We start from the raw sequence: 115,343 nt of genomic DNA on the forward strand, positions 1-115,343 counted from the left end.
GGCGTATTCGCCGGCGAGCGCACCATCACCTTCCGCGGCACCGCACCCTGCGCCTACAGCCCGGACCTGCAAGTCACCGCGCACCTCATCCACCACCGCCTCCCCGACCACAAAATCCTCCGCTAACCCCAAGCAAGGGCAGCCCTTACATTTTAGGAGTGTCTACGGAAGCAAGGGCAGCCCTTGCTCCTGAGGTGGTCTTTACAATATAAGGGCTGCCCTCCCTGATTTCCGTGAATTGTTAGTGCTCAGATTGCGCAACCTCTGGTAAGCTAGGCGAGCACAACTTAAGGAAGCACCATGAACTCACTAATAACACTAGCCTTTTTAGCTTTAAGCACGGGCGAATCTCCCGTACAGGAACCGACAGTAACAGAGGAACAGCAGAGTGATTATGTGACCTCAAGCTTTGAACGAGCACAAGACGTTGGCGTCTCAAAGTGCCTTGAAACCGTGAAATCGCTTTCCGGCGTCCTGGTTGATGAGCATGCGCACGGCTCGCACGACATGTGGAGCACCGACGCTCCTGACGAACGAGTATTCGACTCGGTGATTGTCAAAGGTTACAGCGACACCGACAGCCACATTTCAATGACCGTGGTACCTCGCGATGGCGCTTGCGACTGGCGTTATACAGAAACCTATGTGGTCGAAAAAGCCTGTACCGTTATCCGCGACGATTGGTTTGGTGAATTCGGCTACCTTGGTGCGTTGAACGAAACCTCACTCGCTCTGAGCAGCGAAGAAAACGTCAACATCTACCTCACCCCGGTAGTCCAAGGCAAGATGTGCCTGGTCAGCAAGCGCGAAACCTACATCGCGGAAAACTAAGTCTCCTCTCTTTGTAATTCTCAGGAGGGGCAGCCCTCCCTCCTGAAAAGCCTCAAAACTGGAAGGGCAGCCCTTGCTTCCGAAGGCACCTCGAGACAGGAAGGGCTGCCCTCCCTTGAGGTTTGTTATAGTGCTGGAACTTTTCCCCGGTAGATGTATCTTAATTACCACTAAACCAAAACAACCAGGTGGAAGCTATGAAATGTCCAGTATGTGCTGACGAGAACTTAATGATGACCGAGCGACAAGGTGTCGAGATTGACTATTGTCCGAAATGTCGGGGCGTTTGGCTCGATCGCGGCGAGCTCGACAAAATCATCGAGCGTACCCAACCTGAAGCACCGCAAGCGCGGCCAGCTCCTGAGCCCCGCGAACCACGGCATGTACAACAGCCTCATTATCAAAATCCAAACGACAGCTATGGCTATAAAAAGCGCAAAAAGAAAAGCCTTCTGGGTGAGCTCTTCGACTTTTAACTTTGCCCTGATTCTGCGGAAAGGAGTCATCTTTGAAGCGACCCGGCGCCAGACCAGGCGCCGGGGGCGCACAACCATGCAAGGCGACCGGCGTGAGCCCGCACTTTGACCCTAGGAGGCAAACGTTTATAACCTCGTCGCCCGCTATAAAAAATCTAGCCTGCGAGCAACTGATGCCCCACCATACCAACAACGAAACCGATAACCGCACCCAACGGCGGCGTCCAGTGTCGACGCATCGTCGATTCGGGTGCGATGTCCTGAAAGATAAGGTACAAAATGCCCCCGGACGCAGCCGCCATAATAACCGCGGTGGTCTGTAAAAAATCACCCAGCCAATAATAGCCGGCGAGCGCTGCTATAGGACCGACGAAGGACACCAGGAAAAAGCCAACAAGACGGCGCCTGGCGGATACCTTAGAATCCTCCAGTTCACGGAACGCATTAAATCCCTCCGGAAAATTCTGCAAGCCAATAAATAGCGCCAGCAACATCCCAAAGCTCGGATTCACAGCAAACATTGCCCCAAGACTTAATGCTTCAGGGACGAAGTCGAGCAACATCGCCAGCAACTGAGAAGCGCGACTCATCTTCTTCGCCAACCACTCGTCGATGATACAAAACGTCACGCCTCCACCGATAAACGCCGCGGCCACTGACCAAACAGAAAGATATTTATTCGCCTCGGGCAAAAGCGCATACATGACCGCAGCCAGCAAGATACCGCCACCAGCAGCTACCACGCCATGCACAAAACGCTGCTTAAATAACGTCCCGGCGCGGCCCTCCCATTTCGCCAGCACCGCGCCAACAAAAGCCGCAAGCCCAGCGAGCCACGTGACGAACAACATTTTTAATACCATCCAAACCTCCAGTATTAGAAGAAAGGGCAGCCCTAGCTTTTCAAAGCGCCGTTAAATCATAAGGGCAGCCCTTCCTCCCAGTGGCACCTTCAAATTGTAAGGGCTGCCCTTTCTGTTGGCGGTCTCGCCGAAATGCCGTACGATAAGCAAAAGACTTACATCATAATAGGTTAATGTCGCATGAAATGCTTCCGAGGGGTGCGCACGGCCATGAAGACTGCAGCGGTAGTTTTCGGTATCTGCTGTGCCGTGCTGGTTGCGACCTTGCCGGCGCAAGCTGTTTTAGCCGCAACGGTTAAAATGAGTAAGTCTAAAATCTGCCACGACTGGCGCAGCCCCTACTACGAGCGCATAAAAAGATTCACTAGCTACCCATCACTTGACGCTTGCCTTGCTGATGGAGGCCGCTTGCCCAAGACTAACCGCGGCAATAAACCAGACGAAGCGAACCGTGGATACTCCCGTAGCGCATACATCCATTGGACTGACGCCGACCGGGACTGTTTGAACACGCGGCATGAGCTATTAACCGAGCTATCAACCATTAAAGTGAGCACTACTCCAGATGGTTGCCGTGTGCTGCGTGGCCGTTGGAATGACCCGTATTCGGGAGAAATTATCTTCGATTCGAAAGACATCGATATCGACCACCTCGTGCCTCTGGCCTGGGCCTGGCACCATGGCGCTGCCAATTGGCCTGCCCAACGACGGAAAGAGTTCGCCAATGACCCTGTCAACCTGTTCGCAGTAAAACTCGAACTTAACCGCAGCAAAGGCGCTCACAGCCCGCTGGAATGGCTGCCGCCCAACCAGAAGTTCCATTGCCAGTACGTAACCCGCTATTTACGGGTGATGCTGATCTACGACTTCACCAGCAATTCACGCGACGAGATCCGCCAACTGCGCGATAAGATTTGCGACTAGCCCCTCGTGCTCGCCTCCTTTAGCTCGCCCAAAGCAGCAAAGTTATCCACAGAGGGCAGCCCTTTCTCCTGATAGCACCCTGATCCACAAAGGGCTGCCCTTTCTTATATCTTTGCGGGTATAGTTGAATTCGTGCGCACAGCCGCTAACTTTATAAGGAAGCCCGAAAAAAAGGAGTGAGCATGGCCAAGCAAGCGAAAATTTATCGTATGGTGATGGACAAGCACATCTGTCCGTTTGGCATGAAATCGAAAGATTTACTCGAGCGCGAAGGTTATGAGGTGGAAGACCATCACCTGACCACGCGCGAAGAAACCGAAGCGTTTATGGACAAGCATGACGTCGATACCACACCGCAAACCTTTATCGACGGCGAGCGTATTGGCGGCTACGAAGAACTCCGCGACTATTTCGGCAAAACCAAACCTGAAGACAAGTTTGCCGCCGCATATCGGCCGGTCATTGCCATCTTTGGTCTGGCTCTATTGATGGCCCTCGCGGTGACCTGGAGCATGGGCACTGCGCTTTGGTCCATCCCCACCGCCGAGCGCTTTGTGGCCTTTAGCATGGCCTTGCTGGCGCTGCAAAAGTTGCAGGACGTTGAAGCTTTTACAAATCAGTTTCTCGGTTACGACCTGCTTTCCCAGCGCTGGGTGCGCTACGCCTACATCTACCCGTTTGCGGAGGCTTACGCCGGTATCGGCATGCTGGCCGGCATCTGGGGCTGGCTGGTCGGCCCGGTGGCTATCGTTATCGGTGTTGCCGGCAGTATTTCGGTCATCAAAGCCGTGTACATTGATAAACGCGAACTCAAATGTGCCTGCGTCGGCGGTAACAGTGATGTTCCACTCGGCTTTATCTCACTAACCGAGAACGTCATGATGTTCATCGCCGGCCTGTGGATGATCATCCATGCCTCGGTTTAGTTCGCTCTAACCCAACTTACCCACAAAGGGCAGCCCTTTCTGCTGGCATCAAAACAAGTTATCCACAAAGGGCAGCCCTTTCTGCTGGCGTCAGAAGCTGCGGAAGTTATCCACAGAGGGCAGCCCTTCCTTCTTAAAGTGCCTTTACAATGTAAGGGCTGCCCTTTCTTGGCGGGGGGCAAACGAAACTACAACCCAAACGGATAAGTATCTGGCATACGACTGGCATCGCCCTGCAGGTCGAGCGCGTGCAAAGCCTGGGTTTCAGCAAAAAAGATAAAGTGATCGTAACGTTCAGGAATCAGCGTCGGCACATAGTTACCGTAACGCTCATGCTTGGGGTGATAGACCACACCCACAGCACGATGCGGAATAGCGCGTTGCAAGTCGGCAACATCAGGCAAATCTGCTGAGGCAATATAGAACTGATCGCCAGCCTCATAGCACAAGTCTTCCCAGCTGCCGCTGCGCGCTTCCGGCAGCTTCATCTCCTGCGCGCGTGAGCCCCAGGAACTGCCTGCCATAACGCTGCCGCGATAGCCGCCAAACCCTACCAGCGCCACCTCATCACGACCGTATTCGTTTCGCCCCAGCTCGCCGAGATTAAACAATCCGGCAGATTTCATATCGGTATAGGAGGCATCGCCAATATGAGTGTTGTGCGCCCAGACAATGCCCTTAGCGTCGGCACCATGAAACTCCATCAGCCGGTTCAGGGTGTCCATCATGTGGCGATCCCGCAGATTCCAGGTCGAGTCACCCGAGTCGCCAGACCCACCCGACGCCATCACCCGGTAATAGCGCTCGGCATTGTTGCTCACCAGCGCGTTTTGCTCGGTGCTAAAGGCATGTTCACGGTCGGAGTTGTAGGTCGGCACCTTGCGCCGGATCTCCTGCAGCATCTTGGTCACCTCGGCGCTACAGCCCTCCGGCACCAGCCGGGTCGACAGCGCATAACTTTGCCCGTCCTGATCGCGGTAAGGCTCAAAGCAACGCACGGCCTCCTGCGCTGTTGCTAATGCCGCAGGGTCTTCGCGCGCCAGATAGTCCATGATGGCGTCCAGCGACTCCCACAGACTGTACACATCCAGCCCATAAAAGCCTTTGCGCTGGTCCTGCGCCAGCTGCTGATTAAACTCGCGCAGCCACTGCGACCATTCGTGCACCTCCCAGTTGGCCCACATCCAGGAAGGCCAGCGGGAAAACTCTTGCAGCGCATCGCTGGTTTTAGCAATAGCATCATCGTAGCCTTTCACATGCCGGTTCAGCTCATAGCAGGCCGGCCAGTCGCCCTCAACAGCAACAAAATCAAAGTCATACTCCTCAAGCAGAACTTTTGAAATCGAAGCACGCCATTTATAGTATTCATGGGTGCCGTGCGATGCCTCGCCGAGCATCACCAGCCGCTTGTCTTTGACGGACTCCAGCAATGGCCGCAGATGCGCAATGCTGGCAAAGTCGCGTTTATGTGTCGCTAAACTATCAATCACTCTGTCGCTCATAGCATACCCTCCTTCAGCTCGAGGACGAACTCGAAGACTAACTCGACGACTCCGCCTGCCCGGTCATCGGCACAAAACGCACCGGCATCAGCAACTGCTCGGTAAACTCATCCTCGCTGACCCGCTCAATCAGCTGCAATTGCTGCTGCAAACGCCCGACCGGAGCCAGCAGTTTGCCGCCGATTTTCAGCTGTTGTTTTAGAGTTTCGGGGATCTTGGGCGGCGCGGCGGTGAGCTCAATCGCATCAAACGGCGCCTCCTCCGGCCAGCCGTCATAGCCGTCGCCAAAGCGCGCGCTGATGTTATCGCTATCGATTTTGGCGAGATTTTTCTGCGCCAGATCGGCCAGCCATTTTATGATTTCAATGGAATACACTTCATCGGCAAGCTGACCAAGAACCGCGGCGTTGTAGCCACAGCCGGTACCAATCTCCAGCACCCTATCATCTTCGCTCAGCCCCAGCGCCTGCGCCATGTAGGCAACAATGTAGGGCTGACTGATGGTCTGCTCTTTACCAATAGGCAGCGGGCTGTCGGCATAGGTGTGATGCTGCAAATCCTCCGGCACGAACAAGGATCGGTCGACGGCCCGCATGGCGTCTAAAACCCGCTCATCGTGAATATCCCTGCCCTTCAAATGACGCTCAATCATCCGCTCTTTGCTATCCATAACCTGTACTCCTTCGTTGCTTACCAACAACTATAGTAAGGGATAGCGGAGAGGGCCAAATGCGCGCGGCACTCCCAGGCCAGCTACGGGCTACCCCGCGCTCACGCCGATTTCCATCGCGATGCGCTGATCATCATCCCCAACGTCGACTGCCTCAGGCGCCAGCAGGCGCACGCGCTCTGCAGCAACACCGGCCGCGTCTTGCGGACTCACTAAAGCCTGATACACCGCCTGCGCGCGGGCGTTGCCAATGACTTTCAGCTCGGCCTCTGTGACATTTTGGGCGTCAATAATTTGCTCGGCCAGATAGTTCCGGTACGCCAGCGCGTCGAACTGAGCTTCGCCGCCGGGCGATTCTGGCTCCGCGGTAAAGTAATCGATGAGCTCAGCCAGCGGCGTGTCCGAATAGTACGACTGGAACATCGCCTCGACCAGGTCCTGGTTCGCCTCTGCGGTCAAGCTCGGCTCTGCCGCAGCGCGCTCAGCCTCAGCCAGCCGCAGCTGCAGCTCTTCAACAGCTTTTTCTTTTTGCAACAGCGGCGCATCGAAGTCACGACTGTAGGGACCGGCCAGCTCCAGTACCAACTGCGGTCGCTGATTCAGCGCCTCACGCAACTTATTCACGCGTTGTTGCTGCGGCGGCAGCAGATCCATGCGTCCGGCGGCAAACTCGACCCGGCCCAGATCATCACTCTCAAAGCCAACCAGACTGGCGAGGAAACTAAAGGGCGCAGTCACCACCGAGGTGATAGCATTGCCGATCGCCTGGCGGATGATTTTGCTGAAATCAAACTGCGGATTGCCCACATCTCCCGTCACAGGCAAGGTGAGGTCAATCACGCCATTACTGTCCTGCAGCAGTGCAATCGCCAGATTCAACGGCAGATCCATGGCATCGCTCGAGGCCATTTTCTCGCCCAGTTTGAGATCGTGCAGCACCAGATTGTTCTCACCTTCAAGCTGGCTGTCGTCGATGCTGTAGTCCAGATCAAGGTCCATGGTGCCACCAGCGATCTTACGCCCGGCAAAATTGACCGTATAAGGGGAATATTCAGGCACCTGAAGATTACGAAAACGCAGCTGCACATTGGTCTCACGCATAGGATCCCATGCATTGACCGCGCCATCGACAGTCACCAGACCGTACTCGGCAACCTCGCCTTCAAGGTTTACCCGCGCAGGCTCCGCTGAAGTCGAACTCAAGGTCGTGAGCTCGCCGTTGAGCGCATGAATACGGGTTGAAAACGGCAATGGCAGCGAGTTATCGGCAAATTGCAGGCCACCGTCGTTGAGCTTGATGCCCTCGATAACAATAGCAAAGGGCGCCGCGCTCTCACCTTCAGCCGACGCATCGGCCGTAGCATCGGCCGTAGCATCAGCCGCAGCATCAGAGCTATCACTTGCCTGCGCGTCGCCGTTCACCAGCTGCCCAAAATTGGTCGTTTGGTCAGCGTAAATCACGACTTTACCGGATAGCCCGTCCACGGTAATGGATTCGGTTTTCAGCTGCTGATCGTTGAGGCTTACCGAGAACTGCGGGGTTTGCACACTCTGCCAGCCAATCAGCGCTTCGCCGTTGGCGCCATTTTTGATATCCAGATCATCAATGCCAGCCGAGCCCTGCAGGGCAAAAGGTTGCTGCGCATCGGTCTGCAGTTGACCATCAACGGTCAAGGTGCCGCTTTCCAGCTGCACATTCATCACCTGTCGCAGATACGGCTCAGCCTGCTTCAGTGCCAGATCACGAATACTCGCGCTGGAGTCAAATGCCAAAGTAGGCAGCAGTTGCAGGGTGCCGTCCAGCGCCAGTTGACCACCCGCCTGGAGCTGACCGTTAAAGCTCACCGGGAAACTCTGCCCTTCCTCCAGACTAAAATCGCTCAGCGACAGGCCGATTTGCTCCAGGGTGAGCGCAGCTTGTGCCGAGGAACTCGCATCTGCCGTAGCCTCACGCAGATGATCGGTAAAACGCACGCTGCCGTTGTTGATCTGCAGCGAGCTGATTTGCAGGGCCGGCAGCACCGCTGGCTCTTCGGTTGCCGGGGTTTGCTCAGAGGCTGAGGTAGACGAGACTTGCGCAGCCAGACGCGACCAGCGGGTCTCGCCGGAAACAAAGCGCTCTTCCTGAATCACCGGAGCGTCGAGCTGGATAGTTGTGAAGGTCCAGGCCCGATGAGTAATGCTCGACCAGGACATATCAACGAACAGTTGCTCCCAGCCCAGCAGCTGCTCGCTGTCGGTATCATGCAGCGCAACACCGCTCAGACGCACCGTCAGGGTGTAGGGATTGGTTTGCACAGAGGCAATGCTAAGTTCGCGGTCGTAGTCTTCGGTTACGGTTTTTTCAGCAAAGTACTGAATCATCCACGGCGCGCCAAAAAAGCCCAGCAAGGTGTAAAGCACCACCAGCAGTACCAGCCAGAATCTTATCCGCCGGGGCGAGGCCCATTTTGTCCGCAGATAACAACCCAAACGGTGCAGTGAACCGCCCTCCATACGTCAGTCTCCTTTAAAATGAGTCTAACGCATAGTGTAGATGGAATTGCTCACAGCGGCAAAACGGCCTCGCTTACTGCTGCTTACTGATGCGATAGATTCAACGCGTTGCGCAGCATACGTGCTTCGGTGTAATCAATCACGCCGTCGTCTACTAAGTTGTAGCTGACTTGTTTCTCACAATAGTTTGGACCGCTATACACTGGCTGGAACCAGCCCCATGGCGACGTTGGCGCGCTTGTCGTGTCATCTGCGCAAGCCGCGTAATGGTCCATGATGGAACAACCGTTAGCGTCGACATAGTTCGGCACACCCGAATCAATAACGCCGAACATCGCGTTTGGATCCAGCACTGAAGCAGGACAGGTGTCCAGCGTGTCGGCAATGCCATCGCCGTCGGCATCCTGAATGAAGTAGCGCAGTGTGTGAACACCTACATACACCCACGACACATTAAACCCGGCGCCATTGTCGATGATCAGAAGGCTTTCATAAGCATCTGGCTCATTGAGGATTTCCTGAAACCGGGGGAAAGCCGTTAGCTGTGAAAAAATCGTGGGACGCACGTTGTCCTGCATATTAAAATACGCCATGTAATTCTCACTGTTCAACGAGTAGGCCAACGTGTTAAATGAATACGTCTGATTATCCGTTTCAAATGAGCCAAATAAATTGACCGGAGTCGCTAATGGCGGCAGCTGGTATGGCGCAGGCAGTCCAAAATTAACTGGATTTCCCATGGCATCACGAAACTCATACGTGACTCGGATCAGGTTTCCATTATAAGTAAATCCCGTTGCTGCTGAACCGGTTAAGGGAATTGAAGTATCGTAAGTAAAATTCACGGTGACCGACGTTGCCGTCGAAGCACCTATGGTTCCGTCCGCGGTATAAATCTCACCAATGAATTCGCCCGATAATTCCTGAGCAGAAAGAGAGACACTGAACAGACCTGCAGCGATGAGCAGTAACGCTTTATTATGCTTCATTTTTAGTAACCTTATTTCTGGAGGGCAGGAATAAGATATAGGTGCTGTATAAAAATTAAGCAATATGCGGATGGTCATAGCGGCAAAACTGCCTCCGCCGAATCAGATACCATCTGCCTGACGACCGACCGCATGGTAGGTAATCGCCCCAAGCCTCGTCAGTCCATGACAACAGACGGCTACTCATCGATTAGGTCTCGATTTTTGCTTTTGCCAGCTTTGTATTGTGCTATTGAACGATTCAGATGTGCAGCATGCTGTACATCTCATTTCACCATCTCCCCAAAAGAGATCTCTCAGCTTTCGGATCTACCGAGCGCGCGCAAATGTCGGTATGATAGCCAGCTCACGCACCAGTAAGCATGCACAGGGCAATATCGCGACTCGACGTCCGCAAAGGATAAAGCATGATCACAGCCTCCAGCCTCAAAGAACTCGAAGCCATCGCCCGCCAAGCCGGTGATGCGATCATGGCCATTTATAACGCCGACGACTTTGCCGAGCGCATCGCCGTGCAGGCCAAAGGTGACGACAGCCCGCTGACCCAGGCCGATCTGGCGGCGCATGACATCATCAAAGCCGAACTCACCAAACTGTCCGATAGCGAGCTTGCCGCCCTGCCGCAGCTCTCCGAAGAATCCGCCGCCGTGCCCTGGCAAGAGCGCCAGCAATGGCAAAGCTACTGGCTCATCGACCCCCTCGATGGCACCAAAGAATTCATCAAGCGCAACGGCGAATTCACCGTCAACATCGCACTTATCCACAAAGGGCAGCCCTTCGCTGGGGTAGTCTATGCGCCCGCTACCGACACCATGTACAGCGCTGCCGAAGCTCTAGGCGCATGCAAAAATGGCAAGCCGATACGCGCACGTCAGGATGCAGACGCCGAAACCTTAAAAATCGTCGGCTCACGTTCGCACGCCTCACCCGGCTTGCAGGACTACCTCGACCAGCTCGACAAGCCTTACGAAATGGTGCCCATGGGCAGCTCATTGAAACTGTGCCTGGTCGCCGAGAGCAAAGCCCATTTGTACCCGCGCTTAGGTCCCACCAGCGAGTGGGATACTGCCGCAGCGCATGCAGTAGCGGTGGCTGCAGGCGCCAGCGTCACCACCACCGACGGTGAACCACTGCGCTACAATCAAAAAGCGTCGTTACTGAACCCATATTTCATAGTGAAGTAGCCCGTAGTTCTACTACGGGTCCAGCCAGCCGCACGCACCTCGGTTCGCTGCATTGCAGCAAGATGCTGATATACCCCACCACCGCAGCCGAATCAGCATTTGCCCCGCAGTAGAACTACGGGCTACAATCGATGCATCCATAACTAGAATAAGAAAGCGATGCATCTGACCCATTTGCAGCAACTGGAAGCCGAAGCCATTCATGTCATGCGCGAAGTGGTGGCGGAGTGTGGTAATCCAGCCATGCTCTACTCCGTCGGCAAAGACAGCTCGGTGATGCTGCATCTGGCGCGCAAAGCCTTTGCGCCCGGGCGTATTCCGTTCCCACTGCTGCACGTCGACACCACCTGGAAGTTCCGGGAGATGATCGCCTTTCGCGATAAAATGGCGGCCAAACACGGCTTCAAGTTGCTCACGCACACCAACCCTGACGGCCTCAAGCAAAACATCGGCCCGTTCACGCACGGCAGTGCCACGCACACCGACATCATGAAAACCCAGGCGCTGAAACAGGCACTCAATCAGCACCGCTTCGATGCCGTATTCGGCGGCGCCCGCAGAGACGAAGAAAAATCCCGCGCCAAAGAACGTATTTTCAGCTTCCGGGACGAAAATCATCGCTGGGATCCGCGCAATCAGCGCCCGGAGCTATGGAACATCTACAACACCCGCATCAAGCCCAAAGAAAGCCTGCGCGTGTTTCCGCTCAGCAACTGGACCGAACTCGACATCTGGCAGTACATTTACCGCGAAAGTATCGAAATACCTAGCCTGTACTTCGCCGCCAAACGGCCCGTGGTCGAACGGGACGGCACCCTGATCATGGTCGACGACGAGCGCATGCCACTTGAGCCCAACGAACAGCCGCAACAAAAAATGGTGCGCTTTCGTACACTGGGCTGCTATCCGCTTACCGGCGCTATCGAATCCAGCGCCACCACCTTGCCGGAAATTATTCAGGAAATGCTACTTGCCACCACCTCCGAACGCCAGGGCCGCGTCATCGATCACGATAGCAGCGGCTCAATGGAGAAAAAGAAAATGGAGGGGTACTTTTAACAGTACCGACGCGCAATCATGAGCCATCAGTCCCCGTTAATCGCTGAAAACATAGAAGAGTACCTCAAGCAACACGAGCGCAAGCAGCTGTTAAGATTTATCACCTGCGGCAGCGTCGACGACGGTAAAAGCACCCTCATCGGCCGCTTATTGCATGACAGTAAGCTGATTTACGACGATCAGTTACAGGCCCTGAAACGCACCCACAGCGACGAGGAAGTGAACCTTGCCGATCTGGTCGACGGCCTGCAAGCTGAGCGCGAGCAAGGCATCACCATCGACGTTGCGTACCGCTACTTCAGCACCGACAAGCGCAAGTTCATCATCGCCGACACCCCAGGCCACGAGCAATACACTCGCAACATGGCCACCGGTGCCAGCACCAGCGAGCTGGCCATCATCCTGATCGACGCCGCCAAAGGCGTACAGACTCAGACCAGACGTCACAGCTTTATTGTCAGTTTGCTCGGCATCAAACACGTCATCGTTGCCGTCAACAAGATGGACAGTGTCGACTACAGCCAGGCCCGTTACAAAGAGATCCAGCAACAGTACATCGAGCTGGCCGGGATCCTGGACATTCCCGACATCCACTTCGTGCCGATCAGTGCGCTCAAGGGCGACAACGTGGTTCACAAAAGCGAGCACACGCCCTGGTTCCGCGGCCGTACCCTGATGCAGTACCTCGAGACGCTCGAGATCCAAAAAGCCCAAGACAACGATTTCCGCTTTCCGGTGCAATGGGTGAATCGCCCATCGGCAGACTTTCGTGGCTACTCCGGCAACATTGCCTCGGGCACCGTGCACGTAGGCGATACCATTCGGGTGTTGCCCTCGGGCAAAGTCACCACGGTGAAGAGCATCGAAACCTTCGACGGTGCATTGCCGCAAGCACGCGCGCCACAGTCCATCACCCTGACCTTGAATGACGAGCTTGATGTTAGCCGCGGCGATATGATTGTCGAAAAAGACGCGCTGCCACACATGTCCAAACGTGTTCGCGCCAAGGTGGTGTGGATGCATGAGGAAGCGCTGCAGCCGGGTCGCGAGTACCTCTTGAAAATGGGCGCGCAGACGGTCACGGCGCAGTGTGAAAAAGTGCGCTATCGGGTCGACATCAATACCCTCAAAGAAGTCGACGACACCCAGTTGGGACTTAACGAAATCGGCCTGATTGATCTCAGTGCACTCAAGCCTTTGGTGTTTGATAGCTATCAAAACAATCGCGCCACGGGCGCCTTTATTCTGATCGATAAGCTCTCTAACGCCACCGTCGCTGCGGGCCTGGTCACCCAGCCGTTAAGTGACGCCGAAGAGTCAGTCGAGCAACAACGCACCGGTCCGGTGGTGTGGCAAGAGACCAGCGTCACCCAAGCCCAACGCGCAGCGCTGAAGCAACAAAAGCCAGTAGTGCTCTGGTTTACGGGTCTGTCGGGTGCAGGGAAATCGGCGATTGCCAATGCTGTGGAAGAGCGCTTGCACGCGTTGCAAAAACATACCTATTTATTAGATGGTGACAACGTTCGTCACGGTCTGAACGAAGGGCTGACCTTCAGTGAGGCGGATCGAATTGAAAATATCCGCCGTATTGGTGAAGTCGCAAAACTCATGACGGACGCAGGTTTGATTGTGCTAACGGCATTCATCTCGCCGTTACGGGCAAACCGTGAATTCGTGCGCTCGCGATTAGAGGACGGCGAATTTGTCGAGATTTTCGTCGACACACCATTAGCTGTGTGTGAGCAGCGTGACCCGAAAGGCCTCTATCAAAAAGCCCGTGCGGGCCAAATCGCCAACTTCACAGGCATCAGTTCGCCCTACGAGGTACCGCAGGCGCCCGAGCTTCGGCTCGACACCTCGGCCTTAACCATTGAACAAGCCACTGACCGCGTCATCGCCTACCTTACCGACCACAACTACTTGTAGGGTTGAAAATAAATGCATACGCCAAAGGAAGTACGACAAGCTATCATCGCTATATGGCTGACCATTTTCATTTCAGCTGTTATCGAGTTAGCGAACTACTGGACCGGCAATATCTCAGTCAATGATTTCGTTACTTTGGCTCTATTTTTCTGCATTCTCGGCCTATTCCCGTACAAAATTGCGAAAGGGAGTAACCGCGCCCGATGGGTTTACTGCACACTCGCCGTTCTTTCGGTCACCTTAAGTTTAGGAGGCGTTTTTGAAAGCACGACGACGATCGATTGGATTGGAACAGTTGTTATTATCCCGCTTGATATTTTCACGGTCATAAAACTATTCCAGGCGGACGCTTCAAACTGGTTTGAAAGCCACAGCAAGGCTCAGCCTAGTCAAAGCGTGTAGTTAGAACACGAGAACGCCTGGGGAACCTGAAAAACAAGGTGTAATCCCCCTTATCCACATCACTTCTTCAACAGCGTCCCACGTATCAGGTATTGCAGCACCGCAATCGCCAGAATCACCCCAGCAATTAAGTTCAGTATATAACGCACGAGCTCGAACATGGGTTGCATAGTGTCGGCAGTTATCACACCAGCCGAATCTCTCGCGGGCGTCAGTAAGAGCTCAAAGATAAATCCTACACCCCATAGCGCCAGGGCTAGTAAGATGCCAGCAACCAAGGCTTGCGCTGGTGGCTTTTTAATTGTTCGATTGATGAAGTTCGTGCTTTGTCCTCTCATACTGCGCCATACCCGTTGACGTCAGTTTCGCGATTCAGCTTCGATGCCGCGAAGGCAGCCTCGCGAAGCGCATCATTTTTAATGACTGTTCCGGCTTCTTCTAGCACGTCTATGACGGTCACCAGCCGGAAAATTTGGGTATTTCCGACGCAAGTCATGGCATGTACACCGAGTGTCTTGTCCCGGAGAATGCTCTGGATTCGCTGACGAGAAACATCATAGAATTTCGCGATATCTGTTGGTCCGACGTAGTCAGGCTTAGCTTCCAGTATTCGTGCGCCAGGAAGCGCTGCTAACACTTGCTGTTTCGCATTCATGAGCGCATCAAGCGCAGCATTATCCTCGCGACTAAACTCGAGTAGCACCTCGCCTTTACGACCATGGCTTACCAACGCGTCATCACAACCTGCTTCGAATAAACGATCGTCGATTTGGTCTCGATTCAACTGACATTCAGAAACGTCAAAGCGCAAGCTAAACTCATAATTCTTCATGTTTGCGGTCTCTATATCCTTAGAAGGATGCTTTTTCCGATTGGTCATAAGATAGTTCCTTCATTATCAGTTGTCAATTGACAACCCTCCGCAACCTGAAGCGCTAGCAATTCATCAAAGATCATAATGCAGACCTGTAATCCCCTTGATCTGAAGCGAGTCGCCCAAAGGTAATAGGCAGTACGCAAATTCACCGAACGAGAGAAGCGAGGTTCTGGATGCGAGTAGCAGTGGTAGGAGCCAATGGGAAAATAGGTCAGCAGCTGGTCGAGCTGCTAAAAGGTGATACGGCGCACGAGGCTGTGGCGCTGGTGCGCAAGGAAGAGCAGCAACAGCAGTGGCAGGAAAAAGGCGTGGAAGCACGTCTGGCTGATTTAGAGGAACCGGTGGCGCAGCTGGCCGATGCTTTAGCAGGCGTTGACGCCGTGGCGTTTACGGCAGGTTCAGGCGGTGGCAGCGGCGACGATAAGACCTTACTGGTCGATCTCGACGGTGCAGTGAAAACCATGGAAGCCGCGCAAGCCAATAGCATCAAGCGCTTTGTGATGGTCAGCGCTTGGCAGGCCAACAACCGCGAGAACTGGGCAGACGAGCTTAAGCCCTACTACGCCGCCAAGCATTACGCCGATCGCGAGCTGATGCGCAGTGACTTAGAGTGGACCATCGTCCGACCGGGCGCGCTCACCGATGACAAAGGCAGCGGACGCGTCGACATTGGCGAGCATCTGCCCGCCGGCAAGATCCCGCGCGAAGACGTGGCGCACGTTTTACTGGGCTGTCTGACCACCGCCGGCATGGTGGGCAAAGCGTTTGATGTGATGTCTGCGGATTAAAAATGGTACCGATGCCTGCTAAGCAGGTGTTCCCCTGGTAGCCCGTAGTTCTACTACGGGTCTAACTCAAACCCACCGCAATACACCGACAAAAGGAGAAAACTAACGTGCAAGTGGATACTCTTTAATCAGGCTTTCAGCCGGAATATTTAGTTTTGTATGTAACCGGCGGATCATACTGATGCTTAATTTCCGTTTACGGCTCATCACTTCGCTAACACGACTGCGGTAACCGATAATCTCCACAAGATCAATATCCCTTAAACCGAGTTGATCCATACGGAAACGAATAGCTTCAATAGGATCAGGAGTTTCGATAGGAAATTCAGCTTCCTCAAATGCTGCGACCAAAGTTGTCAAAACATCAAGCTCATCGCCCTCTGGGGTGTTCGGTTCAGCGTCCCATAGCTCATCGATGCGCTGGAGCGCAGCACGATGATCTGCAATAGTTTTGATTGGCTTAACGTGCATAAACACCTCTATATAGTCGTTGCTTAGCACCAAGCCGTTTTAATAATATTTCAGTTACGGATAAGTTCGTGGACATACGACTTGGCCATAAGGCAATACCTTCGTCGAGCCAGACGAATAAACACAAACAGTTCGCCCACTACCACTCTTCCGTGTATCGACAAGTGTTTGGCTGGTATCTAGTGAGTTTAACGGGTTAGACTGGTACTCATAAAGCGGTTCATTGTTACCTTGAAAGTAAGTCGGCTGTTGAACTTGTGGAGCTTGATAAGTTGGCGTGTAACTAGACGATTGCCGCATGGCGTTGCCACCTTGTTCGAGCCCTTTCGCGAAAGCTAAAAACGCATCTGACCATGAGAAAGCATTGGCTTTGCGTTGTTGCAGTTGCTGTAAGTATTGTTGTCGAGATCGCTCATCCTTCTGAGCAGTCAACGCTGTTTTGCGTTTAATCGAAGATTCATACTTCGCAAGCTCACCTCCATCTTTGCATATTTCGAAATATCTATCGTTATCAATCGCCGCAATTGGATTACTCGATGTGCCACAAATACGTTGACGGTACTTAGCAATCTTCTCTTGGGACGCTTTTACAATAGGCACAATATCACGTTCGCTGCGCTCGAATGCTTTGATATAATTTTCAAAAAAAACTGCAAACTGGGGCGGTACCTTAACCTCTTTGTTGGTCACCACTTCGAATGCACGATTACCACCTTCCCAAAAGTGTATTTGATAAAAACCTACTGCTTTATCCTTTTGTTGAATGTAGTAAAACCTCTGAGCGTCTGAATGATAGCTACTCTCAATTACCGCAAAATAAGATAGCCCACCTTCGTTTAGTATATACATAACGGCTGATGAATCCGTTCGCCTCACTTTTGCGACCTCACTTCCATCTACTAAGATCACGTCTCCCATCACTGCATTAAAATCAACCGTTGAGGGTGCGTTATTTACTTGTACAATGCGCCCCGCGAAGCTTACTTCTTCCTGCAACTTCGCTTTTGTGAAAAAATAACTGCCGTCGGAATAGTCAATGAAATAGTAAATATCTGCAGGCATATCTTTAGATTCAATTTGAAGAAGTAATGACTCGGACCAATTTTCTCCCGAAATGAATAAACGCCCTAAGCCTTGTGCGTAACCGTCTTTACAAGCACCATCCCAGTAGATGCTCTCAATTCGTTCCTCTTCTGTTTCAGGCGCCTTGATTTGACATTGTTCGGTTAAATTTTGCGGCTGGAACCAAGATATTTCATTTCTTTCTTGGCTGTTATCCTGATATACAGCCAACGTGCGACTTAGCTCATCAGATGTCACCGTTCGCACAGATGCACAACCCGATACTAAAGCTGAAATAAATATGACACACAGAACGTTTTTCATGGATCCCTCTCACCCCTCCTAATAATTACAATTACCTTACACGCATATTACAATGTTGCCAATTAACTAACGGTATTTTTCAAGATAGTAGACATTTCGATTGGGTTCGGTGGACTGTCTGACCACCGACGGCATGGTGGGCAAAGCGTTTGATGTGATGTCTGCTGATTAAGCCCGTAGCAAAACTACGGGCTTCGGGCTAAGGGCTACAGTTAGCCGCAAGTACCAGGTTTAGCCAGATCGAGGTCGGCGATAGCTTTTTTCGCGACTTCAGGATCGACGACTTCGAGGTTGGCGCCGCCAACGAACACGCCCATCTTAATGTACTGGCGAACAAAGTAGTTTTTGCCGCCTTCGGTTTCGAGCACAAGATCATTTGGCGAAAATTCAGACTCAGTGGATAAGGTGTGCTGACGATCGCCCTCTACGTCCAGGTGGAAAAAGATATTGGGCGCTGTTTCGCCAATACACTTCTCATTCAGCCACACCGACTTCTTCAGCGCACCGCCAAAACTGCTATCACGGTAAATATATAACCCTGCATTGTTACCCGTCGGCGCATCGAAGGCTTTCGCTGCGGCTGAGTTCTCCGCACTCTCTAAAGGTACGGACGCACATCCAGAAAGAGTAAGAGCCACAATTCCCAACGCGCTTAGAAACTTTAAGTTCATGAAGTATCCCTATTATTAATTGTTGTATTTAGGTTTTATTGCGGGATGATTTTATTGGATTTTTTCGTTTGAAACCAGAAGTTTGTAGAGTGAAAACTGATCCACTGAGGGTGCGGCCATCGTGTTCCCGATTGCCATAGGTATTGCCGAGAGTCTGGGCGTGAACATCATGCCCTTTGTGATGGCAGTGGCCTTTGGCGCCTCAGCAAGCTTTATCAGCCCCTTCGGCTTTCAGACCAAACTGATGGTGATGAACGGGGGCAACTACCGGTTTGGCGACTTTACCCGAATTGGCGTGCTGGTGGTGATTGTTTATTGCGTGACTGCGCTGTGGCTGATCCCGCGGCTGTTTTCCCTGGTGATACGTTTTATGCTGCTACCGGCAATGTAAAAATGGCCCCTCATTGGATAAATTTTGCTCCGTCGGTATCAAAAAACTCAACAACCAGATAATGCTCATCTTCGCACATTCAAAACGAATTCCGCACAAACGCGCTGATGCCACGTCTCAGTGAAATTATCTCGAAGCGTAACTTTCCGACTCGCGTTAGCCAAACGGTAGACCTGTTCAAGAGATACCAAATGATCACGCCAACCGTATTCAATAGCTAAGCGCATAGGGTGCCGATCTGGGCTGGACAAGAACCATACTTCCGCACCAAGTAGCAGGCTTGCTTGTGTTAAAAGGTGACGTTCACCGTCGTCAACGTCGGCGATCCCCGAATACTGCATCGAGGCAAGCAATATTTGTTCATCCCCAGGCGAGTATATCTTCATCTTTTCCCGCAACAACATCTCATCAATAGTGAACTTAGGGTCTCTATTCTGTGCGCCCGTTTGAGTTTCAATAATACACATGTCAACGGTCGCTAAGTTCAAGCATCCCATCATCTCGTTCAATATCGACACTCGATGAGCCTCAATGATCACATTTGTATCCACTAAAATCAGATCGTCCCTGTTCATCCCTCTTCCTTCCCCGATTAGATATCAAACGGTACGGCCATATCATGCTGCTCGAAGGCGCACCGCAAGGCATCAATCGAGATGCCTAAAATGCTGGCAACACGGCGTACAGAAATCAGGCCATGCTGAATTCCCTCTGACAAAACGGACAAATATGACTCACTCAAAAGCTTATGAGGCTTCAAGTTCTCAGTGTCACCATTGCCCGGAGCACGGTCTTGTTCAAGCATCCGCTTCGCTTCGGTGGTTGTCAAACGCTCTAAAGCCACGAGGCGCCACACCAACGCCTCGACGGATACCTCGAAATCATTAGCAACTGGCATCAATGATTCGATTGACAATGCCTCAGGCAAGACAGCAAGAAGCTCCTGCGCAGGCATTAATAGTGCCCCAGCAAATGCATCAGCGAGTTGTTCAATACGCGAACGCTTGCCTCCAGCATTCATTTGCACACGATCGATATGGTTAGGCTTCATTGTGCGCCAAGTCAGACAATGAAAGAGTTCATGAGCTTTATCAAAATTACGCCGGCCACGAACCTGATTCGCGTTGATGACAGCCAACAACGCTTCATCGGAGACCATGGCAGCACCCGAAATATGAGCTGGCAAATCCAGATAAATACAATCAACATGCATGGCATCGAAAAGCTTATGGAGAACTTGACCCGGGCGATCACCTAGCTTGAATTCTGCTCCAATTTTTTCAGCCGCATTCTGTGCATCCTCATAAGAGTTGCGCTCCCCCAAAGGTAAAGACGAAATCGCTACTGGCGTGATATTTAGCTTGCGCCGCAAGGTCGTCATCAAATTTAAAATCCGTCGTCCGCGTTCTTCAAAATCAACAAAAGCGGCACCCTCGTTGTCAGTGCGCCAACTAAATTCAACATCTATTGCTGGCTCGAACGCGTCAAGAAAGGCCATGGGTTGCACTTGCAATGCTTGTGCAAAACGCGTCAATTCGTCGGGTTTAACCAGACGCTCGCCACGCTCAATGTCAGATAGCGTTTGCCGCTGATTAAATTCCATGAGTTCACTCAGCGCTTGCTGTTTGAGGCCAAGACGCTTACGAAAATAGGTAATGCGTTGCGCAATCAGGTGTTGCTGTTCGGTTTGACGTTCCATGTTAGCTAGCTCGCGTGAAATTTAGCTATAGTTTATCTTGCATTTACATTTATGCAAGGTTTTTCGGATCCCTCTGGCAGCATATTTGACGGTATCAGCGGTACTTGGATCCGGAACTTCATCGCTTCAATAAAACCCCACGCACTAAATACTGCAGCACCGAAGCCAGTAGTATAAAGCCGGCGAAAATATTCAGCAGACCTCGTACAAGTTCAACCATGGGCTGCAGTGTGTCGGCAGTGATCACGCCTGGCGCAGCCTCGTCGGGAGTAACGAAGAGCTGAAAGAAGAATCCTGCGGTCCATATGGCAATTGCCAACAGGACACCCGAGACCAGCGCTTCGGCTGGAGGCTTGTTCATCATCTGCGTCAAAAGGTTGTTGTTGTGACGTGCCATTCGATAATTCTCCCCCTTAAACAAAAAAGCGGTACCCGCCAAAAATCTGCCATATGACTACAAAAAATACACGTGGTTCCTTTCTCCACCCAAGGAACCCACTCCTCGACCATCGGCCCAACCTCCCATTGCACCCAACTTATTTGACATTATCAAAACATAATATTAAAACTGTGTTCAACATTAAAAGGAGGCAAGCGGCGTGCTTTATGCTCTCTACTGCCTTTTGCCCTATCACATCGGTCGTGGTAGCAATACAGCGCGATGGATTTACACGGTATTGTCCGCGTTGGGCTTAGTCTTGTTTCTAGGGCTGGGCTTCGCCGATATGCCACCGCCAGATGCGATTGCCTCTATTATCGTAACCCCAATCACAATATTCGCGATCGTGCGGCTGTTTCAGGAGAGTTCGGTGGATTGGTTTGAAGCACAGGGGACGAATTGATATGCGTAATTTAATAGATTTCTTCAGCGCACACCCAGAAAGAGTAAGAGCCACAATTCCCAACGCGCTTAGAAACCAGAAGTTTGAAATGGGGGAGAATGACAAAATCTTACTCCGCAAAAGAAGATTGCTTTAAGTTTCAGTAAGTAAGCAAGCACTCACCGTACAGACCTTGTTAAATAAAGGGTCGCAAACCCAAAAAAATCAACAGAGCCGAGGTCTGACCGGTTTGTTTTTGATTGTACTCTGCCCAACTCGGTGGAAGAATGAGCATGCAAGTCACCTCAAGTAGAGGGCGCTTGGTTGTACAACGTTGAGTTGATAAAAGGCAAAATCATCGAAAGGTGATGACGCAAAGTTACCTGTCTAAAGGCTGCTATGCAAAAGCCCATGATCGAGGAACCACCACACAATGTTTAAGCGAGATATCTACGTTTTTATAGCTGTGGCTTTTCGGAAGACATTCTACTAGTTGAATACTTCTTCTCAAGGTTGTTCTTTATGCGTATTACTGCGCTCACAGTTGTTTTTGTGGAGAACACATATGAAAAAGCTAATCTTAACCTCTCTTATCGCTACTGGTGTAATGTCTGCAGCGCACGCAGCAACGGAAACGTCCACGTTTCAAGTGACCGCTGAAGTTGCCGCAAGCTGTCAAATTACCACCAACTCATTAGCCTTTGGTTCATTTGACCCATCTGTAGGAACAACAGGTTCTGCGAGCCTCGACGTTGCTTGTACGTCCGGCTCAACAGGTACGGTCACCCTGGAATCAGGAAATATGTGGGCGATGTCAGACGGTACCAACTCGCTGAACTATGCTTTGTATACCGATGCAAGTCATACCTCGGTGTGGAACAACGTAACAGCATCGCAATCAGTGACGGGCGCGGGTCTTGCGACTCCGAGCACCTTCACCGTTTACGGTAAAATCGACGCACAACCGGCAGCAACTGTCTCTGCTGGCTACGCCGATACTGTTACGGTCACAGTAACTTACTAAAAGCAACTTACTAAAAGAAAATGAGCCTTTTAAATCTGACAAAAGGCCGTGAAAAGCAGGCTAGCAACTCTAGCCTGCCTTTTTATCAACGGTTCAAAATTTCTATTTTCATCACCCTGCTTACCCTGGTCGGCTGCTCTGCAGTTCAGGCAAACACCTTGGGCGTCTCACCCGTGCGTGTGGAGCTGTCAGCAGCAACACCGCTGGCATCCATTACGGTGACCAACTCAAGTGATCAGGCCAAAACGATTCAGCTGAGTCTTTTCGAATGGCGTCAGCAGGGCCAGGAAACCAGCTTAACCGCAACCAAAGAACTGATTGCGGCACCGCCCATTGCCGAAATCCCACCCCACCAGACACAAATTGTGCGGGTTGGCCTGCGGGCGCAGCCTGATGCGCAAACGGAAAAGTCGTACCGGCTGATGATCAGGGAACTACCGCCACAAGACAATGTTGGCATCGCGATTACCTTACGCATTTCTATTCCGGTGTTTGTAGCCCCCGAACAAGCTGCCGAACATCAGTTGCAGTGGCGGCTTGAAACGCGTGATAACGCGACCTTTCTGGTCGCCCAAAATACTGGCACCGCGCACGCGAAAATTAACGAACTTGAAGTAGAGCAACCCGTGCTTGCTCAGTCCGCACCAACCGGCAATATCTATGTATTGCCCGGCAGCTACTATGAATGGCAGCTGCAAGACAGTGTCAGTCAGTACCCAGAAATTGTCGTTCAAGCAAGGATTCATGACGATAGAGTTTCGACCACGCTATCGACGCAGTAAATGATGTTGTCCGTCGCCCGTACCTTAGCCTTGCTGCTGACGCTTGCCGTTGCTGCCCTGTTCGGCGCTGCGCCGCAAGCGCAGGAATCTACCGCTGTGGAAGAACTCTGGGTCGATGTTACGCTGAACCGGCAACAGGGCTTTGGCACTGTATTGGCGCTGGTCCGCGAGGGCGACGTATTGCTTGCGGCAGGTGACCTGAAGCGCTGGCGGGTGGAGTTACCCGAGCAAGCGACTCTGCAGCACTACGGCGAAAGTTATTACTCACTTAAGCAACTGAATACCGAGTACAACCTCAATCGTTCGCTCATGCGCTTAAGTTTGGAGCTCCCTCCCGAGCTTTTCAGCGAAAGTAAGCTGCAAGGCTACCAGCGGCCGCCCATCGAGTTATCGCCCTCGGCGCCGGGCGCCTACTTCAATTACGATGTCACAGCGACCCATGACACCTTCATGACCAGCGCCGCCGGGTTTCTCGAGCTAGGGCTGTTCAACGCGTGGGGAAGTTTGAACCAGACCTCAGTGCATAGGTACAACAGCGATGCCGCGGACACTGAATCATTGCGACTGAACACCGTCTGGCGTAGCGATTTCCCCGAGCGGATGAACTCCTTGTACATCGGTGATTTCGTTACCCGTTCGGCCGGCTGGAGTCGTGATGTGCGTCTGGCCGGGATCAAATGGGAAACGAATTTTGCCACCCAGCCGGAAATGATCAAAGTCCCGACGCTTGCCTTTACAGGCCTGGCAACCGAACCTTCGACGGTCGATCTCTATATCAATGACGCCCTGCGCTTTCGTCAGCGGGTGCCCACCGGCCCCTTTGCCATCGACGAGCTGCCGTCAATTACCGGGTACGGCGATGTGCAATTGGTAGTTACGGATCTGCTGGGCCGGCAACGTGCGATCTCGCAGAGCTACTTTACCGCCCGCCGTGCATTGCGGGCGGGGCTGCACGACTATTCCTACGCCCTGGGTACCGTTCGCCAGGACTATGGCCTGAACAGCGGCGACTACAGCAACTGGCTGGCCGATATCCACCACCGCTACGGTGTCAGCAATGACTTCACTGCTGAGGTGACGGCGCGACTGAGCGATGATTACCAACAACTCGGCGTCAGTGGCATTCAGGCCTTACCATGGCAGAATTCCATGACCTTCGCCCTGGTCGGCAACCATCATAGCCAAGGCAAAGGGCAACTGCTGCAACTGGGGCTGCAACATCAACGTCGTCAGTTTAACTTCGGTGTCGACGCGCAAAAAGCTTTTGCGGACTTTCGCATCAGTCCGCGGATTCAGCAGCAGCCACTGCCGTATCCCAAGTTGCAGCTGAGGTCTTACCTAAGCGTGTCGGGTACGCCTTTGGGCAACTTACGCCTGGCCTACACCCGTCAGCAGCGCGACGATGAAAACCTGGCCTTTATGAACGCCGGACTCACCAAGCACCTGCCGGGGCTGGGCCACTTATCCCTGCATGGACTCAAGTTTTTCAAAGGTGAGCAAGACTTTCAGCTCTCGCTAGCGCTGAACATTCCTTTCGGCAAAGGCGCAAACTTCAGCACCGGCGCAACCCATTACACCGAGCGCGATACTGCGTTTATGCAAGTGCAACGGCAAACTCCGGTGGGGCACGGCGTGGGTTATCGGCTGCGCCAGGGCTTTTTCGATCGGCCGCGCAGCCAGGCTGACTTAAAATTCAATAGCTCGGTGGGCAGCTTTGCCGCCAACTATTCGCGCACTGACAATTTACAGGCGTATCGCGCCACAGCCAGGGGCTCACTGAGTTACGTCGGCGGCTACCTGTCGTTAGGTCAGCCGGTGCGTGACAGCTTTGGCCTGGTGCATGTGCCGGGCACCGAAAACGTGCGGGTTTACGCCGAAAACCAGCATATTGCCACCACAGATGAGGAAGGCTTTGCCTTTATTCCACGCTTGCGCGCCTACCAGCGCAACCGCATACGCCTTGATGCGACAGACTTTCCCCTCAGTACCACGGTGGCTACCTTACAGCGCGAAATCGCACCGTATCACCGCAGCGGCGTCGTGATCACCTTCCCCATCGCCAGCTCTGCCAGCGTGATGCTGAACCTTGTCAACGCGGAAGGTGCTTTTATTCCCGTTGGCGCCAAAGCCTACCTTGCCGGGCAGGATGACCCCGTACCGGTGGGGTATGAAGGCTTACTCTACCTGACCGATAGCCAGGGCAAGCAGCAGGTTGAAGTGCATTACCAGCAAAATGGCGAAATGCAGCAATGCCTGCTTGAATTTGAGGTACCGCAAGATGGCACCAGCCTGCACGATTTAGGAAAGCGCACATGCGACGCCTCGGTGTAAAGCAATTGGTCTACGCCACGGCTCTGGCACTGTGGCTAGGTAACTCCAGCGCTTTGGCGAGCTGCCTGGTGTCGGCGCAAGGCGTCAGTTTTGGCAGCCACGATAGTTTGGCCAGTGCGCCCACCGAGAGCACCGGCGTCGTTGAGGTCAGTTGTGACACCCAAACCAGTTATAGCATTTTACTGAGCGCTGGCTCTGGCACTTATAGCGAACGCAAAATGTTCAACGCTGAACATGCACTTAGCTACAACCTGTATACCGCCCCCACGTATTCGTTTATCTGGGGGGATGGTTCCGGCGCGACCGCCACGGTCAGCGGCACGACCTCGACCACTCAATTGCATGACATCTATGGACGTGTGCCAGCTGGGCAGGAGGTCGCCGTGGGTGTTTACAGCGACACGATTATGGTGACTATTGAGTTTTGAAAACTACCTTTCCCCATAACAGAACAAAAAAAGCGGCACCTGCGCCAGCAGATACCGCTTTTCATAAGCGAACATTGAACCGAGTTGCGAGTCTGCCCCGCAGCAGAACTGCGGGCTACTTCGATGCGAGCGCCAGCACTTCGCGTACGACGGCGCAGGTTTTCTCAATTTCGGCAGAGGTCAACGTCGGGTGCACCAAAAACATCAACGATGTCTCACCAAGCTCGCGGGCGACAGGCAATGGCTCTGATGGTCGCCAACCGGTGTCATCGAAAGCTTTCTCTAAATACACTTCAGAGCAAGAGCCTTGGAAGCAAGGCACGCCGCGATCAACGATTTCAGAAACGATACGGTCGCGTGTCCAGCCTTCCACCAAATGCTGAGGCTCAACAAAGCAGTAGTGCTTATAACATGCATGCTCCATGTGCGAAGGCACAGCTGGTGTACGTACCACAGAAAACTCAGAGCAAGCTTTGGTAATAGCTGCTGTATTGCGCTGACGTGCAGCCGTCCAGTCATTCATGCGGCGCAGTTGAATGCGCCCAATTGCGGCTTGCATTTCCATCATGCGCCAGTTGGTGCCGAAGCTTTCATGCAGCCAGCGAAAGCCTGGTGGATGTTCGCGCTCGTATACGGCTTCATAACTTTTTCCGTGATCTTTAAATGACCACATTTTGCGCCACAGGGCTTCGTCGTTGGTGGTGACCATGCCGCCCTCGCCGCCGGTGGTCATGATTTTGTCTTGGCAAAAGGACCATGCGCCGATGTGGCCAATGCTCCCCACTGCGCGTCCTTTGTAGCGTGCGCCATGGGCTTGGGCGCAATCTTCAATGACAAACAAACCGTGCTTGTCGGCCAAGGCCATAATGGCGTCCATTTCGGCAGGACGTCCAGCCAAATGCACCACGATAATGGCTTTGGTGCGCGGAGTGATGACCGGCTCGATGGTGTGCGCTTCGATGTTCTGCGAGTCACGATCGATGTCGGCAAAGACTGGCGTAGCGCCTGCGTTCACCACCGTTGAAATCGATGCAATAAAGGTACGTGGAGTTACGATAACTTTATCCCCCTCACCCACGCCCAACGCTTTCAATGCGACATCCAGCGCTAAAGTACCGTTGCCGAGTGCGACAGCATATGACGCATCAGCCCATGCAGCGAACTCCTTTTCAAACTCGCGGCATTCGGTGCCTGTCCAATAATTTACTTTGTTCGACAGAATGATGTCGTGAACCGCCTTGGCTTCTTCTTCTGTGAATGATGGCCAGAGTGAGAATGGAGTGTTTAACATAAAACGAATAATTTCCTATCGCTTGATGAGAGCTGCGGGTGAGCCGACAATGGTCTGCTTATCGCCTACGTTGCGAATGACAACTGAACCAGCACCAACAGTAACGTCGTCGCCTATTTTAACTAACTGAATAACCGAACTACCCATGCCGATCCAGCTGAAGCATCCAACGCGAACCCCGCCAGCAAGCGTGGCATTTGGACAAATATGTGAGTAATCACCAACTAAGCAGTCATGCTCAACCACGGCACCTGAGTTGACGATAACTCCCTCTCCGATAACAACATCCGCATTGATAACCGCGTTGGGCATGACAATACTTCCCTTACCCAGTCTAACTGATGGACTGACCACTGCAGATGGGTGAACCAATGCAGACGAAACACTCGCGAGTCGTTGTTGTATTGCAGCGCGCTTTTTGGCATTGCCAATTGCAACAATCGAGACGTCATAATTCGTCGTAGCATCCTGTGATGCACTGGCAACATTTCCAAGTACGGGGTAGCCATAAAGCTCACCGATTTCTTTCCAACGATCGTCATAGAATGTAATAGTTTCACAACCAAGCGACCGCGCAATATCGGCTATAACTTTTCCATGCCCACTTGCACCAATAATTGCGAGACGCTTAATCATTTCGATGACCCTTTAAACTTTTCAATGGTGACGTGACCCTCGGCAGAGATCCCCTCACGCTTAAAGACTTTTTTAACAGTCATGAACAAGATTTTGATGTCGAGCCAAAGCGAGCGATTATCAACGTACCATACATCCAGCTTAAACTTTTCTTCCCAACTAATTGTGTTTCGGCCATTCACCTGTGCCCAGCCAGTGACGCCGGGGCGCACCTCATGCCGGCGCGCTTGTTCAGTGCTATAAAGCTCGAGGTACTCCATCAACAAAGGTCGCGGACCGACAAGGCTCATATCGCCTTTCAAAACGTTCCAAAGCTCTGGTAACTCATCGAGGCTGGTGGCGCGGAGGAACGCACCTAATTTTGTAATGCGTTCCAAGTCCGATAACGAGTTACCATTTGCGTCAATGGAATCACGCATTGTCCTGAATTTAATCATGCGAAAAGGTTGTCCATTTAAACCAGGGCGAATTTGAGTAAAAAGTATCGGCGCTCCAAGCTTAAAACGAATAATGATACTTAACATCAATATTATCGGCGCTAAAAAGAGCGATCCAAATAACGCCACAAAAAAATCTAATACTCGCTTCACTTTTTTATTAATTCCATAGCTTTAAGCATAGACTCATTAACTTTATTCACATCGTACTTTTCACATGCTATTTCTCGAGAACGCTTTCCCATTTTTTCGATCAATTCAGGCTCCTTAATAAAGCGCTCCATCGCCAAAACCAATGCTTGCACTGACTTAACAGCGACCAAAAATCCATTATCACCATTTACTACTGTTTCCCGGCAACCTGGAGCGTCTGTCGTTATAATAGGACGGCCGTTAGCCATCGCCTCGAGCACTGTTCTCGGGGTTCCTTCTCGGTAAGAGGGCAAAACATAAACTGAACAATCCTTCAATGCAGGGCGCACATCATCTAACTGGCCTAGATACTCAATCACTCCTTCATCTTGCCAAGCTGAAATTTCCTCAGCACGAATTGAATCCGGATTTTCGTCTACTGCACCAGCCAATCGAAACAGAATTCTTGAATTATTTTCACGTACTTCGCGAGCGGCCCGTACGTACTCTCGGACGCCCTTGTCCCCTAAAAGTCGAGCTATTAGAAGAAAGCTAATTTGTTTTTTAGGTAACGGTTCGTTTTTAAACTCTATAAGGTCAACTCCAGAACCATTGACCACCTTTGACGGAACTCGCTGAGGAATCAAGTTTAACTTTCGGAATAATCGCTCATCATCTGGGTTTTGAAAGAACACTAGCTCTGCTTTACCTAACGCAACTCCATATAATTTGCGGACAACTTTTTGAACTAGCATACGCTTGCCCCGAGCGTCACCCGTGAAGGCATAACCCAACCCCGTAATAAGTGCCACTCGGCGAGGGACCCCGGCCAGCCAAGCCGAAAGGGTGCCGTAAATCACTGGCTTGATAGTATATGCCAGCGTCAGATCTGGGCGGACTTTGCGTATCAGTCGGATTAGCTTCGCTAAAGCCATTAAATCTTTGGAAGGATTAATTCGCGCTCGCTCGAAAGGGAGATCATGGCAGCTTACTCCCCACTCAGATAGCGAATTAACTATCTTTGCGTCTGACAAAAGCTCGGGGGCCGCTGCATGAACTTCCAAACCTGTGTCGCACAGTGCTTTTATAAGAGGTCCACGAAAATTAATTAATGAACGATTAAAGCCTGCAATAACTAAAACTCGATGTGGCGCTACTTTACTGTTAGACATCTTATGATTCGTTAATTTATAAAGGTTAAACGGTTTACCAGCCCAGCTCTTGATATTGAAACACGTTGCTCAAGCCGCATTTTTAAACATTTTTGACAAGTTTTTGACGCATCATTGGGTTTTGCTTCAAACCAATATTCCCTGTGTTCGGTTTCTGCGAAAGATACACTACACCAATCAAAATAACCCATATCGGAAGGCGACGAAGTACATCACCTCCGATGACGTACATGAGAATTGCGAACAAAGCACCCACCAGTAAAAAATCAGTTCTTACCAAGTAAAATATCTTAATGAATAAAGCAGATAGCAACAGTACCCCAACAATTCCCCCTTGCAAGAAAACTGTCAGCACACTATTGTGGGCGTCGGAAAATCCAGACGCATATGGTGCATGAGAGCCCGGGCCGTACCCTACCAGAAAACTCTGCAAGCCATGATAGAAACTATTTGAATAGAGCATCTCCCTAGCATTACCACCGTCATTTTCAGTAAAAAAATTTGAGGTTAAAGACAAAATCTCATCTGCGTGCGTCGAAACTCCGATCATCAAGAGAATTGCAAAAAAGCCAAAACTGATCAAGTTATAATAGAGACTTCCTCTCCCCTTTGGCCTATATGAGATAAATAGCGCAACAGAGACCACCCCTCCGACAACGACTCCCATCATCGCCTTCGTCGAACCACTTTCTATTGCCATTCGAGCAAAGAGTAGGCCCATAAAAATGACAAAAGCCCTCACAATCGCCTTATTACTCCATCCAAAAAGGGCAAACATCACAAACGCCATAGCACAAGTAATACTGGCAACTTGGTGCACATTCTCAACCAGTGGCGAAAAAAATTGATGATACCTAAGACTTAAGCCAAAAATGGATGGAGTAAATAAACTTAATAAGTACAAAACTGCAAATATCCCTCCCCACATTAAAAAGAGATTACGAAAAAATTTTTGAGCCTCACCTTCTGGGAAAAGTTTTGAGTCAGACAACATCACGACTGTAAATAAAACAAATATATATGATGCGAAATCAAAAAGACCCGTCCCAGACCTACCACTAATGAAGTCAAAGACAAACGCGTTTACGAACAAGCCTAGCATTGAGACAAAAAGAAAAGCGCACCAAAATAGGACGATAGGCTTTATCAATTTATTTACAGAGAGCTGCCCTCGGTTCAAAAAAAGATACAGTATTGCGCCAGCACAAATTAAAACCTCTCCAATTCCGATGAAGCTGAACCTCAATGAGGTGAAGGGTATGAACAAAAAGGCGATCAACAATATTTTTCTTACAAACCCATGACTAATCATTCTTCTTGTTTCCAAATGGGGCTTGAATGCTAGACTCCAGTGCTTTTCTTAAATTGTACACGGTTCGCTCAAAGCTAAAGTCATTTACAGTGTTTTGGTATTCAAGATCTACAACGCCGGTTTTAAGTTTTTTGTCGATGAGATTCTCTAGCCATTCTACCAGTAAACTTAAACGATCAGGTTGCATTGTCTCGTAGCAAAATCCGGCTCCAACATCATCGATTACTTTCTTGATTTCGCTATCCGGAAGGTTACCGCTGACTATCCCCAAGACCGGTTTTCTTAGCATAAAGAACTCAAAAACTTTTCCTGTTAAGATTCCCTGGTCCTCATTAGTATTCCAAGTAGCAACAACACAAAGATCTGATGCATTTTGAAGAGCTAAGGATTCACTACGACTAACCACGCCATGATCAACTATTGAATTATCAAAACCCCATTGACAACAAAGCTCACGAAACAAACGACCTTCATGCCCGGCATAATGAAACTCAATCGATTCGGCGGCGTAATGCTTTCTTTCTATAATAGTTTTAATGGATGAAAACAGTGGAGTGATGTCTCTCTTTCCACCGTACAATGAACCTGTGTAAATTATCTTAAATCTATTATTCTTTTCGAGATGAAGTTCCCCAATTAACGAACGATCATCTGGGTCGTACCCATTATTCAAAATAATACTATCTTTACCGAGTCCCCAATTTTCATTTTGACCAAGGATCATATTTTTAACACCGTTTGAGGCGAATATGGCAAAGGATGACTGCTCTACTAAGTAACTCTGAATTCTTCGTTTTACACCAATTCCCTGACTTTTCCCGTAACTTAAGGGATCTCGAAAATCAAGGATTAAAGCGCCTGACATTCCCATACGCTTAAGCATCAAACCGCAAAAAGGTGACGCAAGACTAGGGTAGCTGGTAAAAATTGCATCAAACTTCTCATGCGACATATTACGTTTTACGTATCGCCGCACCTGTATCATCCAATCAAAAGCTTTTAACAAAGTATAAAGGAATTGGGTGGCTTGTTTTACCTTGGAAAAAGTTCCTCCACTGGACGATTTGGATTTAACAGTCCCCACTGCTGACTGACTACCTACAGCTTTAACTCTTGCCCTCAAGAATAATCGTCGAAATAATGAACTTTGGTCAATTATTTTCCAGCGCATCGATGCTAGAGAGGGAAAATTTAAGCTTTCGTCACGAGATGACCATGGTGCAGGTGCTAAAGACAAAATTGTTAAATCATCACCGTATCTTTCTAGATATTTTGCGAACTTAGTAATACGAACTGAACCTATCGCTTGTTCCGGATAAAATGCCGTTACTACAAATAATATTTTCAATTTAAGGCCTTGTGAATCATTCTGAGAAGCACAGCTTCAGGCGCATTTAAAGGTATCTCTTGCCATCGACCTAGCCTGTCAAAATGGCCTCCAGACTGCGAAAGTGCGGCATGCGAGAAGCCATAGCTCGTTTCTAAAATAAGTGGCTGACCGGTCTTAGGATCACAGATCATATCGAAACCGGCACAATCCGAACGCATAGCGTCAGATGCTCGAAATGCCGTATTTATTAGATCTTGAGTAATGAACGTTCGATCATAAAATAAATCACCTCCTCCTGAGGCCCTGAAATCACCTTTTCGAACGCTTCGTCCAATAAAACTCAACTGATCACCAATCACCACAACTTTAAGATCGTAATCAACCCCCGGGATAAACTCTTGAAGATATACGTATCCTCGCTCTCTTCCTCGTCCGGCGGCTAGCCTCCTTGAAAAAAGAAATTCAGGAGCCCTTTTTATTCGTGCCACAACATCTTTAAACGATCTAGACGATGAGACGTTCGACTTAATTTTGAAAAGTGCGCTGGGCTTACTGTTCAGTCCACGGCCAAACATCCGTTTCGCGTACGTCTTCAGATCGCCCTCGTTTTTTATAAGGATTACATTACTCGCACCTGAACCAGAGCGAAGCTTAGCAACCACTGGAAAATCGCCAACTAAATTGATCCAGTTTTCAACCGCTAACATGCTGTACAAAGAATAATTTTTTGGCGACGGTAAGTTTAAGCCTTCCAAAAGTTGGGCTTGAAGCACTTTATCGTCAAAGTGCCAATTATCTGAATGGTCAGGAAAAACTCTACACCCTGACTCTTTTAAAGCAGCAAGTATCCCGGGCGCAAATCTCATTTCATCGTTTGAGTAATGACTATAATGCCATAGCACCACGTCATGCTTACTGAGAGCGGCAAAAGAATCTAACTCTCTCCAATCAATCAGTTCATGATTGATTTTATGGTCCCTACACACTTTAAGCCACTCATCACTCCATGAGCCACTATGATGACCATGAAAATCAGATTTAACAATTGCAACGGATAAATCTTTCACTGTTTTGCTCCCAACCTTGAAAGCTGGTTCACGAATTTTATTCGGTAGTTTTTAGCATTCCGTCGTGCTGCGAACATAATCCCTAGTGAATTAAAGTTCAAACGTTTTATGTACCACTTAAAATTTCTCATATTACGGCGGCTATCGATATATTCATTGATTTTATTGGTTCTCTCGACATCGTAATCTTTCGAACCAGCTTTTTTTAATGCATTCGAATAAGGACTCATATTAAAGTCAAAAACCTGATCACCGACAAGCATTTCTTTTTCAGCCAAATAAGTTGGCACGCACATCCAATTAATGATGTTTCCTTCTTTTATTTCGACTGATGCTATAATCCCTGTCTTATTCGCCTCTGATAAAGTAATTAAGGGTTTAGATAAATCTCTTGGGGTGTAAACATCATCAAAAATAAAATTGCCCAGACTGTAAAATATGGGGGAATTTCTAACTAGCTCTGCTCCTTGGACAACATGAGGATGATGTCCGTAATAAATATAATCGAATTGCTCCGCGAGCCCTCGTGCAAACGCAACATCGTGTGAACTTGGTGTGTGAACATGTTCTTGGCCCGAATGAACTGCAAGAATAGGTAGGTAGCCAGATTCGGTAGACTCTCTCATTGCTTCCACGACTTCGTCCACTTCAAGTAAATTCAGTGCTTGATGCGAATTCAGCCAGATGCGAGAAGGGTTAGTATTGTAAGAACAATAACCTAATAGAGCGATTTTCTCACCATCACTTTCAATTCTTATTTGCATCCCCTCAGTTCCAAACCAACTTATTCCAGCCTCATCAAGTAGCCTAATTGTCTGCTTATAAGCCTCAACCCCAAAATCGCCAATATGGTTGTTCGCTAAAGTAACATGTGTAACACCCAAGTATTTGAGAAGTTCGATATTACTCGGATGCGATTTTACATGGGCAGATTTCGAACCGGCTGGTTTTTCCTTATCTGCAAAGGGAGTTTCGAGATTTCCAACGATAACATCATGGCCCGAAAGATATTCGCGGACAACTTTCAATTGTTGCTCAATATTCGAGTTTTTATTTTTGCAATACCGTCCAAACAGAGCGATATCACCTAACATTGCTATTTTCATAACTTCAGCCCTCTGCTAAATCTTTAACCATTATTGACAGAGCAGGTTTACGACTAGCTGAGCAGACTGACCAGTGCCATAAATTGGTTTGCAAACTTCAGGCTCAAAAGATTTATTAATAGACGAAGCTATTAAGTCAGGATCGGCGCCAACCAACCTGTTCCAGCCAGCCTCAACCAACTCAACCCACTCCGTCTGATCTCGCATGATCACACACGGCTTGCCAAAGAAATACGCTTCCTTCTGCACACCTCCTGAATCGGTAGCAATCAATCGACAATTGGCTTCCAACCAGACCATCTCTAAGTAACCAACTGGATCAATTACCCATACATTTTGAGGGGTGTCGATACCATGCTCCACGATTTTTCTCAGAGTTCTGGGGTGCAAGGGTAAAATGATGGATTTACCACTAGCAGCAAGCCCCTGAAAAATATTTGTTAGGCGGTGAGGATCATCGGTGTTTTCTGCACGGTGTATAGTGCATAATATGAAACCGTTGCCACTAATATCTAATTCCGCCGGTAGTTTTGGCTTGCGCGCTTTGTCCTTATAAAACAAAGACGCATCGTACATTACATCACCAACCATCTTGATCTTGGCTTCAGAAAAACCCTCGCTAATAAGGTTTTTCCGGCCGGATGCTGATGGAACGAATAATATTTCAGCAATGTGGTCAGTAAGAACCCGGTTGATCTCTTCCGGCATTCTGCGATTGAAGCTACGCAAACCAGCCTCTACATGTGCCACAGGAATATGTAACTTAGCCGCAGCCAGCGCGCCAGCAAGGGTGCTATCCGTATCACCATAGACTAAAACCCACTGAGGCCGTATTTCCATCATAAGGTCTTCAAGTTTTTCGATCATACGGCCGGTATTTTGACCATGAGTGCCGCCGCCTACACCTAAGTTGTAATCCGGCTTTGGAATCTCAAGTTCACTAAAAAAAACCTCAGACATGTTCGCATCATAATGCTGACCAGTATGTACTATGATTTCCCGCACATCTGGCCGATGTTCTTTAAAAGCCCTGGAGACTACAGCAGCTTTAATAAATTGAGGCCGTGCGCCTATGATCGTGAGAACTTTCATCTAAATGAGTCCTTGTTATATGCCTATATTTTTTTGAGAGCGGATATCTGAAAACGTTTGATATGATCATGTGGATGCAATATTCAAGGTTTTACGTATGAGCCAAAATTTGAGGGCGGCACTGATTGCGTAAGCTAGACTTGTGGCCGATGCAGCTCCAATCATGCCATAATCAGGAATAAGAGCTAGATTACCAACGATGTTAATCGAAACAACCACAAGTGCCGCGTACATATTCCACTCAGGTTTTCCTGCCGCGGCGATACAATTGGATTGAATGCGCTCACCCGCACCAGCTATTATTCCCGGCAAAAGCCATATGAAAACCGGCCAGGATTCCTGAAACTCATGTCCAAATAGAGGGCTAATCAACCAATATAACGCGCCAGCCGCCATTATTCCGACCATTGTGGTTACCCCTGCCACGAACCAAAAACCTCGGTTAGTTAGGGCTAATCTAGCCTCTGGTGCTTTATGCATTGCTGAAAGTCGTGGTAGTAGGACCGTGCTAGCAGCCTGAGAAAGCATCCAAAGTTTCTCTGCGATTTGCACAGCTATTACATATAAGCCTGTAGATGTCGGCGTCAAAAACAAATTTACAAGAAAGATATCAGCACGGTAATTTACGAATGATAATATATTCGAGAGATGCGCTTTCCAGCCATAACTGAGCGTTTTTCTGCTATAACTTCCCAGAGAAAGTTTCTCAAACCGCTGATTATCAAACTTACTACTATCATTTCTCAGCAAAGTCAGCACCAGAGTCAACCCGGCTAACTGTCCAGCGATGTAAGCAACCATTGCTCCAACCACGCCAAAATCAAGAAGGTAAATTGTTATAATTACCCCGAAAAGATTAACGTAAGGAGGTATTAAAACCGTTAGGTTGAAAGCTTTAAAGTTTTCAAGTCCTTGAAGAATGGTATTCACATAGGCAACTAGTAAAGTCAATGGAAAACTTATTAAACCGAGATAAAGCAACGCTTTGGGAACACCTGGAAATATAGACTCTCTCCAAAACGCAATTGTAACTAAACCCGCCCCGATCCCAACGACTGATATTACCAATGCAATATTCAAATTACCAGCTAGAGCGTGCCGTACCGAGAGTTCACCCCGGCTCACAAAATAGACTGTTGCGGGTCCAACTCCTAAGTTAAGAAAAGTTGCTAATAGTGTTGGTAATAGGATCGCCATCGCATAGAAGCCATTCCCCTCAGGGCCTAGCTCTCGAGCAATAAGGACAACCAGCATGAACTGTGCAAAAGCTGCTAGCAGTTGCCGGATCAGGGTCATCCCGATGTTTCGTCTGATAGGGGACGAGGAAATACTTAATTTAACTCGTGCCAAGACGTTATTCAAAAAGTATTCTCACCAAATTCAAGGAGGACTCGTTCATATTCTTTTGTTAACTGCTCTGCGACTGCTTGACCAGAGAATCGAAGCTTCGCTCTATTCGCAATTTCCGTGGAACTAAAGCCTTTTATATTACATCCAACTTCCAGCATCCCTTTTGACAAAGCTTTAGGGTCATTAGGTGGCACCAAAATACCATCTCCATCACCAACAATACACTCAGGTCCGCCACATCGAGTGGCGACAACAGGCAAGCCCCCCATCAAAGCTTCTGCAGCAACAACTCCAAAGGTTTCGTAGTGGCTAGATATCACCATGACATCAGCTATTTGTAATAACTCCGGTACTTTATCTGGTTCAACTAGGCCGAGAAATTTAATTTTTTGTTCCAAACTTAGGTTTTGTGCAAGCTTATTCAATTCAGAACGAATCGGCCCATCCCCTGCGAACCAGAGTTCAGCTGCAAGCCCCGATTCTATAACTTGTTCAAACGCTTTTATGAGATCCTTCTGTCCTTTATTCTCTGTCATCAATGCCAAGTTTAAAAATATCAAAGGTCGAGCATCATTATCCGGCCTGCAACGGCTCCTAAACCTATCAGCCACAACGTTTGGTATCCATTTCCACGCTAGATCTAAATTCGGTAACTTTTCGGAAAGAAGCTCTCCCAAAGCCGGACTGACCGAAATACAAAGTTGAGAGGCCTTCGCAGATCTTGACGCCAAACTCAGTTGCCATTTCATATAGATATTACGAGCAAAAGCACTACTATGCTCAGTCAACACAACTGGAATTTGCCATTCATTCCCGATTCTGACCGCAGCAGCTCCTCCTAGTATTAGAGAATGTGCGTGAATAACGTCAGGTTTACCATGTTCACGAACGTAATCTCGCATTAGCTTTCGCGCTGTCTTTGTAAATAGCCAATAGTTTCCATAAGGAACCTTGGGGATCGCTGCTAGAACTCTCTTTCTGTAAGTGAACAAATTGCTATCATTTTCGAAATAGGGATAAGTCTTCTCACTTCCGAACCTGAACAATTCTTTTAGTGATTTCAATTGCGGCGAAATAACTCCTACTGTATGCCCATATCTAGATAATGCGAGGGCTTGGTCACGGAAAAAAACACCGCTTACATCCCCTTCTCTTTTCGGATACCAAGAAGGCAAAAGAAGAATATGCATCTCGATCTAAACTAACCTGAGCGCTTTTACAGTGGCAATCTGATTGGATTTTAATAAATACGGATGCATGGGCAAACTCAATACTTTTTTTGCTATCGCATCGCCTGCAGGCAAAACCGCATTTAAATCCATAACGGCTGGTTGTTGGTTCAAGGGGATTGGGTAATGTACCGCACTAGGAATTCCTTCTTCTTTTAACTGCTGTTGAAGATATTCGCGGTTTTCAACTTCTATCGTATACTGTGCCCAGGCACTAAAATTGTGAGCCTCTACGAAAGGAATTCGAAACCTCGCATCACTAACCAAGAGTTGATCATATTGTTCTGCAATCTCCTGACGCAATTTCATCTCCCTAGGAAATATCTCCAACTTAGGTAATAATATCGCGGCCTGAAAGGTATCCAAACGACTATTCACACCCACACGAATATGATGATAGCGACGATCCTGACCATGCCTAGCGATCTGCCTCATTACTAAAGCTAATTCGTCATCGTTCGTAAAAATCGCCCCTCCATCACCATAACAACCTAAGGGCTTACTAGGGAAAAAACTAGTACAAGCTATGGTACTCAAATTGCATGACTTACGACCTTTATAGGTCGCGCCGAAACTCTGAGCCGCATCTTCAATAACTGGGATACCGTGCTTATTTGCAATCTCATTGATAGCGTCAAAATCAGCACACTGTCCGTACAGGCTAACAGGAATAATGGCTTTTGTTCGGGGTGTTATCGCCGCTTCCAGTAGATTAGGATCAAGATTATAAGTTCTTGAATCGATATCGACATAAACGGGTTTTGCTCCCAACAGAGCGACGGTTTCTGCAGTTGCGATATAGGTGAACCCCGGAGTGATAACTTCGTCTCCGGGCCCTATTCCTAAGCTCATTTGCGCAATTTGCAGTGCATCAGTCCCATTAGCAACAGCAATACAATATTTTGCGCCCGTGTACTCAGCTAGCCTCTCTTCAAGCTCTTGCACTTCTGGACCTAGAATATATTTTCCGTGTGCAAGGACGCGCTGAATTGCAGCATCAATTTTATCTTTAATCAACGCTTGTTGAGCAGCTAAATCAATAAACTCCATTATTTATCACCTGCCTGCGAATCGGAGCGTGTTAACTCATTGCCGTCCAATGTGTAACGATCGCCAGTTCGTTTACAAAATGCTTCTCCTTGTCCTGCAACTGGCAGTTCAAGTTGCTCACCAAACTCACTCATCCAACCAATTTGTTTTGCCGGAACTCCGACGACCAGAGCATAGTCAGAAACATCTTTGTTAACTAAAGCACCAGCTCCCACAAAGGCGAACTCCCCTATAGTTACTCCGCAAACTATTGTACAATTAGCTCCCAAAGTCGCGCCACGCTTCACTCGAGTATCAAGGTACTGATCTTTACGCTCTATTAGAGAGCGTGGGTTATAGACATTGGTAAAAACCATACTGGGACCACAGAAGACTCCCTCCTCAAGATAAACATTATCGTAAACAGATACGTTATTCTGGATTTTGCAGCGATCACCGATCTCTACGCTATTACCGACGAAAACATTTTGACCTAACGATACACCTTTACCGATTTTTGCACCGCTGCACACGTGAACAAAATGCCATACGCGACTATCGTCGCCTATTTCTGCGCCTTCGTCGACTATCGCTGATTCGTGTTTATAGTAATTCATGGCTCTAGTACCCTTTTTAAAAAAGGGTGGAAATCGCCTTCGAGGGGCGTCAGTTTTGCTGTTCTGATATGAGCAACTGTCTCGATAGCTACTCTGTTTTCCTCTAACCCAAAACCATTACCTTGAAGAATTTGATCATAACTTTGCGTATGTAAATCCGTGAACCCACCTGAAAACTCAACAGACTCTCCATCCGCTATAATCGAGCGATATGTTCGATGACCTGAAGCTCTTAAGTCTTGGGGAATATCGTTTGAGTCTATTGATAAAAACCAGCGGACCCGGGCATTCTCGTATTCAAGATAACCTGCTGCCTTTGTAGCCGACGAGTGGTGAACTCTATTTTCTTGAAGCCTGCCAAATACATAATGGAGCATGTCATAAAAGTGCACACCAATATTCGTTGCAATACCACCTGACTTCTTGTCATCTCCTTTCCAAGATTGCAAATACCAGTGGCCTCTCGAGGTAATATAGGTTAAATCAACTTCGATTTTTTTACCTCGGCTACTGTTGGTGACTTTGTTTCTTAACGCAATAATCGACGGGTGAAGCCGGAGCTGCAGAATTGTATTGACCTTACGCTCCGACTCTCTTTCTATTTCAATTAGGCCATCTATATTCCAAGGGTTTAACACTAAAGGTTTTTCACAAATAGCATCAGCGCCCGAGCGCAGAGCAAATCTCATATGAGAGTCATGAAGATAGTTTGGCGAACAAATCGAAACGTAATCGACCGCACGCCCCTTATTGACCCGTCTCAATTTGTCTATGTGTCGATCAAATCTTTCAAACTCAGTGAAAAAGTCAGCATCTGGAAAGTAACTATCGATAATACCCACAGAGTCATTTGTGTCTAACGCTGCTATCAATTGATTGTTGGTGTCTTTGATTGCTTTCATGTGTCTAGGCGCAATATAACCAGCTGCACCGATCAATGCGAAATTCTTCATTAAATCTATCCTACGAAATTAATTACAAAGATTTAGACTGGAAGTGGACGGTTTGAGACCAAATAGTCATTAAGAAATGTTTCTTACATACCAAGGCATGGCCTCGTATATACCTTCTAAGATTCGATGAGTAGGAACAAAGCCGAGCTGTTCTGTCGCCTTTGAAATATCAGCTTGAGAGTGACGAACATCGCCAGGACGAAAGTCTCGATATACTGCCTTATCGCTGTAGTCAATCCTATTCTCCCGAAGTGCACTTCTAATTCCTTCCAATAACTCATTGAGTGTCGTGCGATCCCCTAAAGCCATATTATAGACCTCATCCTTCGCTTCTAATTTCGCTGTCGCAGCAAGGACATTCAATTGAACTGCGTTCGCCACGTAGGAGAAATCACGACTGGTTTCGCCATCACCATTTATAAATACTCCTTCACCTTTTATCATTGCTGCCGTCCACTTGGGAATAACAGCTGCATAGGCACCATGTGGATTTTGCCGAGGGCCGAACACATTAAAATACCTTAAACCAATGGTTTTAAATCCATAAACGCGCGCAAATACATTGGCATATAACTCGTTGACATACTTAGTAACGGCATATGGTGAAAGCGGATTACCAATATTTTCTTCAACTTTTGGCAATGCTGGGTGGTCACCATACGTAGAGCTACTTGCTGCATAAGTAAAACTATCAACGTCTGCATCTTTCGCAGCAACTAACATATTCAAGAAGCCATCAATGTTGCTCTTGTTAGTATTTATCGGGTCATCAATAGACCGCGGTACTGAACCTAAAGCAGCTTGATGAAGAACAAAATTGACATAACCCTCAGACGAGTGCTCTAGAACTACTTTACAGGTTTCTAGGTCACAAATATCGCCTTCGACGAACTCGAAGCGCTGCCACTGTTCCGAGCTCACGCTCTCTTTCACCTCGTCCAAATTACGCTTAAAACCAGTAGAAAAATTATCAAGTCCGACAATATACTGATTCAACTTTAGCAGTGCCTCAAGCAAATTCGAGCCGATAAAGCCTGCAACACCGGTAATGAGCCATACCTTCGGTTCAGTTAAGAGTTGTTGTTTTACTTCATCATATTTGGTCATGCGATTTTTTCTGGTTGCCATTTCAGCATTATTTTGCTTTCTGCTAATCATTTGATGTCATTACAGGCGGATATCGGCTGTGCCATTGGGTAAAATATATTTTAGATCGTAAACAACATATTCTGGTTTGGTCACTTCTTTTAACCCACTTACACCCATCTGCTTGAACTGATTATGGGCAACAGCGATGACCACCCCGTCATAAACGCCTTTCTCTAGCTGAGCGGCAGTTGTAACACCGTATTCATGCTGCGCTTCTTCAGTATCAACCCATGGGTCATATACATCCACATCTATACCGTATTCTCTTAATTCATAGATAATATCGACCACTTTGGTGTTACGGATATCAGGGCAATTCTCTTTAAAGGTTAGCCCCATAATCAAAACGCGTGCGCCTTTTACCGTAATGCCTTTCTGCAGCAATGCTTTAACGAACTCTGACGCGACATAGCGGCTCATGTTGTCGTTAATTCGACGCCCAGCCAGAATCATTTCCGGATGGTAACCAATGGATTCCGCTTTATGTGTCAGGTAGTAGGGATCAACGCCTATGCAGTGACCGCCAACAAGTCCCGGGCGAAACGGTAAGAAGTTCCATTTAGTTCCAGCTGCTTTTAGCACAGCCTCTGTATCGATATTCATTCGATTGAAAATCATCGCTAATTCGTTGATTAGCGCAATATTCACATCGCGCTGGGTGTTTTCGATGACTTTTGCTGCTTCAGCTACTTTAATGCTTGGTGCTTTGTGGGTGCCCGCGGTAATAATTGATGCGTACAAGCTATCTACAAAATCTGCGATTTCAGGTGTTGAGCCCGAGGTCACCTTAAGAATAGTTGTCACCCGGTGTTCTTTGTCACCTGGGTTAATGCGCTCCGGACTATAACCTGCGTAGAAATCTTCATTGAATTTCAGCCCTGAGACTCTCTCAAGTATAGGTACACAATCGTCCTCTGTCGCACCTGGGTAGACTGTCGACTCATAGATAACGATATCGTCTTTTTTAAGCGTTTTACCAATAGTTTCTGAAGCTTTGATAAGCGGCGTCAGATCAGGCTGCTTAAATTTGTTGATCGGCGTTGGTACGGTAACGATGTAAATGTTTGCCTGTTCTAAGTCTGACGCATCGGCGCTGTAGCTAAGCTGTGTTGCTTGTTTGAGCTCTTCGGGTTCGACTTCGAGGGTGTGGTCATAGCCTTCATTAAGCTCATTGACGCGTTTTTGATTGATATCAAACCCAACAGTAGGGTACTTCTTGCCGAATTCAACAGCTAAAGGCAAGCCGACGTAACCGAGACCGATTACGGCTATTTTAATGTTATTCAGATCCATGAAGGTAGTATCCAGGTTGGAGATTTACGACGTAGAATTTGGTTTATACAGCGCCTTGTTGGAGGTTTTGGTTGGCGCTGTATGAAAGTTTGGTTGTTTATTTTTACATTGCTACCGCGGAAGGTTGGGCCCGTACTAGAAGTACGGGCTACCATTAGGCCGGGTTACAAATCATGCATTATCAGATTTGTAGCTGTAGCCGTAGTGATAGCCATAGCCATAACCGTAGTAACCACCGGCACGGCGCTCAACACCGTTCAGAATCACACCGCGCACGGTCACCCCGTTCTGATCAAAACGTTTAACAGTTGCGGCTACTTCTTTCGCTGGGGTTTCGCCGAAACGTGCGACAAGCAGTGTCGTTCCCGCATAACGCCCCACAATCGAGGCGTCGGTGACGGCCAGAATAGGTGGCGTATCAATCAGCACGTAATCGTAGTACTCGTTAACTTTATCCAGCATTTTTTCCATGCGCGGATGCATCAATAGCTCTGATGGATTCGGTGCTGCGGTACCACGCGCGACAAAATGCAGGTTGTTGATTTGAGTCTTATGAATAATGGTCGAGAGGTTATTTTTATCAACCTCGCCGCCGTCTTGGGTTTTCTGCACGCTCGCTAAGAAATCCGACAAGCCGTAGTTATTCTCGACACCAAACTGAAAGTGCAGATAGCCGCGGCGGATATCGCCGTCAATCACCAGCACTTTTTGTCCGGCCTGCGCCAGTACTGCCGCTAAGTTAGCGGTGACAAAGCTCTTACCCACACCAGGAGCAGGCCCTGAAATCATAATGACCTTGTTCTGCGCTTCTAACATGGCAAAATGCAAGCTGGTGCGTAGGCCGCGTAGCGCTTCAATCGCTAAATCGGCAGGGTCTTCCAGTGCCAAAAACGGTAAGTCACGTTTCACCGACTCTTTGGCGGTCAGTTTACCCAGCTTAAAGTTCAAATCTTTCTGTACCGGCGACAGCGGAATGGATGCGTACACGTTTACGCCAATCTCTTCCAGCTGCTCCGCCGACTCCACCCCACGGTTAAGCGCTGCCATTAAAAACACATAGCCAACGCTCACCATACCGCCGAGCATGGTCGCTAACACCACAATCAGGCTCTTCTTCGGTGCCACCGGCGTTGGATTCGTCACAGCTTCGTCAAGAATACGCACGTTGCCCACGGTACCGGCTTTGAGTACGTTCAGCTCCTGCATACGGTTAAGTAGCTGCACGTAGATTTCCTGTGACACTTCCACGTCCCGAGCTAAGCGCAGCACTTCCTGCTGGGTTTCCGGCAGATCGCCGACCTGCTCGTTGATTTGCTCTTGCTCTTGTTGCAGCTGTGCTTTTTGCTCAAGCAGTGACTGATAGGTCGGATGCTCACGCGTATACAAACGCGACAGTTCTTTTTCTTTTAACTCAAGTTCGTTCAGACGCTTTTCGATTTCAACCACGCGCTCCAGCAGGCTGGCGGTTTCGATGGAAAGATCCACTGACTGGCTTTGCAGGCGATAGGTGTTTAACTTGTTTTCTGCCGCAGTCAGGTTTGCTCTGACGGTCGGGATCTCACGTTCAATGAACTGTAAGCTGTTCTCTGCTTCCGCGGCGTTGCGGCGGATATTCTGTAACATGTATTCCTGGGCAACAGCATCGAGTACTGTCTCAGCATATTCACGGTCTGTGTGCTGAAAACTGACACTAAGAATACCTGTTTGCTTGCCCCGTTCGTTCACCGACAGACCGCCTTGCACCGACTTGATCACTCCCAAACGGCTGGCCTTGCGTAAAATAAACGTATCCGTATCTGTCAGCACCACATCGTTAATCATTAGCTCAAAGCCATCAAGCACCGCCAGCTGGCCGACTTTACCGGCAATCAGCAAATCACCGTCTTCATTACGTACGTCGTAGCCAAGACCGTTCTCCGCAAACTCCAGCTGCAACGGCTGCCCTTCATAACCACGCGGTACCATAAACTGGGTGATGCTGACTTCGTCTTGTCCTGGCGAACGACGGGCCAGCCATTCGCCGATGATCGGCATATAATCCGGCGTCACGTGATTGGTCAGCTTCAGCTGGTCAACCACCGCACCCACCACCATGCGCGATTTCATGATTTCGATTTCCGTCGCCGCCTGGCTTTCGCTGGTGAACATCTCACCAAACTCACCACCTAAAGCTGGCAGGCCGCTCGATTTCTCTTCTACCTGCAACAAGGCATCGGCCTGATAGACCGGCGTGCTCAGCATTGCGTACAGCACGCCGAACACCATAAACACGAAGGTCACGCCGATGATCAACCAGCGGCGATCGATCAGCATGCCAAAAAGACGACCGAGATCAATCTCGTCGTCGCCGCGCCGTTGTGCGACTAAGTCGGGTTTATTCGTGTTCACAGTCTTGTTTTCCATTCGTTACAGCTCTTCTCGATAAGTTCAAAAACGTGTTGATAGACATCGTCGCTACGACGATAAGGATCGGGAATTTCTTTGCCTTTGCCAGTTCCGCCCTGGGCGTCGAGCCAATGCCCCAGCAGCATGGTTTTGGCGTGGGCTTCGGGGTAGCGCTTGGCAATATGGCTGCGGTGCTCGTTTTCCATCACCAGAATGAGGTCGTAGTTACTGATGAGCTCGCGGGTCAGTTGCTGGGCTTCGTGGACGTCGAACTGGTGGCCGTTTTTAGCGGCGATGTCGCGCGCTTTGGCGTCCATGTCCCAGCCTTTGCGATCGCCTTCTTTTTCGACCATGGCGGTGATGCCGGCGCTGTCGATCTGTTTATCGGGCAGCGTCTGTTGCAATATAAATTTTGCAGTGGGGCTGCGGCAGATGTTGCCGAGGCAGACCACGAGTATACGGTTAAACATGGCTTCCTAACTTGTAGCCCGTAGTTCTACTACGGGTTTAATTCTAACGTGTCGCGATGGTTGTTTTAGCACACACCGAGGTAACGGGTGGTTGGACCCGTAATAGAATTACGGGCTACCCAATCACGAGCAGGGAGCGAAGCGACCGTACGAACAGCGCAGCGTACGAATAACGAATAACGCTCTTGCCTTTAATTCGAAATCTCGTCGCTAAAGCGTCCTACACTGTATAGGCCTGTCACAGACGGAAGTAATTGGCTAATCACACGGTTCCAACGGCTGATTGGCGCAGCGGTCACGTATACGATGTCACGCTGCTGCAGCTCGAACTGCTCGGCCATGACCAGGGCGACTGCGTTTTCGGCGTTGAGCTGATACACCTTGGCGATTTTGCCGGAATCAGCTTCTGCACCACGGATCACGAAAATACCTGACACATCAGCACTAAGCTCTTGCCAGCCACCAGCATCAGCTAAAGCTTCTGCAAGCGTGATGCCCGACTGACCAATCATGTACGACTTCGGCTCACGTACCTCGCCTAATACGAAAATCTTGTTATCATCGTTACGCGCCACATGCACCACATCATTGGTTTGCAGCAGAATGTTCTGGTCGGTATTGCCGGACTGATACAGCTCGCGCAGATTAAAGTCTAATTTGCGATCGCCACGGGTTAAGGTGACCCGGTTCCAGTTGGCGGCTTCACTTAAACCACCGGCTGCGTTGACCGCTTCAATCAAGGTCATCGGCACGTTGGTCACAGGCACTGTGCCTGGCTGGTTCACTGCACCTGTTACGTACACGCGCTGGCTGCGAAAGGCTGCGACCGTCACGTCCACCTGTGGGCTTTCGATGTATTTGGCCAGACGGCGGGTGATCATGTCACGGATTTCAGTGACCTTCATGCCAGCGACTTCGACTTCGCCAATGTACGGGTAGAAAATAGTACCGTCGTTGTGCACCCAGTTACCGGCTTCTTCGGCGCTACGCATCGAGCCTGCGGGAATCGTCAGTTCCGGGTGGTTCCACACGGTAATATTGAGGATATCGCCACGACCTACGGTGTAGTCGTAGTTGCTGCGCGCTTGCTCTAGGGCACTGTTAAATGCCGGCTTAGATGGCTTTTGCGCTAATTCCGACAGCAACATCGGTGAGATCTGATACAAATCCACCAGTTTCATCAGCTCGGCTTCGCTAAATTCCTGCTCGTAGGCATTGCGGTTATCGTCGCTAAACAAGCCGCCGCTGCTGTCATCAGGAATATGCCCGCCCGGCGCTAACGAACAGCCGCCTAGCAATAAGGTGAGGAGTGTGACTGCCATTACTTGTGGTTTTAATATGCTTGTCATGGTGCGTTCCTTGGTACTTATCTGGGTGCGTTCGTTAAGAACAGGCCCATTAGTTTTGCCCAGCTGCGAAGCCGCGAGCTTCGGTGGTTTCATACAGGTGAATGCTTCGGTTCAACATTTGGCCGCCATCACGGGTGATGGGGTTCCAGGCGACGGTGCCGCGTGCCCTGGTATTGCGCACGAAGAACAGGTCAAATGGAATGCTGATGTAAAAGCCCTTGGTAAAACCGCCCTCGCCGTACTCCTCGCGAGAAACGTTGGTAAATGCGGCGTACGCGCCTGCGCGCACACCGGAATCAAATTGGTGCGACACGTCGAACTGCACGCCTTCATCGCCGGCTAAGAAACGCCCGGCCTGCACTTTGATAAGGCTGTTCGGCAGCAATTGCGGCTGCCAGTAGACGCTGGCATGGCCGGTCAGTACGTCGTAATCTTCGAAGGAAAAGCTGTTGCCTGGATCGCGTTGTTGTACGTAGTTCAGATCCAGGCCAAAGGCGACGCGTGAATTCAGTGGCCGATACAAGATCTCGCCGCCCACGCCGCCGAACATGCGCTCCAGATAGCCTCCGTACAAGGCGTAGTACCAGTTGGTAGCGGCTTGATCAATATAGCTAAGCTGCGCGTTCTGCAGCCACAAATCCTGATTGTCGGCGTATTCGCGAATGCGCGTGCGTACCCGTGGCAATGGATTTTCCAGGTCGTCGACCAGGAAGTTGAACTTGTCGTAGTTGTTGATGATGTTCAGACCCACTGTGCCGTTCAGCTTCAGGTTACGCGAAAAGTGATAGCTGCCATTGCCCATCACTGCCAGCTGGTAGATGTAAAAGTCTTCGGCGCCACCAAAGGCCTGGCTGATGTGGGGGGTGATGCTGTAGGCGAACTTGCTGGCCGTGGCCGTTGTGTTGTCTGTACCTGTTGCGCGGCTGTCGCGGGTGACGTGGCTGATGGTGATGGCATCGTCTTCTTCGCGGAAAAAGCGTTCGCCGCGTGCCGCCGATTTGTAATACGGTGCATTGACGTTGTACTGCAGCAGGTCAACGCCGTCGTTGGTTTCGGCAATCGCGTAACGCTGGATATCTTCTGGCAGTTCGTTGCTCAAAATGCGCGCGGCTTTTTTCACGGCTTCTTCGCGGTCACGATAGCGAGTTTGTTCTGCGTAGAAAGTGACATCCTTGCGCTCGTCGTTGAGCTGCACTTCTTTCACGCGGAAACCAGTCTCATTCAGCAAGTCCTGACTGAGCTTCTGAATATCCACATCATTGAAATTCTCTGCGCTACTGTATTTGGCGTCGCGTATCGGGGCTTCCGTTTTCACCTGATAGGCAGTTGCCAGATTGTAGCGGAAACTAAAGCCAAAGGTCATGGTGTTGCCACGCTGATAGCCGAGCTTCAGATTCAGGAAATCATTGATGGCGTATTCGGCGCCGAAGTTCCAGAAGCTGTCTTGCACGATCACGCGCGGGTTTTCTGGATCAATGGGGTTCGGCTGCCGTTCATTCTGGTAATCGTTGGGATCGTACTCGGCTTTTAGGCGCAGGCCATCAAGTGGTGTACGCCACTCGATGCCGCCGAAGGTTGCCGCCGGGCCTTTGAACATCTTGTCCCATTCTACATCGCCGCCTCCCGGTGAGCCTCTGCGCGGGCGTACGCAGAAGTCGTCGGCGATCTCGCAAAATGGGTTATAAGAGTTGTCGCGCTGACCTAAGTAGCCAAAGCCTAAGCCGAGGTGGAAGTCGAAGGTACCCAGGTGCTCGGTGCTGAGCGCTTTACTGGCAACGAAGTATTCGCCGCCGAACAAGCCGGTACCGCCGAGGTCTTGAAAGCCAACGGCCACTTCGGGTAGGTACCTGGACTCTTCATAGAGCCGGAATTTAAGGTCGAAGCCTTTGTCTTTCAGGGTTTGGTCGCCACTAAAGTCTTCGTCATCACTGTAAAACGAGTAACGTAAGTCGGTGTAACGCGCGGTGGCTTCCAGCCAGTCAAACACTTGCAAGGTGATGCTGGTACGGCGATAGTCGTCGGTGTCGCTGTAGCCGATGGTGATGTGGCCTTCGCTGTTCATCCGCGCTGTGCGTGTTTGCAGTAAGCCAACGCCGCCGAAATCGCTGCTGGTGTAAGGATCAGGCTCGTGTTCTTTGGCTACTGCGACATTGGTTGTGGCATCGAAGCTGGTGGCAAGCAGCGTTAGCAGGGCGCTGGCGAGCAGCGTGCGCTTGTGCGTGCGCTTGTGCGTGAGCGCCTTCATTGCTGCGCTCCTTGCTGGATTTGTGCTTGCTGGGCCTGGGCTTGTGCTTGTGCGGCGTAGTTCCAGTGTTGCAGGAACATCGCCAGTTGACTGTTCACTGTGCCAAAACCTGGTGGTAACTCATCTGCAGCAATGCTGTGCAGCACGATGCCCGGTTGGCCGTCGCTAAGTTCTTGTCCTTTTGGCAGCTGCCTGATGTCGCCGTTAGGCTGAATCAGCCAGCGTTCGGTCTTTACCGCATCTAGATTGCCGACACCAACCTGCTCGCTCGTAGCTGCGGCAAGCGTCACTTCGTATTCGTTGTCAGCATCGTGCGTATTGAGCATTGGATTTTGTTCCAGGGTCACCCGCATTTGCGCCGGGTCAATGCCATGCACGTAGCTTGCGCGCAGCGGCCACTGCTGAAATTGTTCGATGAGTTGTTCTGCCGCGTTCGCGTAGTTTGAGTTGCCATCATGGCGGTAAATCTCCGCCAGCATTCTCAGTTGTTTGAGCATACCGGCGTGACGCTTGGCAAAACGCTCGTCGAGCTTCTGGCTATGAATGCGCAGGCCCGGCCAGTAGCTATCCGGATAAAACTGTTGCGGCACGGCTTCCACAAATTGGCGCAAGCGCGGTGCTTTGCCGTTGTTGAGCGTTTGTACTGGAAGTTTAAACCGGGTGATCTTTGGCTCGCCGCGCGGTGCGTTCGGCTGCGCCAGGTTGACCATCTCGAGCTCGACGTAGCCATGCGCTGGCGTTAACCATTGCCGACTGCTGATAATGTACTTCTCGTCCAGGCTTAGGCGGTAGCTGTTGCTAAAGCGATAGCTCGCCTGCTCTTCACCTGCGACATATTCCGTCGCAACACCCTCTTCACCGAGATCACGGCCGTTGCGCTTTATGCTCGAGCTTAGCTGCAAGGTAACGATTTCGTATTCGGGATGGTGCGGATTGAAGTTGGCGACGGGACGTTGAATCTGAATGCTGCGTTGCCAGGAGCCCGCGCAAGTGTCTTGTTGGTTTTGCTGTTCGGCTTGATGTAGATAGCAGGCTAGAGGATCGTCGGCGAGGTTGGTGGTATGCAGCCGATTTTCACCGACCAAGCGACTCGTTCGAATCGCCCTTCCTTGCCACAAGGTCAATGCCTCGTTACCAGCAGAGTACCAATATTGCCCGTGCGTGCCGGTCGCGGCGAGCGCCAAAAAGGTGCGCGGGCCGTCGGCGAACTGCACGTAGGTCGCAGGATACGGAAAGCGTTGGAGCGTTTCCAGATCCGGTGCTTCAGGAGTATCCGCAAATAAAAACTGCAACGACTCGGTCGCTGCAGTTGTTTGCGAACTTTCCTGTGAACTAAAGACTGAACAGCCGGACAGCCCGATAAGGGCTGTGGCTATCACAAGGCCACGCATGGCTGTGATGGTCACTCAGTGCTAATTTTAGTTGTCTGAAAAAGTTACTGTTGTTGCTGAGCCGTCGTCATCGCTTGCGACAACAACAACGACCATACCGATAGCTGCTGCTGCGGCTACGGCTGCTGCGTAAGTCATTTGCACGCCACCTACACTAACCATTTTGGTAGCTGGAGTTGCATCTTGCATAACTGGCTTAGGCGCAGGCTTTGGCTCTGGCTTCGGCTCAGGATTAGCTACTGCAGAAGCGCTGAACGCCAATGCTGCGGCTGCTGCGATAGTTGTTAATAATTTCATGGTCAACTCCTTGTTTACTATAGCCCGCAGCTCTACTGCGGGTTGAACTTAAACGTCTCGCCCAAACTTGCTTTTGCACTGCTAACTTCAGGCGATACTGTTATTTTTTCCGTTGCTGTAACTTTAGCCTGTTACCGCCCCACGGGTCAAATTTTAATCTCTAGACACGCTACCGCCCTTAGGGTTCCCGCTCCTAAATGCGCCCCACTGCGGTGGGATAACTAATTTTCCATGCGCGATTATCCCACTTCCTGGTGGGAGTTTACAACGTTTTATTAACGTTCAATGCTTTTCAGGTCGAATTCTGCACGAACTTGCTTGTGCAAGAAATCGACCAGGACAATACACCGGGAAGGTCCGTCAAGCTTCACGATTTCGGCGATTAAGCCGCTGAAGGGACCGTCAAGGATCTGTACTTTGTCACCCACCTGCGGTACCGCGTGTCGCTGTAACTCCTTCACTTCACGGGAATCTTCGTCTAGTGATAACAAATCGCTTACAAGCTGACTTGAGATTTGTGCGGGCGAATCTCCGAACTGTAACAGCTTTGAGACTCCGAAGGTACTACGAATCTTATGAAAGTTTTGTGCGTAATCGGAGAACTTTACGAAAATATAACCAGGAAAGAGAGGCTCGCGTACCGCCACGCGCTTACCGCGCCGGATCCGCTCCAGCATAATCATCGGCAAAGCAGCATCAATCCCTTGATTTTCAAGGTTCGCCTGGGCGCGCAGCTCTTGTTTCGGCTTCGTTTGCGCCACATACCAAATTTCGCGCGTACCTTCTGACATTCTTGTCCCTGAATCCCCCACACTTCAATGCGCAACATTGTACACCCTCCCCCACCTCTAAGAAAGGGCAGCCCTCCCAATTTTCCCACCCCCTTCGAAGAAAGGGCAGCCCTTCCTTTTTCTACCCCTCGTTTTTAGGAAGGGCTGCCCTCTTTACAGTTATGTTTGTTATGTGTTGATATTAAGATAAGTATAAACATGGTGGAGTACGTTGTGGGAAAGAGCTATCAGGAGCATTTTGAACAGCGCGGTTCGGCCTATGACAAAGCGATGTTGCGCTTTCCGAAGGCGCGCCAGCAGGAGTTTGAGCAAGTCATTGCGGCGGCGCAAATCACTGCAGGCATGACGGTCGTCGATGTGCCAGCTGGCGGCGCCTACTTGCGTGAGTTCTTGCCCGCGGATGTCAATTACCAGGCGCACGAGCCCTGCGCCAGCTTCACCAACCACGGCATTGCGCCGCCACCAACAGGGGCTGCCCCTACTGGATCGGGTACCCCTAAACAAGAAAGGGCTGCCCTTGCTGAAAACGATGCGCTCCCACAGGGAGGGCTGCCCTTGCTTCCTTTGCCGTGGCGGGATGGGGAGGTGGATGCGGCGGTGAGTTTGGCGGGGGTGCATCATCTGGATGACAAGGTGCCGCTGTTTAGGGAGCTGAAGCGGGTGCTGAAGTCCGGCGGGCGGCTGGCGTTATCTGATGTTGCCAAGGGCTCGAAGGTTGCGAAATTTCTGGATGGTTATGTTGGCGATAACAACAGTACCGGCCATGAAGGGCTCTTCCTTGACCGCGACACCTTAAGCGAGCTGGAGCAGGCGGGCTTTGCCATCGAGCAGCGCCACCAGAATGACTTCCACTGGATATTCCCGGATCGATATAGCATGGCGGCGTTTTGCCATGAGCTGTTTGACCTGCAAAAATCCACCATTGCAGACACCCAACGCGCGATCGAAAACGAACTCGGCGTCACCGAGTACCCAGATGGGCGCGTCGGCATGCACTGGTCCTTGATGACCATTGCCGCGGTGGCCCGCCATGAGTAACCCCAGCAACCCAAAGAATCCATGGCTCGAAGCCGGTCCGTTCCGTTACGTGCCGGGCTACATCAATGGCCGGCGCCAGCCCTGTATGATCGTAGCCGTCAAACCGACACCGCAGCTTATAAAAGCCCTCAGCTCCGAGAACGCTGAGCTGAGCAACAGACTCGACAGCTTTTTCAACTGGTGGAACGAGCGGCTCTACGCAACAGCAACCGCAAAAACAACCCAGCCCGGCGCCGACTGGTCCAGTCTTGCCAACCATTTGGCGACGGGTACCACGCAAGTGCTTCGTTATTTAGGGCTGCCCTTGCTGGATGAGGTGCAGGTGGCGACGCCGCGGGCGGCTGACGAGGCATCGCAGCAATGGACCTCCATCACTCTGCCGCTGCCCCACTGTGAGCCGGGACTCGTGCTCGACGCCTGGCAACTGCTTGTGCAGGTGCTCAGCCAGACACTACAAACAAAAAAGCTGCCAGAGCCGCTGCTCCGCAAACAGCTGGATAAGTTAACAGAGGAAAAGCAGCACAGTATTAGCCCGTTGATGCTGAAGGCCGCCTACGATCTGGACCTGCCCGTCACACCGTTAAAAGGCATCATGACGCAATTTGGCCATGGCCGCCAAAGCGCTTGGCTGGAGCACACTTTCACCGAGAATTCTGCAAATTTGTCCGTGCGCATCGCCCGCAATAAATCTGACACCGCCATTCGCCTGCGCCAGATGTGCCTGCCCGTCGCCCCTCATCATGAAGTCGCGAATGTGAATGAGGCATTGCAGGCCGCGCAGGCGCTCGGTTATCCGGTGGTGGTGAAGCCGGTGGCCCTGGATGGCGGGGTCGGTGTGGCCGCGAACCTCGCCAATCAGCAAGAGGTTCGCGCTGCATATGCCATCGCCCAGAAGCAATCGCCGCGAGTCCTTATCGAAAAGCATGTCGCTGGCCGCGATTATCGGCTCACGGTGCTCGATGGCGAGATGATTTGGGCGGTCGAGCGCATTCCCGCTGGCGTGGTTGGCGATGGGCAGCACAGCATTGAGCAGCTAATTGCCAAAGAAAATCTTACCGACCAGCGTCGTCCTGGCCTGCAGCAAACCCTAAAGCCCCTTGCGATCAACAGCGAGGCGCGCCAACTGCTGCAATCCTCCAACCTACAACCGCAAAGCGTGCCCGCCAAGGGTCAGTTCGTTGCGCTAAGACGCACCGCCAATGTCGCCAATGGCGGACGGCCAAAAGTCGTGACCGAGCAGGTGCATCCGGACAACGCCGCGCTCGCCATAAGAGCAACTCAGGCACTGCGGCTTGATTTGACCGGCGTCGATCTGATCATTCCCGATATTTCCCGCTCGTGGCGCGAGCCGGGTAATCATGGTGTGGTCTGCGAAATTAACGCACAGCCGGATCTGGGCTCAACCACGGCGGCGCATCTCTATCCAATGGTGCTCAAAAAGCGAGTGAAAGGCAGTGGTCGCATTCCGATCATCGCGCTGCTCGGCGCGCCCAGCGACGAGCTGACCACACAAGTTGTGGCGGCATTGCAGGCACAAGGACTCCAATCTATAGGCTGGAGCGGTCATAACCGCGCGGGCATTAACGACGTCACCCTTAGCACCAATGGCAAGACCTTTGCGCACAGCATGATGCTGCTCACTGATCAGAGTGTCGATGCGCTGGTGCTGAATGTTTACGATGATGAGCTGCTAAAACGGGGGCTGCCCACCGACAAGATCGACTGGCTCGTGCTGGCTGGCAGCAAGCTGACCAGCCCGCAACTGCTGCAACCGCTAACCAGCATGATGCTCGGCGCCACCAGGAATCTAGCGCTGCTAAAAGAGTCAAACCTACAACCGCAAGGCCTCGAGCAAGCCCTGCCCACGCACCTGAAACTGCAAACCCTCAGCACCGCAGAATTCCTCAGCACCCTCCCCTAGCGAGCAAACTCGAAGGAAGGGCTGCCCTTCCTTCTCAACGCTCGCCGAAAGTGTAAGGGCTGCCCTTCCTTCTCAACGCTCGCCGAAAGTGTAAGGGCTGCCCTTTCTGGAGGGCTGCCCTTTCTGGAGGGCTGCCCTTTCTTACCAGCGGAGTTCGTAGGAGGCGATGAGGTTGCCGAATTCGTCTTTGCGGCCGGATTCGTAGGTGTCTTGCCAGGCTTGTACGCCGAGTTCGAGCAAGCCGGGGCCGATGGGGTAGAACACGGCGGCTTCGAACTGCTGGATGCGGGCGATGCCGGGGCGAAACTCAGGTAGGAGTTCAAAGCGTGCGGCGCGGCCGAAGTTGTTGTGGTCACGGCGGATGCGAGTGTCCTGAATACGGAAGTCCCAGCCCAGGCCGCTGTTGCGGAACGAGGCGTAGCCCAAGGTGGTCAGGCTGCGCAGGTCGCTGCGATCGTGTTCGGCGTAAAAACGCGATAGCTGTTCCGGTTCGGCGAAGCTCCAGTCGAGACCGACCATGTGGCCATTGCCACGCACGTCGTCGGAATCCGTGGAGGTCGCATAGCGTGCGGGCACGCGATGCTCGCTAATGCTACCGTAGAAATTAAACTGATACGGCAAGCTCAACCGCGCATCGAACACCAAACTCTCCGCGTCATCAGAAGCAGAAGCAGAACCAGAAGCAGAACCAAAGCCAGAAGCGCCACCAGACCCGGCCCCATCCAGCGATGACCGGGTAAAATGCAGGCCCAGCTCTAAGCGTTCATGGGCACGCCAACCAAGTCGCGCCCCGAAAGCTTCTTCCCGCGACCACAATGACAGCGAAGGGTCCACCAGAAACTTCTCTTCGCTCTCGCCATAAAACGCCGTAAAACTCAGCGCAGAAAAACGAGAAGCCGCCGATGGCGCATAAACTGTGCGCAAACTGCGTAGTGGCAAGGTACTCACCGTGTGCAAACCATCTTGCGCTGAGCCTGGCGACCACCAGGTGTGCAGCTGATCCACGCTAAACATCCAGTCGCCGACCATGCCCGCGGCATAACTGCCTTGCCAGGAAAGGTTGTCGGTGCGCACCCGTGGATTCAAACTCAGGGAGCTGTCGCGATAGGTGGTGCGCAGCCGGCCGGCTACGGACGAACCAATGCGCTCGTGGCTCAGGGCGACGGAAGCTTTGCCTTCCATCGGCCGCTGATAACTCGGCTGGGCGCCAGTGTCGGTCACACCGGCAACGCGTAACGAAGTATAGGCACTGCCTTTGTGATAATTCAGCAACGCCATCAATTTGTAGTAGGCAACTTGCTGTAGCTCAGTTAAAACCGCAGGGTCTAAGGCTTCCAGGTCCGCCAATAAGGGCCGCCACAGCACCGGAAAGGTGGTCACAGGGGCACGCAACAGTCCCGCATCCGCAAGTACCTGTAATGAATGACGCACATGCAGTTCCTCGGCATCCAGCCAGGGCGTCGCCGAGACACTGACAGGCCCCGTCAGCGCAAAAATTGCAACAATGACCGCCGCACCACGCTGCCAGATTCCACTACCGCGCACTTATTTAAACTCCCGCTCATGGAACCACAGGTTAAACGCCCACTTCTCGCCTTTGGTCACCGGCATGCCCGCGTGCAGGCTTTTCGGATGCACATCGGTCGAGCCGCGCACCACATTTTCGAAAAACAACAGGCGCCCGGGCTTGGGCTGCACGTTCAAATCCAGTTTCGGGAAGTAGGTCGAACCGCCGCCTTCCGGGGCGTTAATGTAGCCCAGCACCGTAACCAGGCGCTGGCCTCCGCGGGCGGTGCAACGTTTGCCTCGCTCGGTATTCATGTCGTACGCATCAAAGTGCGCCCGGTATTCTTCGGTCTCGCCGTAATGGATGACCTGAAAACTCTCCGCATTTTCCAGCGGCAGACCGACCTCATTGGCAATGCGCGAACCTAAATAAGTCACAATCATGTCATGGGTGTGGCCAATCCAGGCCAGCTGATTGGTCCGTGCTTTGCTCAATACGCCCTCTTTATCAGAGCTGACCTTGGCCCGGGCCATCTGCTTTACCGCAGCATTGACCAGGTGCTTACCTTCTGACTCGGTAAAAAAGTCATCCATGATATACACCGTCGGGTCTTTGCATAAAATGTGCGTGGTTGGGTTATCCATTTACATCCTCTTGATAATGCTGTCGGTGCTGTCATCAAACGATTCGTCGCGCTGGCCGTCCAGTACCGCCAGCACTTCTTTGGCAACCTTCTTGCCATGTTCTACGCCGGGCTGGTCAAAGGAGTTAATGTCCCAAATCACGCCCTGGGCGAAGACTTTGTGTTCGTAGGCTGCGAGTAAAGCGCCAAAACTTTGCGGGGTCAGCTCATCGACATACAGCAGATTCGACGGGTGCTTACCCGGGTAATGATCACCGTTGCCAAACCACATCAGCCGGCGATGCGCCAGACAGTTAGCGACCGACAGCCGTTGCTGACTGATCAGGCCTTCTTGTACCGCGGCAGAAAACCCGGGGGCCTGGCGATGCAATACCGCCACAAAATCGGCGGCAAAGTCATCGTAGCCCTGATGTAAATGCTGAAAAAACGCATGCTGGCCATTCGGGCCAAAACCACCCCAGATGATAGGTCCTGTTGGGTAGTCGATCGGACTCCCATCGCGAGCCACCTGCTTACCGTTGGATTCCATATCCAGCTGCTGCAGATAGCTTGGCAGGTAGCGCAAGCGCCCGTCATAGGGCAGCACCGCGACATTATTCAGGCCACGCTCTTCGCGGTTGTAAACGCCATGCAAAGCCAGCAGCAAAGGAATATTTTCCAGCAGTGGCGCCGAGCCAAAGTGCTCATCCATAAAGCGCGCGCCGTCGAGCATTTTGGCAAACTGATTGGCACCGATGGTCAGTGCAATCGGCAAGCCAATGGCCGACCATAGGGAATAGCGACCGCCGACGGAATCAGCGAAGCTCAGTTGTTGGCTCGCCGGAATACCGAATTCGGTCATCGCCTGATTGTTGCTGGAAACACCAATCACGTGCTTCTCGAGCCACGCGGACTCTGCCAGTGCTGGCGCGATCCAGCGTTTCACTGTTTCCACATTCGCCAGCGTATCGATGGTGCCAAAGCTTTTTGAGGCGATAATAAATAAGGTGGTTTCAGGGTCGACGATCGGCAGGACCGCATACAGCTGGCCGCCGTCCATCGAGCTGACAAAATGCACATCGAGCTTGTGCTCAACGTTATCGTCGGCAAATTCCCGTAAGGCAAAACTGCCCATCATGGGCCCGAGATCCGAGCCACCAACGCCGATATTCACCACATCAGTAATAGGTTTACCAGTCGCACCCAGCCACTTGCCGCTACGCAGCAGACGTACCACTTCGGAGAAACGGTTGCGCCCGCCTCCTGCCGCCACCACCGAGTGCCGGCTGCGATTGAGCACGTGCGTAACCTTACGCCCTTCGCTGGGGTTGTCGTACTCACCGCGTAGCAGCAGTTTACGTTGCTCGTCGAAGTTCGACGGCAAACGCTTCGCGGCATAGGCTTGCAACTCGTCAGCGCTCAGGCCCTGAAAGGTATTATCTAAATTTAGGTGCTCCGTTGTTACCTGCATTCGTCATCCATTTCTGTCGTCGTCGATTACAAACCGCTCAGTGCGGCCAGCGCAACACCAACCTGATACATAATCTGCGTGGCGGTGGTCCAGACTTCGATGTTGTTCATGTACTGGGTGTCCATGGGCACTACGATGGTGTCGCCTGGCTCGATTTGCTGGTAGGAACCCGAGGCGAACCACGAGCGGCGCTCAGGCACAGTCACCCGACCGTTGGCCTTCACGATATAAATACGCTCGTCATCGGCTTTCTGACGCATGCCACCGGCGCGCTGGATATAGTCTTCCAGGGACACGCCCGGCTGATACTGATAGGAACTTGCCAGCTGCACTTCGCCAATAATAGAAACCGTATTCTGCACCGTCGGCACATGCAAACGATCGCCATCTTTCAACTGCAGCGAGGAACCACCGTCGGCAATCACGCTCTTCAGATCAATGATCAGGCGCCCGACAGCGTCGATATTGGTGAGATCACGTAATAACTGATTCATCTCCGAATAAGCGACTTGTGCGCCCGTATCGGTGATCACGTTCGACGCAATTTCGCGGCGTAACTGCTGCGCCAGCTCGTCTAAGCGACGGCGTTCGGCATCGCGCAAATCGACGCGCGTGAAGATGGCACCGTCAATAAATGCGTATTCTGTCAGGCCACCCGCCCGTTCGAGCAACCCTTCTAAGGTCTCGCCGCGGCGAATGGTATAGGTCCCCGGGAAGCGCACTTCGCCTTCCAGGCGCACTTGCAAGGTGTTCTGCCACTGCGGAATCGACAGGATCTGAATCCGGTCCCGGCCTTTTAGCGGTACCTCTAACTCGTCCCGCAACACATGCGCCAGATTAAACGGACGATATTCAGCCGAAGCCTCACCATCCGCTATTACCGTACGCGTGATTTCAGCACGAGCTAAGTAAGCGGACTCTTTCAGCCCGCCGGCAGCAACAATGGCTTGTTGCGCATCGGCGTCAGCGACTAACGGATAAATGCCCGGATAACGCACTTCGCCGTCAATATAAACCAGCGGCAAGGTCCCCGTAGAGCTGTATTGATTGCGCAGCTGATACAAAATCGGCTGCAGCAAATTATGCCGGGAGAATTTCGCGTAGTAATCTTCCGAACGTTGCTCACGTTCATCGGTGATGGCAAACAATGAGCTCAACTGATCGTCAAGTTCCGCTGAGCGCTCAGGGGTGGTCTGCTCGAGCAATTGGTCAAAAGCTAAATCATCGGTGATCAGTTTTTGCAGGTATTGCTTACGATAAACGTCCAGCACCCGCTCACGCTCTTCACGCGCCCGATCGCTTTCGGTTTTCAGCCAGGCACTTAGCTGGTTTTCTTCTGCCTGCGCGGCTTCATAGCGGCTAAACACCACCACCTGATCACGCGGCTCTAAGCTCAGGTTCTCTGCAGCGACGCCATTGATCGCAGCCGCAACATCAAATTGCAGGACCTTGATCATGCGCCGGTCATTGCTACGGCGCACCACAATGCCATAGCTTAAATCGGTAATTGGCAACAATGCCCCTTCCACCGAAGGCAGTATGTCCTGCACCGTCAAATCGTCACGCCATTCGTACACGCCCGGACGCACTGCCGCGCCAACCAGCATGACACTATCGACGGTATCTTCGGCAACGGACAACACTTTAATTGCATCACCACCTTGCAGCGGCTGGGTCACATCAGTGCGCGTCAAATCAATGGTCTGCACCCGCCGCGAACCGTCGCTAATACGTTGTAGCTGCACCGATTTACGGTAGGCCGTCGGCAGCAGGCCACCGGCATAACTCAACGCATCCGCCAAGGTCTCTCCGGGTAGCATTTCATAGATGGCCGGACGCAATACTTCACCGGCAATGCTGACCATATCGCCGCGCGTTGGAATGAACACCACATCACCGGCCTGCAAGCGGAGGTCATTGGAGGCATCGCCTTCGGTCAGTAACTTATAAAGGTCGAAAGTGACGACGGTTTTACCATTGCGCTTGAGCTGCACGTTACGCAGCGAGGCAATATCACTGACACCACCGGAAACAAACAGCGCTTGGCTCATGGTGGTCAGCGAACTCACGGTGTAGGCGCCAGGTTTGTAGGCTTCACCCACCACAAAGATCTGCATGCTACGCAGCTCACCCATGGACACTGCCGCTTCCATACCGATCATGCGCTCACGCACTGTGCTTTGGATTAAGGCTTTGGCTTCGTCGTAGCGAAGTCCGGCGACGGTAATAGGGCCCAGGTTCTCAATAACAATCCGGCCTTCATTATCGATGGCAGCTTCGATACTGCGGTTTTCTTTGCCGTAAAGCTGGACGCGTAAGGTATCACCCACGCCCAGTAGATAGTTTGAAGGCACCGGTGCATTGGCCATAGGCGCAAAGGTGCTCGGCTCGCCCTGAAACAGGTTGTAGCCAAACGGCTGCAATTCTTTATCGTCTTCGGCTAAACGCTCGGCCAGTTCACCTGGGCTGAGTTCGTTTAATGGACGGGTGTCGACCGTTTCACGCTCAGCCATGGCGCTGCTACGCTCACCGGTGGTGGCCGTTGGCGCAGGCTGGGCCTTAGAACTTTTCATCATGGCTTCGATGTCACTTAAGTTGACACCAAACTGCCGCGCAATGGCTTCTTGCTGCGCCCGAGGAAGTTTCTGGATCTGTTGGATTTGCTGTGGTGTAAGGCTAGATAGGTCTTGTGCCTGAGCGCGCGGAGCAGTTGTCACTGCAGCTGCGAAAAGTAGACACGCCAGCCCGGCTGCCGTTAGCGTTGTTTGCAACCATGCTTTCACGCCGTCTTCCCCTGTTATTGTTTTATTGTGTTGACTCTACATCGCGTTGTTGACGAACCCAAGAAACAATTCGCCAGATATTTTTCAGCATCAGCAGGTAGAGTACAAAAATTGCTAAGAAAATGCTAAGAACAATTACTTCGGGAACGTTAAACCATTCAAAGGTCAGACCCAAAGCCAGTTTGAAGCTGGCGATGCCACTGATCAGCGCCAGTGTTTGGCGCTGCGTGAAACCAGCGCGCATGAAGATGTGGTGCAGGTGCTCGCGGTCAGGTTTAAACGGCGACTGGCCCTTTTTCACGCGGCGCGCCATAATGGCGAACATGTCCATCAGGGGCACAGCTATCAACCAGAGCACGGCCACGGGACGCACGGCAATGATATCTGGCGAAACTTCGAACCAGCTTTCCAGAATGCGTTCCGGATGGGTCAACATCACCAGCATCCATACCGCGGTAAAACCGACCAGCATCGAGCCCGAATCGCCCATAAAAATTTTTCGCACCGGGCGGAAGTGCACCCCGACATTGCGAATCAGGTAAGGGATCAGCGCGCCAAATAAAATGGTCGCCACCAACAACGGCAGCTGCTGATTATGCATCAGCGCCAGCAGGCCGATGCCAGCAAAAGCAACCATAGCCAGTGCACCAAGCAAGCCGTCGATGCCATCAATCATATTGTAAGCATTCATTGCAGCGACGATACAAAGCAGGGTAAAGGGCATGGAAAGCACGCCAAGTTCGATAACGCCGGTGCCAAACAGATTGCCTAACTGGGTGATTTGCACGTCAGCGCCAAATACCACAACCGCGGCCGCCAGCATTTGTGCGATGAAGCGCACCCCGGCATCGATGTCGTAGCGATCATCGAGCGCGCCAATCAATACCATAAAGCTTGAAGAAACGAGGAACAGCCGGATATCGACTTCCAGCGGCAGGATGGCCATCATCATGATCACCATAGTGCCATACAGGGCAAGCCCGCCCACCAACGGCACCGCACCTACGTGTTGCTTACGCTCACATGGATGATCGACAAGCGCAGTGCGCCAGGCCATGGGGATGAGAAGGTTACATAACACGCTCGACAATACGGTCGCGGATATGAGCACCATCCAGATATTCATGAAATCGGTTGTCCCTGCTTAATCATTATTAAAAATATCTCGGGTATACACTTTGGGCTGGACATCACTAAGCTCGTCCGCCATACGATTACTTACTATTATATCCGAGATCTGTTTAAATTCTTGTAAATTTTTTATCACACGGCAGTTGTAGAAGACGTTTTCCGCCAGTTCTGGTTCAAAAACAACCAACTCAATTCCTTTTGCCTGCAAACGCTTCATAATTCCTTGTATTGCCGACGAGCGGAAGTTATCCGAGCCTGCCTTCATGACTAAGCGATACACACCTACACACTTTGGCTGCTGCTCCGCTATGGCATTCGCGATAAAATCTTTGCGCGTGCGATTGGCATCTACGATAGCGCCAATCATGACCTGGGGCACGTTATCATAATTCGCCAATAACTGCCGTGTGTCCTTGGGCAAACAGTAACCGCCATAACCAAAACTCGGATTGTTGTAGTGGTTGCCGATACGCGGATCTAAACACACCCCATCAATGATTTGGCGGGAATCGAGCTGATGATGCGCTGCATAAGTATCCAGTTCGTTAAAAAACGCGACCCGCATCGCCAAATACGTATTGGCGAACAACTTTATCGCTTCAGCCTCTGTCGGTTCAGTATATTGCACAGGAATGTCTGCTTTCAGTGCGCCTTCCTGTAAAAGTTTTGCAAAGGTCTCGGCGCGCGCTGATTGTTCACCCACGATGATGCGGGATGGGTACAAATTATCGCGTAAGGCTTGCCCTTCCCGCAAAAACTCTGGCGCAAAAAATAGTCGGTCAGTGCCTAACTCTTCGCGCATTTTTGCGACATACCCGACCGGGATAGTGGAACGAATAACGATGTGACAGTCGTTGTTGTAGTGCAGTACTTGTTGAAGTACTTGATCGACTGAACTGGTATTGAAGTAGTTGGTTTCCGGGTCGTAATCCGTCGGCGTCGCAATCAGCACCCAGTCGGCCTTAGCAAAGGCTGCTGCGGCGTCAGTGGTTGCTGTTAACTGCAGCTGTTTATGCTGAAGATAGTCTTCAATGTCAGCATCCTTGATGGGGCTTTCCTTGTTCTGCAGCAGCGCAACCTTCTCCGCGACGATATCGACCGCAGTCACCTGATGGTGCTGAGCGAGCAGTACGGCATTCGACAGGCCCACATAGCCAGTACCGACAACGACGATTTCCATGTTCCTTCCTAGCTTCAGTCTAGCTTCATTAAGATGCAGGGCAGTTTAAACTAACCCTCGCGGTGCTGTCATCCTTATACCCGAGCAACATTGCAGTTTTTTGTCACCTGTGTAAGATCCTGACATCTTCACTTTATGAACCTTTACACAGAGCATGTCACAACAACAACCTAAGCAATTATCTGTGGACGTCGGTGGCCTATCTATCATGCCGTTCTCCTCGATGTCTGAGGCGCTGGACCAGGTGATTTCAGAACAACAGGTCAAGCCTGGATTTGGGGTGTCCGTCAACAGTGAAATTGTCATGCTTGCCCGCCGCGACCCGGCGCTAATGGCGCATATTAATAAAGCCCAGCTGCGCTTTGCCGATGGTATTGGGGTGGTCAAAACCATTGCCAGCAAAGGCGTGCCCAACACTCGCCTGCCCGGCTGTGAGTTCTGGGAGGCACTCATGTTGCGCGCCGGTGCCGCGAACGCGCCGGTGATGTTGATTGGTGCCAAACCCGAAGTCAATAAGGCGGCAGTGGCCAAGCTTCAGGCACAAGGCGTGAATGTGGTCTGCGGCATCGATGGCTACTTTTCAGATGAACGCGTGCTCCGTGATGCCCTCGCTGAGCATCAGCCCAAAATTGTCACCGTTGCCATGGGTGCCCCTAAACAAGAGCAGCTTATTGTGCGTTTACGCGAGTTTTACCCTGATGCCTTTTATTTGGGTGTCGGCGGAACTTATGATGTCTACACCGGGCATGTAAAACGCGCTCCGAAACTGTTCTGCGACTTACATTTAGAATGGTTTTACCGGCTTTGCGCACAACCCACTCGAATTGGCCGGCAATGGTCCTTGGCAAAGTACCTGGCCTTACACGTAACGCGACAACTTTAGGCAGTTTTCTATGTTGATATCTGTTTACATGCCCACGCACAATCGCGGCCCCTTGTTACGTCGTGCCATCGACTCCGTGTTAGCACAAACCCATCAGGACCTTGAGTTGTTGGTGGTCGATGATGGCTCAAAGGATGGCACCTGGGCGGTCTTGCAGGAGTACATGGCTGCCGACCCTCGTGTCCGTGCTTTTCGTCATGACAAGCCACAAGGTGCTTGCGTAGCCCGCAATCGCGCGATTCATGAAGCACGGGGTAAATTTGTAACGGGTCTGGACGATGATGATACCTTCGTGCCGGAGCGCTTAGCCTTGTTGTTGCAACACTACGATAGTCAGTACGCCTTTATTTGCTCGGGTTATTTCTGGGTGACCCAGAAACGCGCGAAGCCAACCATGTGCAACGATAAAGTCATTACCCTGGATGCCCAGCTTGATGCCAACCACGCGACCAATCAGGTGTTTGTCGAACGCGAACGGATGCTCGCCATTGGTGGCTTTGATGAAGAACTGGTCGCCTTGCAAGACTACGACTGCTTTACGCGCCTCATAAAAGCCTACGGCCCGGCCTTTCGACTGGGACAGCCGCTGCAAAATATTTTTGTTGAGCACGGTGGGCAGCGCATCTCATCGCAGCGCAAAAGTCGCTTGGGTTTTGCTCGCTTCATGCAAAAGCACGGCGCCGATATGCAGCGCCGGCAGCTGATTAATCATGCCTTTTGGCTGAAAATGCGCTTGCAAGAGCCTTTTTCTGTTGCCGAACTGCTAACATCCTTGACTGCAGGCCATCTTAAGATGAAGCTTGGTCATCTGTACCGTTACGGATTAAAACTAAAATCGTCATGACAAAGAAACTGTTAGTGGTGTTTGGCACCCGTCCTGAAGCAATCAAAATGGCGCCGCTGGTGAAAGCGCTGCAGCAGGTGAACGAGTGGGACACCCGTGTCTGCGTAACGGCTCAACACCGCGAAATGCTGGATCAGGTGTTACGTTTATTTGATATCACGCCCGATTACGACCTCAATCTCATGCAGCCCAAACAGTCGCTGAACACCTTGGCGGCGCGAGTGTTAACAGAGATTGAGCCGGTCTTGAAAGACTTCGCGCCTGATGTCGTTTTCGTTCATGGCGATACCCTGACCACCTTAACCACGGGCCTGGCTGCTTATTTTCAACAGATCCCAGTGGCCCATGTTGAAGCAGGTTTGCGTACCGGAAACATTTACTCGCCCTGGCCAGAAGAGGCCAACCGCAAACTTGTTGGCGGAATTACCCGCTGGCACTTCGCGCCGACACCCTCGTCTGAGCAGAACCTATTGCGTGAGAACGTCGATGCCGGGCATATCTTTGTTACCGGTAACACTGTTATTGATGCGCTGCTGCACGTTCGTGATGAACTGGAAGCCAATACCGAGCTGCAAACAGAATTTGCCAACACGTTTCATGATGTTTTAGGTCCTGTCGGTACCCCACTAATTTTGGTGACCGGCCATCGCCGGGAAAGTTTTGGCGCAGGCTTTGAGCGGATTTGCAAAGCGTTACGCGAACTTGCACAGCAGAACCCAGAGGTGAAAGTGGTGTACCCAGTGCACTTAAATCCGCATGTGCAAGAACCGGTGAACAGGCTCCTTTCGGATATTCCCAACGTACATTTGATTGCCCCGCAGGACTACTTGCCCTTCGTTTACCTGATGAACCGCGCCACCATTATTCTGACCGACAGTGGCGGCATTCAGGAAGAAGCTCCGTCGCTGGGCAAACCTGTGTTAGTCATGCGCGATACCACTGAGCGTCCTGAGGCGGTGGCCGCCGGCACCGTGAAGTTGGTCGGCACTGATGCCGATGCGATTGTCAACGAGACCCAACGCTTGCTTGATGATAAGACCTATTATCAAACCATGAGTCAGGCCCACAACCCTTATGGTGATGGCACCGCGTGTGCGCAAATTGTCGCGGTGCTGCAGCGCGAGTTAAGCCAGTGATTTACGTGGTCGCCACTGCTATCAAGCATGGTAAAGGCGGCATTAGTACCGCCCTGACCAGTATTATTGAGGCGCTTGAGAGTCAAGGTGAGCGCTTCCGGGTGGTCGAATCCCATCAGGGCAGTGCGTCGCGCTGGCAAAGTTTTCGTAAGGCCCAACGCGCTCTGGCGCAGGCCACGGACGGTGATGTGGTGTGGTTACACGGCGCGCGGTGGCTATCCCTGTTACGTAAGTACTTACTTGCTCGTGGACCCAGAAGCCGCGGGGCCCGCACCATCTTGCATATTCACGGCATTGAAGCGATTCATTATCTGCAACACCCGATCGGTCGTTGGCTGATGCAGCGCCTGGTCAACCGTTATGATGGTCTGGTGGTGCTCACGCCCTGGTGGCGCTCGCAACTATTAAGTAAGCTCTCTTACCCTGCTGAGCGCATTCACATTATGCCAAATACGCTCGATCGGAGTTTGCTGGCACTTGCGCAGAGCGAACCGAAGCCCCCCATCGAGGCCAACACGACACCCATCCATTTGCTTTGTATGACACGCCTGGAGGCTGGCAAAAATGTCGACGCCGCAATTGCGACATTGCGGTTTCTGCCGCCCCAGTACCACCTGACCATTGCCGGCGACGGCGGTCAGCTCGAATCTTTGCGCCAGCAGGCGCGCGAGCTTGAACTCGGTGACCGTGTCGACTTTCTGGGCTGGGTGCCTTACGAAGACAAAAATCGATTGCTAAGCCGTATGGATGTTTTTTTACTGCCTTCCGAACTGGACTCCTTCGGTATGGGCTTTTTAGAGGCCATGGCGGCAGGTCTACCGGTGGTGGGTGTTGCCTACGGTCCCATTGTTGATGTGGTGCCGACCGAGGCTGGCAAACTGGTGCCTACACCTTCACCTGAATTACTGGCTGACGCGGTGCAGCACGTCTTCGCCGAGCACCCACAGCGCTCGGCTTTCGCCCAGCGCTATGTGCTGGAAACCTATCAGGCAGAGCTCGCTGTCCAAAACTTTCTGGCGTTCTGTCAACGGCTGCGCTGACCCTTACGCTTTGCCCTGGTCTGGCAGCTGAGCAAATACTTCATTCCACATTTGCGTCACCGCCTCGCGCTGCCATTGCCCTTGCGCAACGATCGTCGCCTGCAGCTGTTGGTGGAATTCGTTGTCGCTCATTAAGCGTTGAAGCGCCTGCAAGGCATCACTGTGACCATCAGCGATATCAATTAACTGCTCGGCACAGCCGTAATCAGCAAGCAACTCGTGGTACTTGTGGCTCCAGCCGGTTGCCAGCACAGGTACGCCCTGTGACAGCGCGCTGACCAGGCCGTGAAAACGTGAGCTGATGACACTGCGTGACTGACCAATAATCCACTTTATTTTCAGCGCATGGCCAGGATCTAATACCGGCACAGCAGTCGCCAACTGGGCCTGAATTTTGGCCGTGAGGCGACGATCAGCATCGGCTTCATGAATCAGAATAAACGGCTTCGCCTCAGCGTCCTGGGCAGCCCGAATCGCGGCGACCATGAAGTCAACGTAACGATCGCCGTCCTTTCGTTTTTCCAGCATTTTCGAGTTCGGAATGAAGCAGGTCTGATGCTGCTCACTGTCAAATTCTGCAGCGGGTAGCCCTTTGATTAAATTGGTAAAGTCCGGGCAGCGTTTAAGGTTAGACGTGTCCTTGCTCAGTTGCTGACAAAAACTCAGGGACTGATCATCGCGCGCATAAACCAAATTGGCATGCTCAAGTACCGGTGCAAAGGCTTTCGCCGAGGCAGCTTCAGTAAAGGGCCCTAAGGCTTGCGGTAAAACGATCACGGGTATTCCCTGCTGACGAAGGCGAGCAGTGCTGCTGCCGAGCCGGTCCCAGGCGATCAAATGGCTCCATTGGTCGCCAAAGGCAAACCCGGACGCGTCCAGGATCAGATCCAGTTCATTTTCATTGAGAATACCGAACATGTGACGCAAACGCTGTGGCAGCCAGCTGACCGGTGCCAGTAAGTTCATACGTTTACGGATATACCGACTTTTTTGCCATAACCCGAAGGCCGCGCGCCGATCATAAGGACCCGTCGGTTCCACCACGAAACGTGCATCCACTCCGCGCTCAGCAAACTGCGCAATGATGGCGTGCAGCATTAACTCTGCACCTTTGTTGGCGAAACTAATCCCCTTTACTTCTACATTCAACACGTAACGCTCCTAATTCTAATCGGTAGATAACCACTGCGTACAAAACTGCAATCAAACCACTGGGCTGGCCACTGACAAAGGCATGACCAGCAAATATGCCGTGGCCAATATACAAGCCACTGGCAATCAATAAGCCTAAATGTTCGACAGTTGGACGGCGCACCATTAACGCCGCCGTGAGCACTAACAGCAACAGATGGCTAAGAAACACATACACGGCAAAGGGGACTCCATACCCGCCGCGTAGATCGTACCATTCCTGCTCGATCGCTTTATAGGTTTCCGTACCCGTGGTGTTGTTATGGGTGACGTAGTAATCCCGGCCACTGCCGGTATAAAACGAATAACTGCCACCGGTCAGCTGTGCCTTATCCGGATAATGCTCTAACTGGCCTTCCGCAGCTTGGATCAGACGTTCACGCGGATTGGCCCCCTTTAACAGTGCCTGTACCTGAGTGAGCTGATACGCGAGCGACTCATGATTGGTCTGCAGCCAGTTCGCACCAGCAATACCTGCCACCACTAACAGAGGTAAAATAATCCACCGCGCGCGCCGGAATAAAAAGGTAAAAATAACCACCAGCAGAACCGCGCCGGCCCAACCTGCTTTGGTGCCCAGCAGCAGCAGTCCCGCGCAACAAAGTACGATCTTGCTCAGCCGCCACCAGGTAAACTCCTGGTGCAGCAATACAAACATGATGCTCAGGCTAATAAGCGCCGCCAGGCCAATGTCGTTGCCGCCGACATAGAACGATTTTATCCCGAAAACACCGGCTTCGTAACTAGGTATTCCAAGTCCGGTAACATAAGAGAACAGCATGAACACACCGAAGACCCAGCCATAATAGGCTACGCCTCGAAGTAACAGCTGATCGTGGGCGCCATAGCGCTCCAGCGCCGCGAGCGTCAGAATCACCACGGTAAAGGGATACAGCCAGCGGGTCAGCTGGGTAAACTCCGCGATAAAGCGGATATCGCCCACCGGGTAGCTATTGATCACCAAAATGGCTGCCCAGGCCAAAATCATCAGTTGCACCAGCCAGCTCAATATCCCGCTGCGGGTGTACACGATGATAAGGCCCAGCAGTAATACCGCAGTTCGATACAGCAAACTGACGCGCAAGGCGTCCAGCCCCAGAAAGCTAAACATGCCATACAGGGTGTCGAGCCAAATCACCGGATACACCAGTAATACCAGTGCCAGTTTGCCGAATTGCTCAGCGCTCAACTGCAGTTTCATGGCGCCAGCTCCTGCACGTCAGATGGTCTGCGGCGGAGCAGGTAATGGTGTAACACCGTCACGCCAAGTGCCATCCACAAAAACACCACGGCCAGCATCACGTGAATACGTTGTGGAGACACCGGATTGGGACTTGCGGTGATGTCACTGACCGGTTGGATAAAGGCAAAGTTTTCGGCCTTGAGCAATGCTGCGCGGGTTTCCAGAACTTCGCGTTGCAGGTACAGCCGCTGGCGATAGTCACTATCTTTGACCCGGCTTAACAAGGCGGCATTGGCCTCAAGTTGCACCGCAATCTCCTGCCGCCGCTCTGTCCGTAAGCGCTGTTCAACTAGCGCCATGATGGCACCCAGTTGCTGCATCGCCGTTTCCGGGCTTGCCGCGGACCAATGAAACGAGTGAAAGCGGTCATTCTGATATCGGTAGTAATGCAAATGGCGACGGACCTGGTAGTAGTCATCGGTCTCAGGCTCATGGAATAACTGCTCCGCCACCAACCGTGCAAACTGTTCGCTGTAAAGCCAGCGGGCGATTCGGATCTCTGGCTCTACGGTTAACGGCTTCGCGCGCGCGGCTGAATTCTCCTGTAACACCAGATCATCTGTGCGCCGCAGCAAGCCAAGGTTAAACACCTCTGGGTTTATCACAAATATAGTCTCAGCCTGATACCACTTTGGATGCATTTTAAAGTAGACCAGGCCTAACGCTAGCCCCGCGACAAGGTAAAGGATGGCAAGCCACCAATAGCGCCTTAACCAGCTAAAATAAGCGCTAAAGGAATGACTACGGGTTGCTGCGGACATAGCTGCGCAAGAGGGTTACGACAACCATTGTAAAAAGCCCAAACAGGACACCGATGAGCGACCATACCAAGGCACTGAAACCGGCCGGCTGATGGGGCGGTATTGCCGGATCAATGGTCTCAAACACGTAGTCATCGTTAACTTCAACCAGCATCGCTCGGTTGTACTGCTCCTGTAGCAAGCGGTACAACGACTCACGCACATCGGCCTGTTGGATTTCTTCAGCTTTGGCATTGAGGTAAGTAATTTGCTGGTTCACGCGATCGCGTTCGCGCTCACGCATATGCACATTGATATCTTTGACCAGTGCCCTTAACCAGGCTGCGGCCAGCTCTCTGTCAGGATGGGTCAGGCGCAGCGTGACGATGCCCTTCGAGCGATCATACTCCGTGACCAGGCGTTTACGCATCTCATTATAACCACGCCAGACCTGATTTAGCTCTGCCGCGGTGGCATCCTGATCTAACAAATGCGGCATCATATTGTGACGTTCGATGAAGCCATAAAGGAAGTTGCGTGACTTTATAACTTCAACGGCCATTTGCGTATCGTTGATCTTACCGCCACCCAGCTCAAACCCGGCAAGGCCTGCCAGACCCGCAAGTCCCGCCGACATATCGGCCAAACCGCCGCCGCGCTCTTCACTGGGCGCAAGAATCGTCTTGGCCTCATACTCCACTCCACTCAGCCACTTGCCGGAGGCAAATAGCAACGCCATGACCAATGGTACTGCAAACCACCACCAGCGCAGAGTACGCCAACTTTGTACGAATGCTGAAGTTGAGAAAATTACCAGTAAATTCTGATTAGACGTCGTCATGATCTATAAAGCGTCCTAAAATGTTGCTCGATTTTTTCGCCGAGAAGGGTATCCCCCCCTCTGGATCTGCATAACCAAATGCCAGTAACATGACAGGTCGTTGATGAGCCGTCAAATTTAGCTCTCGTGCAAGCAAACGTTCACGAAATTCGATATCTGGCCAGTTGATTGGGCAGGTCGCAATGTCCATGGTTTCAAAGGCCAGCATCAACTGCATCGCAGCCAATGAGCCGTCGATATAAATACAATGGCGGTCACGCTCCATCGGGTAGGCTTTTAGGTCACCGACCACCACAATGAGATTCCTGATCTGCTCGGCAAAGCCAACGGTACCGCCGGCCATGTTTGCCACTTTTGCCGCCCGCTTGGGATCTTGAATCACGTAGAACTCATAAGGCTGCCGATTACATGCCGACGGCGCTAACGTCGCCATTTCGAACGCTTGATGAATGCGATCCGTGGGGACTTTCTCTGGCTTAAACCATCGCACTGAGCGGCGGCGCTGAAATAATAATTGCAGCTGCTCCGCACTTATCCCGCTCTCTGGCAATTCTCGATGAGGATAAGGCACGGAATTGGTGCGCTCCATGGCGACATCCAACGAGGTATGCAGGTCATGCCAAATCGCTCGAGCTTTGGCGATTTTAGGGGTATCTTTCACAATTGAAAAGTACTCGTCTAGAACGTCATGCGCCCATTGCAGTTCGCTGGGGTCAAGGCTCTTGGCATTCGCTGCGTCGCGAAAGCAATTCACCGTCTCGCCAATATAATCAGCAGCGAAGCTCGCCCGGCGCGGACGCATGATCAGGCCTTTTTCCAGGCGATGGGTGTTGCGTCGCAACAAGGCACATGTCGCCTCTATAGCTTTTAATGAACGCCAGTAAGCAATACGACCGCGCAGCACCGACTGTTGTTCACGGCCAAATTCACGACTAAACAGTAAATAGTACACTGCCGAGGTAAATCGTGTGCTGGCAAACAACCGAATAAAATGCTTATCAAAAGCAGCACCTTGCTCGCGCAGCCAGTGTACGAATTTAACGGGGATAATTTTCTTGGCGATCGCTCTAAGACTCATTTCCAGGTTCTTTTGCCTTTTTCTGCTGATGAGGTAAGTTTATCAAAGTAACGCAACAAGTTATGAATCAATTACTTATTTTTTGCCGTCACGCCAGTGTTGCTGCCAGTCACCCAATAGTTGCCAGTACCGGCGTCCGAGTGTAAAAGGCAACGTCAGTGAGTGAGTCATAATCATCGCCAATGGCCGCGTCGAGGCGCTCAGCCAAAACGCAAAATAAGCAGCTCCGGCGTAAGAGATAAGCGTCGCTATGGCTGCGCCCTGCCCCTGATAAACCGGTATCAATAGCCAGTTGGCCGCAATGTTTACTACCGCCCCAAGCCCATGACTGACCAGGCTAAACACCAGCAGCCGCTCGGCAATCAGCCACTTACTGGCCAAGGCGCGCATAAAGACAAACAAACTTGCCCAAATATGAATCATCAAAATCGGCGCCGCGGACCGATAGGCATCGCCAAATAACCAGGGCACAACGGGATCAGCGAGCAAGGTGACGGCCAGCGCCACAATTAGGGCCGTAACCAGCAGACCATCACAGAGTTGCTGCAGACGTCGCTGGTAAATGGCCGGGCTTTCCTGCTTGAGCTTAATCAAGCCGGCAAAAAATGAGGTTGCGATCGCTACTGCAAAGAAATACCACACTTCGGATAGCTTCACGGCGACCGCATAAATCCCGACTTCGCTTTTGTCAACCATGTTACCCAGCATGACCTGATCGATTTTCAGGTAAAGCACCGCGGCAATGCCGGATAGCACCAGCCAGAAGGCTTGTTTGAATAGCTGCCAGCCGTAATCCCAATTCACCGCGTGCCAGCGAAAGCCATTGGCTTTTTGTTGGTAAAGCACGATATAACCCACACCCCAGGCCAGGTACTCCAATGCGAAAACACATGCGACCGGTAATAAAGACGGGGATAGTGCCACGGCAGCTAGTTTCGCCAAGCCGGCGATGAGAATGATCGCGGTGCGCATTTTTACGATATGACGCGCGCTGACCTGAGCCTGAAAATAAAATTCGACCACTTGAAAGGACTGCAAAATCGCGGCGCTACCGATCACGACCAGGCTAATGCGTTCTACCAGCACCATCGAGCTCATAAACGCCCAAAGGAATAGCCCTAGAACGCCCACCACGGCACCAATACTTCGATAAGCTGCCGCTGTACTCATAATCTCAGTTTCGCGTTCAGGCGCCTCTACCAGCTCGCGCATGATTAGCGCATTCATTCCCAGCGCGGTAAGCGGTAACACCAGGGCGACCAAAGCTAAGACATAATTGAGTTGACCAAAGAGTTCTGGACCTAACGAACGCGCAAGCACAAGGGCAACAAGCAGGTTCATCGCCATACCAATGACTTTCTCGCTCATTAACCAGCTGGAATTTTGAAGTGCGGCACGAATCATGGTCGCTGTTGTGTCCTTACTATCCGTGAGTTGCGAGTGGGCAAAAAAAAACGCTCCCGAAGGAGCGTTTTATCTTAACGATTTTCGATGTTAATACTAGTCGAAACTAGCTATTAATCGATGATGTCGTTACCACGGATTACGTCAAGGTCTGTGCGTACTGAGTCATTCTGTACCCAACCACGGTCAGAACCGTTAACGTTGTATGCAGAGTAAACAGATACGTTAGTTGGATAGTCAGCAACGTTGATAGTCAACGAGAATTTGCCGCTGCCAGCTAATGCACCGTCGTTAAACAGCGCTTCACGGATTTCACCAGCGATTGGAGTTACACCTGGGTTCGCAAGAGCGTTCAGAGTGTAAGGACCATACATGGTGCCATCTTCAGCCATAACGTCAACCCAGATAATACGATCTACATCGTTGTTATTTGGAGCTGGGCCATCAGTGTCGTTAGGACCAGGGACAGTCGCATCATCAAAACCTGGGTCACGCGACTCGTTGGTTACGTAGATGATTTGGCTGATTGGTGTTACTTCACCAGATGCTGACTGAGCACTGTAAGGCATGTAAGGAATAGTCGTTACAGAGCCGTTCACTGTCCATTCACCAGCATACACTGCACCAAGCTCAGTCTCACCTTCGAACGGACTAGAACTCAACACGCCATCTTCAGGGAAGTCGACGTCGTCAGTCGTGCCTGCGTCAGTGTACTGTGCAGTTGTGTGTTCCCAGTTCACCGTAGCAGAAAGTGAAAACTCACCGTCTTGCTTAGGATTCTGGAAAGAGTTAGCAGTAGCTGCCAAATCGAACACTAGGTTGACTGGAACGTCAGCATTATCACAACGGAAGTTCAATGCGCTTGCATTGTGGCTGATGTAAGTACAGTTGTTCGGGTTACCAAAGTCGAAGAACGCTTCGATACCGCCTGGGTTGGCACTGTCAATCCAGCCGAACATGTTGTCGCCAGAAAGAGTGAACACGATTTTTTCAGCTGGATCCTGGTCTACCTGAACAACGAAATCCCACGCCGAAGCGTTATCATCAGCTGGGCTACCAGCATCAGGGTTGTCAGTAGTTACTACCCAGAATTCGCCATCATCAGTCGAGTAGTTGTTACCGTGAGAGGCACCGTTAACACGGAATAAACGACGGTATTCCCAAACATCCAACTCACCGCTGTATTCTTGTTCAACGCGCAGTTCGAACTGTGGACCCATTTTGAACAACTGAGTGTTGTCGACCATAGGTGAAGTTACAGTGTCAAACGGCCATGGGTTGGTGTTCGTTGGCCATGGCTGATTATCCAGACGTGAGAAGGTGTCAAACATAACACCAGACTGAGCAACAACTACAGGTGCATCAAAGTTGAAGCGACCGAAGTCTAACTCGATACCGTAAGTGGTGTCGTTAGAAGCAGTAGTTTCATCACCGAAGATGTTCGTTACACGGTAGATAAGAACGGTGTTGTTATCGTCGTCAGCAGTCTGAGCTACGAAATCAAGAGTCATACCCTTGTTCACGTCTTCCAGGTCGCCATCGTCGTTGTAACTGCCTGCAGGAGGCATAATCACACCGTTGCCCGCGAAGTTGCCTTCATCAAACTGCTCACCGAAACCAACTGTTAGCTGATCCGGGTGGCCATCGATGTATGCACCGTCTTCGAAGCGGAGGTAAACGTAATCACCCTCTTTGTATTCGTCGTTCAGGGTCAATACGATATTTTTCGACAAGATTTCATCCATGGTAGACATGAATTCATTTGTCGCATAAGTAGTGTCTGTGAGAGAGACGTCTGCAGCCATCGCTCCCGTGCTAGCGCCGGCAATTGCCAAAGCTACTAGCGAACGTTTAAACATGTTTGTCATGATGTTCTCCAATTTCATGAAATAAGAGCTTCCAGCTAATAAACAAGCTTTCACTCCTGTAGTTATCAAATTGACCTCACCAAATGAGGTCCCTTCGATTTTTTTCGAACTTTCAGTCTTTTAAGAGTCGCAGGTCCGGTAACGAGGTGATTAATCACGTTACAGAACACTCTATTCAAGATGAGAGTCCAAAATACTTCGTTGACTCTTTACCGAGTCCCCTAATTGCTTTGCCGTTGAGGTTGTTAATTATGGTTTTTCTATACATCCATATGCTCAACATTTTTGCAAAGTTGCTAGCAAGATTAGTCGTTAACCGAGATAGTTGTCAAGCCATCCGCAATGGTTTTTCTTATTTCTTCCCACTGTTCCGTACGTTCAATGATGCGTGGGGTAATGAAAATCACCAACTCGGTTTTTTCATTCGATTCTTTCTCAGATTTAAATAAATTACCGAGTAATGGAATATCCCCCAGTAATGGCACTTTACTGTCACCACTGGAGTTATTTTCCGAGATTAAGCCACCTAATAGTATCGTCTGTCCGCTTTGCGCAATGACCTCGGTTTGGATTGCGCGCTCGAAGATACTTGGATTCCCGGCAACCGAAGGTCCGGTCGGTGAAGTGTTTGAAATCGTTTGATTAATTTGCAGTACCACCAAGCCTTGTGCATTGATGGTCGGAGTGACGGTAAGCTGCACACCGGTTTTACGGTATTCAACCGACTGCGTCTGGCTTTCCAGATTCGGTGTAAAGGTGGTCGAACCCACTGTTGGAATGTCATTACCGACATTGATCGAGGCCGCAACACCATCGCGGACCACCAAAGTTGGATTCGAGATCACATTGACTAAATTCGAGCTTTGCTGCAGGTTGGCAATGAATCTGTCGAAGCCATCGACCCAGCTTAAGCGTAAACCGCCGATATCTTGAGCCCCTAAAGTACCAAGAGTACCGCCACTAAAATTACCGTTGCGGAAGGCAAATTCAAAGCCTTGCGCGAATTCATCGGTCAGGGTCACCTCAGCAATGGTCGCATCGAGTACGATTTGCTTCGGCATCACATCGAGCCGGCGCACCACCGGCAACAAGGCTTTATAGTCGCCACCAGTGGTATAAAAAATAATCGAGTTCGAGCGTTCATCGACGGTCATGCGCATGTCTTCATTACTTGCGGTCATACCACGCTGTCCGCTTTGCCCCGTCGCTCCACCCTGTGCAGATTGCGTGTCACGGGCAGTATTACCGCCCATTTGCGTGCTGCCCATCAGGTTACCGATGGACGCACCTAGATCCGAGGCACGCGCGTAACGCGGATGATAAATGTAATACCCTCTTTCAGGACCTTTGCTCGGTTGGTCAATTTGCTGTGTCCAGTAGCGCGCCCGATCCAGAACTTCTTCGTTAGACGCAAACATCGCCACGGCACCAAGCTGGGCCACCGGCACAGTTAACACAGCCACTCCCATACCGGCCTGGCGACCGACGCTAACGCCTTCGGCTTCCATTAATTCTTTGATCTGGTCAATGTAATCCATCGGCGACAAATACGTCAGCTCAACCATTGCCACATGTCGGCCGCGATTGGCGGGTACATCCAGGAGGTGAACCAGGTCTAAGAATCGAATAATTTCAGCACGGTTACCTTCGACAAAAAAGGCATTCTGCACCTGATCGGCTGAAACTTTGACGCTGGAAAGATTACGCAAGGTACGCTCTAGTGATGTCTTCAAGCCGTATTTGAGCGGAATCACTTGCATGATTTTTTGCGCGGTATCCGGCACATCAGCGTAGCGACGGCCAAATCCAATTACGATATCCGTACGCGCATCCGTTCTTGGATAAATGTAATAGGTCCCATCGCGCAAGGATACATCCAGACCGTTATCGATCAGTAACTGACGCGACAGCGAGAAGAGTTCTCTCGAGCTAACACTGTTGGATAAATTCAGCGTGACGTTTTGCTTTAAGTCACCCTGCGTCGCTATCACGTAATTTGCTTGTAATGCAGTGCCGAACACCGTCTCGATAAAATTGCGCAGCGGCAATTCATTAGCATTAAGCGAATGTGAGTCGGTGGTGCTGAACTCTTTGGCTGGATCCGTATCACTACGTTTCAAGTAATTTTCATAGTCCATCGAACGCAGCTGCTGAAAGCCTTTGGTCTCAAGCGTAGGCTCATCGCGCGTTTCGTTGTCTGAGTAATTGATATCATTCGCTTCGAGGCGTTTCGGGTTGACCTTTATCGGCTCAGGCGTTTGTGCGCAACTCAGCACGCTGCATGCGGCGAGTAGTGCGACACAGTATTTTAGGTGCGTTCGGCTCATAATTTCCTCATTTCTTCTACGGCGCTAATAGTCGAACACCGGAATCGTGACAGATTCGTCGTCACCACCGATAAAGGTGACACTATTGACGTTAATTTTGCTGACAGTGTAGCCATTCAATTCGAAGCCTTCGCTGATCTCTGTGATCTCGACTTGGCGACTTTCAATTTGCTGAGTATCAATCAGAGCGATACGCGCACCGCCGGTTGCGGCTTCACTTGCCGTATACACGCCTCGTACCCGGACTCGCATGTCACCTAAGTTCACCCCACCTTCGAGCAAGGCAGCTTTGGGCTCACTTACTGCCACTTGTTGTTCTTGTTGACTTTTTTCTGCTTCTTCGCGGCGCTGTTGCAACCAGCTTTTAACTTCCTCACTGGCCTGTGCCGACGCGAACTCGATGCCAACTCCGGCCATAGGGTCAAAGTTGCGGGAGGCGTCACTTTCTGCGACATATATACGTTGCGCAAAATCGATGACACAGATGATCACCAATGCCACAGCTATCAGTTTTACGCTTGTTGGGAGCTGCTGCCAAGCTTTCATAACGGCCCTCCCTGCTCGCGCACAGCCACCTGTAAGATTATGGTCAGCTCGTGGACATTACCGCGGCGCCGTTGCGATGGCCGTAACTCAATACTTTGTTGCCGCACGAATGGCATTTGCTCCATTAAGGCAAGTTGCGCCTGCGCGACATGCTCGATGGTGCCGGCGATACGAACTTTGGCATTCAAGGTAGCAATACCAGCGCCTTGGCTTTGTAGTCCTGTCATCCAGTTGAATTCATCGATAGCCACAGTGTGGGTGCGCAATAGTGTTTCAATCTGGTCCTGCATCTGGATCTGCAGCAGTGTAGTTTCCGTGGCGTTGGGCAAGCTTGTGACTATAGTTGCACGCTGCTCAACCGCAACCTGATGCGCGGCAATCACTTGCTCAGCATGGGACAAGAGTTGTTCGCTACGCTGCACCTGCCCCTGCGTTAGGCCGAGTTCAGTGGTCAGGTCATTCTGCCAACTTAGAATAGGTTTCACGACAAATTGCAGCGCGGCCAAAAACGCAGCGAAGATCAGTAGTTGACGTTGCGAGCTGGTCATTGGCCACCTCCTTGCTGCAGCAAGGATAAATCTATGCGAAACCGCTGTTTGCCGCTACCACCGCGCACCGGAGATGCGAATTCAGCTTTTTCAACCTGGGGTAAATCATGCAAGGTTTTCAATAATTCCAGAGCATTTTCGGTCTGACCACCGACGCTGAGTTGCTTGCCGTCACCCTGCATAAACGACAGGCTGACCTGATGCTGTTCGATGACCGCGAAGACTTCCCAGAAACCGTTAATAGTGTCGGCATTTACATAGACCTGACTGAGCTGTTCAATACTGTCGCTAACGCTTGCCAATTCATTCTGCCGGGTGAGCAGTTCACTGACTTCGGGGGTAATGGCTTCGAGTTTATGATTAAGCCAACTGCGCTCAAGCATTAAATAACCGCTGCTTAGCGCTAAATAAATCGCACCAATAACAGCGATAACGGCGAGGGCCGGTTGCCAGGCAAAGGATTTACTGCTCGCAGATTTTTGCCAGCCCTGGCGCCAATAATGGCTACCCAGCTTGCTTACGCCACGCGTGATCAGCGGGCCGAGCTGGCTATCATTGATTTGGGTGATCGGGCTGCTGCTTGGGCACCCCAGTGCCAGCTGCGCACGCTGCGCGTCACGCATCATGCTTGAGCGCACGGCGGTTTGCCACTGCTGCTCTTGATTAAAGAGGAAGTAGCAATGCTCGCCGCTCTCTATTTGGTAGAAGCCTTCAGTTAAGGCGGCGCTAAGCACCAGCGATTCCGGTAACACGACAAAAGCTCTACTGAGCAGCGCCTGCCCCTCATCATTTAGCGTCAGCGTCAGGACGCGTCGCTGGCCGTCTTGCCAGGGACCGATAAAATGCTGTTGACTGGAGCTTGTCGCTTTTTGCTTGAGGACTTTTCTTAAACCGTTAAACGATCGGATAGTGAAGGACTGCCAACTTTCCTGATAAAAGCTGCGCGCCAGCACCAGACAAGCTACCCGACGTTTGGGGGGCGCCGAGGGCTTAGTGTTCTGACCCTGAAACCACTGGCCTTGTTGATTGACACGCCAAACCAAAGTCGTCATGCCGCCTTTCAGCTGACGCTGAAGCGATGCTTTGGTTTTCGTCGAAGTTGCAGCTACCATTTTGTTATCGTTGTACTTATTGTTTTACTGGTTATTGTACGGTTCGTTGTGCCTGCTGAAAGTGCTTAGCATGCAAACGCAATGGGATTGGCTGCCGCGGTCGATAGTCGATGCGCCGATACAGCTGCAACCCGCCAGGCTCTGCAGTGATGCGAATGCGCTGCTGTTCCCCCGGAAAAATATCACTATCAAGAGCACCCTGTAAATTAATGAACTCTTGTAGCATTCCCACAGCATTATCATTACTTTTTCTTAATGCTTGGATAGTATCAGCTTGCCCCTGGGTTAGCAATATGGTCAAAACTTCGTCTGGAGCCCAGGCTGGATTATGGATGTTAGCGTCTAAGGTCGTGTAGGGACGGATTAAATTCACATCCCGCATGGTCCAGTTGTTAAGGTGAGCTAAGTCCGAAAATGATTGGAAGAACAGCTGATCAGGCTGCATAAGCCACTCTCGTAACTCGCGTGTCATGAGTTCGGCGCGCTGCGGTGCAACATCGAGCTGTACCAGCAGGTCAGCCAGCTTGTCCGTCTCAAAGCTAACATTCAGCAGACTGCTCTCATTTTGCATCTGTAGGCTCACTGCTGATCCTAACGGCTCGAACGCAACGCGATTTGGTAGCGGTAAGGAGTGAGGATAGTTATAGAAGTTCACTCCGGCCAGCGGACTCTCAGGGTTATTGCGAGCCAGCAGCCAGTCATTGCTTAATAACAGAGCATCCAGATAGTTTGCCGTCGACTCCAGTGCTAGTTGCAGTTCGGCTTGATCCTGCATGGCCTGCGCGCGCTGAACGGAGGAGCGCGTTTGCTGACTCATTACCAATAGTAAAACTGAAATAATGGCAACCATGAGTAGCACCTGAAAAAGTGCCATGCCTTGTTGGGTTTCGAGGCGTTGCTTACACATCACGGGTATACCTCGACAGTGCTGATTCAACTGCATCGGGAACCTCGATCAGCCAACGGAAGCCATTCAGGTCGACTTCAATGGCTTGCGGGTGCAACACGCGCTGCATACCATCATAGTCATTAAACCATTCCAGACTGTAAGCCTGTGCCGCTTCCGCAGATACTGTATCATTGCGTTCACGCAGAGACTGATAGCCGTAATACCGAAAGTCGATGCGACCGATGTTGTCATACAGAATGCGGCGAAAGTTAAAGGGTAATTCTTGCTCTTCACGACTGAGGTAAACGTCCGTCAGCACCGCTTCTTCATACACCAGCCGGAAGGTGCCATCGCCATTGGCTTCACGAAATAGACGGTAGACCGCAGCCGCGTCAGGATTCTGCACGCTGGTGTGAGACACCGCGGTAAAACCCTCCGCGCGCCCCAGAAAATAGAAGCCCAGGCGGTCGTTCTCACCGTAGACCGCTTTCGAGTAGGTGTTCCAGGTCACTTTCTGCACTAAGCTGGCCAAATGATGACGCTCCCCAGAGCTCTCGGCGAGGCCCTTATTGCGCTGCCAGTTTTGACTGAAATAATCGTAGGCGAGTGCGCCACTAATCATCAGCAGTGACAGCAGCACCATCGCAATCAGCGTCTCAACTAGGGTGAAGCCGCTTGACGAATTGTTTCGTCCCATACCAGCTCCTCGTAGTTAAATGTGCGTTGGGTACTACCGTAGTTCATGTTCAGAGTGATCGCGTAGAGTCGATAGCGTTGACCATACTGATTATAAGCGCCTAGTCCATCATCATAGAAAGGTGCTGGTGGCAGATAGGCAATTTGCTCAGCCTGCCACGCGATCTCTACGTCTTGGCTGAACAGCTCGCTGCCCGACGTTTGGCCGTCATGCTGCAAGTTGAATTTAATATTGCTGCGCACGGTATCGAGCTGCGTCAGAATATGGGTGACCTCTGCCGCCTTCACCGAATTCTGCATATTATTCTGAAATGCCATCACGCCGGTGACCACCGTTGCGAATAAAATGGTCATCGCCACCAGGATTTCGATCAAGGTAAAGCCGCTAGTCGCGCGTCGCATTGCTCACCTCCTCGCCAAGCTCGATCAGCGTCATGTTCAGTTCCCGCCCGAGCTCACGTTCGCCTTCCTGCCAACGCAGGTTAGCTGGTGTCCAGAACCCATTCCGGTTCAGCGCCAACCGCTGCCCTGGAAAACTCAGATAGTCGAACTCCACCACCTCGCCCCCGCTCTGCTGCAAGTTATCCACAAAGGGCAGCCCTTTCTTATCCACAGAGGGCTGCCCTTTCTGGATAAGTAGTTGGTTGGTGTGGGTGGTGAGGGTGTAGGCTTGGTTTTGGCTGTAGGCCTGAAATTGATAGTGGTCGAGCAGGCGCAGCAGGGCCTCGCGTTCGGCGGTGGCTTTGCTGCGGTCGTACTGGCTTAGGGCGACGGGGCCGATGAGGCTGGCGGCAATGCCAATAATCACCAGCACCACCAATAACTCGATAAGGGTGAAGCCGCGATAAAGCTTATCGGCAGCAGCGCGCATCATATAGGCATGTCTGTGACGGCGGAAATACTTAGCATCATAATGACCACTATGGTGCCGACCACAGCTCCCATGAACAAGATAAGGGCGGGTTCGAGCAAGCTGGTAAAGCGCGTCACCCAGCTATAGAAAGTACGACGTGAGCGATCGGCGATTTCGCCAAATACCCGCGCCAGCTCGCCACTTTCTTCACCAATGCTCAACAGTGCGGCGAAGTACGGTGGGTACAAGCGTGACTCACTCAAACATTCAGCCAGGCTTTCGCCGCGGTTAACACGCTCAGCGGCACGACGCACTTCCGCCCGTAAAGATTCGGTACGTAAAGTTTTGGCGGCGAGCTTCATGCTGCGGTCGATGGCTACGCCGGCACTTAACATGACATGCAAGGCTGCATTAAAGCGGATCCGTTCAACCAATAAGTTGGCACCGGACACCACCGGCAAGCGCTCGCGACACCAGGTACCTAAGGCTTGCACCCAGGGCTGGTCACGGTAATGCCACAGAGCAAAGCCGCCCCCAATCAAGCCTAACGCCAGCCACAACTGGTAGTTGAGGAAGAACTCACTAACGGCCAATAAGGCAATGGTATACCCAGGTAAATTCTCCTGGTCCTGAAACAAGGTGGTTAAATTCGGGACGACGAAATTAAAAATGAAAACGATGGCAGCAATACACACCGTCAGAATAACTGCGGGGTAGACCAGCGCTTGTTTGATTTTCTCGCGCAGCTCCATTTGGTAATGCAGCTCGTCAGCAAGGCGCTGGAAAGTTGCCGCTAGCTCGCCGGTTTCTTCGGCAATCTGTACCAGCCCCACATAAAGCGAGCTAAAAACCGGGAATGCCGCCAGGCTGTCTGAGAGCTTGTGGCCCTGCTTCAGTTGTTGCAGCACGTTTTGCAACATATCGCGTAATGCCGGTTTTTCGACATTGTGCAAGAGGATCTCTAAGCCTTTATCAACGCGCAGGCCAGAGGTAAGCAGTAAACTGATTTCGGCAGTAAAGAACTCAACATCGCTGATGTTAAGACCGCGCTCGCCAAAGACGTTAGCATTGAGTCCTGTCGAGGCTTCCTTGATGTCGGCGACCAGCAGTTGCTGGCTTTCCAGGCGGGCTTTGGCCGTGGTCATGTCGACCGCGTCGATGCGACCTTTCTGCTCAACGCCACTGGTGTTATAGGCGACGTAAGTGAACAGAGCCATTAGCCTGCAACCCTCACCACTTCAGCTAACGTGGTTTCGCCACGAAGGGCTTTTAGAACGCCATCTTCGAGCAGGTTACGGTAACCACGTTCACGGTTCAGCCGGCGGGCTTTGGTCAGAAATTCGGCGTCACCAAGTAACGCGGTAAGTTGCTCATCACAGCGCATGTACTCGATGAGTGCGACCCGGCCTTTGTAACCGGTATTGGCACATTGGTCGCAGCCAACTGCTTTGTGTAAGGCTGGCGTCACCGCAAAGCGTTCCTGCAACCAGTCCATTTTCATATTGCGGAAGTTCGCTGCAGCGTCAGGATCAGGCTGTTTACAGTGCGGACACAGCTTACGTGCCAAGCGTTGCCCAACAATGACTTTGATCGCTGCCGATAACAGGAATTCTTCTACGCCTAAATCGAGTAAGCGGGTATAAGCACTGGCGGCATCATTGGTGTGCAAGGTACTAAATACCAGATGCCCCGTTAATGCGGATTGCAGCGCAATACCGGCTGTTTCGGCATCACGGATCTCACCCACCATAATGATGTCGGGGTCTTGTCGTACCACCGAGCGCAACGCGTTAGCGAAGGTAAAGCCGATGTCACTTTGTACGTGGACCTGATTGATGCCGTCGAGTTGATACTCCACGGGATCTTCGATGGTAATAATTTTGACGTCAGGCTCATTGCGACGCGATAAAAACGAGTAGAGGCTGGTGGTTTTACCCGAGCCCGTTGGACCGGTCAGCAGAACGACCCCTGAGGTCGCCTGAATGTCGCGCAATAATTCAGCTTCAACATCTGGCTCAATACCCAGGGTCTTCACATCATAGGCGAGGTTATCTTGTAGCAAGAAGCGCATCACCACGCTCTCGCCCTCACCTACTGGCAATGCCGAAACCCGCACGTCCACATTGAGACCATCGATACGCAATTCTATTTTGCCATCCTGGGGCCGACGCTTTTCGGCGATATCCATGCTCGACAGTAATTTCAGTCGGGTGACTACGGGCAGCACCATGTGCATGGGAATAAAATCGGCTTCGTGCAAGACGCCATCAATACGATAGCGAACCCGCCCTTTGCCTTTCCAGGGCTCGATGTGCATGTCTGACGCACGGCGCCGCAGTGCTTTGGCGATAAGATTATTGAGCAGGTTGACCGTGGGCGCCTCAGACGCGAGTTCACGCAGACGGTCTTCTTCGAGCATGGTCAGACCGGCATCTTCGCTCGGTCCCTCACTTTCCTGCTGCCAGCGATTCTTAAGCTGGTTGTAAACATCATCACCCACTACCACCAACTGCAGGTCCAGCGCACCAAGGTTGGCAACAAACTCAAGCAAGGCTGGCTGGCTGGGATTGGTACATACGACTTTTAGAAGCGGTTGGTCGGGACTGTAGGCAATGGGGACACATTGCTGGGCGACAGCTTTACTGGCGAGTTCTGCTGGCAGTTGTTCATGCAGCTGAGTCCAGTGCTCGTCGTCGTCGAGCAAGGCTTGTTGCTCATCTTCGCCAAGTCGCTGAAGTTCATAAACCTCAGCGTAATAGGCGGGTAAGTATTCTGAGCTCAACGCGCCCATGCGCACCAATATCTGCTCCAGCTGGCCGCCATTGCGACTCTGGAATTGCAACGCTTTGGTCAGATCATCCTGATTGACCCGAAAGCGCTCCGTAAACAGCTGGGTGACGTTGGCTGTACTCATTGTAAAATGATATCTGCGTTATTCTCTTCGCCGCCTTCGCGGCCATCAGCTCCATACGACAATAAAGTAAAAGGAGCACCATCGTCACCCGGCATACGGTAAACATAGTCGTTGCCCCAAGGATCCGGTGGAACGTCTTTCGGAAAGTAAGGCCCCTGCCAGTTCACATCATCGCTGGTCAAAAGCTGGTCTAGGCTATCGGGGTAACGCCCCATATCCAGACGATAGGTACTCAATGAGGTTTCCAGCATCTTCATCTGGGTTTCAGCAGTTTTGATTTTCGATGAATCAACTTTTCCGAACATCTGCGGCGCCACCAGGCTTGCTAATAACCCCAAAATCACAATAACGATCAACAGCTCAATCAAGGTAAAACCACGTTGCTTGACCACTAGCGCACTAGGTTTCATTGTTCACTCCACTATTCTGTAATTATTCTTTATAAAACGGACTCCGAAGATCCGTTGCATGGAACAATTGCACACTGCGGCCTAGCATCTGACCACCATCACGCGTGAGCGGTGTCCAGCCAATGAAGCCGCGGTTAGGACTATGTTCCGTTTGTAAGATGTCGATTGGGAAACTTATGTAGAAACCCTTGGTAAAGCTACCTTCACCATACTCGCGAGAAGAAACATTGGTCTTCGCCGCGTAGGCCCCAACTATGACACCACTTTTAAACTTATGTTCAACATTTAACTGCAGACCGTTGTCTTGTGCAAGGAATTTACCAAATGCAGCCTTAATTAATGTGTTGGGCATAAATTTTGGCTCATAGTAGCCGGTAATATGACCGGTAAAGGTATCGTAGTCGAGAAAGCCTGTGTGACTTTCATAATCACGCTGTTTCACCCAGTTCAGATCGACGCCAACGGCCCAGTTGCTGTCCAACTCACGATACAACAACTCGGTTCCGACACCACCGAACATGCGCTCGAGGTAACCGGCATAGACACTGGTGTAAACATTAGGTGCGAGCTGATTGATGTGGCTCAGCTGCAAGCTGTCCATCCAGATATCACTGAAGGTCGTGTACTCGCGGACGTAGGTACGGACACGCGGTAACTTCGACTGAAAACCATCGACAAGGAAGTTAAAATCGTCGAAGTTGGTGAGCAGGTTACCGCTGATGGTTCCGTGCGCAAACGTACCCGGCGCCAGCCACATGGATGCGTTGAGATCGAGACCAAACTGGTACATGTAGAAATTCTCAGGGTTACCGAAGCTCTGGTCCAGGAACGGACGGACGCTGAAACGCGGCCAGCCCCGACGGTACTTCGCTTCATACAAACCCTCATCTGCTCTGGCGCTAAGGTCGGTATTCTGGCGGCTGAAAGCATCTGCTAACTCAGTATCAAAGTCCGTGTTATGGATGGCTTTGCGCGCGATTTCGAGATCAATTTTGGTGGTCGCAAGCTGAATTTGGTCGTTCTGCTCGACCACTTCTACGTAGTTGTAGTTCTCTGGCAGGCTTTGATCGGCGATACGTGCGACCTGACGGATCCCCTCTTCATAGTCGCGGTAATAGCGCTGGGTGCCATAAATACGCAAGGTATCTATTCCATCAGCTTCTGCGGAACTCTCGTTTTGCAGCTCACTGACGGTGATCCCCGCGAGCCGCCACACATTACCGCGCAATTTGCGGGTGCTTTGCTCGGTTTCGAGGTCTTCGGCACGCGCTAATGCGGTGCGGGTGTTAGGAGTGGGTACCCGCCGGTTGGCTGTTTTTACCTGGCCAAGACTATTGAGATCGAGGGCTCCGGAAAAACCGAACATGAAGGTATTGCCACGCTCGTAACTCAGTTTTAGTGTCCAGGTATCATCAATCTGATAATCAGCGCCGAAGTTCCAGGCTGAGTCCACGTCAAGTCGACCGAGGAAACGCTCATCACTGTAATCATTACCATCGTATTCAGCCTTTAAGACCAATGGGGCAAACGGCGTCTGGTATTGGATGCCTCCAAACACTGATGTTTCGCCACGAAACCACTTGTCCGTTTCAAATCGACCACCGCTGCCACTAAATCCTGGCTCTCGGACACAAAAGCGATCTGAAACTTCACAGAAAGGGTTAGTGATGTTATCGCGGCGGCCCATATAGCCCCACCCTAAACCTAAAGTGAGGTCAACGGGGCCAAACCTTTTACTTGCGACAACATACTCGCTGGCAAAGATCCCTGTACCTGCCAAATCACGCCAACCTACAGCAACCTGCGGTAGCCAATAGCTTTCCTGGAGCAGCCGCAACTTGACATCAAAGCCTTTGTCTTTACCCGTTTGATCGCCACTAAAATCCGGGTCGGAGCTATATTTTATCGGTCGTATATCGTTGTAGCGAACCGTGGTCTCTAACCAAGGAAACAGCTGCAAACTTATGGCAAGTCGACGATATTCTTCGTTGTCATAATACAAGCCCGTCAAGGTTCCATAATCAGCAAAACGGGCATTTGGCATTTGCATCAAGCCAACACCACCGAAATCCGATTGGCTGGCGTACTCATCTGCCATCACCACAGGTGTTGCTACAACAGCACTGAGCGCTAAAGCAACGGCCGAAAGCTTACGAGGAGATGAAGGAAAGCGTAAAAACGTCATGATTGCGGATTCCAATAGCGCGCTAACGCACTGATTTGCTGATTCAGGTTCTGCCATTCGTTATCCAGGCTGCTCAAATCCAACGGCACAAAAATCAATCCATGGACTGGGGGTAATGCCTTGGCATCATTGTAATAAGCAACTTTAGTGCGCGCTGAAAGGCCAGTGATAGCAATCAGCTCGACTTCGGTAAGGTTATAATCTTGCCTGAATACGTCGCCTCGTTTCAATATCGAGCGGACGGTATCCTGTTCCGTAAACTGCAACTGCTGAACACCATCAGCAGAAATTAAAGTAACTTGCCAGGGGCCGAGAGCTTTGGGTGGCAGCAACTGATAATCGCCGGCAGGTAACAACGGATTGGCATCCATATCACTGGCTGCCGCGCTAAAACTACTAAACAAGGATTTGCGCTCAACATCGACCCCACTTTGCACTTCCAGACTGTCATCAATCTTAGTCAGGCCAATCCATTCCGCGCCTACTAATGGCCACTGGTGAATTTGCTCTGCGTAAGCTTGAGCAGCTTGAGCTAATTCCAACTCGCCTGAGGCTGTAGCAATCTGAGTAAGCCGTTCAAGGCGCTGCAAAACATGCTGCCGGCGTTGCTTTAGCTGCTCCGTCTGACGCACACTAAGCAGTCGAGTCGACGCCCAGTAGGCCGCTGGAGCGAGCTCTGCAGCTTGATAGATTTTTAGGAGCCGGGGCCGCTCGCTGAAAGCGTAAACCTGATTACCCACTGTCACAGTCACGGGCGCAGCGCCAGTCGCCGCCTGCTCCTGAGCCAGCCCCACTCCAAGGCCGCCAAAACCCAGAACCAAAAAAGTGACTAAGTGACACGCGAACTGATAGCAACGGCGAACCATCATTGCAGATCTCCATCAAAAGGCTTCATCTCACGCCAGACTGCGTAACCAATACCAGGCGAGACCCATTGCTTTGCATACACAATACGACCATCAACGGCATAAAAGGTGTTACTAAATTCTTGTCGGTTCGCTTGCCCTTGCTCGCGAATCTCGATCACCCGTAGTTGGGTTCCGTCGGGATGTTGATAGTCACGTTCTGTACCTACGCTAAACCTCGAACTCACCTGCCATTTGCTGATGTCGTTCTCACCGTAATTGCCAACTTCAACCTGGCGTTGCCAGGTGTTGTCGCATTCTGTCGCGGTTGTCCTGGCGGCATGTTTTGCGTAGCAAACGAGCGGGTCAGTGGACCAGGCACTCGTGAAAAGCGGCATTCCGGGAATGCCGGCGGCGGTTAAAATGCGACCATACTGCGTGGTGATGGCTTCTTCACCGCCAGTGCGATAGACCCTCTGGGAACCAACAGCGCGATCTAAAACAGCTACCACTTGTGGAAATTTATCAGTGCGGACATAAGCCGCAGCGTAAGGGTAATCTGAGACTTCCTCGACAGTCAGTTCGAGTCCCTTGTGTCCAAAAAAGGCGGTTTCTGCAGTATCCACCATATTCTTAACACGGGTACTGCAGCCAGCAAGAACCAGCAAAGAAAGTGCAGAGGTGACGAGGAGTCGGGAATTGATTCGCATACAAAGTTCGCTTTCTGGTTGTTGGCTACTTTTTGTTCAGCACCTAAAAAAATACCGCAGTGCGCACCTGCGGTATTTTTCAGTTCATCGACGCTAGATTAGAAACCTGTTGTCGTAGTTACCACTGGAGCCGTTGTCGTGGTTACCGGTGGCTCAGGTTCTGGTTCTGGCTCTGGCTCCGGCTCAGGTTCTGGCTCTGGTTCCGGCTCAGGCTCCGGTGGCGGAGTCGCGTCTGAGTCGTCGTTGTCAAGTGTCGCAGCGATTGTTAACGCTACGATACCAGCCGCGGCTACAGAACCTTTAGTGATGAAACCACCACCGTCACTGTCGCCTTCTGCGCTGGTTGCACCTGTCTGAGCAAATGCAGCTGGTGCTAACACCAAGCTGATTGCTGCAGCTAATGCAGTACGTTTGATCATAATAAATACACCTCTATGTGCTTGATTGGCCAATCTTTGGAAATGTTCCAAGATTACTTTAAAGATTAGCACCTTGTTCTAATTCTGTGAAGCCTCTTTATGTAAATGCACATCCATTTGTGGATAAGGAATGCCGATATCGTTTTTATCAAGAGCAATCTTGATTTCACGCATCAGATCCCAGTACACCGGCCAATAATCACCGACGTTAACCCACGGACGCACAATAAAGTCGACTGACGAGTTGTTCAGTGCGTGCACCTGAATATTCCAGGCGGGATCTTCCAGCAAGCGGTCATCCGCTTTCAGCACAGACTCCAGAACTTCTTTGGTCTTATGTAAATCCGCGTCGTACGAGACGCCAATTAACAAGTCAACGCGGCGCGTGTCTTCGCGGCTGTAGTTGGTAATTGGCTGACTGGTGATCTGCGCGTTAGGTACAAAGACTACCTTATTATCAGGGGTCTTAAGGACCGTTTGGAAAATATTTACTTCCTGAACTGTACCTGCAACACCACCTGCTTCAACATACTCCCCGGCCCGGAAGGGGCGGAAGGTAATGATCAGTACCCCGGATGCCATGTTCGACAGTGAGCCTTGCAGTGATAAACCTATCGCCAGACCCGCAGCACCTAAGATCGCGATAAACGAAGTGGTTTGCACCCCGACCTGGGATAGTGCCATCAGTACGGCAGCAATAAAAATAACGCTTTTGACAATGGCGCTAAGGAAACTAATCACGGCACCATCGACACCTTTACGCTCCATGCCCCGGCCAATCAGTTTGGCGACACTGTTCGCAATCATCTTACCGATGATCAGGATGAGTATTGCGACAACAAACTTAATCGTGTAGCTCACGATAAGCTCCTGGTTGTCGGTTACCCAGGTCAGAAATTTCTCCATTACTACTCTCCTTTATTACTTCTTAATTGGTCGAACTATCAAAACTTGGCTCAAAACTGCAATTTAAAGGGATAGGCACCCGTCGCATCGGCTCTGCCCAGAAACACTAACACATCTGCAATGGCACGGGGGGTTTGCACTCCAGGCTGCAACTTGCCGTTAATAACCACCTGAGGTCGTTGGTAACTGCCTGCCAAACGCGTCTCAAAACTTAACCCGACACTGTTGTTACCTTTCATAGTAGCAACAATTTCGTTATTTGCTGTGCAGCTCAAGGCCGTGGCAAACGTACCGAGGTCCGTCCATTGGCGATTAATACGAACCGCCGTGCCCCGCGTATCCAGTTGCCCTAGCAATTGATTACACCAAAGGCCACTGCTTAGATCAGCAAGCTGGAAATTCTCTAGCTTGAGTGACCAGCGCCCGTCGACAGTCACTGGAACAGGTAGCTGGTACGCAACCACCGCCTGCTGCAGATTACCGCCGAACTCGCCCGAAATTTGCACATCACCACCCCAGCCCAACTCAGCCCTGGCGTCCCCTGCCACCACATTGGTCGCTGGGATTTGCAAATCAAGCACTGCCTTGCCACTTAGCAGTGCGGTTGGCGCCAACTTCCAACTGACCTCATTAAAGACCAGGTTTTGCTGCGCTGAAACTTTATAGCTGAGGTTGGTCTGTCCTTGCCACAAACTACCTTCTACAGCAGTTAGCTCAACACCACTGTTCGCCGGCACGAACCACAGCAACAAACGTGCTGGAGCGAAAACGATCAAGCCGACCAGATAAACCGGAATTAACCAGAGTAACCAACGCCAACTCATGCCAGGCCGACCTTCAACCGCCGCACGTGTACGTGGCCTGGTGTGTTGCCGCGAGTGATATCGAGTTGTTCAATACTCAGCCCCGATTCAGCCTGAAGCGCATCAAGAAGTGCCAACACCCGTTCGAAGGGGACATCATTGAGCACCACAACTAAGCTATCGCCTTCCGGATTCATCCGTCCGACGTCAAGTTGCTGGGCTCGCGCAAACTCGGTGACCAGCCGCGGAATATCGCCAAGTTCATTCGCACGCCGCGCAGTAGTTCCCGTTTGAGGTTGTCCTGACTGTTGCTTGAGCGCCAGGTAGCGACCTGTGTTCTCACGCACCCAGGACAGAGTTTCCAGCTGTGCGTCACGCTGCAACTGACGCTGCTCGATACCACTTTGCAGCGGTTGCCAAAGGGCAAAATAGACGACACTGATAGCCAGTACGATGCCAGCCAAACTTACCAATAACCGCTCACGGTTATTGAGCTGTTGCCAACGTAGTTGAAGTTGTTCATGCAACATCGCTTAACTCTCCTCACGCACTTCGAAATTGCCGGTGACCACACCGTCTTGATTGGTCACTTGCCCCTGTTTCACTGACAAACCTGACTGCCCGGCAACCTCCTGAAAGCGTTGCAAAGTGTCAAAATCATCGGCATTCACCTGCAAGGTCAACGCTTGATTACTGTACCGCAGTAATTCTACCTGTAACTCAGGTGTTGCACGAAATGCCGAATCAAGCTGTGCCAACAGGTTCAGTCCTGACTGAGACGCTGCGCTGGACGTTGTCGCACTACTACCCACCTCAGCTAAGTGCTGGCGTAACTGGCTACGCACATTGACAATGCGTGACTCGTTTGGAAACGCCGTCAGGTAGGTTTCGTTAATGGCCGTGTTTAGCGCTTCATTTTCCTGACCGAGCTGAACATAGGTCACCAGCTGTTGAGCAAAAAGTGCGACCAGCGCGATAGCCGCGGCAATGCCTGCAGCACGCCATGGTAGCTTAAATTGCTGCTTACTACGTTTGCGCGCTACCCTAAACTCGCCGTGACGCAAATTAATACTGCCAGTGGCATGACCCAGTGACGCCACTTGCAACGGGAGTTCAAACTGCTCGCTGATGTTCTCGCCAGCAATCGGAAACACGGGCGGATAGTCCACACTGTAGGCCTGCCATTGCCCCTGCCGAACCAGGATAGATTGACCCAGCTCTAACTGACAGCCTTGCTCCATTACGGGCAACATGAAGTAATCTGGGTAAATCGCTTCGCATTCGATTCCGGCGGCGTCGAGGGCGCTCACCCAGTCTTGCATCCGTTGCCGCTGTACTACAGTGACCGGTATCGGCTGTTCCACGCCGGCAGGTTTGGCATGCGCCGGCCAGGCAAAATGTAAACTCTCAATCTCGCTGGCAAGTTCATCTTCAAGTGCGTTAGGGATCAGTTGCGGCAGCAGACGTTGTGAACCTGATGGCAAGCGGACCTCGGTCAAGCTGACCTCCTGACCTGGTACGAACAGCGTCACTTCGCAGCGCTGCGCCTGCTCACGTAGCTGTGAGAGCGCTTGCGCATCTGCCAGTTCACCACTGGCGATGACTTCCCGCTGACCAGGATGCCAGATCAGCCATTGCACCGGCTGCGCCAAATGAATATACAGTTGTTCCATTAAGGTTCTCCTAACCCACGCATGAGCACCACGGTCTCGTCGGTACCTATGTAGAGTTTACTTTGCCCGCGTAGCACCATATCGCCTACGCTAACATGGGTATCTAATTCAAAATAACTACTTTTTACCACCAGATCGTCGAACATGCCGCCGATGGTTTCAGCCGTAACGCCGCTCGCTTGCGGAACGCCACCAAAGTCCGGCCGAATGGTCTGCTGTGCCGCTTGCTGTAAAATCGAGTTGCTTTGCGTATCTTCAACACGGTCGTAGCCGTCGTCCGGACGTTCCACTAGTGCTGCATTCCCCGCATCTGTCGTCAGCCCGCCAAGGCTCACCGCATGCAAGAGCTCGCCGTGTTCCTCGGCGACCGTATTAAAGTTCAAGCGCAGCTTATTGCTGTTCGGAATCACACAAACAAACGGCTTCAGCGCTTGAAAGATCGGCTGAGTGACGCCACGAATAAGCCGTAGCTCGCTTTCATGCACTAAATAGTCGTTAGCGGCCTGGTACGGCACTGCGAGACTCTCATAATCCGCGCGCTCTGCACCATAGCCGCTACTGAGTCGGTCATCTTTATCCAGCCAATCGGCCAGACTCTCGACAATAGTATCGGCAGTATACGCGTCCATGTCGGGTACTGCCGCCAGTAGCAACATACGAAACTGTACCTTGCGTCGCGCCAGCTGCTCGTTGCTAAGACCGTCACCCTTGAGTGCGTTTAAATTAAAGCAACTGTGCAGATCTTTAATGCCGACCCTGACCAAGCCGCCACCTTCGATCGGGTACACCCGTTCGTCCTGCGTCTGCTGATACCAGACTTGCTCCTGATGCACCACACCATCGCTTTCATCAAGTTGCAGCTGTAATAAGTTGCGGGCGATTTCTTCGGCGCTCAACATGTACCAATACGCCTGCTCGGTTTGCTGGTAGTTCATGGTGCGAACAACGTTCATTTGCAACTTTTCACTGAGCTGCACCGCCAACACCGTTACCAGTGCCACCACCAGTAGCACCATAATCAGCGCCACGCCCTGCTGACGTTGCGGTGACGAGCGATTCAGATCAAATTTCCGGTTCACTGAAATCGCCTCCGTTGAGCACAAACACCCGAACAATGGTGCCCCAACGCTCGGTTTCGAGAGTCACTTCTAAACCATCAGGAATCGCCATCGACTCGCTATCTTCAATTTCGGCGGCCATGCTGGCGCGATCCTGACCTTCTTCGCCTTTAATGATCGGCTCCACCTGGAAACTGGTGACCCCTTTTAAAATCACCCGTTCTACGGGTTCCTGGCTGGCACTCATATCGACATAAATGTAGTGCTGCCGGACCAGGTTTTTCTGATCATCGATCTGGTAACGCACCGGTTGTAATTCGCTACGCGGCAGTAAATTGCCGGGATTAAACCAACCGGCACGGACATAATAGTCGCCCTCTGGGGTGCGCCGTGACACCGCCTGGCGCAGGTCCTGCTCCAATAAAAACATGGCCTGTTGTAATTCTGCCAGCTGTTCGCGTGCTTCGGCGCTTTGCTCGTTGGTTCGCATCATGGTGTTCACCACTGCGGCACTGGCTAAACCGATGATGGCAAACACCACCATCGCCACTAAAACTTCGACCAGCGTAAAGCCTCTCATGGCTGCACCTCGAGGTACCGGCCAAGGACATAGCTGGAGTCAGTACTCTCTACGCTGGGTCTGACGGTCACTTCGACGTAAAGCACATCGCCGGTGACAGTTTCGGTAAAGGTCGCGCGCCAATGCCACTGTCGATCGCCCACGGTTTCTGCGCCCTGGGTCAGTTTTTGCGGCTCTTCGCGGAGCGATAATCGTGCCAGTGCATTGCTCGCTGCGTAACGCGCCAGTGTCCGTTCTTGCATGTAAGCTAAGTCATTCAGGTGACTCGTCGCTGCGGCAACTCCGGCCAGCGCAGCCATAGCAAAAATGGCCAAGGCGGCCATGACTTCAATGAGCGTGAATCCGGACGACTTAGGCTTCATTCATTCACCGGCTCTAAGCTAACCTGGTAACCATCTTCACTGGCCAGACGCCAGCTGCGACTGGTAAACACATCCATCGAACCAAGCGTCAGGGTAAATACCGAAATGTCGCCGCTGCCGAGGATCCATAACTGCGGCATCACCGCCTCTTCGTCATCGTTGTTACGCTCCTCTTTCGGAGCGAAAAAGGATTCTACGGCATCTTCATCCTGCCCGAGCAGTTCTTCGGTTTCGCTATCGATTTCCCAAACCATGCCCTCGGGCCAGTTTTGCGCCCGTAGGCCCCGTTGTTCGATGGGTTGCCATTGCTGCTCGCGCCACTGCAGAAATCGGTAGCCATCCTGAGTCAGATGTAACCCGAGAATGGCATGCCGAACGAGTGCATATTCCTGTGCATAACGAATGCGTTGATGCAGGTCTTCAGCGGTCTCGCTGATTTGGTCGTCCTGTTGGTCGGGAATGACAAAGGACACCGTCATCGCCAACACTCCGATGATGGCAATGGTCACCATGATTTCGACAAGGGTGAACCCTGCCTTAGTTCTGTTCAAGGTTCCAGTTGCCGATGTCATCTTCGGTGCCTGGCTGACGGTCTTCACCGGCTGAGAAAATATCGATATCACTGTACTCACCTGGGCTCAGCAACAAATAATCTGAACCGTACGGGTCTTGCGGCAACCGCTGAATGTAACCACCACGGCGGTAGTTACGCGGTGTAGGTTCCGTGGTAGGTTCATTCAGCAATGCTTCGAGCCCCTGCTCGGTGGTAGGGAACATACCGTTATCGAGTTTATACTGCGATAAAGCGTTCTCCAGCGCCACAATATCTGACTTCACTTTTTGTCGATTGGCTTGCTCTGCTGAACCCAACACGTTCGGCAAAATCATCGTTGCCAAAAGGCCCAAAATGACAATGACCACCATCACTTCGATCAGTGAAAAACCTTTTGCTTTTGTCATACTTCCTCCAGATTACAGGCCGACCGCCTGATTCAATTGCAAGATCGGCTGAATAATAGCCATCACGATGACTAGGACCACCGCAGCCATCACAATGATCAAGGCCGGTTCAAATATTTTTAATGCCACATTCATAGTGTTTTCAAAATCGCGATCCTGGTTGTCCGCCGCGCGACCCAGCATCTGTTCCAACTGACCGGACTTTTCACCCGCCGCAATCATGTGCAACATCATCGGCGGGAACAATTTGGTTTGCGCGAGCGCGGCGCGTAACGACGAGCCTTCGCGCACGCGATCCGCCGCGTCATTGACAGCAATCTGCATGGCGCGGTTACTTAGTACGCGACCGGTGATCTGTAAGCCTTCCAATAGCGGCACGGCAGATGCAGTCAAGATACTCAGAGTACGCGCAAATCGTGCCGTGTTCACACCCTTTATGACACCACCAATCAGCGGCAGTTTCAGTTGCCACGCATGAAACTTATCGCGGCGCTTATCATTGCGGAGCATCTGTCCAAGGACCACCAACGCCAGCAAACCCGCCACCAGAATAAAGGGACCGAAGAACTGCAAAAACTCGCTCACCGCCAACAAGGCTCGCGTGATAAAGGGTAAGTCCTGGCCAATATTGCTAAATTGCTCGACAATTTGCGGTACCACAGACACCAGCAGGAAAATAATGACACTAATCGCCACGAAGGTCAGCACGAACGGGTACACCAGAGCCTGAGTCAGCTGGCCTTTTAGTTGGTGGCGCTGCTCGGTGTAATCGGCAAGGCGATTGAGCACTTCATCAAGGTGGCCCGAGCGTTCGCCCGCGGCCACCATTGCGGTAAAAAGCTTATCGAAGATGTGCGGATAGTCGGCCATAGCTACCGCCAGTGAATACCCTTCCACGACCCGTGAGCGCACTGCCATGACGAGCTTCTGCAGGCGTGGTTTATCGGTTTGTTCCGCGACCGCCAGCAAGGCCTGCTCAATCGGCATGGCTGCTGCAACTAAGGTCGCCAACTGGCGTGTGATTAGAGCCAGATCAGAGGAGCTGATTTTCCGTATCTTCCGCCGCGCCCACCAACCACTGAGGCCAGCTTCGCCCGCACTTGTTGCCGTTGAACTTTGTTCGGCGACTTCAACGTTAACCGGCAATAAGCCCTGGTCACGCAATAACTGACGCACCTGGCGCTCAGTATCCGCTTCAAGTACGCCGGTCTTTTTACGTCCGTTGGCGTCCAACGCATGATAGGAAAACGCGCCCATAGTTATTCCTCGCGCGTCACACGCAACACTTCTTCGCGTGTGGTGATGCCTTGCATGACTTTATCCAGCCCGTCCTGACGGATGCTCGGTGTGGTTTTACGGACATATTTTTCAATGGCCTGTTCGCCATGACCGTTGTGCACCAGCTCACGAATATGTTCATCCACCACCAGCAGTTCGTGAATACCGGTTCGTCCGCGGTAGCCAGTATGGTTACATTTATCACAACCCACAGCCCGGCACTCCTGACTTTCTGCAGTGATTTGAATTTTGCAGTCTTCACACAAGGTGCGCACCAAGCGTTGCGATAACACCGCAAGCAGCGATGAGCTCAATAAGAACGGCTCAACCCCCATATCTTCAAGACGCGTGATGGCACCTGCTGCGGTATTGGTGTGCAAGGTTGAGAGCACCAGGTGACCGGTTAAGGAAGCCTGTACGCCAATTTGCGCTGTCTCCACGTCACGGATCTCACCGACCATCACCACATCGGGATCTTGCCGCAGTATTGCCCGCAAACCACGGGCAAAGGTCATGTCCACGCGCGGGTTGACCTGCATTTGGCCGATCCCGTCAATGGCATACTCGATGGGGTCTTCGACGGTCAGAATATTGCGGTCTTTGGAGTTGATCTCCATCAAACCGGCATACAGCGTGGTTGATTTACCTGACCCCGTGGGACCAGTGACCAAAATAATGCCGTGGGGTTTGGTAATCAGCTGGGCAAAAATATTGCGGTTGGCCTCGGTCATCCCCAGCTGTTGCAGGTTTAGACGGGCGTTATTCTTATCTAACAGGCGTAGCACCACCCGCTCACCGTGATTTGACGGCATGGTTGAAACCCGCACATCGACCGCTCGGCCAGCAATAAGCAAGCTAATGCGGCCATCTTGCGGCACGCGTTTTTCCGCGATATCGAGCTGTGCCATAACCTTAATCCGCGAGACCAGCAACGAGCTGAGCTTGCGGTTAGGACGAATCACTTCACGCAAGACGCCGTCAATACGGAAGCGGATGAGCAGGTCCTTTTCAAAAGTCTCGATATGAATGTCCGACGCCCCTTCTTTAATCGCTTCTGACAACATGGCGTTGATCAGTTTGATAATGGGCGCATCGTCTTCACTTTCGAGTAAGTCTTCTGTTTGCGGCAGCTCATCGGCTAATGAAAATAAATTGGTCTCATTACCAATATCCTCCATCAGCTGCTTCGCTTCGGAGGAATCACGCTGATAGGCCTGGGTCAGAATCGCCTCAAACTCATCGGCTTGGTGCTCAATCACGGTAAATGGCATGCCTAAGGCACGCCGCACCTCAATCAGTACACTTCGTTCGACATCGTTCCGGCAGTGCACAGTGCAATGCGCATCTGCTTCGCCCTCAGCCTGCACGTCTGCGACCACCACGCCATAGCGCTTGGCAAAGCCAAACGGCAGGCGCCGTGGCGCAATTCGCGCTGCGACTTCGGCAACATTAGTCATTGCCGTTGCCTCCGTTATGCTTATCGAGATACTCCTGTAACTCCGGTGGAATAGCCAATTCTGACTCTTCAAACTCAGACAGTACCGGCGTATCCGTATTTGGCATTAAGGTGATGCCCTTATCCTGACGCTTCAGTTGCTGGGCGCGCATGTAGTTATATTTGCGGCTACTCAGACCTTGCGCGGTCGAAGTATCGCGAACGATGGTCGGGCGCAGAAATATCATCAAGTTACGTTTCTGACGAGTAGTTGAAGTACTGCGAAACAGTGCGCCGACCAGGGGTATGTCACCCAACAATGGGATCTTCGACTCACTTTCTTGCACGTCTTCATCGATCAGGCCACCAAGCACAATGGTTTCGCCATCGTCAGCCATCACTGTGGTTTTCAGTGAGCGTTTGTTGATAGTGATATCTACTGCGGTAGCGCCACTCAGGCTGGAAACTTCCTGCTCGATAATCAGCTGCACCGCGTTGCCTTCATTAATCTGCGGCGTCACTTTAAGCTTGATACCAATATCTTCACGTTCGACCGTCTGGAACGGATTGGTATTGTTATCGCCAGCTGTAGCACCGGTAATGGTCGGTACCGACTGACCCACTAAGAAAGAAGCTTCTTCGTTATCGACGGTCATAATACTCGGCGTAGCAAGGATATTTGAGTTGGTGGTGGTCGACACGGCTTGCAAGATCGCACCCCAATCGTTTTTCACCACCCCAATCATCATACCGTTCACGTTGCCCAACAGCTCCGCGAGCAAGCTCACGTCGCCGGGTTCATCAGGCTCGGTGGTCGTGACCAGATTACTGTCAACGATGGTCTGGGTGGTACGCCCTTCCCGCTCACGCGCCTGATAAGCGGCCGCGGCGAGTGGACCAATAGGCACCTGACGACCATTCGAGTACTGCACCATACCGCCGTCTTCGGAAATCCACTGCAGGCCAAGGTCAATCCCGTCGCCTTCCAGAATCTCAACGATAATGGCCTCTACGTGTACCTGAGCGCGACGGATATCCAGTTGACGGATCACGTTTTCCAGATTAGCCAACAAATCAGGCTGGGCAGTAATCACTAATGAATTACTGTCTTCGTGTGCAGATATATTGATTTGCGAATTATTCGGTCCACCACCACCTGTGCGCGTCATCCGCGCTTGCTGATTCGGTGCCCCGGCACTGCTCATTTCTGCCTGAATGCTCTCGCTGACGCCCTGTAGCACCTCTACCAGCTCTTTGGCTTTGGCATACTTTAAGTAATACACCCGGGTATTGCCTTCGCTTTTCAGGTCCTGGTCGAGACGGTTAATCAGCTCCACGACGCGTTGGCGGGCGCGCGGCTCACCACTGACAATCACGGAATTGGTGCGTTCATCGGCAACCACTTTCGGGATCAACAAGGGGGGCGTACCTTCATTCGCTTTTTCATAGAGCGCCGAGGCGATGCGCACGATTTCCGCGGCAGACGCGTATTCAAGCTTCACCACGTCAACGTCCTGATTACCGGCACGGTCAACGCGCTCAATAATTTCAGTCAGACGCTGCACGGTTTCGCTGCGACCGGTGATCATAATGACGTTTGAGGGGTCGTAGCTAACCACATTACCGCCACCGCTGCTGTCCGCCAGCAACCGCAATAGTGGTGCGAGTTCACGTACACTGACATTGTTCACCGGCACAACGCGAGTCACCAAGGTATCACCACCCAATGCATTATCATCCACTACGGGGATCGCACCGTTACGCGCATCTTTGTCACGCATGACTTTGACCACGCCGGATTCCATAGTGACCGTAGCAAAGCCATAGACTTCCAGTACGTTCAGGAAGAACTGCCAGTACTGTTCTTCAGTCATTACATCGTAGCTGCGCACATCAATGGTTCCGCGCACATCGGGATCGATAATCATGGTCTTTTCCAGGTTTCGACCGACGACCTGAATGAACTCGGTAATATCTGTATTTTTGAAGCTGGCAGCGTATTCAACAGGCTGCTCGTTAGTACTTCCACGTTGGGCTTGTTGCGCAAAAGCACTGGCACTGACGCCAAGAGCGCAGGCTAAACTCATGCTGGTGAGCCAAATCGATGCGGTGGTGAAAATGCGCATAGTTGGTCCTATTCTAGTTAGCGTTCGGTTGCTCGTCAGGAACAGTAAGTTCCAGATCGAGATAATTATTATCGCGCAACACCGTCACAATGACTTGGCGCGCTTGTCGAAGTTCATCGATTGCCACTTGGGCACTTGCTACATTGGTTAAATCCTGGCCATTGATTGCCACCGCAATATCGCCGGGTTGAAATCCAGCGGCCGTAAATAGCTCCGGATTATTTCCTGGTGATAACCGGTAGCCTTGCAAACCCTCACCGGACATTGCGGGGATAATGCGAATCACATCCATTAACGCCGTGGCGCCGCCGGAACGCACACGCTGCATGGCTTGGCGCTGGGAGGGGTCATAACGACTGCCTCTGTCCGCCCAATCGGTTTGCTGTTCAGGTTCTCGTTGTGCTGACTGCTGGCTATCCAGCGTCAATGATAATCCCTCACTCAGTTCGCCAATACCTTCCAGTTCGAGCGTTTCCAATACACCGCTATTATTGAGAATTACGCGATCCGCGTAAATCTCTTCGATGGTGACTTGGGTGCCTGCTATTTTATCGCCCACTACGTACACTTCCTGATTGCGATCCTTTTCAATAATGGCCGCCGAACGTGCCGGCACGGAGCTCGCCGTTACCCCGAGCAAACGTACATTAAGGTTGGTTTTAGGTGCGCGACTGGAGTCTTGCTTGACGGTGGTGGTGCCAAAAAGATTAAGATCGGCGAGGCTGGCAACGCGACCTTGGCTGCCCTGAGACTGTTGCGTAAGCTGTACCACCAAGGGTCCGCTGGCAGGTGCTTTCGCAGGCGCAATCAGTTGCCAGGTAAGCTGCGCCAACAGCCAGACTGCATAGACCGCAAACAATGCAGTCAGCATCCAGAGTAAACCACGAAGAATTCGCGGTTCGCTAACCAGTGTGAATAGACGCTTTAATTGTGGATTCTGAATCTGCATGCTTGGTTTCGTTATAATTTTGTGACAACACAGAGTTGAAATTCATTCTAACCCCTTAGGTGCGAACTGAACAGATCAAATTAGGTGAATATGGTATTATGCGTACAAAATATTACATAGTGATGAAGTGACATGAACTACCCCACTGACCAACTTTACCGATATACCTTTTCTGAGCAAGACGTGCGCGGCGAGCTTGTACAACTAAGTACCAGTTATCAGCGCATGCTGCAAGGGCATAACTATCCGGCGCCAGTGCAACGACTGCTCGGTGAGCTTATGGCGACCACGGCGCTGCTCAGCGCAACCTTGAAGTTTGAGGGCCATATTAACCTGCAAGTTCAGGGCGATGGCCCGATTAATTTTCTTGCCGTAAATGGCTCCCATGAACAGGACTTGCGGGGCCTGGCCCGCTTGCGTGCTGATATTGCTGATGACGAAAATGATTTTCGTACCTTATTAGGTAAAGCGGTGATGGTCATCACCATCACGCCTGACCAAGGCGAGCGTTATCAGGGCGTGGTTGATGCCAATGCTGATAGCCTGGCGCAAGTGGTTGAAAATTATTTTGCACAATCTGAACAATTGCACACGCGGATCTGGCTTAACGCTGATGGCGAATATGCCGCGGGAATGATGCTACAGGTGCTGCCCGCAGCAGGGCATGACCTTAGTGCGTTTAAACATCTGGAAACGCTGACTTCAACTATGACCGCGAATGAGCTGTACACACTGCATGGCGAAGAGATCTTGCACCGCTTGTATCATCAGGAAAAGGTCGAAGTTTATGGTGCCCAGCGGGTCAACTTCCACTGCGGTTGCTCACGTGATCGCACCCTTGCAGCTTTAGCTACGGTTCCTGCTGAAGAAATCACTGAAGTCTTGCGTGAGGAAGGCGAAATTGTCATGACCTGTGACTATTGCCTGACTGAGTACCGTTTCACTGAAGCGGATCTGTAAACCCGCACTATCTCCTATACCGGGCCCGCAGTTTGACTGTGGGCTTCGCTCGTCAATTAGCGTTAACGCTTCATTTTAAGCAGCTGTCTGCGCTCTTTTTTGTCGGGCTTATGATCGGGGTGTGGATTGTTCATCGCATTCATTTTGCGTAGCTCGGTTTCGCGTTCACGACGCTCGATGGATTCCGGTGTTTCCTGATAAAGCTTTTGCGCCTCAGGTGCTCCGCGGCGTTGATCACTGAGCTCAAGCACTTCTACTTCCATGACGCTGCTGCCCTGGCTCAGTTTTATCAACTGCCCGGTAACAATGGTTTTCGCTGGCTTGGCCCGCTGGCCGTCGACCTGGACCTTGCCTGACTGAACCATCTGCCTCGACAACGAACGCGTTTTATAAAAGCGTGCCGCCCACAGCCATTTATCAAGACGTACGTTTTCCATAGGGGATCCTGATTATCCTTTTTAAGCTACTCATGCTCGCTACTAAAAAGATAGTCGAGTCGACACCTCACATCAATTTCAGCGCATAGGTATGCGCCAGACCCGAAGTAAAACTTCGGGCAGCAGTTCAGGTAGCAACCAATTTATTTTTTCTTGATGAACTTCATCAAGCGCTTGCGCTTACGCAGCTGAGTGGTGGTGAGCTTATTCTTGCGACCGGCGAACGGATTTTCCGATTCGCGGAACTCAACTTTAATCGGCGTTCCCATGATCCCCAGCGACTTACGGAAATAGTTGGTCAGGTAACGTTGATAGGAACCTGGTAAATCTGTGACCTGATTGCCATGAATAATCACCCGGGGCGGATTGTAGCCACCCGCGTGAGCATATTTAAGCTTCACCCGGCGACCGCGCACCAAGGGGGGCTGATGCTCGTCAACCGCAGTTTCCAGGATACGGGTCAGTTTCGAAGTGCCGACCCGTTGCGTGGCACTGGCATAAGCTTCGAGCACCGATTCAAAGAGATTACCAACACCGCTGCCATGCAAGGCAGAGATGAAGTGCACCCGGGCAAAATCGACAAAACCAAGACGGCGGTCGAGCTCACGCTTAATCTCTTCGCGATGATCATTTGTCAGACCATCCCACTTATTCACCGCGATAACAATGGAGCGCCCGGCATTCAGGGCAAAACCAATCAGGTTCAGATCTTGATCGGAAATCGTCTCCCGCGCATCGACCACGCAGATGACCACGTTGGCGTCGTCAATTGCCTGCAGGGTCTTAATGACCGAGAATTTTTCTACGGTTTCGTCGATTTTGCCGCGCCGGCGCACGCCAGCGGTATCGATCAAAATGTACTCGCGCCCATCACGTTCCATGGGGATGTAAATCGAGTCACGGGTGGTGCCTGGCATGTCAAACACCACCACCCGCTCTTCACCAAGAATACGGTTAGTGAGTGTTGACTTACCCACGTTCGGACGGCCGACAATAGCCAGCTTCAACGGCAGGCTGTCGTAGTCGATCTGGTCGTGGGTTAAATCCTCGCTCGCCTCGACGGCTTCGCCATCGACAGTAGCTTCAGCGGTTGCGCTGTTGGCCACCAAAAGCTCCGGGTAGTCATCCGTCAGCGGAGTAAAGCAGCGTGTCAGCAGCTGTTCAACGCCGCGTCCATGCGCAGCAGCGATACCATAAATCTCGCCTAAGCCCAGCTCGTAAAAATCCGCCTGTGCCGCTTCAGCGTCAATACCATCGATTTTATTCGCCACCACATACGCTTTCTTACCGATATTGCGCAGATGTTTGGCAATGCCCATGTCGGCGCTGGTGATGCCATCGCGGGCATCGACCATGAACAACACTACATCGGCTTCGTCGATAGCGCGCAGAGACTGCGACGCCATCTCGGCATCAATACCTTCCTCATCGCCATGAACACCGGCGGTGTCAATAACGATAAATTGATAACCATCGTAATTCGCGCGACCGTATTTACGATCGCGCGTCAGACCTGGGAAGTCTGCTACCAGTGCGTCCCTTGTTCGGGTAAGCCGGTTAAACAGGGTAGATTTGCCCACATTCGGGCGGCCGACCAAGGCCACAACAGGTAACATTCTTAGTTAGTCCTTACCGCGAGTAATGTGCCGTCGCGTGTTTGCAGATAAAGCTTGTCTTCGGCAACCACAGGTGCCACGTAGATGGGGTCACCCACATCTAAACGGCCTGCCATTTCACCGGTTTTTGCATCGATAAAGTGTAAGTAGCCAAAGTCGTCACCGACCACGATCTGGCCGTTGAAATAGACCGGAGCAGTCAGCTCGCGACCTTCTAAATCGTCATTGACCCAGTTTTCAATACCGCCGTCGGTATTAATTGCATAGACGCGATCATCAACGTCGGTCACGTACAGGATCGAGCCTTGTAATGCCAGATTCTGGAAAGACGAATACTCGCGCTGCCAAATGACCCGGCCGTTGCGGATCTCTACCGCAGCCAGCTGGCCATTATAGGCGACGTTGTAAATGGTATTGCCACGCACTAAAGGTGTGCTGTCGACATCCACCAGTCGTTGTAATTCGGTGGCGCCTTTTGGCACCGCAAGACGCGTTTCCCAGGCCTGTTGACCATTGCTGGTGACCACGACGCTAAGTTTACCCGTGGCCGTACCAAAAATGGCACCACCTGACGCGAGCGTAGGTGATGCAGTGCCGCGCAAGGTGAGTGCCGGTACATCCGTTGGCAGACTCCACAGTGGCTCACCGTCATCCATCGAGAACGCAAAGATTTCGCCGTTGCCGGCGGCAACCACTGCGTGGGTCGCATCCAAAGCTGGATTCGAAAGAATTTCTGCGTTGATTTTTTGATGCCATAGCACCTGACCATCAGTAGCGTTCAGGGCAATCAAGTCACCGTTTTCCGTGCCCAACACGACCTTGTCGTTGTATTCGCTTAAACCGCCGCTAATCCGAAGCGACTCGGCCCGACCTAGCCAACCTTCGCCAGACTGGGCAAATTCAGCCTGCAAATCACGCTGCCAGACACGGTCGCCCGACTCGCGATCAAAAGCTGTGACCCGACCGGCGCGATCTGCTGCAATCACCAGATTGTCAGAAACCACCGGGTTCAAGCGGGAGAAAAAGTCGTCAATACCGCCGCCGGCAGACTCATCCCAGACCACCTCAGGAGTTACGGTCTCATTAAAAGGTTGCAGTTCTTTGTAGGTGAGCTCGTCACCACCAAAGATTGAACAGCCGCTCAGGCTAAGTGCCACAGCTGCCAGGAGCGTGCCCTGCAGGTACTTAATTGGTTTCATGATGCCGCCGGAATGCTGTTGAGTTTCGTTTCAACAAGTACTGTTGAACCGTCGTCTTCTGCTGCCGCAATGGCGTCCTGATAAGCTTGACGCGCACCGCTGGTGTCGCCCTGCTCAAGCAAGATATCACCACGTAGCTCAGCTGCTTTGCTGGCAAAACCTGCTGCTGTGCTCACTTCTGTTAAAGCGTTAAGCGCCGCATCGTAATTCTGTTGCGCTAACAGCAAGCGCGCCTGACGCAAATCAGCAACGAACTTCAGTGCACCGCTCTGGTGATCACGCGCCGTTTGCAGAGCAGTAATCGCCGTCTCTAAATCACCTTTGTTAACCGCATCTTGTGCGAGTTCAAAAGCTGCTAAAGTCGCGTAAGTGCTGCCTTTTTCGTTTTCAACGAACTGTTTCGCCGCAGTGAGTGCTGCCTCGCCGTCCGTTTCCAGCTGGACCACGATCTGCTGATACTGTTCTGACTGAGCTTCTTGCGCTGCTACTGTTTGCGCATCGTAATAACGCCACCCGTAAAATAGTGCAAAACCTATCACCAGACCGGCAACGATACCCTTGCCATGCTCATTCCAGAAGGTTTTTAACTGCTCAATTTGTTGTTCTTCTGTTTCCATTTCGACCTCTGTATTAAAAACTAATGTTCGTTATCGCTCATGCCTTTACTGGGCTACGATGCTTGCTACGTCCGCAATAGTGGTTGCGATACGGTCGGCTTGTTCGCGGTCACGTAAATGCTTCACTTCATAATCATCGCCACGCACAATCACGGCGTAATCCGCACCGGATTTGTCCGCTTTGGCGAGCTTTTTCTTCATATTCTGACTGCCGCTATGCAACTGTACTTTCAATCCCTGCGCTTGGCTACGGAGATTTTCGGCAACAGCCGGCGCGATTAGTTCCGCGTCGTCATTCAGGGCAATCACGTAGACGTCAACGCTTTGATGGGCCGGGATCTTATCCTGCGACTCGAGCAATAGCACTAAACGCTCAATGCCCATCGCAAAACCCACGGCAGGCGTCGGCTTACCGCCCAGCTGTTCCACTAACCCATCGTAACGTCCGCCTGCGCAAACCGTGCCCTGGGCACCCAGTTCAGTGGTGACCCACTCAAATACCGTACGGTTGTAATAATCAAGGCCGCGCACCAGACGTTCGTTTAAGCGGTACTTAATTCCGGCCGCATCAAGGCGTTTGCATAAGCCCTCAAAGTGCTCCCGTGAGGCATCGTCCCAGTACTCAGATAATTTTGGCGCCTGTTCCAGCACCGCCTGCGTTTCTGGTGACTTGCTATCCAGCACGCGCAACACGTTGGTGTCCAGACGACGCTTAGAGTCCTCGTCCAGGTTAGCTTCGTGGGCACGTAAAAATTCACGTAGAGCTTCGCGATAATTTGCGCGCGCTTCGTTCGACGCCAGTGAGTTCAGTTGCAATTCCACCTGTTCGCTAATGCCAAAGGCTTGCCATAAACGAGCGGAGAAGAGAATGACTTCAGCGTCGATATCAGCGCCGTCCATGCCAAAGGCTTCCAGACCAAACTGGTTGAACTGACGGTAGCGACCTTTCTGTGGGCGTTCATGGCGGAACATCGGGCCCATGTACCACAACCGTTGGGTCTGATTGAACAGCAAGCCGTGTTCATTGCCGGCACGCACACAGCTGGCAGTGCCTTCCGGGCGCAAGGTCAGGCTGTCACCATTGCGATCGTCAAAGGTGTACATTTCTTTTTCGACGATATCAGTGACTTCACCAATGGAGCGCTTGAACAGATCGGTGCTTTCCAGCACCGGCATCCGAATTTCCTGGTAGGTGTAGGCTGCTGCGACGTCGCGCAGCACGCGCTCGACATACTGCCAGGCCGGGCTTTGGCTGGGCAGGATGTCGTTCATTCCACGAATTGCTTGAATAGTTTTGGCCACGAGCTAACTTACCGTTTCGTTTAAATTCAAAAATGGCGGGTAGTATACCGCAGCTTTACGCTTGCTTCACAGGAATCTGTTCGGCTTCCAGCTGTTTCACGCGGGCACGGATGTGGCGTTCGAGCTGATCAACTAAATCTTTGTTGTCGAGGCGCTCTTTCTGCCGCTCACCGCCGATGTAAAAACCGCTCTTGTTCTTCGCTCCAGCCAGGCCGATTTCAGCAATAAGGGCTTCTCCCGGACCGTTGACGACACAACCAATAATCGAAACATCCATTGCTGTGGTCACGTCTTCCAGGCGCTGCTCGAGGGCATTAACGGTATTGATCACGTCAAATTCCTGGCGTGAACAGCTTGGGCAGGCGATAAAGTTAATACCACGACTGCGAATACGCAGAGATTTTAAGATATCGAAGCCAACTTTGACTTCTTCAACGGGATCCGCAGCCAGTGAGATCCGCAAGGTATCGCCGATGCCTTCTGCTAACAGCATGCCTAAGCCAATGGAGGATTTCACCGAACCGCTACGCAGACCCCCCGCTTCGGTGATACCAAGGTGGAGCGGCTGCTCAATTTGTTTTGCCAGCAGGCGATAGGAATCCACCGCCAGAAACACGTCAGATGCTTTTACACTGACTTTGAAGTCCTGGAAGTTGAGACGGTCCAGAATATCGACATGGCGCATCGCCGACTCGACCAGCGCGGCTGGCGTTGGCTCGCCATACTTTTCCTGTAAATCTTTCTCTAATGAACCGCCGTTAACGCCGATACGAATCGGGATGTTGCGGTCACGTGCGGCATCAACTACCGCGCGAATACGTTGCTCGTTGCCAATGTTGCCGGGATTGATACGCAGGCAATCGACACCGTACTCAGCTACCTTCAGCGCGATGCGATAATCGAAGTGAATGTCTGCCACCAACGGCACCGGGCTTTGTTGCTTAATAAATTTAAAAGCTTCTGCGGCGTCCATGGTCGGCACCGACACCCGCACGATATCGGCACCTGCAGCGGCAATCGCCTGCACCTGCCGGACGGTCGCTTCCACGTCAGTAGTTTCGGTATTCGTCATCGACTGTACAGCGATAGGGGCACCATCGCCAATGGGTACATTGCCGACATAAATGCGTCGTGAGGGACGACGTTTTATAGGATTCTCATGCATCATTTTGGGTACTTCGTTTCGGTCAGTCGAGCGTCAGTGTCACGCTGCGATCACGTACATAATTGTCTAAGTTCACAGCGTCACCGCGATAAGTGATGTTCACTGCTTCAGGTCTGCACAAGATGATAGCAAAAGGCGGCTCGCCCGTCAGCGGCATGCGATAACCTGCAGCTTTCACACCAATGGCAATGTCTTCTCCGGTGGCGTCGGTAACTTTTACCCAGCACGCTTCGTTGAAGGTAAATACCAGCTGTTCTGCCGCCGGTGCGGGCTCAGCAGCAGCCGGCTGGGCCTGCGGTTCGGCTGCGCTTGCAATGGAGGGTTGCTCATTCAGCTCTGTAGCTGGCGTGTCACTTGCACTCTCTGTGGTGTCTGTGGTGTCGTCAGCCAACTCAGACAAACTTTCGTTGTCATTGAGCGACAGGCCGGCAGGACTGGTGTCATCCGTTTCCGGCTGCGTCAGAGTGGGTGGCGCGTTGGGGGTTTGCGCGGATTCCACCGACACCGTCGATGTGTCGCCTGCGGCCACGTCTTCTTCAGTTAAACGCTGCTGCGACGAACCATTTCGCTGTCGCACGACTTGCGGGATGGCGCCGGAATCTTCACGCAGTTGCTGGGCTTCCTGCTCTGTTGGCGCATCGTCACTGCCGGTAATGGTGCTGAAGCTGAAATTACTCTCCTGCCACCACCAGATAAGTACCATCGCAATCACAACGATAATAATGCCATAGCTCATCATCATCAGACGATTGTCATTACGCTCTTTGACCTTACGTCGTGAAAAGCTTTGCATCTGCACCGTGTTCGGCGCAACGTGCTCATGGCCATGGGCGCGATAGGCAGCGAAAACCTCGTTTTCGTCAAGCTCCAGCGCTTTGGCGAGTGAACGCAGATAGCCACGAACAAAGGTTGCCGAAGCGAGCTTGTCAAATTCATCGGCTTCAATAAACTGCACCACAACCAGACGTAGGCGCAAACTATCTGCGACCTGCTGTTGCGTCAGTCCCTTCGCCTCGCGGGCTTGCTTAATTAAATGCCCGGGCGAAATCGAGTCCGGCTGTTCCGGCTCGTGCTGGTTTTTCTCAAAAAGATCATTATCCGTGGTCATGGGCTACTTCGTTATGAATTAGGTTCTGAAGTCCGCGCTTGATAGTCACGCGCCTGGCGCGACTCGGGAAAGCGCGATAATAGTAGTTCAATAAAACTTAATTGCCGGACTTTATTATTCTGGTGCTTAGCCAGCTCGATCTCGAGCCATAAATACTGCGCTGATAATTGCGGCAAGTCGGCACGTCTGGCGAGTACCTGCGCCAGCTGTTCAAACCGTCCCTGTTCTAACAATACCGTAGCGTAACTTTCAAGAATAGTGCTATTTCGGCCACTGTGATTCAAGGCGCGCTGAAAGTACTCATCTGACTTTTGAATATCACCGGCTTTGGCAGCACATCGGGCCGCATTCTCGTAGGTCGATGCTACTTTGACATAATCAGGAATTGCCAGGGCTTGCCGAAAATATTGATCGGCTTCGGCAAAACGCCCCATGGTACAGAGCAAGGCACCGAGGTTGTTGTACGTATCACCGTTATCAGGTTGCAGGCGAATAGCATTACGGTAGTAACGTTCGGCGTTCTCGTACTCTTTTACCTGCTGGTAATAATACGCCAGAGCGGTATGAACGGATGGGTTTTCCGGAGTGTAGTCACGAGCACGCTCGAGATTGGCGCGGGCCTGCTGATAGTTGCCAGACTGCAGGTATTGTAACCCCAATGCCAGGCGCGTATCGGCGGCTTCTTGAGCGTTAAACTGCTGTGCTGGCTGATCTTTACCATCAACCGTGCGCTGGCTCACGCATCCCACCGCCAGAAAAGCTAAACTGGCCACTAGCAAACTTCGCTGGAGTCGTCGCATTACAGGTCCTCTTAGGTTGTTCGCAATGCTACCCTGAACCGTCCCGCATGCCTACGCCAGCGCTGCATATTTACGAAACCTTGACGTCGATTCCGTTACCACCACGCTGGGCTTGCTGCTTCTTCAGGATTCGTTTCGTGCGGTCAATGACGTCGCCGACCAACTGGCCACACGCAGCATCGATATCATCGCCACGAGTTTTCCGCACTGTGACGATATAGCCTTTTTCTATCAGAACCTTAGCAAAGCGGTCAATGCGAGAATTACTGGAACGACCGTGGTCGTTACCCGGGAATGGGTTAAATGGAATCAAGTTGATTTTGCAGGGCGTGTCTTTTAGCAATTGCGCCAGCTCTGCGGCTTGATCCATCGAATCATTCACGTGATCGAGCATAACATACTCAATAGTGATGTTCTTATTTGCTTTTGAGCCATCAATGTAATGGCGGCTGGCTTCCAGAAACTCCTGAATATTGTACTTCTGGTTGATAGGTACAATCTCATTACGCAGTTCATCATTCGGCGCGTGTAAGCTAATCGCCAAAGCGATATCAATTTCTTCTTTTAGCTTATACAGCGCAGGGACGACGCCAGATGTACTCAGCGTGACACGGCGCTTGGATAAGCCAAAGGCGTTGTCATCGAGCATCAGCTCCATTGCCGGAACCACATTCTTCAAATTCAGCAGAGGTTCTCCCATGCCCATCATGACGACGTTGGTCACGGCTTTGATGCCGGTTTCACCGTAGGCGCCCAGCAACTTGTTCACCCGCCAGACCTGACCGATGATTTCTGCAACTCTTAAATTACGATTAAAGCCTTGTTGGCCGGTACTGCAGAAAGTGCATTCCAGCGCACAGCCGACCTGAGAGCTGACACATAAAGTTGCGCGGTCAGCTTCCGGGATCCAGACGGATTCAACATCCTGACCATCAAACAGCGTCATTGCGAACTTGATGGTACCGTCGCTTGACTGTTGCTGCATGCGCACTTCTGGTGCCCGAATCTCAGCGATTTGCTTAAGCTTTTCCCGCAAACCTTTGTTCAGGTTGGTCATGTCATCGAAGTTGTCGACACAGTAGTGATACAACCATTTCATCACCTGATCGGCACGAAAAGGTTTCTCACCAAGCTCCTTGAAAAACTCGCGCATAGCCTGGCGATTCAAGTCAAGGAGGTTCACTTTTTTGTCAACTGCGTTCATATAGACCTATAACCTAAAAGCGTTATTCGTAATTAAAGCGTTCGCTTCGCTGCCGTAACAGCGAAGCGCCCGAAACATAGCTGTTACACTATGCAAGTTTGTCTTAGCGAGTACGCGCGCAGATTTCTTCATCAGAGAAGAAGTATGCGATTTCGCGTGCTGCAGACTCTACCGCGTCAGAACCGTGAACCGCGTTCTCGTCGATAGTTTCAGCATAGTCAGCGCGTAGCGTTCCTGCCAGTGCTTCCGTTGGGTTCGTTGCACCCATGATTTCACGGTGACGCAGAACGGCATTTTCGCCTTCCAGTACGCTGACCATGATAGGACCAGAAGTCATGAACTCAACCAGCGCGCCAAAGAAAGGACGCTCTTTGTGTTCAGCATAGAAGCCTTCAGCTTGTTCTTTGCTCAAGTGCATCATTTTCGCAGCAACGATACGCAGACCAGTGGTCTCGAAACGGTTGTAGATACCGCCGATAACGTTTTTGCCAACTGCGTCTGGTTTGATAATAGATAAAGTACGTTCTAAAGCCATGATTTTCTCCACTATGCTTTAAGTTTGGATGCTTAGAATTGAAGTCGCGCGGATTATACATGTTTGCAGAACTGACTGCCACCGCTGTTACTGCGGTGGCATTGCCGATTTTAGTTGAGGAGTCTTACTTCAAACATTGGACTCTCGCTATAGGGTGAGGTGATAATTATTTCATGGTTTCCTGCGGTGATCTTGTACCCGTCAATTAATCTTTCATAGCTCGCTGGGCCGCCGGCCGTTTGTAATGCGGTTAGAATCTCCACCTCAGAGCCTTTAAAACGGTAGTTTAACGTTGGAGCTGGAGTGCGGGTGCCAAATTTCGGCTGCACCCAGCCCTGTTGATAATCACCATCGTCAAATCCTTTATAAAGCGTTCGCGTGGCTGCTAAGCTCGACTGGATTATCAGGGAAAAGGTGTCGAGTTCTGGGTGTGTGAACTCACAGCTGTCGAGACCGCTATCCCCCGCTATGCAAGATGAGTTAGAGACATCTGGGGCAAGATGCCAGTTGAGTTGAATCTCATCATTGGCTTCTGCCCCAATAGTTTTTATCAGGTCAAAAACATAGAGCTCAACGGTTTCACTTTCTGGCGCAAACACCAGTCGCCTATGCACGTATTGAGTTTCGGCGAGTTCACCAAATGTGTAGCATCCACTTGCAATGCAAGCAGCCTCGATGACTTCGGCTTCATTCTCAACTCTGATAAGCCCATTGATAATTGGCACATTATGAGACAATTTACTGTCGAAGAAAACGCGCTCTCGACCTTGGTAAAGGTAGGGTCCACCAGCGTCGACGAAAATCTCATGTCCATTTAAAGCATAGGTCACATGACCGGCATCGTGGTGACCATGGGAAATTTTTGGCAGTCCGAAATCTACCAGAGCATACTGCTCAACGCTAGCCTCCGTCTGGCTGTTTGGCCTTAAAATAACTACGCCCTCAGTGTCCTCTATGTAAACCCGCTCAAGTAATTCTGTGTTTACCGTACCCGAAACTCGATCAAAGTATTCGGAGTCGAGGTTGCCGTTGTTTATTATCGTATTCAGTCTTCTGAGAAATGATTTTACTCCGAAGTTTGTATCGCCCATTGCCGGAGCTCCGCCATTGCGGTAGATCAGATGAGCCGCGGCATCCACCATCCGGTTCAAGCGCTCGAGACTTGTGTCTGTACTTGAATTTTGGATCCTCTGCAGGAACTGACCTGCGCTTATGAATAGTTCCATCGCGACAAAGTGATAACCTGTCGACTGCTCACGCGAGAAACCAGTTTCTGGAACCACCATCGAGGTGAAGAGGGTTTCAATCCGTTCTCGTGCGGCTGCAGCGTAATCAGTTTCCGCAAACACGTCTGGCATTATCAGAACCAGATTTAACAGCGAAACAGAGTGGAACATACTGTGGTTGTGAGAATAATAGGCGTCTAAATCAAGTAGGTACCTAAGCTCTGCAGCATGATCTTCCAGATTTGCCTGAACCCACGCTGACTCTTCAGTGGTTAGCTCATTCTTTAAAAATTGTTGGTAAAAATAACTGATAACATCGACTCTTACAGCTACCGAATGATCGTTCCAACTCATGTAGTTAACTGGGTTGTGTCTTGGAGACTTGGCAAGATAATCTAGGATCAACCTTTTGATCTCATCGCGGTACTGCTGCTCTCCGGTCTGCGCATAATAATATTCGTAAGCATGGAGCCAAGCGAGAGAGTGGTAATAGAGTAACCAGGTATTGTTATTAAAAGGGTCTTCTGACCAGTCAGGGTTAAGAGGGATTGTCCACCCCGGGAAACTAGTCCAGTTCAGCAGAAATTCTCGCTCATTAACTACATCATCGGCCCTACCTTCCTGATACC

The 115,343-nt window shown here is 51.4% G+C and carries 110 protein-coding genes and 1 riboswitch (2 of these 111 running past the window's edge); of the genes, 22 read left to right on the top strand and 88 right to left on the bottom strand.

The genetic code is table 11. The annotated features are described in order from the left end of the window. The 3 genes from J6J34_RS00760 to J6J34_RS00770 form a co-directional block, all read left to right on the top strand. Nucleotides 1-126, top strand: partial view of a hypothetical protein gene (locus J6J34_RS00760; protein ID WP_301719717.1) — the end only. Its footprint begins 306 nt before the window's first position; 126 of the gene's 432 nt are visible here — the last part of the coding sequence; the start codon falls outside the window, past its left edge; it ends in the stop codon at nt 124-126. A gap of 174 nt (nt 127-300) precedes the next feature. Further along, nucleotides 301-831: a hypothetical protein gene (locus tag J6J34_RS00765; RefSeq protein ID WP_301774503.1), complete on the top strand. Its 531-nt coding sequence runs from the start codon at nt 301-303 to the stop codon at nt 829-831. A 197-nt stretch (nt 832-1,028) separates the two neighbouring features. Beyond that, nucleotides 1,029-1,307: a TFIIB-type zinc ribbon-containing protein gene (locus J6J34_RS00770; protein WP_301719716.1), complete on the top strand. Its 279-nt coding sequence runs from the start codon at nt 1,029-1,031 to the stop codon at nt 1,305-1,307. Nucleotides 1,308-1,462: 155 nt separating this feature from the next. Here the strand turns inward: J6J34_RS00770 and J6J34_RS00775 are convergent, their stop codons facing one another. After that, nucleotides 1,463-2,158 carry a ZIP family metal transporter gene (locus J6J34_RS00775; protein WP_301774502.1) on the bottom strand — a complete coding sequence of 232 codons (696 nt, stop codon included), beginning with the start codon at nt 2,156-2,158 and terminating at the stop codon, nt 1,463-1,465. Between the two features lie 192 nt (nt 2,159-2,350). Between J6J34_RS00775 and J6J34_RS00780 the strand changes: the two genes are divergently transcribed. After that, nucleotides 2,351-3,094 (top strand): HNH endonuclease family protein, encoded by a 744-nt coding sequence (locus tag J6J34_RS00780; RefSeq protein ID WP_301719714.1) that lies wholly within the window; start codon nt 2,351-2,353, stop codon nt 3,092-3,094. 182 nt (nt 3,095-3,276) lie between these two features. Then, nucleotides 3,277-4,020 carry a MauE/DoxX family redox-associated membrane protein gene (locus tag J6J34_RS00785; protein ID WP_301898308.1) on the top strand — a complete coding sequence of 248 codons (744 nt, stop codon included), beginning with the start codon at nt 3,277-3,279 and terminating at the stop codon, nt 4,018-4,020. A 188-nt stretch (nt 4,021-4,208) separates the two neighbouring features. Here the strand turns inward: J6J34_RS00785 and J6J34_RS00790 are convergent, their stop codons facing one another. From J6J34_RS00790 to J6J34_RS00805, 4 genes are all read right to left on the bottom strand, one after another. Next, a complete protein-coding gene (locus J6J34_RS00790; protein ID WP_301898309.1) occupies nt 4,209-5,522 on the bottom strand; it encodes an erythromycin esterase family protein in 1,314 nt (437 codons plus the stop codon). A gap of 37 nt (nt 5,523-5,559) precedes the next feature. Further along, nucleotides 5,560-6,192: a protein-L-isoaspartate(D-aspartate) O-methyltransferase gene (locus J6J34_RS00795; protein ID WP_301898310.1), complete on the bottom strand. Its 633-nt coding sequence runs from the start codon at nt 6,190-6,192 to the stop codon at nt 5,560-5,562. A 90-nt stretch (nt 6,193-6,282) separates the two neighbouring features. Beyond that, complete coding sequence (locus J6J34_RS00800; RefSeq protein ID WP_301898311.1) at nt 6,283-8,688, bottom strand: DUF748 domain-containing protein; 2,406 nt, start codon at nt 8,686-8,688, stop codon at nt 6,283-6,285. Nucleotides 8,689-8,771: 83 nt separating this feature from the next. Then, the gene (locus J6J34_RS00805; protein WP_301898312.1) at nt 8,772-9,677 is read right to left on the bottom strand and encodes a hypothetical protein; all 906 of its coding nucleotides are present in this window, start codon (nt 9,675-9,677) and stop codon (nt 8,772-8,774) included. A 407-nt stretch (nt 9,678-10,084) separates the two neighbouring features. On the opposite strand from J6J34_RS00805, the gene cysQ reads away from it, so the two are divergent. From cysQ to J6J34_RS00825, 4 genes are all read left to right on the top strand, one after another. Continuing rightward, nucleotides 10,085-10,861: a 3'(2'),5'-bisphosphate nucleotidase CysQ gene (gene cysQ / locus J6J34_RS00810; RefSeq protein ID WP_301898313.1), complete on the top strand. Its 777-nt coding sequence runs from the start codon at nt 10,085-10,087 to the stop codon at nt 10,859-10,861. 159 nt (nt 10,862-11,020) lie between these two features. After that, a complete protein-coding gene (cysD, locus tag J6J34_RS00815) occupies nt 11,021-11,920 on the top strand; it encodes a sulfate adenylyltransferase subunit CysD (protein ID WP_301898314.1) in 900 nt (299 codons plus the stop codon). Between the two features lie 18 nt (nt 11,921-11,938). Next, nucleotides 11,939-13,846 (top strand): sulfate adenylyltransferase subunit CysN, encoded by a 1,908-nt coding sequence (cysN, locus tag J6J34_RS00820; protein WP_301898315.1) that lies wholly within the window; start codon nt 11,939-11,941, stop codon nt 13,844-13,846. 12 nt (nt 13,847-13,858) lie between these two features. Further along, nucleotides 13,859-14,248, top strand: coding sequence for a hypothetical protein (locus tag J6J34_RS00825; protein ID WP_301898316.1), 390 nt, complete (start codon nt 13,859-13,861; stop codon nt 14,246-14,248). Nucleotides 14,249-14,307: 59 nt separating this feature from the next. Here the strand turns inward: J6J34_RS00825 and J6J34_RS00830 are convergent, their stop codons facing one another. Further along, nucleotides 14,308-14,586: a hypothetical protein gene (locus J6J34_RS00830; protein ID WP_301898317.1), complete on the bottom strand. Its 279-nt coding sequence runs from the start codon at nt 14,584-14,586 to the stop codon at nt 14,308-14,310. After that, nucleotides 14,583-15,128: a hypothetical protein gene (locus J6J34_RS00835; RefSeq protein WP_301898318.1), complete on the bottom strand. Its 546-nt coding sequence runs from the start codon at nt 15,126-15,128 to the stop codon at nt 14,583-14,585. The genes J6J34_RS00830 and J6J34_RS00835 overlap by 4 nt, the downstream gene beginning before the upstream one ends. 170 nt (nt 15,129-15,298) lie before the next feature. On the opposite strand from J6J34_RS00835, the gene J6J34_RS00840 reads away from it, so the two are divergent. Further along, nucleotides 15,299-15,913, top strand: coding sequence for an SDR family oxidoreductase (locus tag J6J34_RS00840; protein WP_301898319.1), 615 nt, complete (start codon nt 15,299-15,301; stop codon nt 15,911-15,913). Nucleotides 15,914-16,015: 102 nt separating this feature from the next. Here the strand turns inward: J6J34_RS00840 and J6J34_RS00845 are convergent, their stop codons facing one another. The 3 genes from J6J34_RS00845 to J6J34_RS00855 form a co-directional block, all read right to left on the bottom strand. Beyond that, nucleotides 16,016-16,384 carry a helix-turn-helix domain-containing protein gene (locus J6J34_RS00845; protein ID WP_301898320.1) on the bottom strand — a complete coding sequence of 123 codons (369 nt, stop codon included), beginning with the start codon at nt 16,382-16,384 and terminating at the stop codon, nt 16,016-16,018. Nucleotides 16,385-16,438: 54 nt separating this feature from the next. Next, nucleotides 16,439-17,770, bottom strand: coding sequence for a hypothetical protein (locus tag J6J34_RS00850; RefSeq protein WP_301898321.1), 1,332 nt, complete (start codon nt 17,768-17,770; stop codon nt 16,439-16,441). A gap of 212 nt (nt 17,771-17,982) precedes the next feature. Then, the gene (locus J6J34_RS00855; protein ID WP_301898322.1) at nt 17,983-18,441 is read right to left on the bottom strand and encodes a DUF2846 domain-containing protein; all 459 of its coding nucleotides are present in this window, start codon (nt 18,439-18,441) and stop codon (nt 17,983-17,985) included. A 121-nt stretch (nt 18,442-18,562) separates the two neighbouring features. Between J6J34_RS00855 and J6J34_RS00860 the strand changes: the two genes are divergently transcribed. After that, nucleotides 18,563-18,832 (top strand): transporter permease, encoded by a 270-nt coding sequence (locus J6J34_RS00860; RefSeq protein ID WP_301898323.1) that lies wholly within the window; start codon nt 18,563-18,565, stop codon nt 18,830-18,832. Between the two features lie 65 nt (nt 18,833-18,897). On the opposite strand, the gene J6J34_RS00865 is transcribed toward J6J34_RS00860, so the two are convergent. The 3 genes from J6J34_RS00865 to J6J34_RS00875 form a co-directional block, all read right to left on the bottom strand. Then, entirely contained in the window at nt 18,898-19,407 is a 510-nt protein-coding gene (locus tag J6J34_RS00865; protein WP_301835944.1) for a hypothetical protein, read from the bottom strand. 17 nt (nt 19,408-19,424) lie between these two features. Continuing rightward, entirely contained in the window at nt 19,425-20,531 is a 1,107-nt protein-coding gene (locus J6J34_RS00870) for a helix-turn-helix domain-containing protein (protein ID WP_301898324.1), read from the bottom strand. 118 nt (nt 20,532-20,649) lie between these two features. Next, complete coding sequence (locus J6J34_RS00875; protein WP_301898325.1) at nt 20,650-20,928, bottom strand: hypothetical protein; 279 nt, start codon at nt 20,926-20,928, stop codon at nt 20,650-20,652. A 762-nt stretch (nt 20,929-21,690) separates the two neighbouring features. Further along, nucleotides 21,691-21,783, top strand: a riboswitch (cyclic di-GMP riboswitch). 134 nt (nt 21,784-21,917) lie between these two features. On the opposite strand from J6J34_RS00875, the gene J6J34_RS00880 reads away from it, so the two are divergent. Genes J6J34_RS00880 through J6J34_RS00895 form a run of 4 tightly spaced genes read left to right on the top strand, consistent with a single transcriptional unit; the run spans nt 21,918 to nt 25,917 of the window. Next, on the top strand, nt 21,918-22,376 hold the full coding sequence (locus J6J34_RS00880; protein WP_301774481.1) for a Csu type fimbrial protein: 459 nt from the start codon (nt 21,918-21,920) through the stop codon (nt 22,374-22,376). A gap of 20 nt (nt 22,377-22,396) precedes the next feature. After that, the gene (locus tag J6J34_RS00885; RefSeq protein WP_301898326.1) at nt 22,397-23,158 is read left to right on the top strand and encodes a fimbrial biogenesis chaperone; all 762 of its coding nucleotides are present in this window, start codon (nt 22,397-22,399) and stop codon (nt 23,156-23,158) included. Then, the gene (locus J6J34_RS00890; RefSeq protein WP_301898327.1) at nt 23,159-25,489 is read left to right on the top strand and encodes a fimbria/pilus outer membrane usher protein; all 2,331 of its coding nucleotides are present in this window, start codon (nt 23,159-23,161) and stop codon (nt 25,487-25,489) included. After that, entirely contained in the window at nt 25,471-25,917 is a 447-nt protein-coding gene (locus J6J34_RS00895; RefSeq protein WP_301898328.1) for a Csu type fimbrial protein, read from the top strand. The genes J6J34_RS00890 and J6J34_RS00895 overlap by 19 nt, the downstream gene beginning before the upstream one ends. Nucleotides 25,918-26,032: 115 nt before the next feature. Here the strand turns inward: J6J34_RS00895 and J6J34_RS00900 are convergent, their stop codons facing one another. The 23 genes from J6J34_RS00900 to rfaH all read right to left on the bottom strand — a co-directional run bounded on the left by J6J34_RS00900 (nt 26,033) and on the right by rfaH (nt 52,040). Then, nucleotides 26,033-27,208 (bottom strand): DegT/DnrJ/EryC1/StrS family aminotransferase, encoded by a 1,176-nt coding sequence (locus J6J34_RS00900; protein ID WP_301898329.1) that lies wholly within the window; start codon nt 27,206-27,208, stop codon nt 26,033-26,035. Between the two features lie 15 nt (nt 27,209-27,223). Continuing rightward, nucleotides 27,224-27,844 (bottom strand): acetyltransferase, encoded by a 621-nt coding sequence (locus tag J6J34_RS00905; protein WP_301898330.1) that lies wholly within the window; start codon nt 27,842-27,844, stop codon nt 27,224-27,226. Beyond that, nucleotides 27,841-28,434, bottom strand: coding sequence for a sugar transferase (locus J6J34_RS00910; protein ID WP_301898331.1), 594 nt, complete (start codon nt 28,432-28,434; stop codon nt 27,841-27,843). Before J6J34_RS00910 ends, J6J34_RS00905 begins: the two co-directional genes overlap by 4 nt. Then, complete coding sequence (locus J6J34_RS00915) at nt 28,431-29,585, bottom strand: glycosyltransferase family 4 protein (protein WP_301898332.1); 1,155 nt, start codon at nt 29,583-29,585, stop codon at nt 28,431-28,433. Before J6J34_RS00915 ends, J6J34_RS00910 begins: the two co-directional genes overlap by 4 nt. A gap of 82 nt (nt 29,586-29,667) precedes the next feature. Further along, entirely contained in the window at nt 29,668-30,897 is a 1,230-nt protein-coding gene (locus tag J6J34_RS00920) for an O-antigen ligase family protein (RefSeq protein ID WP_301898333.1), read from the bottom strand. Continuing rightward, the gene (locus J6J34_RS00925) at nt 30,890-32,245 is read right to left on the bottom strand and encodes a glycosyltransferase family protein (RefSeq protein WP_301898334.1); all 1,356 of its coding nucleotides are present in this window, start codon (nt 32,243-32,245) and stop codon (nt 30,890-30,892) included. The genes J6J34_RS00920 and J6J34_RS00925 overlap by 8 nt, the downstream gene beginning before the upstream one ends. Then, nucleotides 32,242-33,294: an ATP-grasp domain-containing protein gene (locus J6J34_RS00930; RefSeq protein WP_301898335.1), complete on the bottom strand. Its 1,053-nt coding sequence runs from the start codon at nt 33,292-33,294 to the stop codon at nt 32,242-32,244. The genes J6J34_RS00925 and J6J34_RS00930 overlap by 4 nt, the downstream gene beginning before the upstream one ends. Continuing rightward, nucleotides 33,291-34,400: a CapA family protein gene (locus tag J6J34_RS00935; RefSeq protein WP_301898336.1), complete on the bottom strand. Its 1,110-nt coding sequence runs from the start codon at nt 34,398-34,400 to the stop codon at nt 33,291-33,293. The genes J6J34_RS00930 and J6J34_RS00935 overlap by 4 nt, the downstream gene beginning before the upstream one ends. 30 nt (nt 34,401-34,430) lie before the next feature. Continuing rightward, the gene (wecB, locus tag J6J34_RS00940; RefSeq protein ID WP_301898337.1) at nt 34,431-35,492 is read right to left on the bottom strand and encodes a non-hydrolyzing UDP-N-acetylglucosamine 2-epimerase; all 1,062 of its coding nucleotides are present in this window, start codon (nt 35,490-35,492) and stop codon (nt 34,431-34,433) included. Between the two features lie 66 nt (nt 35,493-35,558). Next, a complete protein-coding gene (locus J6J34_RS00945) occupies nt 35,559-36,854 on the bottom strand; it encodes a flippase (RefSeq protein ID WP_335342623.1) in 1,296 nt (431 codons plus the stop codon). Beyond that, a complete protein-coding gene (locus J6J34_RS00950) occupies nt 36,851-38,032 on the bottom strand; it encodes a glycosyltransferase (protein ID WP_301898338.1) in 1,182 nt (393 codons plus the stop codon). The genes J6J34_RS00945 and J6J34_RS00950 overlap by 4 nt, the downstream gene beginning before the upstream one ends. Before the next feature lie 6 nt (nt 38,033-38,038). Next, entirely contained in the window at nt 38,039-39,121 is a 1,083-nt protein-coding gene (locus J6J34_RS00955) for a DegT/DnrJ/EryC1/StrS family aminotransferase (RefSeq protein ID WP_301898339.1), read from the bottom strand. After that, nucleotides 39,121-39,717 (bottom strand): acyltransferase, encoded by a 597-nt coding sequence (locus tag J6J34_RS00960; RefSeq protein WP_301898340.1) that lies wholly within the window; start codon nt 39,715-39,717, stop codon nt 39,121-39,123. The genes J6J34_RS00955 and J6J34_RS00960 overlap by 1 nt, the downstream gene beginning before the upstream one ends. Further along, entirely contained in the window at nt 39,714-40,670 is a 957-nt protein-coding gene (locus tag J6J34_RS00965; RefSeq protein ID WP_301898341.1) for a Gfo/Idh/MocA family protein, read from the bottom strand. Before J6J34_RS00965 ends, J6J34_RS00960 begins: the two co-directional genes overlap by 4 nt. Before the next feature lie 69 nt (nt 40,671-40,739). Beyond that, nucleotides 40,740-41,777 (bottom strand): NAD-dependent epimerase/dehydratase family protein, encoded by a 1,038-nt coding sequence (locus tag J6J34_RS00970; RefSeq protein ID WP_301898538.1) that lies wholly within the window; start codon nt 41,775-41,777, stop codon nt 40,740-40,742. Nucleotides 41,778-41,837: 60 nt separating this feature from the next. Beyond that, nucleotides 41,838-43,112 carry a Vi polysaccharide biosynthesis UDP-N-acetylglucosamine C-6 dehydrogenase TviB gene (tviB, locus tag J6J34_RS00975; protein ID WP_301898342.1) on the bottom strand — a complete coding sequence of 425 codons (1,275 nt, stop codon included), beginning with the start codon at nt 43,110-43,112 and terminating at the stop codon, nt 41,838-41,840. A gap of 171 nt (nt 43,113-43,283) precedes the next feature. Beyond that, complete coding sequence (locus J6J34_RS00980; protein ID WP_301898343.1) at nt 43,284-45,515, bottom strand: polysaccharide biosynthesis tyrosine autokinase; 2,232 nt, start codon at nt 45,513-45,515, stop codon at nt 43,284-43,286. Next, the gene (locus J6J34_RS00985; RefSeq protein WP_301898344.1) at nt 45,497-45,967 is read right to left on the bottom strand and encodes a low molecular weight protein-tyrosine-phosphatase; all 471 of its coding nucleotides are present in this window, start codon (nt 45,965-45,967) and stop codon (nt 45,497-45,499) included. The genes J6J34_RS00980 and J6J34_RS00985 overlap by 19 nt, the downstream gene beginning before the upstream one ends. Before the next feature lie 191 nt (nt 45,968-46,158). After that, nucleotides 46,159-47,316, bottom strand: a complete 1,158-nt coding sequence (locus J6J34_RS00990) for a polysaccharide export protein (RefSeq protein ID WP_301898345.1) — start codon at nt 47,314-47,316, stop codon at nt 46,159-46,161. A gap of 49 nt (nt 47,317-47,365) precedes the next feature. Continuing rightward, the gene (locus J6J34_RS00995) at nt 47,366-49,561 is read right to left on the bottom strand and encodes a YjbH domain-containing protein (protein ID WP_301898346.1); all 2,196 of its coding nucleotides are present in this window, start codon (nt 49,559-49,561) and stop codon (nt 47,366-47,368) included. Next, complete coding sequence (locus tag J6J34_RS01000; RefSeq protein WP_301898347.1) at nt 49,558-50,967, bottom strand: YjbF family lipoprotein; 1,410 nt, start codon at nt 50,965-50,967, stop codon at nt 49,558-49,560. Before J6J34_RS01000 ends, J6J34_RS00995 begins: the two co-directional genes overlap by 4 nt. Before the next feature lie 12 nt (nt 50,968-50,979). Next, nucleotides 50,980-51,249 carry a hypothetical protein gene (locus tag J6J34_RS01005; RefSeq protein WP_301898348.1) on the bottom strand — a complete coding sequence of 90 codons (270 nt, stop codon included), beginning with the start codon at nt 51,247-51,249 and terminating at the stop codon, nt 50,980-50,982. A 275-nt stretch (nt 51,250-51,524) separates the two neighbouring features. Continuing rightward, a complete protein-coding gene (gene rfaH, locus J6J34_RS01010; protein WP_301898349.1) occupies nt 51,525-52,040 on the bottom strand; it encodes a transcription/translation regulatory transformer protein RfaH in 516 nt (171 codons plus the stop codon). A gap of 213 nt (nt 52,041-52,253) precedes the next feature. Between rfaH and J6J34_RS01015 the strand changes: the two genes are divergently transcribed. Both J6J34_RS01015 and J6J34_RS01020 read left to right on the top strand, forming a co-directional pair. Further along, nucleotides 52,254-53,078, top strand: a complete 825-nt coding sequence (locus J6J34_RS01015) for a class I SAM-dependent methyltransferase (protein ID WP_301898350.1) — start codon at nt 52,254-52,256, stop codon at nt 53,076-53,078. Next, on the top strand, nt 53,071-54,999 hold the full coding sequence (locus J6J34_RS01020) for an ATP-binding protein (RefSeq protein WP_301898351.1): 1,929 nt from the start codon (nt 53,071-53,073) through the stop codon (nt 54,997-54,999). Before J6J34_RS01015 ends, J6J34_RS01020 begins: the two co-directional genes overlap by 8 nt. Nucleotides 55,000-55,140: 141 nt before the next feature. Here J6J34_RS01020 and J6J34_RS01025 read toward each other — a convergent pair whose 3' ends face one another. Genes J6J34_RS01025 through J6J34_RS01050 form a run of 6 tightly spaced genes read right to left on the bottom strand, consistent with a single transcriptional unit; the run spans nt 55,141 to nt 63,693 of the window. Further along, nucleotides 55,141-56,544 (bottom strand): hypothetical protein, encoded by a 1,404-nt coding sequence (locus J6J34_RS01025; protein ID WP_301898352.1) that lies wholly within the window; start codon nt 56,542-56,544, stop codon nt 55,141-55,143. Further along, complete coding sequence (locus tag J6J34_RS01030) at nt 56,545-57,150, bottom strand: 2OG-Fe(II) oxygenase (RefSeq protein ID WP_301835985.1); 606 nt, start codon at nt 57,148-57,150, stop codon at nt 56,545-56,547. Then, nucleotides 57,151-58,599, bottom strand: coding sequence for a glucose-6-phosphate isomerase (pgi, locus tag J6J34_RS01035; protein WP_301835986.1), 1,449 nt, complete (start codon nt 58,597-58,599; stop codon nt 57,151-57,153). A 26-nt stretch (nt 58,600-58,625) separates the two neighbouring features. Beyond that, nucleotides 58,626-61,382: an SLBB domain-containing protein gene (locus tag J6J34_RS01040; protein ID WP_301898353.1), complete on the bottom strand. Its 2,757-nt coding sequence runs from the start codon at nt 61,380-61,382 to the stop codon at nt 58,626-58,628. A 22-nt stretch (nt 61,383-61,404) separates the two neighbouring features. Further along, nucleotides 61,405-62,508, bottom strand: a complete 1,104-nt coding sequence (gene wecA, locus J6J34_RS01045; RefSeq protein WP_301898354.1) for a UDP-N-acetylglucosamine--undecaprenyl-phosphate N-acetylglucosaminephosphotransferase — start codon at nt 62,506-62,508, stop codon at nt 61,405-61,407. A gap of 18 nt (nt 62,509-62,526) precedes the next feature. Then, complete coding sequence (locus tag J6J34_RS01050) at nt 62,527-63,693, bottom strand: nucleotide sugar dehydrogenase (protein ID WP_301898355.1); 1,167 nt, start codon at nt 63,691-63,693, stop codon at nt 62,527-62,529. 154 nt (nt 63,694-63,847) lie between these two features. Between J6J34_RS01050 and J6J34_RS01055 the strand changes: the two genes are divergently transcribed. From J6J34_RS01055 to J6J34_RS01070, 4 genes are read left to right on the top strand one after another with little or no spacing between them, the layout of a single operon-like run. Continuing rightward, entirely contained in the window at nt 63,848-64,576 is a 729-nt protein-coding gene (locus J6J34_RS01055; RefSeq protein WP_301835992.1) for a WecB/TagA/CpsF family glycosyltransferase, read from the top strand. A gap of 10 nt (nt 64,577-64,586) precedes the next feature. After that, nucleotides 64,587-65,420 (top strand): glycosyltransferase, encoded by an 834-nt coding sequence (locus J6J34_RS01060; RefSeq protein ID WP_301898356.1) that lies wholly within the window; start codon nt 64,587-64,589, stop codon nt 65,418-65,420. Then, complete coding sequence (wecB, locus tag J6J34_RS01065; protein ID WP_301835995.1) at nt 65,417-66,556, top strand: non-hydrolyzing UDP-N-acetylglucosamine 2-epimerase; 1,140 nt, start codon at nt 65,417-65,419, stop codon at nt 66,554-66,556. The genes J6J34_RS01060 and wecB (J6J34_RS01065) overlap by 4 nt, the downstream gene beginning before the upstream one ends. After that, nucleotides 66,511-67,596 (top strand): glycosyltransferase family 4 protein, encoded by a 1,086-nt coding sequence (locus J6J34_RS01070; protein ID WP_301898357.1) that lies wholly within the window; start codon nt 66,511-66,513, stop codon nt 67,594-67,596. The genes wecB (J6J34_RS01065) and J6J34_RS01070 overlap by 46 nt, the downstream gene beginning before the upstream one ends. A 3-nt stretch (nt 67,597-67,599) precedes the next feature. Here the strand turns inward: J6J34_RS01070 and J6J34_RS01075 are convergent, their stop codons facing one another. From J6J34_RS01075 to gspC, 35 genes are all read right to left on the bottom strand, one after another. Continuing rightward, nucleotides 67,600-68,748: a polysaccharide pyruvyl transferase family protein gene (locus J6J34_RS01075; protein WP_301898358.1), complete on the bottom strand. Its 1,149-nt coding sequence runs from the start codon at nt 68,746-68,748 to the stop codon at nt 67,600-67,602. After that, the gene (locus J6J34_RS01080; protein WP_301898359.1) at nt 68,720-69,988 is read right to left on the bottom strand and encodes an O-antigen ligase family protein; all 1,269 of its coding nucleotides are present in this window, start codon (nt 69,986-69,988) and stop codon (nt 68,720-68,722) included. The genes J6J34_RS01075 and J6J34_RS01080 overlap by 29 nt, the downstream gene beginning before the upstream one ends. Further along, complete coding sequence (locus tag J6J34_RS01085) at nt 69,985-70,791, bottom strand: GumC domain-containing protein (RefSeq protein ID WP_301898360.1); 807 nt, start codon at nt 70,789-70,791, stop codon at nt 69,985-69,987. The genes J6J34_RS01080 and J6J34_RS01085 overlap by 4 nt, the downstream gene beginning before the upstream one ends. Beyond that, complete coding sequence (locus J6J34_RS01090) at nt 70,772-71,611, bottom strand: GumC domain-containing protein (RefSeq protein WP_301836001.1); 840 nt, start codon at nt 71,609-71,611, stop codon at nt 70,772-70,774. Before J6J34_RS01090 ends, J6J34_RS01085 begins: the two co-directional genes overlap by 20 nt. Further along, the gene (locus tag J6J34_RS01095; protein WP_301836002.1) at nt 71,598-72,689 is read right to left on the bottom strand and encodes a nitroreductase family protein; all 1,092 of its coding nucleotides are present in this window, start codon (nt 72,687-72,689) and stop codon (nt 71,598-71,600) included. Before J6J34_RS01095 ends, J6J34_RS01090 begins: the two co-directional genes overlap by 14 nt. 75 nt (nt 72,690-72,764) lie before the next feature. Then, nucleotides 72,765-74,093, bottom strand: a complete 1,329-nt coding sequence (locus J6J34_RS01100; RefSeq protein WP_301836003.1) for a flippase — start codon at nt 74,091-74,093, stop codon at nt 72,765-72,767. Nucleotides 74,094-74,206: 113 nt separating this feature from the next. Further along, a complete protein-coding gene (locus tag J6J34_RS01105) occupies nt 74,207-75,961 on the bottom strand; it encodes a hypothetical protein (protein WP_301836004.1) in 1,755 nt (584 codons plus the stop codon). A gap of 305 nt (nt 75,962-76,266) precedes the next feature. After that, on the bottom strand, nt 76,267-78,288 hold the full coding sequence (locus tag J6J34_RS01110; RefSeq protein ID WP_301836006.1) for a type II secretion system protein D: 2,022 nt from the start codon (nt 78,286-78,288) through the stop codon (nt 76,267-76,269). A gap of 24 nt (nt 78,289-78,312) precedes the next feature. Further along, a complete protein-coding gene (locus J6J34_RS01115; protein ID WP_301898361.1) occupies nt 78,313-78,834 on the bottom strand; it encodes a hypothetical protein in 522 nt (173 codons plus the stop codon). After that, nucleotides 78,831-79,382: a hypothetical protein gene (locus J6J34_RS01120; protein ID WP_301836009.1), complete on the bottom strand. Its 552-nt coding sequence runs from the start codon at nt 79,380-79,382 to the stop codon at nt 78,831-78,833. The genes J6J34_RS01115 and J6J34_RS01120 overlap by 4 nt, the downstream gene beginning before the upstream one ends. Next, entirely contained in the window at nt 79,379-80,494 is a 1,116-nt protein-coding gene (locus tag J6J34_RS01125) for a hypothetical protein (protein WP_301898362.1), read from the bottom strand. Before J6J34_RS01125 ends, J6J34_RS01120 begins: the two co-directional genes overlap by 4 nt. 31 nt (nt 80,495-80,525) lie before the next feature. Then, nucleotides 80,526-81,401, bottom strand: a complete 876-nt coding sequence (locus J6J34_RS01130; RefSeq protein WP_301898363.1) for a hypothetical protein — start codon at nt 81,399-81,401, stop codon at nt 80,526-80,528. After that, entirely contained in the window at nt 81,394-82,080 is a 687-nt protein-coding gene (locus J6J34_RS01135; protein ID WP_301836014.1) for a PulJ/GspJ family protein, read from the bottom strand. The genes J6J34_RS01130 and J6J34_RS01135 overlap by 8 nt, the downstream gene beginning before the upstream one ends. Then, complete coding sequence (locus tag J6J34_RS01140; protein WP_301836016.1) at nt 82,044-82,481, bottom strand: type IV pilus modification PilV family protein; 438 nt, start codon at nt 82,479-82,481, stop codon at nt 82,044-82,046. The genes J6J34_RS01135 and J6J34_RS01140 overlap by 37 nt, the downstream gene beginning before the upstream one ends. Beyond that, on the bottom strand, nt 82,465-82,953 hold the full coding sequence (locus tag J6J34_RS01145) for a type II secretion system protein (protein ID WP_301719598.1): 489 nt from the start codon (nt 82,951-82,953) through the stop codon (nt 82,465-82,467). Before J6J34_RS01145 ends, J6J34_RS01140 begins: the two co-directional genes overlap by 17 nt. Beyond that, nucleotides 82,950-84,149 (bottom strand): type II secretion system F family protein, encoded by a 1,200-nt coding sequence (locus J6J34_RS01150; protein ID WP_301719596.1) that lies wholly within the window; start codon nt 84,147-84,149, stop codon nt 82,950-82,952. Before J6J34_RS01150 ends, J6J34_RS01145 begins: the two co-directional genes overlap by 4 nt. Further along, complete coding sequence (locus J6J34_RS01155; protein WP_301898364.1) at nt 84,149-85,846, bottom strand: GspE/PulE family protein; 1,698 nt, start codon at nt 85,844-85,846, stop codon at nt 84,149-84,151. The genes J6J34_RS01150 and J6J34_RS01155 overlap by 1 nt, the downstream gene beginning before the upstream one ends. Further along, nucleotides 85,843-86,256: a type II secretion system major pseudopilin GspG gene (gene gspG, locus J6J34_RS01160; protein WP_301898365.1), complete on the bottom strand. Its 414-nt coding sequence runs from the start codon at nt 86,254-86,256 to the stop codon at nt 85,843-85,845. The genes J6J34_RS01155 and gspG (J6J34_RS01160) overlap by 4 nt, the downstream gene beginning before the upstream one ends. A gap of 22 nt (nt 86,257-86,278) precedes the next feature. Next, nucleotides 86,279-88,498, bottom strand: coding sequence for a YjbH domain-containing protein (locus tag J6J34_RS01165; protein WP_301898366.1), 2,220 nt, complete (start codon nt 88,496-88,498; stop codon nt 86,279-86,281). After that, nucleotides 88,438-89,310: a capsule biosynthesis GfcC D2 domain-containing protein gene (locus J6J34_RS01170; RefSeq protein WP_301836030.1), complete on the bottom strand. Its 873-nt coding sequence runs from the start codon at nt 89,308-89,310 to the stop codon at nt 88,438-88,440. The genes J6J34_RS01165 and J6J34_RS01170 overlap by 61 nt, the downstream gene beginning before the upstream one ends. Then, complete coding sequence (locus tag J6J34_RS01175) at nt 89,307-89,996, bottom strand: YjbF family lipoprotein (protein ID WP_301836031.1); 690 nt, start codon at nt 89,994-89,996, stop codon at nt 89,307-89,309. The genes J6J34_RS01170 and J6J34_RS01175 overlap by 4 nt, the downstream gene beginning before the upstream one ends. 98 nt (nt 89,997-90,094) lie before the next feature. Continuing rightward, the gene (locus tag J6J34_RS01180) at nt 90,095-90,415 is read right to left on the bottom strand and encodes a hypothetical protein (protein WP_301836033.1); all 321 of its coding nucleotides are present in this window, start codon (nt 90,413-90,415) and stop codon (nt 90,095-90,097) included. 78 nt (nt 90,416-90,493) lie between these two features. Continuing rightward, a complete protein-coding gene (locus tag J6J34_RS01185) occupies nt 90,494-91,321 on the bottom strand; it encodes a mechanosensitive ion channel domain-containing protein (RefSeq protein ID WP_301836034.1) in 828 nt (275 codons plus the stop codon). A gap of 50 nt (nt 91,322-91,371) precedes the next feature. Next, nucleotides 91,372-92,145: a type II secretion system protein N gene (locus J6J34_RS01190; RefSeq protein ID WP_301898367.1), complete on the bottom strand. Its 774-nt coding sequence runs from the start codon at nt 92,143-92,145 to the stop codon at nt 91,372-91,374. Beyond that, entirely contained in the window at nt 92,142-92,654 is a 513-nt protein-coding gene (locus J6J34_RS01195; RefSeq protein ID WP_301719586.1) for a type II secretion system protein GspM, read from the bottom strand. The genes J6J34_RS01190 and J6J34_RS01195 overlap by 4 nt, the downstream gene beginning before the upstream one ends. A 3-nt stretch (nt 92,655-92,657) precedes the next feature. Next, a complete protein-coding gene (gene gspL, locus J6J34_RS01200) occupies nt 92,658-93,797 on the bottom strand; it encodes a type II secretion system protein GspL (RefSeq protein ID WP_301774420.1) in 1,140 nt (379 codons plus the stop codon). Beyond that, on the bottom strand, nt 93,797-94,876 hold the full coding sequence (gspK, locus tag J6J34_RS01205; RefSeq protein WP_301898368.1) for a type II secretion system minor pseudopilin GspK: 1,080 nt from the start codon (nt 94,874-94,876) through the stop codon (nt 93,797-93,799). The genes gspL and gspK overlap by 1 nt, the downstream gene beginning before the upstream one ends. After that, nucleotides 94,860-95,435 (bottom strand): type II secretion system minor pseudopilin GspJ, encoded by a 576-nt coding sequence (gene gspJ / locus J6J34_RS01210; RefSeq protein WP_301774418.1) that lies wholly within the window; start codon nt 95,433-95,435, stop codon nt 94,860-94,862. The genes gspK and gspJ overlap by 17 nt, the downstream gene beginning before the upstream one ends. Beyond that, nucleotides 95,432-95,797, bottom strand: coding sequence for a type II secretion system minor pseudopilin GspI (gene gspI, locus J6J34_RS01215; protein WP_301719582.1), 366 nt, complete (start codon nt 95,795-95,797; stop codon nt 95,432-95,434). Before gspI ends, gspJ begins: the two co-directional genes overlap by 4 nt. Beyond that, on the bottom strand, nt 95,794-96,369 hold the full coding sequence (locus J6J34_RS01220; protein WP_301898369.1) for a pilus assembly FimT family protein: 576 nt from the start codon (nt 96,367-96,369) through the stop codon (nt 95,794-95,796). The genes gspI and J6J34_RS01220 overlap by 4 nt, the downstream gene beginning before the upstream one ends. Then, on the bottom strand, nt 96,335-96,757 hold the full coding sequence (gspG, locus tag J6J34_RS01225) for a type II secretion system major pseudopilin GspG (RefSeq protein ID WP_301898370.1): 423 nt from the start codon (nt 96,755-96,757) through the stop codon (nt 96,335-96,337). Before gspG (J6J34_RS01225) ends, J6J34_RS01220 begins: the two co-directional genes overlap by 35 nt. Nucleotides 96,758-96,769: 12 nt before the next feature. Then, complete coding sequence (gspF, locus tag J6J34_RS01230; protein WP_301898371.1) at nt 96,770-98,014, bottom strand: type II secretion system inner membrane protein GspF; 1,245 nt, start codon at nt 98,012-98,014, stop codon at nt 96,770-96,772. 2 nt (nt 98,015-98,016) lie between these two features. Beyond that, nucleotides 98,017-99,492, bottom strand: a complete 1,476-nt coding sequence (gene gspE / locus J6J34_RS01235) for a type II secretion system ATPase GspE (protein ID WP_301774415.1) — start codon at nt 99,490-99,492, stop codon at nt 98,017-98,019. Then, nucleotides 99,485-101,596, bottom strand: a complete 2,112-nt coding sequence (gene gspD / locus J6J34_RS01240) for a type II secretion system secretin GspD (RefSeq protein ID WP_301836052.1) — start codon at nt 101,594-101,596, stop codon at nt 99,485-99,487. The genes gspE and gspD overlap by 8 nt, the downstream gene beginning before the upstream one ends. 13 nt (nt 101,597-101,609) lie before the next feature. Continuing rightward, the gene (gene gspC, locus J6J34_RS01245) at nt 101,610-102,545 is read right to left on the bottom strand and encodes a type II secretion system protein GspC (protein WP_301836054.1); all 936 of its coding nucleotides are present in this window, start codon (nt 102,543-102,545) and stop codon (nt 101,610-101,612) included. A 132-nt stretch (nt 102,546-102,677) separates the two neighbouring features. Between gspC and hslO the strand changes: the two genes are divergently transcribed. Further along, complete coding sequence (hslO, locus tag J6J34_RS01250; protein WP_301898372.1) at nt 102,678-103,505, top strand: Hsp33 family molecular chaperone HslO; 828 nt, start codon at nt 102,678-102,680, stop codon at nt 103,503-103,505. A 62-nt stretch (nt 103,506-103,567) separates the two neighbouring features. Here the strand turns inward: hslO and hslR are convergent, their stop codons facing one another. From hslR to J6J34_RS01305, 11 genes are all read right to left on the bottom strand, one after another. After that, nucleotides 103,568-103,942 carry a ribosome-associated heat shock protein Hsp15 gene (gene hslR / locus J6J34_RS01255; protein ID WP_301898373.1) on the bottom strand — a complete coding sequence of 125 codons (375 nt, stop codon included), beginning with the start codon at nt 103,940-103,942 and terminating at the stop codon, nt 103,568-103,570. A 143-nt stretch (nt 103,943-104,085) separates the two neighbouring features. After that, nucleotides 104,086-105,558, bottom strand: coding sequence for a ribosome biogenesis GTPase Der (der, locus tag J6J34_RS01260; protein WP_301719573.1), 1,473 nt, complete (start codon nt 105,556-105,558; stop codon nt 104,086-104,088). 2 nt (nt 105,559-105,560) lie between these two features. Beyond that, entirely contained in the window at nt 105,561-106,757 is a 1,197-nt protein-coding gene (gene bamB, locus J6J34_RS01265; protein WP_301719572.1) for an outer membrane protein assembly factor BamB, read from the bottom strand. After that, entirely contained in the window at nt 106,754-107,374 is a 621-nt protein-coding gene (locus tag J6J34_RS01270) for a YfgM family protein (RefSeq protein ID WP_301719571.1), read from the bottom strand. The genes bamB and J6J34_RS01270 overlap by 4 nt, the downstream gene beginning before the upstream one ends. 45 nt (nt 107,375-107,419) lie before the next feature. Then, nucleotides 107,420-108,676 (bottom strand): histidine--tRNA ligase, encoded by a 1,257-nt coding sequence (gene hisS, locus J6J34_RS01275; protein ID WP_301898374.1) that lies wholly within the window; start codon nt 108,674-108,676, stop codon nt 107,420-107,422. 55 nt (nt 108,677-108,731) lie between these two features. After that, nucleotides 108,732-109,844 carry a flavodoxin-dependent (E)-4-hydroxy-3-methylbut-2-enyl-diphosphate synthase gene (gene ispG, locus J6J34_RS01280; protein ID WP_301719569.1) on the bottom strand — a complete coding sequence of 371 codons (1,113 nt, stop codon included), beginning with the start codon at nt 109,842-109,844 and terminating at the stop codon, nt 108,732-108,734. A 19-nt stretch (nt 109,845-109,863) separates the two neighbouring features. Then, entirely contained in the window at nt 109,864-110,949 is a 1,086-nt protein-coding gene (locus J6J34_RS01285) for a RodZ domain-containing protein (RefSeq protein WP_301898375.1), read from the bottom strand. 11 nt (nt 110,950-110,960) lie between these two features. Further along, nucleotides 110,961-111,749 (bottom strand): type IV pilus biogenesis/stability protein PilW, encoded by a 789-nt coding sequence (gene pilW / locus J6J34_RS01290; RefSeq protein WP_301898376.1) that lies wholly within the window; start codon nt 111,747-111,749, stop codon nt 110,961-110,963. Nucleotides 111,750-111,819: 70 nt separating this feature from the next. Beyond that, nucleotides 111,820-112,953: a dual-specificity RNA methyltransferase RlmN gene (rlmN, locus tag J6J34_RS01295; RefSeq protein WP_301719566.1), complete on the bottom strand. Its 1,134-nt coding sequence runs from the start codon at nt 112,951-112,953 to the stop codon at nt 111,820-111,822. Between the two features lie 103 nt (nt 112,954-113,056). Next, nucleotides 113,057-113,488: a nucleoside-diphosphate kinase gene (gene ndk, locus J6J34_RS01300; protein ID WP_301719565.1), complete on the bottom strand. Its 432-nt coding sequence runs from the start codon at nt 113,486-113,488 to the stop codon at nt 113,057-113,059. 110 nt (nt 113,489-113,598) lie between these two features. Further along, on the bottom strand, nt 113,599-115,343 hold the 3' portion of the coding sequence (locus J6J34_RS01305) for a heparinase II/III domain-containing protein (RefSeq protein ID WP_301898377.1). It continues 688 nt past the right edge of the window; 1,745 of the gene's 2,433 nt are visible here — the last part of the coding sequence; its start codon lies beyond the right edge, outside the window; it ends in the stop codon at nt 113,599-113,601.

This window comes from Pseudidiomarina terrestris, assembly GCF_030466405.1.
GTDB lineage: Bacteria > Pseudomonadota > Gammaproteobacteria > Enterobacterales > Alteromonadaceae > Pseudidiomarina > Pseudidiomarina terrestris.

What these genes read in the sequence shown, in the direction of transcription:
- J6J34_RS00765 (WP_301774503.1), top strand. Translation starts at nt 301, where the DNA reads ATGAACTCACTAATAACACTAGCCTTTTTAGCTTTAAGCACGGGCGAA.
- J6J34_RS00770 (WP_301719716.1), top strand. Translation starts at nt 1,029, where the DNA reads ATGAAATGTCCAGTATGTGCTGACGAGAACTTAATGATGACCGAGCGA.
- J6J34_RS00775 (WP_301774502.1), bottom strand. Translation starts at nt 2,158, where the DNA reads ATGTTGTTCGTCACGTGGCTCGCTGGGCTTGCGGCTTTTGTTGGCGCG.
- J6J34_RS00780 (WP_301719714.1), top strand. Translation starts at nt 2,351, where the DNA reads ATGAAATGCTTCCGAGGGGTGCGCACGGCCATGAAGACTGCAGCGGTA.
- J6J34_RS00785 (WP_301898308.1), top strand. Translation starts at nt 3,277, where the DNA reads ATGGCCAAGCAAGCGAAAATTTATCGTATGGTGATGGACAAGCACATC.
- J6J34_RS00790 (WP_301898309.1), bottom strand. Translation starts at nt 5,522, where the DNA reads ATGAGCGACAGAGTGATTGATAGTTTAGCGACACATAAACGCGACTTT.
- J6J34_RS00795 (WP_301898310.1), bottom strand. Translation starts at nt 6,192, where the DNA reads ATGGATAGCAAAGAGCGGATGATTGAGCGTCATTTGAAGGGCAGGGAT.
- J6J34_RS00800 (WP_301898311.1), bottom strand. Translation starts at nt 8,688, where the DNA reads ATGGAGGGCGGTTCACTGCACCGTTTGGGTTGTTATCTGCGGACAAAA.
- J6J34_RS00805 (WP_301898312.1), bottom strand. Translation starts at nt 9,677, where the DNA reads ATGAAGCATAATAAAGCGTTACTGCTCATCGCTGCAGGTCTGTTCAGT.
- cysQ (WP_301898313.1), top strand. Translation starts at nt 10,085, where the DNA reads ATGATCACAGCCTCCAGCCTCAAAGAACTCGAAGCCATCGCCCGCCAA.
- cysD (WP_301898314.1), top strand. Translation starts at nt 11,021, where the DNA reads ATGCATCTGACCCATTTGCAGCAACTGGAAGCCGAAGCCATTCATGTC.
- cysN (WP_301898315.1), top strand. Translation starts at nt 11,939, where the DNA reads ATGAGCCATCAGTCCCCGTTAATCGCTGAAAACATAGAAGAGTACCTC.
- J6J34_RS00825 (WP_301898316.1), top strand. Translation starts at nt 13,859, where the DNA reads ATGCATACGCCAAAGGAAGTACGACAAGCTATCATCGCTATATGGCTG.
- J6J34_RS00830 (WP_301898317.1), bottom strand. Translation starts at nt 14,586, where the DNA reads ATGAGAGGACAAAGCACGAACTTCATCAATCGAACAATTAAAAAGCCA.
- J6J34_RS00835 (WP_301898318.1), bottom strand. Translation starts at nt 15,128, where the DNA reads ATGACCAATCGGAAAAAGCATCCTTCTAAGGATATAGAGACCGCAAAC.
- J6J34_RS00840 (WP_301898319.1), top strand. Translation starts at nt 15,299, where the DNA reads ATGCGAGTAGCAGTGGTAGGAGCCAATGGGAAAATAGGTCAGCAGCTG.
- J6J34_RS00845 (WP_301898320.1), bottom strand. Translation starts at nt 16,384, where the DNA reads ATGCACGTTAAGCCAATCAAAACTATTGCAGATCATCGTGCTGCGCTC.
- J6J34_RS00850 (WP_301898321.1), bottom strand. Translation starts at nt 17,770, where the DNA reads ATGAAAAACGTTCTGTGTGTCATATTTATTTCAGCTTTAGTATCGGGT.
- J6J34_RS00855 (WP_301898322.1), bottom strand. Translation starts at nt 18,441, where the DNA reads ATGAACTTAAAGTTTCTAAGCGCGTTGGGAATTGTGGCTCTTACTCTT.
- J6J34_RS00865 (WP_301835944.1), bottom strand. Translation starts at nt 19,407, where the DNA reads ATGAACAGGGACGATCTGATTTTAGTGGATACAAATGTGATCATTGAG.
- J6J34_RS00870 (WP_301898324.1), bottom strand. Translation starts at nt 20,531, where the DNA reads ATGGAACGTCAAACCGAACAGCAACACCTGATTGCGCAACGCATTACC.
- J6J34_RS00875 (WP_301898325.1), bottom strand. Translation starts at nt 20,928, where the DNA reads ATGGCACGTCACAACAACAACCTTTTGACGCAGATGATGAACAAGCCT.
- J6J34_RS00880 (WP_301774481.1), top strand. Translation starts at nt 21,918, where the DNA reads ATGAAAAAGCTAATCTTAACCTCTCTTATCGCTACTGGTGTAATGTCT.
- J6J34_RS00885 (WP_301898326.1), top strand. Translation starts at nt 22,397, where the DNA reads ATGAGCCTTTTAAATCTGACAAAAGGCCGTGAAAAGCAGGCTAGCAAC.
- J6J34_RS00890 (WP_301898327.1), top strand. Translation starts at nt 23,159, where the DNA reads ATGATGTTGTCCGTCGCCCGTACCTTAGCCTTGCTGCTGACGCTTGCC.
- J6J34_RS00895 (WP_301898328.1), top strand. Translation starts at nt 25,471, where the DNA reads ATGCGACGCCTCGGTGTAAAGCAATTGGTCTACGCCACGGCTCTGGCA.
- J6J34_RS00900 (WP_301898329.1), bottom strand. Translation starts at nt 27,208, where the DNA reads ATGTTAAACACTCCATTCTCACTCTGGCCATCATTCACAGAAGAAGAA.
- J6J34_RS00905 (WP_301898330.1), bottom strand. Translation starts at nt 27,844, where the DNA reads ATGATTAAGCGTCTCGCAATTATTGGTGCAAGTGGGCATGGAAAAGTT.
- J6J34_RS00915 (WP_301898332.1), bottom strand. Translation starts at nt 29,585, where the DNA reads ATGTCTAACAGTAAAGTAGCGCCACATCGAGTTTTAGTTATTGCAGGC.
- J6J34_RS00920 (WP_301898333.1), bottom strand. Translation starts at nt 30,897, where the DNA reads ATGATTAGTCATGGGTTTGTAAGAAAAATATTGTTGATCGCCTTTTTG.
- J6J34_RS00935 (WP_301898336.1), bottom strand. Translation starts at nt 34,400, where the DNA reads ATGAAAATAGCAATGTTAGGTGATATCGCTCTGTTTGGACGGTATTGC.
- wecB (WP_301898337.1), bottom strand. Translation starts at nt 35,492, where the DNA reads ATGAAAGTTCTCACGATCATAGGCGCACGGCCTCAATTTATTAAAGCT.
- J6J34_RS00950 (WP_301898338.1), bottom strand. Translation starts at nt 38,032, where the DNA reads ATGCATATTCTTCTTTTGCCTTCTTGGTATCCGAAAAGAGAAGGGGAT.
- J6J34_RS00955 (WP_301898339.1), bottom strand. Translation starts at nt 39,121, where the DNA reads ATGGAGTTTATTGATTTAGCTGCTCAACAAGCGTTGATTAAAGATAAA.
- J6J34_RS00960 (WP_301898340.1), bottom strand. Translation starts at nt 39,717, where the DNA reads ATGAATTACTATAAACACGAATCAGCGATAGTCGACGAAGGCGCAGAA.
- J6J34_RS00965 (WP_301898341.1), bottom strand. Translation starts at nt 40,670, where the DNA reads ATGAAGAATTTCGCATTGATCGGTGCAGCTGGTTATATTGCGCCTAGA.
- J6J34_RS00970 (WP_301898538.1), bottom strand. Translation starts at nt 41,777, where the DNA reads ATGACCAAATATGATGAAGTAAAACAACAACTCTTAACTGAACCGAAG.
- tviB (WP_301898342.1), bottom strand. Translation starts at nt 43,112, where the DNA reads ATGGATCTGAATAACATTAAAATAGCCGTAATCGGTCTCGGTTACGTC.
- J6J34_RS00980 (WP_301898343.1), bottom strand. Translation starts at nt 45,515, where the DNA reads ATGGAAAACAAGACTGTGAACACGAATAAACCCGACTTAGTCGCACAA.
- J6J34_RS00985 (WP_301898344.1), bottom strand. Translation starts at nt 45,967, where the DNA reads ATGTTTAACCGTATACTCGTGGTCTGCCTCGGCAACATCTGCCGCAGC.
- J6J34_RS00990 (WP_301898345.1), bottom strand. Translation starts at nt 47,316, where the DNA reads ATGACAAGCATATTAAAACCACAAGTAATGGCAGTCACACTCCTCACC.
- J6J34_RS00995 (WP_301898346.1), bottom strand. Translation starts at nt 49,561, where the DNA reads ATGAAGGCGCTCACGCACAAGCGCACGCACAAGCGCACGCTGCTCGCC.
- J6J34_RS01005 (WP_301898348.1), bottom strand. Translation starts at nt 51,249, where the DNA reads ATGAAATTATTAACAACTATCGCAGCAGCCGCAGCATTGGCGTTCAGC.
- rfaH (WP_301898349.1), bottom strand. Translation starts at nt 52,040, where the DNA reads ATGTCAGAAGGTACGCGCGAAATTTGGTATGTGGCGCAAACGAAGCCG.
- J6J34_RS01020 (WP_301898351.1), top strand. Translation starts at nt 53,071, where the DNA reads ATGAGTAACCCCAGCAACCCAAAGAATCCATGGCTCGAAGCCGGTCCG.
- J6J34_RS01030 (WP_301835985.1), bottom strand. Translation starts at nt 57,150, where the DNA reads ATGGATAACCCAACCACGCACATTTTATGCAAAGACCCGACGGTGTAT.
- pgi (WP_301835986.1), bottom strand. Translation starts at nt 58,599, where the DNA reads ATGCAGGTAACAACGGAGCACCTAAATTTAGATAATACCTTTCAGGGC.
- wecA (WP_301898354.1), bottom strand. Translation starts at nt 62,508, where the DNA reads ATGAATATCTGGATGGTGCTCATATCCGCGACCGTATTGTCGAGCGTG.
- J6J34_RS01050 (WP_301898355.1), bottom strand. Translation starts at nt 63,693, where the DNA reads ATGGAAATCGTCGTTGTCGGTACTGGCTATGTGGGCCTGTCGAATGCC.
- J6J34_RS01055 (WP_301835992.1), top strand. Translation starts at nt 63,848, where the DNA reads ATGTCACAACAACAACCTAAGCAATTATCTGTGGACGTCGGTGGCCTA.
- J6J34_RS01060 (WP_301898356.1), top strand. Translation starts at nt 64,587, where the DNA reads ATGTTGATATCTGTTTACATGCCCACGCACAATCGCGGCCCCTTGTTA.
- wecB (WP_301835995.1), top strand. Translation starts at nt 65,417, where the DNA reads ATGACAAAGAAACTGTTAGTGGTGTTTGGCACCCGTCCTGAAGCAATC.
- J6J34_RS01080 (WP_301898359.1), bottom strand. Translation starts at nt 69,988, where the DNA reads ATGAAACTGCAGTTGAGCGCTGAGCAATTCGGCAAACTGGCACTGGTA.
- J6J34_RS01085 (WP_301898360.1), bottom strand. Translation starts at nt 70,791, where the DNA reads ATGTCCGCAGCAACCCGTAGTCATTCCTTTAGCGCTTATTTTAGCTGG.
- J6J34_RS01090 (WP_301836001.1), bottom strand. Translation starts at nt 71,611, where the DNA reads ATGACGACGTCTAATCAGAATTTACTGGTAATTTTCTCAACTTCAGCA.
- J6J34_RS01095 (WP_301836002.1), bottom strand. Translation starts at nt 72,689, where the DNA reads ATGAGTCTTAGAGCGATCGCCAAGAAAATTATCCCCGTTAAATTCGTA.
- J6J34_RS01100 (WP_301836003.1), bottom strand. Translation starts at nt 74,093, where the DNA reads ATGATTCGTGCCGCACTTCAAAATTCCAGCTGGTTAATGAGCGAGAAA.
- J6J34_RS01105 (WP_301836004.1), bottom strand. Translation starts at nt 75,961, where the DNA reads ATGACAAACATGTTTAAACGTTCGCTAGTAGCTTTGGCAATTGCCGGC.
- J6J34_RS01110 (WP_301836006.1), bottom strand. Translation starts at nt 78,288, where the DNA reads ATGAGCCGAACGCACCTAAAATACTGTGTCGCACTACTCGCCGCATGC.
- J6J34_RS01115 (WP_301898361.1), bottom strand. Translation starts at nt 78,834, where the DNA reads ATGAAAGCTTGGCAGCAGCTCCCAACAAGCGTAAAACTGATAGCTGTG.
- J6J34_RS01120 (WP_301836009.1), bottom strand. Translation starts at nt 79,382, where the DNA reads ATGACCAGCTCGCAACGTCAACTACTGATCTTCGCTGCGTTTTTGGCC.
- J6J34_RS01125 (WP_301898362.1), bottom strand. Translation starts at nt 80,494, where the DNA reads ATGGTAGCTGCAACTTCGACGAAAACCAAAGCATCGCTTCAGCGTCAG.
- J6J34_RS01130 (WP_301898363.1), bottom strand. Translation starts at nt 81,401, where the DNA reads ATGTGTAAGCAACGCCTCGAAACCCAACAAGGCATGGCACTTTTTCAG.
- J6J34_RS01135 (WP_301836014.1), bottom strand. Translation starts at nt 82,080, where the DNA reads ATGGGACGAAACAATTCGTCAAGCGGCTTCACCCTAGTTGAGACGCTG.
- J6J34_RS01140 (WP_301836016.1), bottom strand. Translation starts at nt 82,481, where the DNA reads ATGCGACGCGCGACTAGCGGCTTTACCTTGATCGAAATCCTGGTGGCG.
- J6J34_RS01145 (WP_301719598.1), bottom strand. Translation starts at nt 82,953, where the DNA reads ATGATGCGCGCTGCTGCCGATAAGCTTTATCGCGGCTTCACCCTTATC.
- J6J34_RS01150 (WP_301719596.1), bottom strand. Translation starts at nt 84,149, where the DNA reads ATGGCTCTGTTCACTTACGTCGCCTATAACACCAGTGGCGTTGAGCAG.
- J6J34_RS01155 (WP_301898364.1), bottom strand. Translation starts at nt 85,846, where the DNA reads ATGAGTACAGCCAACGTCACCCAGCTGTTTACGGAGCGCTTTCGGGTC.
- gspG (WP_301898365.1), bottom strand. Translation starts at nt 86,256, where the DNA reads ATGAAACCTAGTGCGCTAGTGGTCAAGCAACGTGGTTTTACCTTGATT.
- J6J34_RS01165 (WP_301898366.1), bottom strand. Translation starts at nt 88,498, where the DNA reads ATGGCAGAACCTGAATCAGCAAATCAGTGCGTTAGCGCGCTATTGGAA.
- J6J34_RS01170 (WP_301836030.1), bottom strand. Translation starts at nt 89,310, where the DNA reads ATGATGGTTCGCCGTTGCTATCAGTTCGCGTGTCACTTAGTCACTTTT.
- J6J34_RS01175 (WP_301836031.1), bottom strand. Translation starts at nt 89,996, where the DNA reads ATGCGAATCAATTCCCGACTCCTCGTCACCTCTGCACTTTCTTTGCTG.
- J6J34_RS01180 (WP_301836033.1), bottom strand. Translation starts at nt 90,415, where the DNA reads ATGATCAAACGTACTGCATTAGCTGCAGCAATCAGCTTGGTGTTAGCA.
- J6J34_RS01185 (WP_301836034.1), bottom strand. Translation starts at nt 91,321, where the DNA reads ATGGAGAAATTTCTGACCTGGGTAACCGACAACCAGGAGCTTATCGTG.
- J6J34_RS01190 (WP_301898367.1), bottom strand. Translation starts at nt 92,145, where the DNA reads ATGAGTTGGCGTTGGTTACTCTGGTTAATTCCGGTTTATCTGGTCGGC.
- J6J34_RS01195 (WP_301719586.1), bottom strand. Translation starts at nt 92,654, where the DNA reads ATGTTGCATGAACAACTTCAACTACGTTGGCAACAGCTCAATAACCGT.
- gspL (WP_301774420.1), bottom strand. Translation starts at nt 93,797, where the DNA reads ATGGAACAACTGTATATTCATTTGGCGCAGCCGGTGCAATGGCTGATC.
- gspJ (WP_301774418.1), bottom strand. Translation starts at nt 95,435, where the DNA reads ATGAGAGGCTTTACGCTGGTCGAAGTTTTAGTGGCGATGGTGGTGTTT.
- gspI (WP_301719582.1), bottom strand. Translation starts at nt 95,797, where the DNA reads ATGAAGCCTAAGTCGTCCGGATTCACGCTCATTGAAGTCATGGCCGCC.
- J6J34_RS01220 (WP_301898369.1), bottom strand. Translation starts at nt 96,369, where the DNA reads ATGACATCGGCAACTGGAACCTTGAACAGAACTAAGGCAGGGTTCACC.
- gspG (WP_301898370.1), bottom strand. Translation starts at nt 96,757, where the DNA reads ATGACAAAAGCAAAAGGTTTTTCACTGATCGAAGTGATGGTGGTCATT.
- gspF (WP_301898371.1), bottom strand. Translation starts at nt 98,014, where the DNA reads ATGGGCGCGTTTTCCTATCATGCGTTGGACGCCAACGGACGTAAAAAG.
- gspE (WP_301774415.1), bottom strand. Translation starts at nt 99,492, where the DNA reads ATGACTAATGTTGCCGAAGTCGCAGCGCGAATTGCGCCACGGCGCCTG.
- gspD (WP_301836052.1), bottom strand. Translation starts at nt 101,596, where the DNA reads ATGCGCATTTTCACCACCGCATCGATTTGGCTCACCAGCATGAGTTTA.
- gspC (WP_301836054.1), bottom strand. Translation starts at nt 102,545, where the DNA reads ATGCAGATTCAGAATCCACAATTAAAGCGTCTATTCACACTGGTTAGC.
- hslO (WP_301898372.1), top strand. Translation starts at nt 102,678, where the DNA reads ATGAACTACCCCACTGACCAACTTTACCGATATACCTTTTCTGAGCAA.
- hslR (WP_301898373.1), bottom strand. Translation starts at nt 103,942, where the DNA reads ATGGAAAACGTACGTCTTGATAAATGGCTGTGGGCGGCACGCTTTTAT.
- der (WP_301719573.1), bottom strand. Translation starts at nt 105,558, where the DNA reads ATGTTACCTGTTGTGGCCTTGGTCGGCCGCCCGAATGTGGGCAAATCT.
- bamB (WP_301719572.1), bottom strand. Translation starts at nt 106,757, where the DNA reads ATGAAACCAATTAAGTACCTGCAGGGCACGCTCCTGGCAGCTGTGGCA.
- J6J34_RS01270 (WP_301719571.1), bottom strand. Translation starts at nt 107,374, where the DNA reads ATGGAAACAGAAGAACAACAAATTGAGCAGTTAAAAACCTTCTGGAAT.
- ispG (WP_301719569.1), bottom strand. Translation starts at nt 109,844, where the DNA reads ATGATGCATGAGAATCCTATAAAACGTCGTCCCTCACGACGCATTTAT.
- J6J34_RS01285 (WP_301898375.1), bottom strand. Translation starts at nt 110,949, where the DNA reads ATGACCACGGATAATGATCTTTTTGAGAAAAACCAGCACGAGCCGGAA.
- pilW (WP_301898376.1), bottom strand. Translation starts at nt 111,749, where the DNA reads ATGCGACGACTCCAGCGAAGTTTGCTAGTGGCCAGTTTAGCTTTTCTG.
- rlmN (WP_301719566.1), bottom strand. Translation starts at nt 112,953, where the DNA reads ATGAACGCAGTTGACAAAAAAGTGAACCTCCTTGACTTGAATCGCCAG.
- ndk (WP_301719565.1), bottom strand. Translation starts at nt 113,488, where the DNA reads ATGGCTTTAGAACGTACTTTATCTATTATCAAACCAGACGCAGTTGGC.